Annotated in this window: 94 protein-coding genes, 1 tRNA gene, 2 riboswitches and 1 other annotated feature (1 of these 98 running past the window's edge); of the genes, 77 read left to right on the plus strand and 18 right to left on the minus strand. The window is 43.4% G+C overall.

The features are described 5' to 3' along the window. The first annotated feature begins 39 nt into the window (after nucleotides 1-39). From IGI88_RS16790 to IGI88_RS16845, 12 genes are all read left to right on the plus strand, one after another. Nucleotides 40-405 carry a hypothetical protein gene (locus tag IGI88_RS16790; protein WP_008381556.1) on the plus strand — a complete coding sequence of 122 codons (366 nt, stop codon included), beginning with the start codon at nucleotides 40-42 and terminating at the stop codon, nucleotides 403-405. A gap of 45 nt (nucleotides 406-450) precedes the next feature. Continuing rightward, nucleotides 451-2,790 carry a WxL domain-containing protein gene (locus IGI88_RS16795; RefSeq protein WP_429960068.1) on the plus strand — a complete coding sequence of 780 codons (2,340 nt, stop codon included), beginning with the start codon at nucleotides 451-453 and terminating at the stop codon, nucleotides 2,788-2,790. A gap of 303 nt (nucleotides 2,791-3,093) precedes the next feature. Next, a complete protein-coding gene (locus tag IGI88_RS16800) occupies nucleotides 3,094-5,238 on the plus strand; it encodes a glycoside hydrolase family 3 N-terminal domain-containing protein (RefSeq protein WP_429960067.1) in 2,145 nt (714 codons plus the stop codon). A 223-nt stretch (nucleotides 5,239-5,461) separates the two neighbouring features. Next, nucleotides 5,462-6,463 carry a LacI family DNA-binding transcriptional regulator gene (locus IGI88_RS16805; protein WP_008381553.1) on the plus strand — a complete coding sequence of 334 codons (1,002 nt, stop codon included), beginning with the start codon at nucleotides 5,462-5,464 and terminating at the stop codon, nucleotides 6,461-6,463. Between the two features lie 13 nt (nucleotides 6,464-6,476). After that, nucleotides 6,477-7,394 (plus strand): ROK family protein, encoded by a 918-nt coding sequence (locus IGI88_RS16810; RefSeq protein WP_008381552.1) that lies wholly within the window; start codon nucleotides 6,477-6,479, stop codon nucleotides 7,392-7,394. Nucleotides 7,395-7,451: 57 nt separating this feature from the next. Beyond that, on the plus strand, nucleotides 7,452-8,399 hold the full coding sequence (locus IGI88_RS16815; protein WP_429960066.1) for an ABC transporter permease: 948 nt from the start codon (nucleotides 7,452-7,454) through the stop codon (nucleotides 8,397-8,399). 12 nt (nucleotides 8,400-8,411) lie between these two features. Continuing rightward, complete coding sequence (locus IGI88_RS16820; RefSeq protein ID WP_429969539.1) at nucleotides 8,412-9,287, plus strand: carbohydrate ABC transporter permease; 876 nt, start codon at nucleotides 8,412-8,414, stop codon at nucleotides 9,285-9,287. 18 nt (nucleotides 9,288-9,305) lie between these two features. Continuing rightward, nucleotides 9,306-10,949, plus strand: coding sequence for a hypothetical protein (locus tag IGI88_RS16825; RefSeq protein WP_005236527.1), 1,644 nt, complete (start codon nucleotides 9,306-9,308; stop codon nucleotides 10,947-10,949). A 15-nt stretch (nucleotides 10,950-10,964) separates the two neighbouring features. Beyond that, nucleotides 10,965-11,543: a hypothetical protein gene (locus IGI88_RS16830; RefSeq protein WP_429960065.1), complete on the plus strand. Its 579-nt coding sequence runs from the start codon at nucleotides 10,965-10,967 to the stop codon at nucleotides 11,541-11,543. Nucleotides 11,544-11,707: 164 nt separating this feature from the next. Continuing rightward, nucleotides 11,708-13,336 (plus strand): PTS transporter subunit EIIC, encoded by a 1,629-nt coding sequence (locus IGI88_RS16835; protein ID WP_008381549.1) that lies wholly within the window; start codon nucleotides 11,708-11,710, stop codon nucleotides 13,334-13,336. After that, nucleotides 13,336-14,667, plus strand: a complete 1,332-nt coding sequence (locus IGI88_RS16840; protein WP_086338716.1) for a 6-phospho-alpha-glucosidase — start codon at nucleotides 13,336-13,338, stop codon at nucleotides 14,665-14,667. Before IGI88_RS16835 ends, IGI88_RS16840 begins: the two co-directional genes overlap by 1 nt. Before the next feature lie 221 nt (nucleotides 14,668-14,888). Then, entirely contained in the window at nucleotides 14,889-16,262 is a 1,374-nt protein-coding gene (locus tag IGI88_RS16845; RefSeq protein ID WP_244733498.1) for a gluconokinase, read from the plus strand. A gap of 18 nt (nucleotides 16,263-16,280) precedes the next feature. Here the strand turns inward: IGI88_RS16845 and IGI88_RS16850 are convergent, their stop codons facing one another. Then, the gene (locus IGI88_RS16850; protein ID WP_008381545.1) at nucleotides 16,281-17,021 is read right to left on the minus strand and encodes a MurR/RpiR family transcriptional regulator; all 741 of its coding nucleotides are present in this window, start codon (nucleotides 17,019-17,021) and stop codon (nucleotides 16,281-16,283) included. A gap of 151 nt (nucleotides 17,022-17,172) precedes the next feature. Between IGI88_RS16850 and IGI88_RS16855 the strand changes: the two genes are divergently transcribed. From IGI88_RS16855 to IGI88_RS16875, 5 genes are all read left to right on the plus strand, one after another. Beyond that, nucleotides 17,173-17,925: an IclR family transcriptional regulator gene (locus IGI88_RS16855; RefSeq protein WP_016621204.1), complete on the plus strand. Its 753-nt coding sequence runs from the start codon at nucleotides 17,173-17,175 to the stop codon at nucleotides 17,923-17,925. Between the two features lie 110 nt (nucleotides 17,926-18,035). Then, entirely contained in the window at nucleotides 18,036-18,683 is a 648-nt protein-coding gene (locus IGI88_RS16860; RefSeq protein ID WP_016621203.1) for a bifunctional 4-hydroxy-2-oxoglutarate aldolase/2-dehydro-3-deoxy-phosphogluconate aldolase, read from the plus strand. 1 nt (nucleotide 18,684) lies between these two features. After that, nucleotides 18,685-19,683 (plus strand): sugar kinase, encoded by a 999-nt coding sequence (locus IGI88_RS16865; RefSeq protein ID WP_244733501.1) that lies wholly within the window; start codon nucleotides 18,685-18,687, stop codon nucleotides 19,681-19,683. Between the two features lie 12 nt (nucleotides 19,684-19,695). Then, nucleotides 19,696-20,538, plus strand: coding sequence for a 5-dehydro-4-deoxy-D-glucuronate isomerase (kduI, locus tag IGI88_RS16870; protein ID WP_005229915.1), 843 nt, complete (start codon nucleotides 19,696-19,698; stop codon nucleotides 20,536-20,538). Between the two features lie 22 nt (nucleotides 20,539-20,560). Then, nucleotides 20,561-21,367, plus strand: coding sequence for a gluconate 5-dehydrogenase (locus IGI88_RS16875; protein ID WP_005229917.1), 807 nt, complete (start codon nucleotides 20,561-20,563; stop codon nucleotides 21,365-21,367). Between the two features lie 258 nt (nucleotides 21,368-21,625). Here IGI88_RS16875 and IGI88_RS16880 read toward each other — a convergent pair whose 3' ends face one another. The 5 genes from IGI88_RS16880 to IGI88_RS16900 form a co-directional block, all read right to left on the minus strand. Next, a complete protein-coding gene (locus IGI88_RS16880) occupies nucleotides 21,626-22,297 on the minus strand; it encodes a rhamnogalacturonan acetylesterase (RefSeq protein WP_016621185.1) in 672 nt (223 codons plus the stop codon). 10 nt (nucleotides 22,298-22,307) lie between these two features. Further along, the gene (uxaC, locus tag IGI88_RS16885) at nucleotides 22,308-23,696 is read right to left on the minus strand and encodes a glucuronate isomerase (RefSeq protein ID WP_086372815.1); all 1,389 of its coding nucleotides are present in this window, start codon (nucleotides 23,694-23,696) and stop codon (nucleotides 22,308-22,310) included. A gap of 20 nt (nucleotides 23,697-23,716) precedes the next feature. After that, nucleotides 23,717-25,228: a UxaA family hydrolase gene (locus IGI88_RS16890; RefSeq protein ID WP_429960064.1), complete on the minus strand. Its 1,512-nt coding sequence runs from the start codon at nucleotides 25,226-25,228 to the stop codon at nucleotides 23,717-23,719. 12 nt (nucleotides 25,229-25,240) lie between these two features. Next, nucleotides 25,241-26,644, minus strand: coding sequence for a tagaturonate reductase (locus IGI88_RS16895; RefSeq protein ID WP_429960063.1), 1,404 nt, complete (start codon nucleotides 26,642-26,644; stop codon nucleotides 25,241-25,243). 70 nt (nucleotides 26,645-26,714) lie between these two features. Beyond that, nucleotides 26,715-27,695, minus strand: a complete 981-nt coding sequence (locus tag IGI88_RS16900) for a LacI family DNA-binding transcriptional regulator (RefSeq protein ID WP_429960062.1) — start codon at nucleotides 27,693-27,695, stop codon at nucleotides 26,715-26,717. Between the two features lie 162 nt (nucleotides 27,696-27,857). Here IGI88_RS16900 and IGI88_RS16905 point away from each other — a divergent pair, with 162 nt between their 5' ends. Further along, nucleotides 27,858-30,071 carry an AraC family transcriptional regulator gene (locus IGI88_RS16905; protein ID WP_429960061.1) on the plus strand — a complete coding sequence of 738 codons (2,214 nt, stop codon included), beginning with the start codon at nucleotides 27,858-27,860 and terminating at the stop codon, nucleotides 30,069-30,071. Between the two features lie 62 nt (nucleotides 30,072-30,133). Here the strand turns inward: IGI88_RS16905 and IGI88_RS16910 are convergent, their stop codons facing one another. Then, on the minus strand, nucleotides 30,134-31,021 hold the full coding sequence (locus tag IGI88_RS16910; protein WP_008381527.1) for a carbohydrate ABC transporter permease: 888 nt from the start codon (nucleotides 31,019-31,021) through the stop codon (nucleotides 30,134-30,136). Between the two features lie 259 nt (nucleotides 31,022-31,280). On the opposite strand from IGI88_RS16910, the gene IGI88_RS16915 reads away from it, so the two are divergent. The 12 genes from IGI88_RS16915 (at nucleotide 31,281) to IGI88_RS16970 (ending at nucleotide 43,150) form a co-directional block, all read left to right on the plus strand. Beyond that, on the plus strand, nucleotides 31,281-32,249 hold the full coding sequence (locus tag IGI88_RS16915; protein ID WP_008381525.1) for an ABC transporter permease: 969 nt from the start codon (nucleotides 31,281-31,283) through the stop codon (nucleotides 32,247-32,249). 15 nt (nucleotides 32,250-32,264) lie between these two features. Further along, nucleotides 32,265-32,942, plus strand: a complete 678-nt coding sequence (locus tag IGI88_RS16920) for a YesL family protein (protein ID WP_005236490.1) — start codon at nucleotides 32,265-32,267, stop codon at nucleotides 32,940-32,942. Between the two features lie 166 nt (nucleotides 32,943-33,108). Next, the gene (locus IGI88_RS16925; RefSeq protein WP_086332292.1) at nucleotides 33,109-34,230 is read left to right on the plus strand and encodes a glycoside hydrolase family 88/105 protein; all 1,122 of its coding nucleotides are present in this window, start codon (nucleotides 33,109-33,111) and stop codon (nucleotides 34,228-34,230) included. Continuing rightward, entirely contained in the window at nucleotides 34,227-35,543 is a 1,317-nt protein-coding gene (locus tag IGI88_RS16930; RefSeq protein ID WP_086332293.1) for a glycoside hydrolase family 28 protein, read from the plus strand. The genes IGI88_RS16925 and IGI88_RS16930 overlap by 4 nt, the downstream gene beginning before the upstream one ends. After that, complete coding sequence (locus IGI88_RS16935) at nucleotides 35,540-36,430, plus strand: dienelactone hydrolase family protein (RefSeq protein ID WP_086332294.1); 891 nt, start codon at nucleotides 35,540-35,542, stop codon at nucleotides 36,428-36,430. Before IGI88_RS16930 ends, IGI88_RS16935 begins: the two co-directional genes overlap by 4 nt. Beyond that, nucleotides 36,391-37,308 (plus strand): pectinesterase family protein, encoded by a 918-nt coding sequence (locus IGI88_RS16940; protein WP_086332295.1) that lies wholly within the window; start codon nucleotides 36,391-36,393, stop codon nucleotides 37,306-37,308. Before IGI88_RS16935 ends, IGI88_RS16940 begins: the two co-directional genes overlap by 40 nt. Further along, a complete protein-coding gene (locus IGI88_RS16945) occupies nucleotides 37,305-37,751 on the plus strand; it encodes a DUF4064 domain-containing protein (RefSeq protein ID WP_086332296.1) in 447 nt (148 codons plus the stop codon). Before IGI88_RS16940 ends, IGI88_RS16945 begins: the two co-directional genes overlap by 4 nt. Then, a complete protein-coding gene (locus tag IGI88_RS16950; RefSeq protein WP_429960060.1) occupies nucleotides 37,748-39,340 on the plus strand; it encodes a glycoside hydrolase family 43 protein in 1,593 nt (530 codons plus the stop codon). The genes IGI88_RS16945 and IGI88_RS16950 overlap by 4 nt, the downstream gene beginning before the upstream one ends. A 3-nt stretch (nucleotides 39,341-39,343) precedes the next feature. Continuing rightward, a complete protein-coding gene (locus IGI88_RS16955) occupies nucleotides 39,344-40,837 on the plus strand; it encodes an extracellular solute-binding protein (protein WP_016613309.1) in 1,494 nt (497 codons plus the stop codon). 149 nt (nucleotides 40,838-40,986) lie between these two features. Further along, a complete protein-coding gene (locus IGI88_RS16960) occupies nucleotides 40,987-41,820 on the plus strand; it encodes a sugar phosphate isomerase/epimerase family protein (protein ID WP_429960059.1) in 834 nt (277 codons plus the stop codon). 165 nt (nucleotides 41,821-41,985) lie between these two features. Next, a complete protein-coding gene (locus tag IGI88_RS16965) occupies nucleotides 41,986-42,858 on the plus strand; it encodes a VOC family protein (RefSeq protein ID WP_005236471.1) in 873 nt (290 codons plus the stop codon). A 64-nt stretch (nucleotides 42,859-42,922) separates the two neighbouring features. Further along, complete coding sequence (locus tag IGI88_RS16970; RefSeq protein WP_005229963.1) at nucleotides 42,923-43,150, plus strand: hypothetical protein; 228 nt, start codon at nucleotides 42,923-42,925, stop codon at nucleotides 43,148-43,150. Between the two features lie 92 nt (nucleotides 43,151-43,242). On the opposite strand, the gene IGI88_RS16975 is transcribed toward IGI88_RS16970, so the two are convergent. From IGI88_RS16975 to IGI88_RS16985, 3 genes are all read right to left on the minus strand, one after another. Further along, nucleotides 43,243-44,514, minus strand: coding sequence for a hypothetical protein (locus IGI88_RS16975; RefSeq protein WP_429960058.1), 1,272 nt, complete (start codon nucleotides 44,512-44,514; stop codon nucleotides 43,243-43,245). 144 nt (nucleotides 44,515-44,658) lie between these two features. Further along, nucleotides 44,659-45,894, minus strand: a complete 1,236-nt coding sequence (locus IGI88_RS16980) for an Ltp family lipoprotein (protein ID WP_429960057.1) — start codon at nucleotides 45,892-45,894, stop codon at nucleotides 44,659-44,661. A 404-nt stretch (nucleotides 45,895-46,298) separates the two neighbouring features. Next, nucleotides 46,299-46,381: transfer RNA gene (locus IGI88_RS16985), tRNA-Leu, on the minus strand. A 196-nt stretch (nucleotides 46,382-46,577) separates the two neighbouring features. On the opposite strand from IGI88_RS16985, the gene IGI88_RS16990 reads away from it, so the two are divergent. The 4 genes from IGI88_RS16990 to IGI88_RS17005 all read left to right on the plus strand — a co-directional run bounded on the left by IGI88_RS16990 (nucleotide 46,578) and on the right by IGI88_RS17005 (nucleotide 51,173). Next, complete coding sequence (locus IGI88_RS16990) at nucleotides 46,578-47,690, plus strand: hypothetical protein (RefSeq protein WP_086332303.1); 1,113 nt, start codon at nucleotides 46,578-46,580, stop codon at nucleotides 47,688-47,690. Then, entirely contained in the window at nucleotides 47,687-48,901 is a 1,215-nt protein-coding gene (locus tag IGI88_RS16995; RefSeq protein ID WP_422705999.1) for an ABC transporter permease, read from the plus strand. Before IGI88_RS16990 ends, IGI88_RS16995 begins: the two co-directional genes overlap by 4 nt. 10 nt (nucleotides 48,902-48,911) lie before the next feature. Then, nucleotides 48,912-49,787, plus strand: coding sequence for an ABC transporter ATP-binding protein (locus tag IGI88_RS17000; RefSeq protein ID WP_005236452.1), 876 nt, complete (start codon nucleotides 48,912-48,914; stop codon nucleotides 49,785-49,787). Nucleotides 49,788-49,955: 168 nt separating this feature from the next. Continuing rightward, a complete protein-coding gene (locus IGI88_RS17005) occupies nucleotides 49,956-51,173 on the plus strand; it encodes a pyridoxal phosphate-dependent aminotransferase (protein ID WP_005236450.1) in 1,218 nt (405 codons plus the stop codon). A gap of 55 nt (nucleotides 51,174-51,228) precedes the next feature. Here the strand turns inward: IGI88_RS17005 and IGI88_RS17010 are convergent, their stop codons facing one another. Continuing rightward, nucleotides 51,229-51,408 (minus strand): hypothetical protein, encoded by a 180-nt coding sequence (locus IGI88_RS17010; RefSeq protein WP_005236448.1) that lies wholly within the window; start codon nucleotides 51,406-51,408, stop codon nucleotides 51,229-51,231. A 160-nt stretch (nucleotides 51,409-51,568) separates the two neighbouring features. Between IGI88_RS17010 and IGI88_RS17015 the strand changes: the two genes are divergently transcribed. From IGI88_RS17015 to IGI88_RS17035, 5 genes are all read left to right on the plus strand, one after another. Continuing rightward, nucleotides 51,569-52,414, plus strand: a complete 846-nt coding sequence (locus IGI88_RS17015; protein ID WP_008381491.1) for a helix-turn-helix domain-containing protein — start codon at nucleotides 51,569-51,571, stop codon at nucleotides 52,412-52,414. Nucleotides 52,415-52,482: 68 nt separating this feature from the next. Continuing rightward, complete coding sequence (gene nagA, locus IGI88_RS17020; protein WP_005236444.1) at nucleotides 52,483-53,628, plus strand: N-acetylglucosamine-6-phosphate deacetylase; 1,146 nt, start codon at nucleotides 52,483-52,485, stop codon at nucleotides 53,626-53,628. A gap of 122 nt (nucleotides 53,629-53,750) precedes the next feature. Further along, the gene (locus IGI88_RS17025) at nucleotides 53,751-54,590 is read left to right on the plus strand and encodes an SDR family oxidoreductase (RefSeq protein ID WP_429960056.1); all 840 of its coding nucleotides are present in this window, start codon (nucleotides 53,751-53,753) and stop codon (nucleotides 54,588-54,590) included. 160 nt (nucleotides 54,591-54,750) lie between these two features. Beyond that, a complete protein-coding gene (locus tag IGI88_RS17030; protein WP_008381485.1) occupies nucleotides 54,751-55,452 on the plus strand; it encodes an ABC transporter ATP-binding protein in 702 nt (233 codons plus the stop codon). Beyond that, nucleotides 55,453-58,875: an FtsX-like permease family protein gene (locus IGI88_RS17035; protein ID WP_429960055.1), complete on the plus strand. Its 3,423-nt coding sequence runs from the start codon at nucleotides 55,453-55,455 to the stop codon at nucleotides 58,873-58,875. It abuts the gene before it with no gap. A gap of 44 nt (nucleotides 58,876-58,919) precedes the next feature. Here the strand turns inward: IGI88_RS17035 and IGI88_RS17040 are convergent, their stop codons facing one another. Further along, nucleotides 58,920-59,519, minus strand: a complete 600-nt coding sequence (locus tag IGI88_RS17040) for an FUSC family protein (protein ID WP_005236440.1) — start codon at nucleotides 59,517-59,519, stop codon at nucleotides 58,920-58,922. A gap of 98 nt (nucleotides 59,520-59,617) precedes the next feature. Between IGI88_RS17040 and IGI88_RS17045 the strand changes: the two genes are divergently transcribed. Next, a complete protein-coding gene (locus IGI88_RS17045; RefSeq protein ID WP_429960054.1) occupies nucleotides 59,618-60,580 on the plus strand; it encodes an aromatic acid exporter family protein in 963 nt (320 codons plus the stop codon). A gap of 33 nt (nucleotides 60,581-60,613) precedes the next feature. Here IGI88_RS17045 and IGI88_RS17050 read toward each other — a convergent pair whose 3' ends face one another. Beyond that, nucleotides 60,614-61,570, minus strand: coding sequence for a Gfo/Idh/MocA family protein (locus IGI88_RS17050; RefSeq protein WP_429960053.1), 957 nt, complete (start codon nucleotides 61,568-61,570; stop codon nucleotides 60,614-60,616). Between the two features lie 123 nt (nucleotides 61,571-61,693). Here IGI88_RS17050 and IGI88_RS17055 point away from each other — a divergent pair, with 123 nt between their 5' ends. The 9 genes from IGI88_RS17055 (at nucleotide 61,694) to purB (ending at nucleotide 69,923) form a co-directional block, all read left to right on the plus strand. Then, nucleotides 61,694-62,197, plus strand: a complete 504-nt coding sequence (locus IGI88_RS17055) for a hypothetical protein (RefSeq protein ID WP_429960052.1) — start codon at nucleotides 61,694-61,696, stop codon at nucleotides 62,195-62,197. Nucleotides 62,198-62,229: 32 nt separating this feature from the next. Continuing rightward, nucleotides 62,230-63,240: a M15 family metallopeptidase gene (locus tag IGI88_RS17060; RefSeq protein ID WP_429960834.1), complete on the plus strand. Its 1,011-nt coding sequence runs from the start codon at nucleotides 62,230-62,232 to the stop codon at nucleotides 63,238-63,240. Further along, a complete protein-coding gene (locus IGI88_RS17065) occupies nucleotides 63,237-63,842 on the plus strand; it encodes a glycoside hydrolase family 73 protein (protein ID WP_005236425.1) in 606 nt (201 codons plus the stop codon). Before IGI88_RS17060 ends, IGI88_RS17065 begins: the two co-directional genes overlap by 4 nt. A 20-nt stretch (nucleotides 63,843-63,862) precedes the next feature. Then, complete coding sequence (locus IGI88_RS17070; protein ID WP_008381475.1) at nucleotides 63,863-64,540, plus strand: hydrolase; 678 nt, start codon at nucleotides 63,863-63,865, stop codon at nucleotides 64,538-64,540. A gap of 82 nt (nucleotides 64,541-64,622) precedes the next feature. Then, nucleotides 64,623-64,720: riboswitch (purine riboswitch) on the plus strand. A gap of 76 nt (nucleotides 64,721-64,796) precedes the next feature. After that, nucleotides 64,797-65,378, plus strand: a complete 582-nt coding sequence (locus IGI88_RS17075; RefSeq protein ID WP_005236421.1) for a xanthine phosphoribosyltransferase — start codon at nucleotides 64,797-64,799, stop codon at nucleotides 65,376-65,378. Beyond that, nucleotides 65,378-66,682: a nucleobase:cation symporter-2 family protein gene (locus IGI88_RS17080; protein ID WP_429960051.1), complete on the plus strand. Its 1,305-nt coding sequence runs from the start codon at nucleotides 65,378-65,380 to the stop codon at nucleotides 66,680-66,682. Before IGI88_RS17075 ends, IGI88_RS17080 begins: the two co-directional genes overlap by 1 nt. A 329-nt stretch (nucleotides 66,683-67,011) precedes the next feature. Beyond that, on the plus strand, nucleotides 67,012-67,500 hold the full coding sequence (gene purE, locus IGI88_RS17085; protein WP_005236418.1) for a 5-(carboxyamino)imidazole ribonucleotide mutase: 489 nt from the start codon (nucleotides 67,012-67,014) through the stop codon (nucleotides 67,498-67,500). Continuing rightward, nucleotides 67,484-68,611: a 5-(carboxyamino)imidazole ribonucleotide synthase gene (gene purK / locus IGI88_RS17090; protein WP_244733536.1), complete on the plus strand. Its 1,128-nt coding sequence runs from the start codon at nucleotides 67,484-67,486 to the stop codon at nucleotides 68,609-68,611. The genes purE and purK overlap by 17 nt, the downstream gene beginning before the upstream one ends. Before the next feature lie 13 nt (nucleotides 68,612-68,624). Next, entirely contained in the window at nucleotides 68,625-69,923 is a 1,299-nt protein-coding gene (gene purB, locus IGI88_RS17095; RefSeq protein WP_008381467.1) for an adenylosuccinate lyase, read from the plus strand. A gap of 45 nt (nucleotides 69,924-69,968) precedes the next feature. Here purB and IGI88_RS17100 read toward each other — a convergent pair whose 3' ends face one another. The 3 genes from IGI88_RS17100 to IGI88_RS17110 form a co-directional block, all read right to left on the minus strand. Beyond that, nucleotides 69,969-72,017, minus strand: coding sequence for a penicillin-binding transpeptidase domain-containing protein (locus IGI88_RS17100; protein WP_429960050.1), 2,049 nt, complete (start codon nucleotides 72,015-72,017; stop codon nucleotides 69,969-69,971). Between the two features lies 1 nt (nucleotide 72,018). Continuing rightward, entirely contained in the window at nucleotides 72,019-72,624 is a 606-nt protein-coding gene (locus IGI88_RS17105; RefSeq protein ID WP_086317284.1) for a DUF1054 domain-containing protein, read from the minus strand. A 101-nt stretch (nucleotides 72,625-72,725) separates the two neighbouring features. Continuing rightward, nucleotides 72,726-73,160, minus strand: coding sequence for a hypothetical protein (locus tag IGI88_RS17110; protein WP_081118538.1), 435 nt, complete (start codon nucleotides 73,158-73,160; stop codon nucleotides 72,726-72,728). A 214-nt stretch (nucleotides 73,161-73,374) separates the two neighbouring features. On the opposite strand from IGI88_RS17110, the gene purC reads away from it, so the two are divergent. The 19 genes from purC to IGI88_RS17205 all read left to right on the plus strand — a co-directional run bounded on the left by purC (nucleotide 73,375) and on the right by IGI88_RS17205 (nucleotide 98,742). Continuing rightward, nucleotides 73,375-74,100, plus strand: a complete 726-nt coding sequence (gene purC, locus IGI88_RS17115; protein ID WP_005236408.1) for a phosphoribosylaminoimidazolesuccinocarboxamide synthase — start codon at nucleotides 73,375-73,377, stop codon at nucleotides 74,098-74,100. After that, entirely contained in the window at nucleotides 74,091-74,363 is a 273-nt protein-coding gene (gene purS, locus IGI88_RS17120) for a phosphoribosylformylglycinamidine synthase subunit PurS (RefSeq protein ID WP_005230018.1), read from the plus strand. Before purC ends, purS begins: the two co-directional genes overlap by 10 nt. Continuing rightward, on the plus strand, nucleotides 74,360-75,037 hold the full coding sequence (gene purQ / locus IGI88_RS17125; protein WP_016613328.1) for a phosphoribosylformylglycinamidine synthase subunit PurQ: 678 nt from the start codon (nucleotides 74,360-74,362) through the stop codon (nucleotides 75,035-75,037). Before purS ends, purQ begins: the two co-directional genes overlap by 4 nt. After that, complete coding sequence (purL, locus tag IGI88_RS17130; RefSeq protein WP_016613329.1) at nucleotides 75,030-77,258, plus strand: phosphoribosylformylglycinamidine synthase subunit PurL; 2,229 nt, start codon at nucleotides 75,030-75,032, stop codon at nucleotides 77,256-77,258. The genes purQ and purL overlap by 8 nt, the downstream gene beginning before the upstream one ends. Beyond that, a complete protein-coding gene (purF, locus tag IGI88_RS17135) occupies nucleotides 77,243-78,667 on the plus strand; it encodes an amidophosphoribosyltransferase (RefSeq protein WP_016613330.1) in 1,425 nt (474 codons plus the stop codon). The genes purL and purF overlap by 16 nt, the downstream gene beginning before the upstream one ends. Nucleotides 78,668-78,782: 115 nt before the next feature. Then, a complete protein-coding gene (purM, locus tag IGI88_RS17140; protein WP_429960049.1) occupies nucleotides 78,783-79,829 on the plus strand; it encodes a phosphoribosylformylglycinamidine cyclo-ligase in 1,047 nt (348 codons plus the stop codon). Beyond that, on the plus strand, nucleotides 79,826-80,410 hold the full coding sequence (gene purN, locus IGI88_RS17145) for a phosphoribosylglycinamide formyltransferase (protein ID WP_086317291.1): 585 nt from the start codon (nucleotides 79,826-79,828) through the stop codon (nucleotides 80,408-80,410). Before purM ends, purN begins: the two co-directional genes overlap by 4 nt. Further along, complete coding sequence (gene purH, locus IGI88_RS17150; protein WP_429960048.1) at nucleotides 80,403-81,938, plus strand: bifunctional phosphoribosylaminoimidazolecarboxamide formyltransferase/IMP cyclohydrolase; 1,536 nt, start codon at nucleotides 80,403-80,405, stop codon at nucleotides 81,936-81,938. The genes purN and purH overlap by 8 nt, the downstream gene beginning before the upstream one ends. Nucleotides 81,939-81,954: 16 nt before the next feature. Then, the gene (gene purD, locus IGI88_RS17155; RefSeq protein WP_429960047.1) at nucleotides 81,955-83,241 is read left to right on the plus strand and encodes a phosphoribosylamine--glycine ligase; all 1,287 of its coding nucleotides are present in this window, start codon (nucleotides 81,955-81,957) and stop codon (nucleotides 83,239-83,241) included. A gap of 168 nt (nucleotides 83,242-83,409) precedes the next feature. After that, nucleotides 83,410-84,324 carry an aldo/keto reductase gene (locus IGI88_RS17160; RefSeq protein WP_086317297.1) on the plus strand — a complete coding sequence of 305 codons (915 nt, stop codon included), beginning with the start codon at nucleotides 83,410-83,412 and terminating at the stop codon, nucleotides 84,322-84,324. Nucleotides 84,325-84,534: 210 nt separating this feature from the next. Then, entirely contained in the window at nucleotides 84,535-85,512 is a 978-nt protein-coding gene (gene guaC / locus IGI88_RS17165; RefSeq protein ID WP_081487946.1) for a GMP reductase, read from the plus strand. A gap of 122 nt (nucleotides 85,513-85,634) precedes the next feature. Beyond that, nucleotides 85,635-86,735, plus strand: a complete 1,101-nt coding sequence (wecB, locus tag IGI88_RS17170) for a non-hydrolyzing UDP-N-acetylglucosamine 2-epimerase (protein ID WP_042890118.1) — start codon at nucleotides 85,635-85,637, stop codon at nucleotides 86,733-86,735. A gap of 398 nt (nucleotides 86,736-87,133) precedes the next feature. Then, nucleotides 87,134-87,305, plus strand: a riboswitch (M-box (ykoK) riboswitch). A 187-nt stretch (nucleotides 87,306-87,492) separates the two neighbouring features. Then, nucleotides 87,493-90,084 (plus strand): magnesium-translocating P-type ATPase, encoded by a 2,592-nt coding sequence (gene mgtA, locus IGI88_RS17175; protein ID WP_005236382.1) that lies wholly within the window; start codon nucleotides 87,493-87,495, stop codon nucleotides 90,082-90,084. A gap of 434 nt (nucleotides 90,085-90,518) precedes the next feature. Further along, nucleotides 90,519-91,628, plus strand: a complete 1,110-nt coding sequence (pdhA, locus tag IGI88_RS17180) for a pyruvate dehydrogenase (acetyl-transferring) E1 component subunit alpha (protein ID WP_005231936.1) — start codon at nucleotides 90,519-90,521, stop codon at nucleotides 91,626-91,628. A gap of 2 nt (nucleotides 91,629-91,630) precedes the next feature. After that, complete coding sequence (locus IGI88_RS17185; protein ID WP_005230047.1) at nucleotides 91,631-92,608, plus strand: alpha-ketoacid dehydrogenase subunit beta; 978 nt, start codon at nucleotides 91,631-91,633, stop codon at nucleotides 92,606-92,608. A 25-nt stretch (nucleotides 92,609-92,633) separates the two neighbouring features. Then, nucleotides 92,634-94,280 carry a dihydrolipoyllysine-residue acetyltransferase gene (locus tag IGI88_RS17190; protein WP_005236379.1) on the plus strand — a complete coding sequence of 549 codons (1,647 nt, stop codon included), beginning with the start codon at nucleotides 92,634-92,636 and terminating at the stop codon, nucleotides 94,278-94,280. Nucleotides 94,281-94,287: 7 nt separating this feature from the next. After that, entirely contained in the window at nucleotides 94,288-95,694 is a 1,407-nt protein-coding gene (gene lpdA / locus IGI88_RS17195; RefSeq protein ID WP_005230052.1) for a dihydrolipoyl dehydrogenase, read from the plus strand. A gap of 110 nt (nucleotides 95,695-95,804) precedes the next feature. Then, nucleotides 95,805-96,058 (plus strand) — a binding site (T-box leader). A gap of 50 nt (nucleotides 96,059-96,108) precedes the next feature. Further along, nucleotides 96,109-97,380 (plus strand): O-acetylhomoserine aminocarboxypropyltransferase/cysteine synthase family protein, encoded by a 1,272-nt coding sequence (locus IGI88_RS17200; protein ID WP_429960046.1) that lies wholly within the window; start codon nucleotides 96,109-96,111, stop codon nucleotides 97,378-97,380. 162 nt (nucleotides 97,381-97,542) lie between these two features. Beyond that, the gene (locus IGI88_RS17205; RefSeq protein WP_429960045.1) at nucleotides 97,543-98,742 is read left to right on the plus strand and encodes an MFS transporter; all 1,200 of its coding nucleotides are present in this window, start codon (nucleotides 97,543-97,545) and stop codon (nucleotides 98,740-98,742) included. Nucleotides 98,743-98,814: 72 nt separating this feature from the next. Here IGI88_RS17205 and IGI88_RS17210 read toward each other — a convergent pair whose 3' ends face one another. Then, entirely contained in the window at nucleotides 98,815-99,339 is a 525-nt protein-coding gene (locus tag IGI88_RS17210) for a type 1 glutamine amidotransferase domain-containing protein (protein ID WP_005236373.1), read from the minus strand. Nucleotides 99,340-99,527: 188 nt separating this feature from the next. On the opposite strand from IGI88_RS17210, the gene IGI88_RS17215 reads away from it, so the two are divergent. The 3 genes from IGI88_RS17215 (at nucleotide 99,528) to IGI88_RS17225 (ending at nucleotide 101,689) form a co-directional block, all read left to right on the plus strand. Next, complete coding sequence (locus tag IGI88_RS17215) at nucleotides 99,528-100,433, plus strand: hypothetical protein (RefSeq protein WP_061054017.1); 906 nt, start codon at nucleotides 99,528-99,530, stop codon at nucleotides 100,431-100,433. 207 nt (nucleotides 100,434-100,640) lie between these two features. Next, a complete protein-coding gene (locus IGI88_RS17220; protein ID WP_008381425.1) occupies nucleotides 100,641-100,913 on the plus strand; it encodes a UPF0223 family protein in 273 nt (90 codons plus the stop codon). Between the two features lie 8 nt (nucleotides 100,914-100,921). Then, nucleotides 100,922-101,689, plus strand: a complete 768-nt coding sequence (locus tag IGI88_RS17225; protein WP_429960044.1) for an inositol monophosphatase family protein — start codon at nucleotides 100,922-100,924, stop codon at nucleotides 101,687-101,689. A gap of 135 nt (nucleotides 101,690-101,824) precedes the next feature. Here the strand turns inward: IGI88_RS17225 and glf are convergent, their stop codons facing one another. Further along, nucleotides 101,825-102,952 carry a UDP-galactopyranose mutase gene (glf, locus tag IGI88_RS17230; protein ID WP_429960043.1) on the minus strand — a complete coding sequence of 376 codons (1,128 nt, stop codon included), beginning with the start codon at nucleotides 102,950-102,952 and terminating at the stop codon, nucleotides 101,825-101,827. 234 nt (nucleotides 102,953-103,186) lie between these two features. Between glf and IGI88_RS17235 the strand changes: the two genes are divergently transcribed. From IGI88_RS17235 to IGI88_RS17260, 6 genes are all read left to right on the plus strand, one after another. Then, nucleotides 103,187-105,619, plus strand: coding sequence for a glycoside hydrolase family 3 C-terminal domain-containing protein (locus IGI88_RS17235; RefSeq protein WP_429960042.1), 2,433 nt, complete (start codon nucleotides 103,187-103,189; stop codon nucleotides 105,617-105,619). A gap of 91 nt (nucleotides 105,620-105,710) precedes the next feature. Next, nucleotides 105,711-106,721 carry a glycosyltransferase family 2 protein gene (locus IGI88_RS17240; protein ID WP_429960041.1) on the plus strand — a complete coding sequence of 337 codons (1,011 nt, stop codon included), beginning with the start codon at nucleotides 105,711-105,713 and terminating at the stop codon, nucleotides 106,719-106,721. 193 nt (nucleotides 106,722-106,914) lie between these two features. Beyond that, a complete protein-coding gene (locus IGI88_RS17245; RefSeq protein ID WP_429960040.1) occupies nucleotides 106,915-109,299 on the plus strand; it encodes a glycoside hydrolase family 2 TIM barrel-domain containing protein in 2,385 nt (794 codons plus the stop codon). A gap of 10 nt (nucleotides 109,300-109,309) precedes the next feature. Further along, entirely contained in the window at nucleotides 109,310-111,871 is a 2,562-nt protein-coding gene (locus tag IGI88_RS17250) for an alpha-L-rhamnosidase (RefSeq protein WP_228766594.1), read from the plus strand. Further along, nucleotides 111,868-113,442 carry an MFS transporter gene (locus IGI88_RS17255; RefSeq protein ID WP_016611074.1) on the plus strand — a complete coding sequence of 525 codons (1,575 nt, stop codon included), beginning with the start codon at nucleotides 111,868-111,870 and terminating at the stop codon, nucleotides 113,440-113,442. The genes IGI88_RS17250 and IGI88_RS17255 overlap by 4 nt, the downstream gene beginning before the upstream one ends. Nucleotides 113,443-113,516: 74 nt before the next feature. Next, nucleotides 113,517-115,343, plus strand: the 5' portion of a protein-coding gene (locus IGI88_RS17260) for a glycoside hydrolase family 3 C-terminal domain-containing protein (RefSeq protein ID WP_429960039.1). Its footprint extends 1,245 nt past the window's final position; the window shows 1,827 of its 3,072 coding nt (coding positions 1-1,827); the start codon lies at nucleotides 113,517-113,519; its stop codon lies beyond the right edge, outside the window.

The following is a 115,343-nucleotide window of genomic DNA, read 5'->3' on the forward strand; positions in this document are numbered from 1 at the left end:
ATCGTTTTCGAAATGAACAACTCACAAGGAGGAGGGAGAATGGATATCAACGGTGCATCTATTAGAGGAAGGGCTTTGAAAGTATGTTTGGTCTTATTGTTCGCTTTCGGATTTACAAGAACGAGTTTTGGCGAGGAGAGACGTTCAACGGAAACGGAGGGGACAGTGGGGTTTACCGGGATTTATGAGCCTTTGGATCAACCAGAACCATCTCCACCAACCGGTCCTGTTCCGCGTCCACCGCAAGACACGGGTAAACCCGGCGGGCAGCTGCCCCAGACAAACTTCATTCAACGGTTGGATTGGGTGATTCTTGGAAGTCTCTTGCTGATCACCGCACTTAACATATACGTAGTAAAACAACTTATCAAAAAAGGGAAATCAACATTCCCTAAGTGGGGCTAGATCCCATGGGGAAAATAAGAGAAATGACATTTAGGAGTGAATGCGATGAACTCATTTTTTCGCAAAAAAAATAAGTGGTTGCTGGTTCTACTTGCCTTACTCCCACTGATTACAACATTAACAATCATGAATGCCGAGACGATTTTTTCGTGGACACCAGAGGAAGAACACGAGGAGAAGGCCGACGATGAAGTGAGTGGAGAAATCTCCTTTGCGGAGGAACTGATCCAAGGCGAGGTCGAGCACGTAATAGATTTTATTTTCTACTCAGAAGTTGCCCTCGAAACGGTGGACATCGCGTTGCCTCAGGAAATAATCATTGATCTGGAAGCTTTGAACGATGAACTAACGGTGGTAGCAACAGACCACGAAGGTGTATGGCAGCTGAACAGCGAGACCCCACAAACGACTTTTGTCTTACCGATTCTTGTGGATACGATCGGAGAATATGAGATCATCGTTGCCGAGACTGCTACACAGCGCCTGCTGATCTTAGATCATACGGAGGCCGAAGACACTGATTCGACGGAAGAAGAGAATGACTCTGCGGAAGTAGATCAAGCAGATGAGGCTGCGGATGAAGTAGGAAGAGAGGCAGAAGTAGATGATAGAAGTGATACTACAGCTAAAATTCGAATTGAGCGAGCAGATTTCTTAGATCATTTTGATTTGCAAGGACACCCTATCGATGCTACTTATAACGAGCAAACAGGAGAAGTGCTGTTAACGCCCAATCTATCAGATCACGTTGGTAATGTTACTTTAAAAGAAAGGCTCAGTTTGGATCGTCCATTTACGCTAAAAGGCAAAGCAAATATCGGAACGAGATTAGACGGAGCCGATGGCATTGCTTTTGGCTTTCACAATTCGGCTACAGATGAAGTCGGGTATCCAGGAAATGCGTTTGGTATTGGCGGTTTGATCGATGGCTTTGGGTTTAAATTGGACAATAATTATAACACTACACCTAGTGTTTTTGAAGAATTCACGAATCGATTTGAGGTGATTAGAGATCCAATGTCTGTTGGCGGTGCGCCATTCGCTGGATTCATCTATCATACAGGTCCGCGAACGATGGCGACCTATACCGGCAATGATGCATTACCGCAAAGAGCTGGAAATCGCTTGGGACATGATTTGGATGTACTTATTCAATATCAGCCGGATGAAAATGGGAGATGGTTTCAAGTCGATTATGACAATCGGACATGGCGTAGAGATATTAGTGATTGGCAACCTGAGGATGTTTCTGCGATGGCTTTTCTTATTACTGGAAGTACAGGTGCAAGGAGTGATCGCCATACCTTTACTTTTGATTGGATGGAATATCACATTGGTACTGGAACCGTCCATGTAAACTATCTGGATCGAGAGACAGGGGAGGATATTCTACCAACTGAAACATTAGAACTACCATTACGTTTCCTTCATACCCTTGACCCCAAGAACCGAGAGAGCGATGAACCCTATCAGTTAGGGTATGACTATTACGGGGTTGAGTATGTCACAGAACACTTTGACCCAGGTACATTTGCTATTATGCCGCAGCCTTTCCATCAGAATGTTACTTTTTTATTTGATCGCGTGCCATCGAACATCAAGATCAATCACATAGATGAAGAAGGGATAGCATTGAGGGAACCAACCTATCAAGGAGAATTCGTAAATGAATCGGTCGATATCCTTCCTGAGGAGATTCCTTATTACCAATATCTTTACGAGCGGGACGGTCAGCCGCTGGAAACAAGAGTCACCCGAGATGAACAAGAATACTGGCTGGTGTATGGTTTGGAAAGTACTCCGCAACCAGTAGACCCTCTTGATCCGGATACGCAAGTAAATCCTGAGAATCCGCCTGAGATTGATGCAGAACAAGGGTTTGTCAGCTTGGATTTTGTTTCCCAATTCCAGTTTGGGACAGTTGGCATTCGGTCAGAAACGACGACCTACGATGCCCTGCCGCAAAAACTCCTTCAGCCGGCTGATCCAAATGATAATCTACGGCCTAATTATGTGCAGGTTTCAGATCGGAGGCGGGAAAATTCTGGATGGACCCTCCGTGCAACCTTACGAGAGCCTTTTGAAAGTGATGAAGGGCATCAACTGACTGGTGCTAGAATTTTATTAGACAATATCGATGTAGTAACGACTCGAGAAAACGTGTCTGAGCCACCTACTCATAAACAGCAAGCAGCACTGACTGTTGGAAATGCGGAGATAATCGCACAAGCAGGTGCCAACCAAGGCAGAGGCACTTGGGTCCAGCGCTTTGGCGATCGAGAAACAATGGATCAAAGTGTCAAACTTGAGGTACCAATTAGTGCGACTCCTCAAGCCACGAGATATTCAGCAACCATTCTTTGGGAACTTTCATTTGTTCCTTAACAATAAACAAAAAGAAGCTGCAGCGAATTGCAGCTTCTTTTTGTTAGAATCGGAGAAGACACAATGTCGGATGTATCAGGGGATTTGGTGTTATCCATTATTTATGGTACACCTTGTACCATGATGAAGATTTTTCCTTTTTGCCATGAGTTGCACCAAAGTATGAAGATCGTCTTTTTTTGAAAACGTTTTTAATTATACTGAATGAAAGGAATCGGCAACATGTTGCTTCTGCTAAGAAGGAGCAAATGCCGCAAGTTCGATAAGCAAAAGAAGAGAGCCTAATGATTGGAGAGAAAAGTAGTGGAAACCGTAAAACTAAAAGAACTGATTGACCAAATGACTGTAGCTGAAAAAGTGGGCCAGTTGGTCCAATTGACGCCAGATTTTTTTGCGCAAGGAGGAGAAATCACCGGTCCGATGCAACAATGGCACATGAGTGAAGACCAATTATTTTCGATTGGTTCTGTGTTGGGCACTCATACTGCGGAACAAGTGTATGCCATCCAAACGTCTTATCTTGAGAAAAGTCGCTTAAAGATTCCTCTTGTTTTTATGGCAGATGTTATCCATGGGTATGAAACGATTTTCCCAATTCCACTGGCATTAGCATCTTCCTTTGATACGCAGTTAGTGGAAGAGGTTGCTAAAGCTTCAGCAAAAGAAGCGGCAGAAGCTGGTGTCCATGTCACGTTTTCACCGATGGCGGATCATGTTAAAGACGCGCGCTGGGGGAGGGTCTTGGAAAGTAATGGGGAAGATCCGACCTTATCTGCGGTGTTGACGGCTGCTTATGTACGAGGGTATCAAGGAACTGCTTCCCTTGCAGAAAATAAACAGCGAATTGCTGCTTGTGTCAAACACTTTATCGGCTATGGCGCTGCAGAAGGCGGCCGGGATTACCATACTGTCGATTTGTCTGATCTGGAGCTCTACCAAAATTATCTGCCCGCGTTTCAGGCGGCGATTGAAGCTGGTGCAGAATTGGTCATGACTTCTTTTAATACGATCCATGGTGTGCCGGCCACAGCCAATCAACCATTGTTGCAGGAAGTATTGCGAGAAAAGCTTGGGTTTGATGGCTTGATCATCTCAGATTGGGCAGCGGTGGCGGAATTGATGGCGCATCGTGTAGCTGCTGATCGAAAGGAAGCCGCACAGAAAGCTTTTACTGCAGGTGTCGAAATGGATATGATGAGTGATTGCTATTTGAACGCACTAGAGCAAATCATTCAGGCAGATCCTGCTATGAAAGAGCAGTTGAATAAGGCGGTTTTTCATGTGCTACATTTAAAGAACAAGCTAGGCCTTTTTGAAGACCCTTATAGAGGGTTAGCACCGGAAAACTTAACGCCTAGACTCCTAAAGGAAACCCGTCTTCTTTCAAGAGAAGCAGCAAAGCAAACAACGGTTCTTCTGAAAAACCAAGCACTGTTGCCTTTGCAGAAAAAACAAAAGGTCGCGCTGATCGGTCCCAAAGCAGATTCAAAGGATCTTTTGGGGGCTTGGTCGTGGATCGGCAAACCAGAGGCTGCGGTCTCCTTAGCGGAAGGTCTTTCTCAAAAAGAAATTGACTTAACTGTCTTATCGTACCCTGATGGGGAAATGTTGACGAGCGCCTTTCTTGATGAGGCGTGTAAAGTCGCTAAAGGAGCTGAGGTCGTTTTATTGGCTCTGGGGGAAACCAGCGAGGAAGCGGGAGAAGCGGCAAGTCTGACCAAACTTTCTTTATCAAGAAAGCAAGAAGCATTGATTGAAGCAGTAAGTCAGGTCAATCCTAGGATCGCAACGATTCTTTTCTGTGGCAGACCACTGGTTTTGACCGCCATCGAGCCTCTTTGTCAAGCAATCATGATTGCCTGGTTCCCTGGATCAGAAGGCGGTAATGCATTGGCAGATTTGTTGATGGGCGAATCTGAACCGCAAGGACGTTTAGCTATGAGTTTTCCAAGGGCAGAAGGACAGTTGCCGTTGACTTATGCTCAACTCTCTACAGGTCGGCCACTGACAGAAGAGAATAGTGATCAAAAATATATTTCGCGCTATATGGATGAAAAAAATGAGCCGTTGTTTTCTTTTGGCTCGGGGATAGGCTATAGTAAATGCACGATTACCCACACCCAAATCATTATTCCTCAGGAAAAGGGTGCGCCATTTGAGATCAGTTGCACACTGAAAAATGAGGGCGATGTGCCGCATACAACGACATTGCAACTCTATAGCAGAGACGATGTTACGGAAGTAGCACGACCGATGAGGGAATTGAAACAATGGCAAAAAATCCATCTTGCTGCAGCCGAAGAAAGGCAGCATTCATTCTATGTTACACCAGAGGATTTTGCTTACGTTCATTCTGATTTCTCGACAAAAAGTGATCCTGGTACGATTTCCTTATACCTTGGCTTTGCTGCTGCCTCAGCGAAGTTGATTGGTACGCTCACGATTTAAAAGCCTTTCGAGGCTTTTTTTTTCGGGTACAACTTGTACCAAAGTGGCACAGGTTTCAAGGTGCTGGTACATGCGCCAACTAGTCCTAGAACCATTGTGGGTGAAAACGTTTTTATATATAGTTGGTTTATCGGATGGCCAACCTTAGAGTGGTCGTTGATTTTTTCAGCAAAATAAAAACGTTTTTATTTTTGGGAAGAATCCTTCAGGAGGGGAGAATCATTTGACAAATCGAATCACGATTCGGGAAGTGGCAAAGGAGGCAAACGTGTCGATTGCGACCGTGTCTAAAGCATTAAACGGTGTCGATGTTGTTCGGCCCGCAACGAAAGAACGTGTGATGGCTGCCGCGCAGCGGTTGCATTATGTCCCAAATTTGATGGGCAAACAATTAAAAAACACGAAAACCAAGATGCTTGGTTTTTACACCACCAGCATTAAGGGCCCATACTTTAGCGTACTAGTTGAAGCCATTGCCAGAGAGGCAGAAAAACATGGGTATGCAGTCAACGTGTTTTTATCTGCAGATAAGCGCGTTGTCCTCAATAGTATTTTAGGTGGTGTTGTTGATGGCATTATTGGATTTGAAGATTTTTTAACGAAGCAGGATTTGGCTGCGATGGAACGAGAACAAATCAAAGCCGTCTTTATCGATCGAAACATTCAAGAGAAGAACTTCGGCAGTGTAGTCTTTGATTCTTTCGAAAAAGGGAAAGCAGCCACCGAGTATCTTTTGTCACTTGGCCACAAAAAAATTGCCTTTATCAGTGGTATTACTGGTGTTTATGATAGTGATGAGCGTTTAAGAGGGTATTTAGAAGCATTAAACGAGGCAGGGGTTTCTAAACGGTCGGACTATCAATTGCAGGGGTTCTTTGAAGAAGAACGAACGAGAGTCCGCGTGCAACAGTTTTTGCTAGAGCAGAAAGATTTACCCACAGCGTTTCTGGCGGGAAATGATCTTAGTGCGATCGGAACGGTCAAGGCGATCCATGAGACCAAGTGGCGGGTGCCAGATGATTTCAGCGTAATTGGTTTTGATGGCATCGATCTTTTGGACTATTTCATGCCTCGGTTGACGACTGTGAAAAATCCAATCCAATTGCAAGGGGTCACGGCAGTAAACCACTTGATCGAAATGATTGAGGAAAATGCATGTGGTGTCTCCTACGTTTTACCAGGAGAATTGAGTATTAATCAATCGACAAAACAAGTAAATGAATAATGAGGGTGAAGCAATGTTTATTGGAATTGATGTTGGAGGAACGGCTATCAAATATGGTGTGATTTTGAGAACGGGTGAAATTGTGAAGAAAGGACAGATGCCAACCATTCATGAAAAAGAAAAATTTTTGCAATCCATCACAGCATTGATCGAATCGCTGCAGCAAGACGCAATGATCGAAGGTGTCGGTATTAGCGCACCGGGCATCATCCAAAAAGATGGCACGATGATCACGGCAGGATCAATCAAACCGCTTTATGGAATCAACCTAAAGTTGGAATTAGAGAAACGTGTCAAGCTGCCAGTCCTTGTTGAAAATGATGCCAATGCTGCAGCGATTGCTGAAAAATGGCTTGGGCATGCACAGGCTTGTGAGAACTATCTTTGTCTTGTTGTGGGAACTGGTATTGGTGGCGGGATCATCGTCAACAATCAGCTCTATCGAGGCAGTCATGGCATGGCAGGTGAATTTGGGTGGATGCTGATCGACACATTGCCTGAACAGGGAAATCTAGAGTCAGTTTCCTTGAATCAACGAGCAGCCATTGTGGGTGGTCTTTGCCATCAGTATCAACTGGCACTTCAGCAACAAGGGCGAAGTGATCTGCCTCAAGATGCAGTCGAGATCTTCCAGAGAGGAGAACAAGGAGAAGTAGTAGCGAACCAAGTGATTGCTCAATTTTTCCAAGATTTATCAGTGGGCTTACTGAATTTGATCAGTACATTTGATCCCGAGCTGATTTTGGTTGGTGGTGGGGTCAGTGAAAATGATGGTTTCATGACAAGGCTTGAAGAGACCATGAGCCAGCTAAAAGCTCGCCATGAAAGTATTGGTTATTTAGAAGGTCGCACGATTGCACCGATTCAACGAGCAAAATTAAAAAATGATGCTGGTATGATTGGTGCGGTCTATCAATTGATGAACCAATAAAGGAAAGCATGTATTTCCTTTGGGTGAAAAAGTAAGCGTTTTAGAAAGGGTGGAAAAATGGAATCAAAAGGTGTCATGCTAAAAGCAACCCCACAGAAAAGGTCATTTTTGCAAAAACTAAAAAGCCAAAGCTTTTATCAAGCGATGGTTTGGCCGGGTATTATCTTGATGATTATTTTTAATTTTATCCCATTATATGGGATCGTTATCGCGTTTAAAGATTACTCAGTTCTTGATTCGATCGCAAATGCGGAGTGGGTCGGTACTCAATATTTTCAAGAATTTTTTAGTGATTCAATGTTTTGGACGGTGATGAGTAATACATTGGGCATCAGCTTTTTTAAACTACTGATTGGCTTTACAGCGGCGATTGGTTTAGCGGTATTGATCAATGAAATCGTTCATGTGCGCTTGAAGAAGGTCGTTCAAACGGTGTCTTATTTGCCGCACTTTCTTTCTTGGGTCATCTTAGGTGGCATGTTTATTACGTGGTTGTCTGATACCGGTCTGGTCAATAATTTACTGTTAGGTTTTGGGTTGATCGATGAACCGATCCGCTTCTTGACCGATCCCGAAAAATATTGGGCGATTGCAGTCATTTCCGATATTTGGAAAGAAGTTGGATGGAATACGATTTTATACATCGCTGCTATGACGGGGATCAATCCAGCTCTTTATGAAGCAGCTAGAATGGATGGCGCCACGAAGTTCCAGCAGATCACGCGGATCACGATTCCTTCGATCCGTCATATTATCGCCTTGACATTTGTTTTGTCAGTGGGTGGGTTATTGGGTTCAAACCTCGATCAGACACTCGTCTTACAAAACCCTGTCAATTATCAGTCCAGTGAAGTCATTAATTCATTTGTCTATAAAATGGGGATCCAACAAGGAGACTTCTCCTATGCGACCGCCGTTGGCCTGTTTGTGTCGGTTGTTTCTTTGATCCTCGTAGTAGGAAGTCATCTTTTGACCAAAAAAATCAGTGATGAATCAGTCTTTTAGAGGAGGAAAAGTATGAAACAAACATTTTCAAAAGATGAGAAGATCTTCAATACCGCCAATGTGATTTTCATGGTATTCTTTTTAGCCATCATTGCGTTGCCATTATGGAATATCGTCGCTTTGTCGTTCAATGATGCAACCGATGCCGCAAGAGGGGGGATCTATTTCTGGCCACGGGAATTTTCACTAGAAAGTTACTACACCGTTTTTGAAGATTCTGCGATCTATAAAGCTTTTGTTATCTCAGTTGCAAAAACAGTGATTGGCGTTGTTTTGCATACGGCATTAACGGCGATGGTCGCCTATGGGATGAGCCGCAGAAACTTAATGGGACGGAAAATCTACATGAACATGGGGATTTTAACGATTTTCGTTTCCGGAGGAATGATCCCAACCTTTCTCTTATTCAAAGAATTAGGATTGTTAAATAATTTTTGGGTTTACATCATTCCTGTCTTATTTTCTTTTTACGATATGGTGATTTTGATGAATTTTTTCCGGAGCATTCCATTTTCGCTGGAAGAATCTGCCATGATGGATGGCGCCAATCCTTTTATTATTTTCGTGAAAATCATTTTGCCATTGTCCCTTCCAGTTTTGGCAACCATTGCATTATTCCACGGCGTCTTTCAGTGGAACGACTACATGACCGCCAATATCTATGTGGATGATCGTAGTTTATATCCTTTACAAATGCTACTATTTCGGATCGTTTCGGAAAATCTATCGCCCGCAGTGGCGACCGGAACCAATGTTGTCAGAAATACAACTTCACAGTCATTGCAATTAGCAACCATGGTGGTAACGACGGTTCCTGTCGTCGTGATCTACCCATTTTTACAAAAGTACTTTATTCAAGGGATGACTCTTGGATCAGTAAAAGAATAGACAAAAGGAGAGAAAAAAATGAAAGCAAGCAAATTATTTTTAGGGATCGGTCTCGTATGTACATCAGTCATGGTATTAGGTGCCTGTGGTAATTCCAGCAGCGAGTCAAAAGGAGCTGCTGAGGTAGAAGATCTGCCAGAAGCTCGCTTTGAAGCAGACAAAGATACACCAAGCTGGCAAAAAGACACCGACCATGAAGCGACCTTAAAATGGTATGTCAATTTTGATTGGTATGCTCAGCCGGGGTGGGGCAAAGACACTGTGACGCGAAAAATCAAAGAAGACATGAATATCAATGTCGAATTTATTTCAGGAAATGACGAGAACCTTAATACGATGCTAGCTGGTGGCGATCTTCCAGATATCATGACCTTCGATAAAAACCTGTCTGCTGCAAATGAAGCGACAAAATTTGCCTTGCCATTGAATCTTTTGGCAGAAAAATATGACCCTTACTTCTTAGAACATGCAGCGAAACCGGAATCTGTTCAATGGTTTACTTTAGAAGATGGCAACATTTATGGATACCCGAGCTTTTCCACGACTGCACAAGATTATGAGGACGGCAATGTAGTGGGAGACCAAGTTTTCATTGTCCGCAAAGATATTTACGAAGCGTTAGGTGAACCCGATATGTCGACGCCAGAAGGATTTTTAGATGCGTTAAAACGGGCAAAAGAAGCATTTCCGACAGCAGATGATGGTGCAGCTCTAGTCCCATTTGCTTCGACTGCACTAGATATTTCCAATGGTGGGGATGGCGCCTATGGTGGTACTTTGCAAGACTTTCTCAGTATCGCACCAAGTGTAGACGGTCAATTCAATGATCGTGACGCTGATGAGGAGTACATCACTTGGATCGAGACATTTAGAAAAGCGTACAATGAGGGATACATCAACAATGACCAGTTTTCAGACAATGACAACACGATGAAGGAAAAACTAGGACAAGGGCGTTATTTTGCTTACCTGCATACGAATACGAAGGGACTCAATGAGTTTATGTCCGATAATAATGCCCGTAATCCTGAGCAAACCTATATTGCCGTCGATGGTCCGAAAAATTCGAATGGCGATGATTCCACTTTTACTGGCGGAAATATTGGTGGATGGACACAAACCTTCATCACGACGTCGACAAAAGAACCCCAAAAAGCCATGGAACTTTTGACGTATTTAGCAAGTGAGTATGGCACGATGGTCACTACCTTTGGTATCGAAGGGGAAACATACAATCTTGTGGATGGCGTGGTTGAGTACTCAGAAGAAACAGAAGCGTTACGAAATTCTGATATTGCTCGCTTTGATAAGGAAATTGGTTTAGGTTCTTATTGGTTTGTTGGCAATGACAATTACGCCATTCAAATGGGACAAAAACCAGCAACATCGATTCGGCAGATGGTGGAATGGTCGCAAGACAAATTGGCGCCGCGTTTTGAGATCGAAGACATTGATCCTCGCACCGGTTCTGAAGCAAGAAACCTCACTTCCATCAACACAGCAAGAGTGCAAGCGTTGGTCAACTTTATTCAAGCAGACTCGGAAGAAGCGGGCCGTCAGATTTGGGAAGACTACCTAAAAGAACGAGAAAACAATGGATGGTCAGCAATCGTTGATTATCGAAATGAGAAAATCGCTGAAAATATTGAAAAATTAAACTAAAGGTGTGTGAGTGTGATGTTTGCTTTAGAGAGTCGTTTTTATCGTCTTTGCGAAATCGTTTTTCGTATGCTGGTATTGAATCTCTTGTTTTTAGTGGTATCGTTTCCGATCATCACGTTTCCAGCCGCTTTGCGAGCAGTGGTCGATGCTTACGAACATCCTGAAGCAAAACTGCTAAAACCCTTTTTGAAAAATAGTAAAAGCGCGTTATTGAAGACTCTGCCACTAGGGGTCTTCAATCTCTTCTCATTTTTATGCGGACTCAGCTTGTGGCGTTCTGCTACTTTGACGAATTCATTGTTTTTCTCTTTTTTGACCATCATTTTTCTTACTTTTTTGTTGTCCTACAACATTAACCTGTATGTGATGCAATCAAAAATGCAAGATCGGCAAAACCTGTTTGACCTTTTTCGTAGTAGTTTTTTCTTTACGATGATGCACTACCATAAAGGGATCGGAATCTTAGTCCTAGCAGCGATCGGCTATTTCTTCACATGGCGATCAGCACCAGGTATCTTCTATCTGTTTTGTCTGTCTGGGCCCTTGTATTTCTATCAAAAAGTGTTGCATCTAAACAGAGTGGATCAATCTTGATTCACTCTTTTTTTGTTGCTTGTAATCGCCACTAGCAAGGAAGTAAACAGGATGAAACACATTCCAATCTTTGAAACGCATTGAATTGAAAACGTTTGCTATTCTATTAGTAACAAATGTTTCCTATAATGAACCTACAAATCAATTACAAAGGAGTTTCCTCAATGAAAGAAAAAGTGATGGATGCGATGCAGAAATTCTCCAAGGCAATGTTTGTGCCCGTCTTGATTTTGCCGATCGCAGGGATATTGATTGCCGTTGGGAATGTGTTTACAAATGTCCGCTTGCTTGAGCAGTTTCCCTTTTTGGATAATCCGATAACCACCGGTTTTGGTAGTATCTTGTCCGCTTCCTTATTACCGATTTTAACCAATTTGGGCATTATTTTTTGTGTCGGGATTGCTCTAGGGTTAGCTAATAAGAAAAAAGCTGAAGCGGGATTTACCGCGTTGTTAGGTTATTTCGTCTTCTTGAATGCCATGAATAAATTCATGGAACTTCGGGGGATGTTGGTTCCAGCCGATGCCCTTCAAGGTTCAGGACAAGCGATCGTTTTAGGAATCCAAGTGTTGGATATGGGGGTCTTTCTGGGGATCATTTTAGGGATCGTCGTAGCATTGATCCATAATCGTTTTATCGATACGACCTTTAACAACGCCTTTCAAGTTTATGGCGGCGCGCGCTTCGTCTTTATTGTCTTGATTCCGGTCGTCGTGTTATTAGCCATCGTTTTCACGTTTATATGGCCAGTAATACAAACTGGCATCGACGGTTTAGGCGGCATCATTCAACAAACGGGCAACTTTGGCATCTTCTTGTACGGTATGTTGGAACGCTTATTGATTCCAACTGGCTTGCATCACTTGATCTACACGCCGTTTTTGTATACCTCATTAGGCGGTGTCGCAGAAGTTGGCGGTCAAGTCTTTGAAGGGGCACGAAACATTTATTTTGCGGAAATTGCTGACCCAGCAGTCCGCGTATTATCGCAAAGTGTCATTTGGGACGCTCGTGGGATCTCAAAAATGTTTGGACTGATCGGTGCCTGTTTGGCGATGTATCAAACGGCAAAACCAGAAAATAAAGTCAAAGTCAAAGCCATTTTGATTCCAGCTGTCGTCACTTCCTTTATTGCAGGTGTGACTGAACCAATCGAATTTTCTTTTATGTTCGTGGCACCTGTTTTGTTCGTCATTCATTCTGCACTTAGCGGCTTGAGCATGGTGGCGTTAAATCTCTTTGGTTCTCGCGCCATCGGACCGAATGGCTTCATCGACTTTCTTTTGTACAACTTGCCCTTAGGGATCGAGAAAACTCGCTGGCCAGTGTACTTGATCGTCGGAGTCGTCTTCTTCTTTCTTTATTACTTCTTGTTCCGCTTTTTGATCACGAAACTGAATTTGAAAACGGTCGGGCGTGAAGAAGATGGGACAGAGACCAAACTGTATTCGAAGAAAGAGTACAAAGAAAAACAACTTGCTGGAGCAGGTGTCGGGGTCATGGCGAGTGACCAAGCCGCCATTAGTCCGACTGGTGAAACAAGTATCTCAGCAATCATCACCAAAGCGCTAGGTGGCGATGACAATATCAAAACCATCGACAACTGCTATACCCGCTTACGTTTAAAACTAAAGGATCCTGAACTCGTGGATGAAGCGCTACTAAAAGACGAAACACAAGCCAAAGGCGTGATCAAAAATGGTGAAAATGTCCATGTCGTTTACGGGTTGACTGTGCCGAAAGTGCGGGAAGAATTAGAAAATTATCTTGGAAGAGAAGGAGAGATTGAATGATGAAAAATTTTTCAGTAGTGATCGCAGGGGGCGGCAGTACCTTTACCCCGGGAATCGTTATGATGCTACTTGACAATCAAGAACGCTTTCCTTTAAGAAAGCTGAAACTATACGACAATGATGAAGCACGCCAAGCGATCCTCGGCGAAGCCCTGGCGATTTTATTAAAAGAACAAGCACCGCAAATCGAATTTTCATTTACGACGGATCCTGAAGAAGCCTTCAGCGATGTCGATTTCTGTATGGCGCATATCCGAGTAGGAAAGTATGATATGCGGGAAAAAGATGAAAAAGTCCCCTTGCGTCATGGCGTCTTTGGTCAAGAAACCTGTGGTCCAGGAGGGATCGCTTATGGGATGCGCAGCATCACTGGTATGCTGGAGATCATTGATTACATGGAAAAGTATTCCCCCGATTGTTGGATGCTGAATTATTCCAATCCGGCTGCAATCGTAGCTGAAGCATGTCGAGTCTTGCGTCCTAAATCAAAAGTTCTGAATATCTGTGACATGCCCGTGGGCACGTTGCGTCGCATGTCGCAAATCATTGGCAAACAGCCAGAGGAGTTAGAAGTTCGCTACTTTGGCTTGAATCATTTTGGCTGGTGGACTAGTGTCAAAGACAAAGAAGGCACGGAGTACATTCAAACCATACGTGACTATGTTGCAGAACATGGCTATTTGACGCAGATCGAAGTGGATACCCAACATACAGACCCAAGTTGGCAAGACACCCACAAAAAAGCCAAAGACCTCTTGGCTCTCACGCCAGAATATCTGCCAAATACGTACTTGAAGTATTATTTATACCCAGATTACGTCTACGAACACATGAAAGAACACCCAGAGTATACGCGTTCCAATGAAGTGATGGAAGGACGGGAAAGACGAGTGTTCGATCATGCCAAAAAGATCACGGCACAAGGATCTGCTGAAGGGATCGCTTTTGAGATTGATGCCCATGCAACCTTTATCGTTGATTTGGCACGCGCCATCGCTTTTAATACGCATGAGCGAATGGTCATGATTGTGGAAAACAACGGCGCGATTGCGAACTTCCCGGATGATGCCATGGTGGAAGTGCCATGTATCGTCGGTTCTGATGGACCAGAAGCCCTCGCTCAAGGAAAAATTCCTGCCTTCCAACAAGCGCTCATGTTCCAACAGGTGACTGTGGAAAAATTAGTGGTCGAAGCATATGTGGAAAAGAGCTATCAAAAAATGTGGCAAGCGTTAAGCCTTTCCAAAACGATTCCTAGCGCAAAAGTAGCCAAAGAGTTACTCGATGATTTGGTCTCGGAAAATGGTGATTACTGGCCAGGATTGTCTTGATTTGTTTCACATTTGCGAAACATTTGCTGATTGGCTAACTGGAAAGAGGAAGATTCTCCAAGAATCTTTCTTTTTTTTGATTTTTGCTGTGGAAGGATAATTCTCTGAAGAAAATCACCACGAAACGTCTTCTCAACAAAACGATCAGACAGGTATGCTAGAATATGCCACTAACTATGGTAGAATAAAGCTAATTGAATCAGATGAGAGGGAGCAATGCGATGTTTTTAGGGATTGATATCGGCACAACAGCCATAAAATTTGGGGTCATTGAAGATCGGAAAATCATTTACTCACAGTCATTACCAATCAAAACCCATAGCCATGGGTTAAAACAGACCCAATCAGCGACCCAGATCAGTAGCCAATTAATCAGTGGTATCACAACGATTCCCGCTCAATTAAAAGCGGCAATCACAGTGATCGGGTTCAGTACCGCTATGCACAGTTTGATGCCAGTGGCTGGTGAGACAGCAGAAGAGATTTACATTTGGTCAGACAATCAAGCGAATCAAACGATGACGGCCTTTCGTCAAACGGATCTGGCGGCAACGTTTTATGAAGAGACAGGGACACCGATCCATGCGATGTCTCCCTTTGCGAAACTGGCTTATTTTCAAACAAGTGGTTCATATTCCAAAGAGACGAAATGGTTAGGCTTAAAAGAACTAGCAATGGCGTTGTTTACCGGACAAGCACGGATCGATTATAGTACCGCATCAGCGACCGGTCTTTTTTCTTTGAGAGAAAAGCAATGGAGTCAAAAGATTCTCAACTATTTATCCCTTTCAAAAGCCCAATTAGCGCCTTTATGTGCACCGACTGATCGTTTTTTGATTACCAAGGAGATGGCGCAGCGGTGTGGCTTGAAGCCTGAGGTAGAAGTGATGTGTGGGGCTAGCGATGGGTGTTTGGCAGCATATGCTGGCTATATTTCTACAGGGATCCGCAACAGCTTGACGATCGGAACCAGTGCGGCGGTTCGTAAAGTAAGTGAGACCACGGTCTTTGATCGCCAAAAACAAAATTTTTGCTACTATCTGCAAGAAGACCTCTATGTCGTAGGGGCACCTTCGAATAATGGCGGTTGTGTGCTTGCTTGGGCAAAAGAGACCTTATCAGAAGATCCTGATGGGTTTTATCATTATCTGCCGCAAGTCATGGAGGAATCACCGATCGGCAGCAACGGTTTACGTTTTTTCCCCTATTTAAATGGCGAGCGGGCACCCTTTTGGACGAATGAAATCACAGGTGGCTTTTCTGGCTTGACCCTGAAACACAATCGCTCAGATATGTTGCGGGCAGTCCTCGAAGGCATGCTGATGAACATCGATTTATTAAAGCAAATGGCGCAGTTGGAAGGGGCAGTCACTGTAAGTGGTGGTTTCTTTCAAACAAAACTATTAGGTCAAATGACCGCGGATGTGTTGGGGCTAACCTGTTATCTTTCCGATGAAAATGAACCGATATTCGGCTTGTATGATTTGTACAAAAGCTCTGTTGTGCGGCAAGATCAGCCAGATGAAAAATTTGTTCCTGATCCGCAGAACCACGCGCTTTATCAAGAACTGGCAAAAACGTATTTTCATGCATAAGCAAAAACCAGCAATCCACTAGGGTTGCTGGTTTTCTTTTTCAACACACGTGAAAGCGTCGACGATATATTCCATCAATAAGAGCAGTTTGCCAAAGAAACTGGTGTACTGGATGTTTTGGGTGTCGTAGGGACGTTCATCTGTCACTTCAAAGGAAAAGGTCGCTAGTTGATTGGCGCGATGCTCACCGTTCCCACAAAACAAAACAGTTGGTATGTGATGTTCATTGGCTAATGCCATCTTTTCCAGCACTTTTTGTGTTTCGCCAGATTTAGAGATAGTAATCAACATACTTATGTTCTCGATGTTGTTACTAATGATCCCACCTGAGTCAGAAGCACTGACTAATAAGGTTTTGATGCCGTTGACAAGCATTTTTTTGTGTAGGTATTCTGCCACGATCCCCGAAAAACCTGTGGCATAAATCGTAATAAACTTGTTCTTGTTTTGTCCATAGATTTCTTTGATCGCTTCGATCGTATCTGCAATACTGGCAGCGTCAATTTGGTAATCGATGGCGGCTTCAGTGATCGTCTGATTTTTCAAGCGATTCTTTAAGAAGTAAAGCAGCTCTAGATAGCCAGAAAAACCTAGTTTTTGCGCAAGCCGCACGATGGTTGCTGGGGAAGTGTAGATCGTTTTAGCGATTTCTCTTAAGGGCAGTCCATCGATCGCAGCGGTATTTGCAAGCAAATAATCAAGAATTTGCAGCTCATTGTCAGTCAATTTTTTTCCTTTGATCAATACATTTAAGTCCATTGTTCGGCACTCCTTTGTCTTGTCTTCATCATACAATGAATAACGACAGAAAGTAAAATAGGAATCGCGTCATGCTGATATATAGGAAAAAAGATTGTGCATTTCCTAAAAAGATATTATAATTTCTTATATAGAAAATAAAGGTGGAGAAATGATGACACAAAAACCATATGGAACCGTACTACTAAAAGCAGCAACCATTTTAGATTACCTCGCAGAAGCGCCAAGTAAACCATTGCAAGAAATTTCAGAAGCAACGAAACTGACCCCATCCACAGCTTTGAAAATATTGGAAACGCTACAAATGATCGGCTATGTCAAACGCGACAAAGAGAAGAATTATCGCTTAGGGTCTAAGCTGATCAAGTATGCGAATCAAAACATTCAAGAGCTTGATTTAGTGGAAATCAGCTTGCCATACTTGGAAGCATTGCAGAAAACGGCGGATGAAACGATCCACTTAGGGGTCTTGACCGCCAATGAGATTCTTTATGTCAATAAATTGGAGCCTCAGAATCAAACGATCCGCATGTCTTCAAAAGTAGGAATCACAAGACCGTTGTATAGCTCTGCCATGGGGAAAGCCGTTTTAGCGGAGTTTGATGCCCCTCAAGTAGAGGAGTACTTGGCAGCAACGCCTTTAACCGCTTATACCGAAAATACCATTACAAATCAGTTGAAGTTGAAGAAAGAATTGGAACAGGCAAAAGCGAACCAAGTAGCCTTTGATGATGAAGAAATGGAACAAGAAATCTATTGCATCGGCGCCTCACTGATAAAAGATCAGGAGATCGTTGGGGCGTTTTCTATCAGCCTACCGAAATACCGCTTGACCCCAGAATACAAAACGACATTGATCGATGCGATTATTGCGACAAAACAACAAATTGAACAAGCGTTATAAACTTTTTAATGGAAAGCCCTTGCAAATAAAAACGAGAACGGTATAATGAACGTGTAAGTTTCTTTATAATAAATACCATTTTCCAAATAGGAAATAAGTGGAGGGTCTTAATGAAAAAAGTAGCGAATTTAATGAAACTAAAGGAAAGCGGTGTGATCGCTGTTGTACGTGGCGCTTCAAAAGAAGAAGCACTACAAGCAAGTAAAGCGATCGTTGCAGGGGGGATCACCGGCATTGAGTTGACTTTTACAGTGCCTCAAGCGGCGGATGTAATCGCTGAATTAGTAGCAACCTTCAAAGAGAATCCAGAGGTAGTTGTTGGTGCGGGGACCGTTCTTGATGCAGTGACCGCCCGCTTAGCGATCATGGCAGGAGCAGAATATGTCGTCAGCCCAACCTTTGATCAAGAAACGGCTGAATTATGTAATTTATATCAAATCCCGTATCTGCCTGGTTGCATGACCATTTCAGAAATGAAGGACGCCTTAAAAGCAGGCGCAGATATCATTAAACTATTCCCGGGTAGTGCGTATGGACCAAGTATCATCTCGGCCTTCAAAGCGCCATTGCCACAATTAAACATTATGCCGACCGGTGGTGTCAGCTTAGACAACATGCAAGAATGGTTTGCAGCGGGTGTTGTAGCCGTTGGTGTAGGGGGGAATTTGTTAGCGCCAGCAGCAAGTGGGGATTTTGACAAAGTAACAGAAGTAGCGAAACAATATGCGGCAAAATTAAAAGAGATTCGAGGAAAGTAAGATGGCAAACATTCTGACACTAGGAGAAATCATGTTGCGTCTATCGACAACGTTAGGCGACCGAATCGCCCATAGTTCGACGTTTGCTGCCCATTATGGTGGCGGGGAAGCCAATGTTGCGATTTCCTTGGCAAATTTTGGTCATCACGTTTCTTTTGCTAGTAAAGTGCCGGAAAATGCTTTAGGAGATGCCGTTTTTCATCATTTACGAAGCTATGGCGTCGATTGTCGTCACTTGCTTCGTGGCGGTTCCCGACTAGGTACTTACTATATTGAAACCGGTATCGGGGAACGAGCAGCGCGAGTGGTTTATGATCGCGCAGGCTCTAGCTTTGCTCAAATGAAAGAAAATGAGTGGCAATCTGACCTTTTTGATGGGATTGACATTGTTCACCTTTCAGGGATCACGCCCGCTCTTTCATCGACTTGGCAGACGCTTTTACTGACGTTGATCAAAGAAGCGAAAGCAGCTGGTTGTAAAATCAGTTTCGATATCAATTATCGTGGAAAGCTGTGGACGACCGCTGAAGCGCACGACTTTTTGCAAGAAGTGCTCCCCTATGTCGATTATTGCTCGGCAGGACAGTTAGATGCCCAAGTCTTTATGGATGTAGCAGCTCCAACAGAGGAAGTCGAAGATGACTACTATTATCAAGAAATGCATCGGAAATACCCAAATATCCAGCTCTTTTACTCAACTAGTCGTCAGGTGCTCTCAGCAAGTCACAATCAATTGACAGGAAGCCTATGGCATAACGGCAATTATGTCGTTTCTGCTACCCATGAGATCAATCCAATCGTTGATCGCGTCGGAGGTGGCGATGCCTTTTCAGCTGGTATCCTACATGGTCTTGTCACGAAGAAACAAGACCAAGAAATCATTGATTTTGCAACTGCCGCATCTGCTTTGAAACATACGATCCATGGCGACTGTAATCAGTTTAGCGCCAATGAGATACAAGAATTTATTGCAACAGGTTCAGGAAAAATTATCCGATAGGAGGAATAAAACATGCAACACATGGAAACACGCTATACCCATAGTCCACTTGATATTCGTCACTATAGTACCGAGGAATTACGCAGAGAATTTTTGGTAGAGAAAATTTTCACACCAGGACAAATCATGCTGACCTATACCCACAATGATCGGATGATCTTTGGCGGAGTGACACCGACAGAAGAAGCGTTAGAAGTGCAATTAAGCAGCGAATTAGGGGTGGAATACTTCTTAGAACGTCGCGAATTAGGCGTCATCAATATTGGAGGACCTGGTGCGATCACGATCGATGGCCAAAAAGAACCAATGAAAAAACAAGACGGTTACTATATCGGCAAGGAAACCAAACAAGTTTTGTTCCACTCAGATGATCCAGCAAATCCAGCGAAATTCTATCTATCTTGCGTGCCAGCACATAAGAAATACCCAAATGTAAAAATCAGTATCGATCAAGTCACACCAATGGAGACTGGCGAAGGCTTGACATTAAATGAACGGAAAATTTATCAATACATTCACCCAAATGTTTGTGAAAGCTGTCAATTACAAATGGGGTACACGATCTTAGAACCAGGCAGTGCTTGGAATACGATGCCAAGTCATACCCATGAACGTCGGATGGAAGCATATGTGTATTTTGATTTTGCCAACGAAGACACAAAAGTGTTCCATATGATGGGCAAACCAGATGAAACGAAGCATTTAGTCGTTAGTGAAGAACAAGCCGTTATTTCTCCAAGCTGGTCGATCCATTCGGGTGTTGGAACCAGTAACTACTCCTTTATCTGGGCAATGTGTGGCGAAAATATCACCTATACCGACATGGATATGGTGGCAATGGACGACTTAAAATAAAAAGAAAGAGGGTTTATCAATTATGGATTTTTCAATGGATCAATTTCGTTTAGATGGTAAGATCGCCTTAGTGACAGGAGCTGTCTATGGGATCGGTTTTACGATCGCTCGTTCACTAGCAGCAGCAGGAGCAACGATCGTTTTTAACAACTTGGATCAAGAATCAGTGGATAAAGGATTAGCAAACTATCGTGAAGCAGGGATCGAAGCCCACGGTTATGTCTGCGATGTAACGGATGAAAAAGCAGTCAACGAAATGGTCAAGCAGATCGAAGAAGAAGTTGGCGTGATCGATATCTTAGTCAATAATGCTGGGATCATCAAACGAATCCCGATGTTGGAGATGTCTGCTGAAGACTTCCGCCAAGTCGTTGACGTGGACTTGAACGCTCCATTTATCGTTTCAAAAGCAGTCTTACCGTCAATGATCAAAAAAGGACATGGAAAAATCATTAACATTTGCTCAATGATGAGTGAATTGGGAAGAGAAACGGTGGCTGGTTACGCAGCGGCTAAAGGCGGCTTGAAAATGTTGACGAAAAACATTTGTGCCGAATTTGGTTCAGCAAACATCCAATGTAATGGGATCGGACCTGGTTATATTGCAACACCGCAAACTGCACCATTACGAGAGATCCAACCAGACGGTTCTCGTCACCCCTTTGATCAATTTATCGTAGCGAAAACACCTGCTGCCCGTTGGGGTGAGCCAGAAGATTTAGCAGGACCAACGGTTTTCTTAGCTTCTGAGGCATCAAACTTTGTCAATGGCCATGTCTTATATGTAGATGGCGGTATCTTGGCGTATATCGGGAAACAACCTGAATAAAACAATCAGTAGTAAGGATGGGGACGATTGCAATCGTTCCCATTTTTATGGTACAACACCCAAGAAATGCAGGTTTTTAAAAGGTAGCTTGGCGATTAATGGGTTGAAGCAAAGCAATTGCAAACAAATCTTTTAAAAAGAAGGAAAAGCAAAACGCTGTGAAGGAAAATGTTCTTCGCAGCTTTTTGCTTGAGTTGCTCTTTTTAAAATCAGGTAGCGTATTTATGTTAGGGGAAGATTCAACACGAACAATGAGTTTCAATCTAACAAAACTTGTTGTGCAAGCGGTAATGGAGCATTTGTCAAACATTTGGCAACTAATTTGGCGACGGCTGTAGCACCTTGGTTATTCAAATGCGTGTTATCCGTAATGCCGGCTGGATAATTGGGGTGCTGGTTTTTTTCTAAATGAAGAAAATAGGTTTTCGCCTGTTGTGGTTCCAGTGCTGAAAAGAACCGTTGTGTTGCGGCAAAAAGATCCAGACAGACCACATCCAAGGAGGTAGCCAAAGCACGCATTGCTTCTGGGTAAGGACCGACTGCCAAAGGATCAAGTTGCTGTTGGTCCACGTAATGCAAACGAGTGATCGAGGTCAATAGGATCGGTGTCGCTTGCTGCTGGCGTGCCGTTTGCACGAAGGTTGCTAAATTATGCTGATATTCTACAGGTGTCGTACCACGACTATCTGTTTTTTGATCGTTGTGTCCAAATTGAATCAAGAGATAATCACCAGCATATAGTTCTTTTTTTGCCTGCAACAAGCGTCCTTCTTCAATGAAGCTTTTGGAGGAACGCCCATTTTTTGCCAAGTTGACGATTTGATGCTGGGGGAGATAGCGTGAGATCTTTTCACCCCAGCCCGTTTCTGGACGAGCGCTAGGCTCTTTGATCGATGCGGTGGAATCACCGACGATGACGATTTTTTCCATTGTCTTTCTCCTAAAATTTGAAGTAGTTGTTGGCGTTTTGATAACAGACATTTTCTACTAATGGTTTTAGCTGACGAAGATCAGCAGGTGCTTCACCACGTACAACGATCTCAGCAAGCCATTCACAAAAGACGCGTCGGAAATATTCATGACGGGTGTAAGACAAAAAGCTTCTTGAATCCGTCAGCATGCCGACAAAGTTAAAGATCACACTGCCATCTGCGAATTTCGTCAATTGGTGACGCATGCCTGCGCGGGTGTCGTTATACCACCAGCCAGATCCTAACTGCAATTTATTATTGCCTTCTTGCTGGAAGCACCCCATCAAAGCGACGAGTGCATCATAGTCATTGGGATTTAAGGAGTAGAGAATCGTTTGAGGCAAATGGTCCTGCGCATCAGCAGCGTTCAATAATTTCTGCAAGTTTTGAGTCAGTGGTTGATCATTGATGCCATCGTAGCCCGTATCTGGTCCCAAGTGCTCAAACATTCGTTGATTGCAGTTACGGTACGCATGGACATGCAATTGCATCGTCCAACCATGTTCGTGATACAGCTTCATCAGTTCAACTAGAACATTGGTTTTGAAGAACGAGACTTCGTTTTCCTCCAAAGATTCTCCAGCTAATGCTTTGGCAAAAATTGCTTCAAGAGATAACTGTTCGTCCGCAGCATACACTAAAGTATCCAGCGCATGGTCAGACAAGCGGCAGTGATGCTGGTGAAAGTAGGTTACACGGTCCCGCAAGGCTGTCAAGAAAGCATCGTAGGTAGTGATCGCGTTTTCGACACTCTTTTCGAGTTTGGTAACATAGGTAAGAAAATTCGGATGGTCGATTTGTAACGCTTTGTCAGGTCGAAAGGTCGGCAAGACCCGAAAACGTTGCTCTGTTTGGCTTAATTGGTGATGATAGTGAAGATCATCGACTGGATCATCTGTGGTGCAAACGATCTCGACTTTACTGCGAGCAATCAAAGCTCTTCGGGTAAAGTCTTTTTGCTGCAATTTTTCGTTGCATAGCCTCCACAAAGTTTCGGCATTTTCTTCAGTAACGGGAAGATCGATCGCAAAAAATCGCTTTAACTCTAAATGGGTCCAACTGTAAAGGGGGTTTCCCACCAATTTTGGCACTGTTTGACACCATGCCAAAAATTTTTCATAATCACTGGCATTGCCCGTAATCGCTTCTTCGGGTACGCCACAAGCGCGCATCAATCGCCACTTGTAATGATCGCCACTTAGCCATGCCTCGGTGATAGTTTTAAAGGGCCGATCCTCATAGATTTCTTTCGGGTCTAGGTGGCAGTGGTAATCAATAATCGGCAGCTCTTTGGCATAGTCATGGTAAAGGGTTTGAGCAATTTCATTTGGCAGTAAATAGTTTTCATTTAAAAACATGTCGAACCTCTTTTCTTTGGTTATAGTGTCACACCATTTTTAAAGATGGCGATCTCACGAACGTTGTTGGCTTCATTACGAGTCGGTTTTCCACTGGCAGTATCGATGATCGCTTGAATAAAGTCTTCCAGCACGACCTCCATCGGCTCTTCCAACAAGCGACCAGCGTTGAAATCCATCCAGTGGGGTTTCTTATGATAAATCTCTTGATTCGTGGCAACTTTCATGGTCGGCACATAGGCACCAAATGGCGTGCCGCGACCAGTAGTAAATAAGACGAGTTGGCAATCGGCAGAAGCCAGTGCAGAAGCGGCAACAAGGTCGTTTCCTGGACCTTCCAGCAGGCTCAAGCCTGGCTTACGGAGTTTTTCCCCATATTTTAAGACATCGACGACAGCGGAAGTCCCAGATTTTTGGGTACAGCCTAATGACTTATCTTCTAGCGTAGTGATACCGCCTGCCTTATTGCCAGGAGAAGGATTTTCATAGACCGGTTCACCGTAAGCAAGGAAATAATCTTTAAAGTCGTTGATTAGATGGAGAATTTTTTCAAAGGTTGCTTCATCTTGTGCACGCGCCATCAAGACTTGTTCAGCGCCAAACATTTCGGGTACTTCCGTCAAGACCGTGCTGCCACCTTGAGAAACTAAAAAGTCAGAAAATGCCCCCAACAAAGGGTTGGCGGTGATCCCAGAAAACCCGTCAGAACCCCCACATTTTAACCCGATCTTTAGATCACTCAAGGGAACGGCTTCTCGTTGATCCTCTTTTGCTGCTTCCAGTAATTCTTCTAATAAGCTTTCGCCGACCGCAATTTCATCGTCGCTTTCCTGTGCCACCATAAATTTGACGCGCTTTGGATCGTAGTCACCCAGGTTTTTCTTAAACTCGGGAACGGTGTTGTTCTCACAACCTAAGCCAAAGACCAAGACGCCACCGGCATTTGGATGATGCACCGCATCAATTAAAATTTGACGGGTGTTTTGATGATCTTGGCCTAACTGGGAGCAGCCGTAGGGATGTTTAAGGATCGTAATATGATCAAAAGTGCCAAGATCTGGATGATTCTTCTTGAAATTTTCAACAATGATCTCAGCGATACCATTGATACAACCAACTGTTGGCACGATCAGTAAATCATTACGAATCCCAACTTTGCCATTTGCCCGCCGGTACCCTTGGAACGTCGCAGCCCTTTTTGGATAACGGACGGGATGCAAATCAGGGGCATAGGTGTATGCTAAGGTACCAGAAAGGTTGGTTTTGACATTGTGGGTATGCAACCATTGGCCAGTTTTCACGTCAGCTAAGAGATGTCCAATGGGGTAGCCATATTTGATCACGTCTTGTGATTGAGCTAGGTCTTTGAGGGCGATTTTGTGTCCTTGCGGAATATCCTCAAAAAGGGTGATCGTTTGGTCTTCAAATGAAAGGGTCGTTTTAGCAGCTAGTGGTTTTAATGCGACTGCGACATTATCATTAGGGTGCAATTTCAATAGTTGCGCGGGTGTTTCTGTTAATGTGCTGGACATAAAGATTCTCCTTTATTTCAAACTTGGCTCAGGGGTGTCAATCGACGCAAGTAACTGGCGGGGTCCGTCTTGTTTTAGACATGCGCACATTTCATTGATTGTCGCTGTCATAAAGCTCAGGTCTGCATGCCAGAGTTGCTCATTTTTTAATAGAGTGGCGATCTGTTCTTCTGCTGGTAATTGTTTCACTTGCTGAAATATGGTTGTCACTAGGTCATCTTCTTGAAAAGGTCGAGTGAGATAGAAAGTCAGCAACCCTGCCAGTGCGGCAGTGATTCGTTTTGGTACCTGCTGGTTTTGTTGGACATAACGAGTTAAGACTGGTTGAAGACGCGCACGGAATTTTGAGACGCTGTTTAAAGCGATCGATTGCAGCTGATGCTTCACATAAGGATTTCTGAAGCGCTCTTTGATTTGTTCCGCATAAGCTGCAAGCTGCGCTTTAGGCAAATCAAGCATTGGAATCAACTCTTCCAGAAAAAGACCATCCAAAAAGGCTGCAAAATCACGGTCGTTCATTACTTCTTCAACGGTTTCTAAACCAGCTAAAAGACCGAGTGGAACCATCGCCGTATGAGGACCATTTAATAAATGTACTTTTTGTTCACGGTAAGGGGTCATATCTTCTGTCACGATCACATTCAACCCAGCTTCTTGCAAGGGAAGCTTTTCGGCTACGCCGCTTCCTTCGATCACCCAGAGCATAAAGGGTTCCGCAGTGACCATTACGGCATCCTCATAGCCAAGAATCTCTTGGTATTGTGCCACTTTATCGCGAGGATATCCTGGAACGATCCGATCGACTAAGCTGCAGCAGAAGGTGTTTTCTTTTTCTAACCAGTTGACGAAGTCTGACTCCAAAGACCATAATGCGGCATATTGTAAGACGATCTCTTTTAGTTTTTCCCCATTCCGATCGATCAATTCACAAGGAATGATCAAAAATCCCTTTTTTCGTAGTTGAAAACGACGATACAAAAGAGCGGTCAGTTTTGCGGGAAAACTGTGGGGAGGGGTATCGTGTAAGGTATCCTCTGGGTGAAACGCAATACCTGCTTCCGTCGTATTAGAAACGATGATCTCAAGTTGCTCGTCTTCGGCTAAAGCAAGATAGTCTTCCCATTGCTGATAAGGATTCAGCACTTGATCAATGGTGGAGACGACTTCAAATGTTTGAGATAAAGCGCCATCGACAAGTCCTTCTAAGATAACGGTGTAGAGATTTTCTTGTTGTGCCAACAGCTCTTTCAAGCCGTGATCAATCGGCTGTACCACAACGGCACTGCCATTAAAAAGCCCTTGTTTGTTCATTTGCTGCAGCTGCCAGTTAAAAAAGCCCCGCATAAAATTGCCTTCCCCGAATTGAATCACTCGGGCTGGATAGGTTTGATGGGGTTGTTCGGTAATTTTTTTCATAGAATCCTCCTTAAAAAATAGTTATGCACACGTTAACATTTTTGCGTAAGCGCTCTTGAAAACAAGAGGCTTACAGCGATTGACGAATGATTAACGAGGTATCAAAGAAATGTTGTTTCTCAACTACTTGATTGGCAAATGCTTGCAACAGCAGAGTTGCTGCCAATTGACTCATTTCATAGACTGGTTTGCGGATCGTTGTTAATGGGGGATACGTATAGGGAGAAAAAGAACTATCATCAAAACCGATGATACCGATCTCCTCTGGGATCTTTCGTCCTGCTTGATGACAGGCATTGATCGCACCGATCGCCATATCATCATTGGCGCAAAAAATCACTTCAGGTGGTTCAGGTAAAGCGAGTAGTTGCTGGGCACCCAGCTGACCACTTTCCAAAGAGAAGTCGCCAGCAACGAAGTATTCTTTCGGGCAGACAAGCTGCTTTTCTTGAATCGCTTTCATAAATCCTTTGCAACGCTCTCTAGCGGAACCAAAGGAAGCGATCCCTTCGATCATGGCGATCTTTCGAAAGCCTTGTTCAAGCACATAGGTGATCATTTGATAGACCCCTTGGGCATCATTACTAGTGACATTCATCAAGGTTGCATCCTGCAATTGACGATTCAAAACGACGATGGGAATGTTTTTCTTTGAAAGAGCAGCGATAAAGCCGTCATCACGATCACTTTGACTCATCACGATCGCTCCATCTAGGCGATTCGGCTCTTCATCAAATGTATCGGATTGCAATAATTCATGAACCGCCAAAGTATATTCGGATGGTAGGGTATCACTGATTCCTTTGATCACTTCGACTAAAAAGCTATCGGAAGTACCAATGGATAGATGAGAAAAATAAAGACCAATGATATAAGATTTCTGATTCACCAGACTTTTGGCATTGACATTGGGCACATAGTGTAAAGATTCAGCGATGGCTGCGATCTTCTTTTTTGTTTCTGGCTTGATTAATGGGCTATCGTTTAGCGCACGAGAAACAGTTGTATGTGAAACACCAGCGACTTTGGCGATATCTTTGATCGTGACCATAGAAAACCTTCTTCCTTTTTGCTTGATTCAAGCATAGCTTGTTCCCACGAGAATGTCAATACACCAAGGATGCACACGTGAAACATTTTTCAAAATAACATAGGAACTTTTTCTGGGATGTGCTAGTATAAAAGAAGATAGTTAGGTAATGGGAGGGAGTCTATGAAATTCTTTTTAAGCTATCATCAAATATCCAACTTGTTTTATAAAATATTTATTTTGATTTTTCTAATTGGTAGCGCTTTAATCATTGGGTTTAGTGGGGTCATTTATCATCGAACGTATCAAAACATTCAAGAAACGTTTTTGCAAAGTCAACATAATTTGGTCAACCAAGTCAAAGAAAATCTGGATCAAAAAATTCAGATGGTGGAGTATGCCTTTTCTACATATAGCAGCACGCAAAGCTTTTCCGATACGATGGAACAGCCGTTTTCCGTGACGAATTATCGACAAGTGCGCGAGATCAATTCGCAACTGGCTTACATTGGTGTGATGGGAATCGAAAACGCCAGCTACCAATTGGTGAATTTGAATCAGCATTGGAAAATCGAAGAAGGCTCCTTAAAACAGATCGATGATACTGAATTCGCTGCTTTTCAAGCGTTGATTGACAACCAACGCTACTTGTATTGGTTGCCAGAAGATGGCTATTTAAAAATGGTGATGACGCTGCCTGTTTTTCGACAGGAAACCACTGCTTTGGGGATCGCTGAAATCCAAGACCATACCATTGCGCAGTTGGTGGCAGATCATGACGATTCCTTTTTGAATATTTTTCATGCGGACGGACAACTGCTTTTCGATAATGGTGAAGTGATCGATTCTGACTTACACGAAACAATGATCGCAGCTGCCCACGACGATGGTATCTTCACTGACAAAGAAAACAATAAGTATGTGGTCACACAATCGGATTACAATCAGTGGTATCATGTGATCCGTCTGGCACCTGCCAGTGTTTCGCAAGCAATCCGTGAATTAAGAAGCGGTTTGATCGTGATTGGCAGTCTTTTGATCATCCTCTTTTTATTAGTATCCTATCGCATTGCGATCGTGGCTACCTCACCCATTAATCGGATCGGTGAGCTTTTAAAGCCCAAAAAACAAGGTCAGAAATTAGAAGTCAATCAGTTGATTTCCGATATCGACCAGGTCTTACATCAAAACCACGATCTCGCCGTCAAAGTTGAACACCAAAAGCCCGAGTTAGAATCCTTGTTTTTATTAAACTTGTTTCGCGGCTGTATCTCAGAAGCAGATAGTCACTTAAAACTGTCACAATTTGGGTATGAAGTATCCGAAACGGAACACTATGCCGTATTACTGATTCAAATCGATGATTTGTGTGGACGAGAAACAGCGACTATTGATATATTCTTGCTTGCCATCGAGAATCTCGTTTCTGAAATCATTCCGGCGAATTTGCGTTTTCAGCCAATCATCTCCAGTCAAGAAACCCAAGGAACAATTTTAAAGCTTCCTGAATCAGTTGACCAAAAACAAGTATTGACCTATTGTCAAAAGATCCATCAAGCGGCAAAAGATTACTTGAAAATCAAAATAAGTTGTGGGGTCTCACAATCCTACGACCGCCTCGTAGAAACCAAATTAGCGGTTGATAACGCTAAAGAAGCCTTGCACTATCGAATGAATTTAGGGGAAGAAGTCATTATCTTTTTTGACGACATTGCGGCACAATTAGACAATAACGCGATCGTTCAGTACCCTAGAGAAGCAGAAAGCACCTTTTTGGATGCAATGCGTAGTGGGGATCTAGCGACCATCAAAACGAGTTACACAGAAGTCGTACGCGAAATCATTCATGAAAACAAAAATCCGTTGACGATTGAAAGTGCCTTGTTTAAGTTGATCAACAGTATCGTTCAGCTAGGGCAACTCCTAGGAGCAGATCATACTAGCTTGCAGAATAGTCGTAAAGTCTATCAATCCGTGCTCAACCAAACCAGTTTGTTCAAAGTTGAGCAAATCATCTATCAAGAGTTAGTTTTACCTATCGTTGAAACGACACAAGCCAAAACAGATCGAGAAATTCGTTCCTTGTCTGAAAAGATGGTCTTGATCGTACACCAACAATACGACCAAGATCTCTCCTTAGATAGCATTGCTGAACAGTTGCATTATAATGCCAATTACTTAAGTAATGTGTTTAAAAAGGAATTATCCATCAATTTTGCCGATTACTTACAAAACTATCGATTGCAAGTCGCGAAAAAGTGGTTAAGAGAAACCGATTTGACCATCAAAGAAATCGCCGCCAACCTACAGTATACCAACTCTCAAAACTTCATCCGCTTTTTCAAAAAGAAAGAACAGATGACACCCGGAGAGTATCGCAAACGATCCAAAGATTAAAAGAAAAAAAGCGTTTTTTGATCAACGATCAAAAAACGCTTTTTTTCTTTGCTGCCTGTTGGCTACCCTTTGACGGAACCAACCATGGCACCTTTCACGAAATACTTCTGGACAAATGGATAGGCGATCAACATTGGCAAAGTCGCAACGACGATCACGGCCATTTTCACGGATTGTGCTGGGGGGACAACATCGACACTAGCGGCATCGGCGTTCATCCCGCTGGAGACAATCACGATTTGTCGAAGGAGCACTTGGATCGGCCATTTCGCTGAATCATTGATGTACAAAATCGCTGATTGATAAGTATTCCAATAACTAACAGCGTAGAACAAAGAGATCGTCGCAATCGATGGTAAGGAAAGAGGTAAGATGATACGGAAAAAGACGCCCCAATCAGAGCAACCATCCATTTTTGCTGATTCCTCTAAACTATCAGGAATCCCTTGGAAAAAGTTTCTCATAATGATCATATTATATGCACTGATGGCGCTCGGTAAGATCAGTGCCCAGAGAGAATCGATCAAGCCGAGGCTTTGTACCAAAATAAAACTTGGGATCATCCCTCCGCTAAACAACATCGTAAATACGACAATAAAATTGAAGATGCCACGTCCATGCAAATATTTTCTTGAAAGAGCATAGGCCATAAAAGAGGTCAAGATCATTGAAAGAACCGTTCCGACGATGGTCACAAAAAGGGAAACACCAATACTCGTAAAAATCGTGGGAGTCGAGAGAATATACCGGTAAGCATTTAAGCTAAATTCACGTGGGATAATGATAAATGTTCGTGTCGCAATCTCAGAAGAAGAAGCAAAGGAGCTTCCGAGAATGTTCAGAAAAGGCAAGAGACACATTAAGGTAAAGAGTAGTAGAAAACCGATAATAAATCCTTGAACAACCCGTTCACTCTTCGGGCGGTTCGTTTTTTTTAGGGTTTGTTGCATAGGAAAAACCTCCATCTTTTTTTACTTAAATAGGTATTTCCAACGTATCATGAGGCGGGGACAACGTATATAATCACTTTTACATGTTAAAAAAATCACAATCATGACAAACGTTGATAAATCAATGGTTTTCCAATTCGACCGAGAAATAATCCTAAAAAATGTATGCCTTTCCAATGCTGAGAAAATGATTATATACGTTATCTTTCTTACACGCTACCATGGGACTATCAAATCAAAAAAACTCGGAGGAACAAGTATGGAAACAAAAGTTGATAATTACTTCTCACCACTTACTGAAGAAGAACAGCGACTGCGGTTGAAAAAGAAAAAATGGGCGCAAATCAGAAAAAATCGTGCGCTCTATATTATGGTATTGCCAGGTATTTTATATTTTATTATCTTTCGTTACATTCCAATGGGCGGTTTAGTCATCGCTTTTCAAGACTACCAGCCATTCTTAGGGATCTTAGGCAGTCCCTTTGTTGGGTTTACTCATTTTATTCGGCTCTTTACTGAAGATACTTTTGTGATGTTGATGCGCAACACGCTGATCATGTTTTTCTTAAATATCACGATTTCCTTCCCTTTTCCTATTTTATTGGCGCTTATGTTAAATGAAGTAAATAACCGTCGCTTGAAAAAAAGTATCCAGACGATTATTTATTTGCCTCATTTTATGTCGTGGGTGATCGTAGTTTCAATCTTCTACGTCCTGTTGACGACTGAAGGCGGTGTGATCAATAACATGATCGAAAGTCTTGGTGGGGAACGTATCCCATTCTTAACTAGCCGTACTTGGCTACGTCCAATGTACATTTTCCAAGATCTTTGGAAAGGTGCCGGTTGGGGGACGATCGTCTATCTAGCCGCTATTACCAATGTTGATGAACAGCTTTATGAAGCTGCGGATATGGATGGGGCTGGCAAACTACGTAAAATGTGGCACATCACGTTGCCGTGTATTCGTCCGACGATTGTGACCTTAATGATTTTAAAAATCGGTTCGATCTTAGATATGGGCTTTGAGCATATGTTCCTATTAATGAACTCAATGAACCGTGAGGTTGCCCAAATCTTTGATACCTTTGTCTATACCGCCGGGATTCAAAATGGTCAATTGAGTTACTCGACAGCTGTTGGGCTGTTTAAAGGTCTTGTAGGTTTGATCCTCGTTGTTTTTGCGAATCGTTTGGCGAAAAAAATTGGGGAAGATGGTATCTATTAAGAAAGAGGGGATCATATGACGATTGAGAAAATCACGAAAATCAACGATGGGCTAACCGCGTTTTTGACCCTGATCGCCCTTCATTTTCTTTGGCTAAGTGTGACACTTCTGGGGGGAATCTTTTTGGGAATCGGACCAGCCTCGTATGCCATGATGAAATATTATGATCGCTGGCTTCGTCTTCACGAACGACCGCCTTTGATCAAAAGTTTTTTCTACTATAGTAAAGAACGGTTCCGACAATCGGTGCTGATCAGTTGGTTGTTTCTCATCATTGCAGCGATCGTGATCACCAACATATTTGCGCCATTTCCATGGTTTATCCAAGTAGCGAATGTCCTCTTTTTGATTGCGTTTCTCTTTCTATTCATGCACGTGTATACCGTCATGGCAGCCACTAACTTTGTGACCGTGTTTGAGATCCTGCGAGGGAGTGCGTTGTTAGGTTTAGGCTATCTGCATTATTCGATCATTAGTTGGTCGATTTTGATCGTTGGCTATTTAGTCCTTGGCAGCTATTTCTTGATCGGCCTCATTTTGATGGGGAGCAGCTTAGTTGGTGGTGTTTTTGCCCTTGCTGGTAAAAAAATTCTTCAAGATATCCACCCAATTGAAACAGATCAGGTGGTTTCAAAAACGGCATCGACTACGGAGCAAACCGTTGCCAGTAAAGGAGATGAGGTCATTATCTAAAGAAAACGGCTCAAAGACTTTTACTGGTCCGTGAACAAAACGGTCACTAGAAAACACCTGGAAAATAGCAGAACAAGCTGAACCCTCATGAAATACAGCCAGTAAAACGGATTCATTGAAACAGCTCTATGAATTGAGGAGACTACAATAAAAGGAAGTATCGTACATGAAGAACTATTCGGAAATTGCTTTGAACACATTATTTGAGCGCTATGACTACTTATGCAAAGAAAAAATTTATCACGGAAAATGGTCCTATGACATCGGGGTCGTTTTACAAGGCGTGAAAGAAGCCTATGAGCAAACTGGTGATAAACGCTATTTCGACTATATCCAAAACACGATGGATGTTTATATTGACGAAGACGGTTGTATCAAAAACTATCAGATGGATGCGATGAATATCGATTACATCAATAATGGTAAATGTTTATTCTTACTATACAAAGAAACAGGTGCTTCAAAATACAAGATCGCCTTGGACACGCTGTATCAACAATTACAGCAGATGCCAAGAACAAGCGAAGGCGGGTTCTGGCATAAAAAAATCTATCCATATCAAATGTGGTTAGATGGCTTATATATGGGGGCCCCATTTTTGACAGAATACGCACTGACATTTGAGAAAGAAGAAGCATTGGCAGATGTAATCAAGCAATTCACCTTATGCTTCACGCATACCCTAGATCCAAAAACGGGTCTTTTGTATCACGCGTGGGATGAACAAAAAGTCCAGCCGTGGGCAGATCCTGAGACCGGTTGTTCAAAAAATTTCTGGGGACGATCAATGGGATGGTTCATGATGGCTCTCGCAGATACGATGGTGCTATTAGGGGAATCAGAGCAGAAGAATCCATTAGAAAACATGTTTGTCTCCTGTCTAGAAGCTCTTGCTAAAGTAAGAGATCCCCAGAAAAAAGTGTGGTATCAAGTCTTAGATAAAGGCAGGGAGCGTGGGAATTATTTAGAAGCATCCGCTTCTTCAATGATTTGTTACGCAACAGCGAAAGCAGTCAAAGCAGGGATCATCGATCAAAAATGGCAAGTGTTTGCCCAAGAGACCTATCAAGGATTGCTGGACGAGTTTGTCTTTTTAACAAAAGAAGGTTGGTTGAATCTGATCAGAAACTGTGAAGTTGCTGGTCTTGGTGGACCAGATAATCGGGATGGTACGTTTGTTTACTATATCAGTGAACCCGTTATCACGAATGATTTCAAAGGATACGGTGCCTTTTTACAAGCGAGTTTACTGCTGCAACCATTAACGGAGGAAGGAAGCAAGAAATGAATATCCAATTGACTACAGCTGATTTACAAGGAAAAGAAGGTCTGTTGACAGAAGCGATTCAAGAAAAAATTGATGAATTGCATCAACAAGGAGGAGGCAGAATCACTTTTTCCGCAGGACGCTATCCGACGGGTGCGCTCTTTTTAAAAAGTAACATTGAACTGCACCTACTATTGGGGGCGACCTTAGTATTTTCTGATGATCCCAAAGACTATCCCGTCGTTTTGTCTCGCTGGGAAGGGGTCAAACGGGAAGTTTATGCCTCTTGTTTATATGCCGAGAATGCGGAAAATATCGCTGTCACAGGACTAGGAATGCTTGATGGGCAAGGGCAAAGATGGTGGAAGACCTTTCGGGAAAATCGTGAACAGCTTGCTTATCCACGACCAAAATTAATCAGTTTTGACTCTTGCCAGCAAATTACGTTGAAAGATATCCGTCTTGTCGATTCACCCAGTTGGACCGTCAATCCGATTCTTTGTCAAAATCTAACGATCGATAATCTTCGCATCAAAAATCCAGCAGATTCGCCAAATACGGATGGGATCGATCCTGAATCTTGTAAAAATGTCCGCATCAGTAACTGTCATATCGATGTTGGTGATGATTGCATCGCCATCAAATCAGGAACGGAGGACACTAAAGAACGGGTCGCTTGTGAGAATATCACGATCGTAAATTGCCATATGCTTCATGGGCATGGGGCCGTCGTTCTAGGGAGTGAGATGAGCGGCGATATTCGTAATGTCACTATTAGTAATTGTATTTTTCAAGATACCGATCGTGGGATTCGGTTGAAATCCCGTCGGGGACGTGGCGGAACGATCGAAGATATTCGAGTGAATAACATTGTGATGGATAATGTCATCTGTCCATTCACTTTAAATCTTTACTATTTCTGTGGACCGAAAGGCAAAGAAAAGTATGTTTGGGATAAAAATCCGTACCCGATCACCGAGGAAACCCCTCATTTCCGGAGAATTCATTTTGCAAATATTTCGGCTCGGAATGTCCATGCGGCCGCTGGGTTTGTTTATGGCTTGGCTGAACAATTTATTTCAGATATCACTTTCCAAGATATTGCCGTCTCTATGGCTGAGCACCCAATTCCAGGAAAGCCTGCGATGATGACAGGTATCGAAGAGATGACAAAACAAGGTTTTTATATTGGCTGTGGACGGAATATTCAGTTTGATCGTATCAATTTGGAAGGTGTAACTGAAGCGTTCCATATCGAGAATAGCCGGGAAATCACCGTCACACAGTCATTTGAGAATCGTCAGCCTCTGGCATTTCAAGGAGATTTTTTGTGAGGGATCCTCAGTTACTTCAGCTGCTAGGTCCTGATATGAAAGTTGCACCACAAGTGGTTCAGCAAACAAAAGAGCAGGTGCAAAATTATACCTTGGAACATTTACTTCTACGATTAAATCAAGAAGAGGATGTCCCTGCATACTTTGCTTATCCTAGCTCTCAGCAACCGGTTCCACTCGTTTTGTTCAATCATTCTCATGGCGGCGACTTCACGATGGGGAAAGAAGAACTGCGACAAAGTCCGCCGTATATGCAAAAAGAAAGCCTATTCGCTGCATTTATGAAGCTGGGCGTCGCCGTTGGGGTGATCGACATGTGGGGCTTTGGCGAACGAAAAAACGGTGAGAATGATAGCTACAAGCGGTTTCTGTTGCAAGGCAAAACATTATGGGGACAACGAATCTATGACAATCAACAGTTTTTAACCTATCTTGCTTCCCGTAAAGAAGTGAAACATTCCGCTATCGCCACATTGGGACTTTCTATGGGGGGCTTGATGAGCTGGTGGTTGGCAGCGCTAGATGAACGGATATCAGTGGTGGTGGACATGGCAGCACAAGTGGACTATCAAACATTGATCGAAGAGGACCGTCTAAGCAAACATGGGTTTTACTATTATGTTCCTAATGTGTTGAAAGACTTTACGACTGCGGCGATCCAAAAACAGATCGCACCACGCCCGCGTTTGAGTTTGGTTGGCAAAGAGGATCGTGGCTGCCCCTCAAGCGGCGTCGCTCGTTTGGATCAGCAGGTCGGGCAGCATTATGAAGCAATAGGCTACAAGGAGCATTGGCAGGCGTGTTGCTTGCCAGGCGGTCATGAAGAAACCAAGGAGATGAGAGCGCAGTGGATCGAATTTCTAAAACAGCACCTCCTATCAAGCTAAAGGTTAGTAAAGAGCCGCAAAAGGGTGATTTTACGAGTATCCAAGCAGCCGTGCTGGCTGCTGAAGCCTTAAAAGCACCTTGTGAAATCACGATCGCCTCTGGCGTGTATCAAGAACAGGTGAAAATCTATAAGAACCAGCTTACGTTGATCGGGGAACCTAACACGTTCTTATGCTACCACTTGGCTGCCGAGCAAACCGATGAAAATGGGCAAAAAAGAGGAACGTTTCAAACAGCGACGCTCTTTATCAATAGCCGAGAAGTCTTTGTAAAAAACCTGACCATCATCAATGACGCAGGGTATGGGCAAGCAGTCGGGCAAGCAGTTGCCGTCTATATCGAAGGGGATGACATTCGCTTCGAACGCTGTCATCTCGATGCTTTTCAAGATACCTTGTGTCTGGGTCCATTGCCAAAATATACCAAAGAAGGCGAACCAATGATCAGTCCTTGGCGAAAAACAATCTTTGACCAACAACAGAGTTTGTTTTTGCATTGCAGGATCAGTGGAACAGTCGATTTTATTTTTGGCGGTGGTTCCGTCACCTTTGAAGAGTGTCGCCTGCATTGTAAAAATACACCACAAACGAACTACGTAACTGCTGCCTCAACTAGCAAACAAGCAAGCGGGTTAACCTTCGATCGGTGTCGGGTGACAGGGGACAAAGCCTACTATCTAGGCCGCCCTTGGCGCAATGAAGCCAAAGTAACCTTTTTATCCTGCTGCTTTGATCAACAGCTCGCCCCTTGCGGATGGTCTGATTGGGGAAAAACAGCAAGCCACCAAACGGTCACATTCACGGAGCGAATGTGTTGTTACCAAAGAAGTCCCCAACGTCCTGAATGGGTGACTCTTGAAGGAGTGATAGAAAAATGAGCAAGGCAAAATGGTCTGGCTGGATCGGGATGGTTCTCGCTCTGGTGTTGATGGGCGGCTTTTCCTTGGCGATCAATCAAATGACTGTCCAGCAGTTCGAAGAGATCTTTCAACGTGCGTTTCCCACTATACTGAATCAAATGACGGCAGAAGCAGCATTGGCGCAATTTCAAACACTCGGCGCTTGGTTTGGCTTCACGCTGTTGGCACTCCTGATATTGGTTTCAGTGGCGACGATGCTGGTTCGCTATCGTAATTATCGAAAGCAATCTTGTGCTATTTATTTTTTGACTGGTGTCGTGACATTGATTGGTAGTCAAATGATCGCTTTTCCGATTGCCTTTTGTTTCTTTTTAGCGGCGGGTTTTTGTTTTCTCCATCGCGATGACGGACACAAGAAAAAAACAACGGACGCAGTCAGCAAACAAGGAGGGGTTGCATGAAGGCAATAATCAATAATCCGATTTTAAGAGGGTTTCATCCTGATCCGAGTATTTTAAAAGTCGAGGATACTTATTATTTAGCGGTTTCTTCCTTTGAGTGGTTGCCAGGAATTCGGGTCTACTGTTCTCAAGATCTAGTCAATTGGTCCCATGAAACAGATATTCTGACCAATCAAGTGGATTTATTAGGCAACGCAGCAAATTGCAGCATTTGGGCACCGCAAATCAGCTACGCAAACGGACAATACTATTGTGTCTATACAAATGTTCGCAACACGAAACGCCCCTTCAAAGACTGTCGAAACTATCTCATCACGGCTCCTACGATTCATGGGCCATGGTGTGAGCCCATTTACTTAAATGGTAGTGGCTTTGATCCGTCCTTGTTTCATGATCAAGAGGGGCGTATCTGGTTATTGAATGCGCTTTGGGATTATCGTAAGGATACACCAAATAAATCGGTGGGGATCGTGCTCCAAGAATACTCTGAAGCACAAGGGTGCTTGATCGGTGACAGAGTGCCAATTTTTTCTGGAACCCAGCTGGCGAAGACTGAAGCACCGCATCTTTATTACCACAATGAGTGTTATTACTTACTGACGGCAGAAGGAGGAACGGGTGCAGGTCATGCGGTAACAGTTTGTCGTAGTAAAACCATCACTGGACCTTATGAAGTAGATCCGCATTTTCCCATGATGCGTGCCTATCAGCGCGAAGATTCCCCTTTTCAATGTACAGGTCATGGCAGTTTGACGATTGCGCCATCAGGAGAATGGGTCATGAGCTATTTGATGACTCGGCCAGTAGAAGGGGCAGCGATCCTTGGACGAGAGACAGCACTCCAAACTGTCTATTGGGATCACGAAGGATGGCTGCGTCTTAGCAATAACGATACGATCCCAGATCAAACCATCAGGCTCGCTAGCGACGCTCAGAAGCAAAGGGCATCATCTGCTGTTTTTATTGATGACTTTAAAGGATCGTTGCAAAAAGCATGGAACGGTAGGCGATTGCTGCCCAATGAAGAGTGGTGCAATCTGAGTGAGCGACCAGGGTATTTGCGATTGATCGGCGGAGAATCGATGCAATCGAACTTTCATAAGCACTTATTGGCGATTCGTCAACAAGACGTTTGTTTTGAAGCTGAAACAGTGATGGAATACCACCCCCAATCGTTCAATCAGATGGCTGGATTGTCGCTTTTCTTAAATGAAGAAAACTATTTGTTTTTCTACGTAACCTATGATGAAAAAGAAGACAAGGTCCTTCGGTTGCTGCGGTGTTGTGAAGGAGAATTTCACTTGTTCCCAGATAAATTGCCCCTCGCTGCTGCAAGTGAGCCGATCGGATTGAAAGTAGTCGGTTCTTATCTAGAAGCAGAATGGTTCTATCGGCAATCACAAACGTGGCATCCCTTTAAAAAGCAAAACATCCAGTTCTTGTCTGGTGGTTTTACAGGGAATTTCATTGGAATCAGTGCCCATGATCTAGATCACTTTGCTGGAAGCTATGCCGATTTTACGTACTTTAAGTATCAAGGGAAAGATCCGCTCGATGATGATTCCCTAAAAATAGAGAAAGAAGGGTAACGAATGAAAAAGTTGAAAGTAGCAAGTTTATTATTATGTGCAGGACTGTTTTTAGCAGGCTGCGGCGATGGCGGAGGTTCATCTGATGGACCAGAAAGTGATGAAAAAACAAGTATTTCTTGGATGGCGATGCTGCATACCGCTTCACCTCCGTCTGGGGATGTAACACAAAAGTTAGAAGAATATACAGGGGTCGAGATCGACTTTACATGGGTGCCGGACGCATCAAAAACAGAACGCTTGAATGCAGCATTAGCGTCAAATTCTTTAGCAGATATCGTAAGTTTGACAGAAATCAATAACACAACCGTCCGTAGTTCGCTAGCATCTGGAATGTTCTGGGATGTGGAACCCTATTTAGAAGAGTTTCCGAATCTGGCAGAAATTTCTGAGGATCGCTTAGAATCTTCTCGTATCGATGGTCATATCTATGGTGTACCGTTTCTAAAACCGATCGCTCGTTATGGTGTCCTCGTAAGAAAAGATTGGTTAGACAATTTAGGGTTGGACGTGCCATCGACTTTAGAAGAATTATCAGCTGTGGCACAAGCCTTTACAGAAGGAGACCCAGATGGCAATGGGGTAGATGACACGGTCGGATTCGTTGAACGTGATGAGTCCTTTAATGTTGGGTTCCGTTCACTTTCAGGTTACTTTGGTGCAGACAATTGGTTTACGATCACGGATGATGATGAAGTGATGCCATCCTTTATGCAACCAGAATACAAAGAAGCAATGGAATGGTTCCGTAATATCTATGATAACGGCTGGATGAATTCTGATTTTGCGGTAATGGCGAAAAATGATCAGAAGAACTATATCGTTCAAGGTCGTGGTGGGATTGTATTGAGTGGTTTGCAAGAAGTACGTAACTACATTGATGATGCAGCTGGTACTGATGAAGAGCATATGGAATGGGTCTTGATCAATGATATCGTCCATGAAAATGTGGAACGTCGTATCCTTTCTGATACCAATGGTGGAATGGGCGGTTGGTTAGCCATTCCGAAAAACAATGTTGAAACCGAAGAAGACTTACGTGTTGTTTTGAAATTTATCAACGATTTGATGGACGAAGAGCCGTTTACCTTGATGACGCAAGGGATCGAAGGGGTCCATTATGAAATTGATGATGAGGGTGTCTATGTCCGTTTAGATGATACGAAGTGGCAACAAGAAGTACAACCATTTTCTTCGTCTCGTCCATCAGAATTAGTAACAGTTTTCCCTTCAAGCAACCCATATGTCAACTTAGCCAATGAAAAGATTCGGGAAAATGAAGAGTTTGCGGTGATCAATCCTGCACAATCGCTGACCTCTGAAACCTATGATCGTTCATGGTCAAGCTTGATTGAAGGAATCTCAGACGCTTACTACCAATATATGACTGGGGAAATCGAGATCGATGGGTTTGATACAGCGATCGAAACCTTCTTAAGAAATGGTGGACAGCAAATCATTGATGAGTTCACGGAAGATTATCGTTCACAACAATAAAGGTCACAAAAGGTTCTGATCATCTGTTGAGAAGGAATAGATGAAGTGAGGAGCCGCTACTGCTGAATGATTGGAAGACCAAGACCAGTTGAAGTGATTCGCTGCTTGGTCTTCTTTTTGCTTCAAAAGCAGTGAAGAAAGGAGAAGCTATGTTTCAACTAACTGTTCGGGGACATGATTTAAAGAATTATGGGTCCCCAGAAGAATTAGCGCAAAAAATTGCCGCCAAAAACATTCATAACATTCAATTTGCATTAAATAAATCCTTCCCGCAATGGGCAGAGCCAGAGCAATTAAGCCCTGGTTTAGGCCGCTTTTTCAAACGTGTTTTTGGTCAATCTCATGTTCAGGTCGCTTTATTGAGTTGTTATAGTAATCTGATCCATCCTGATCTGGAAAAACGGGAAGCGATTTTATCCAGATTCGAGACCTATCTCGCACATGCCAAATACTTTGATGCAGCTATGGTTGCAAGTGAAACTGGTTCGGTTTTGCCAAATATGGGGTATACCGAGGAAAATTTCAGTGACATCGTTTTCGATGATTTGGTTCAGGTGATCAAGCGTTTGGTCCAAGTGGCTAAGAGACATCAAGTGATGCTAGGGATTGAAGCGGGCTTGAATCATCCACTATCATCGATCGATCGAATCGAAGAATTGCTGGAACGAGTACCGTCTGACTATTTAGGGATCATCTTTGATCCAACCAATCTGATTACGGCGAAGAACTATCAAGAGCAAGTCGCTTTGACAAGGGAAGCTTTTTCCCGCTTTGGTGATGCCATCGTTTGCTTGCACTTGAAGGACTATCAAGTAATCGATGGTAAAATCAAGGTAGTGCCATTGGGAGAAGGAAGGATTGATTATCAACAACTATTGGCCATCACCGCTGAATACAAGCCATTTTGTTATGTTGTGTTAGAAGGGACGACCGAAGAAGCGATGCAGCCGGCCATTTCACTGATTGAAGCATTGCAAAAGTGAGCGAGCTGTCTTTGATTGTGACTGATGAGGAAAAGCTTTGTTACAAGGAGTCACGGGAGATCAAGGAATCCTTTCCTCAACAAGCAGATTTATTTACTTACTAAAAGTTAGTGTTATACTTAAAGGTACAAGTGAACTTAACTGTTTAGAAAAGAGGAAATAGCGATGACAATGATTCAATCAACCTATCAAATCGATGCAACAGCCGCAATTGGCAAAGTCGTTTTAAAAGTAGCGAATATGGAAAAAATGAGCCGGTTTTATTCGGACGTGATTGGCCTAACTTTATTGGAGCAAAGTGTAGATCACGCGCGATTGGGCGTGGGGACACAAGAGCTTTTAGTCCTAGAGAAGGTAAGTGATCCGTTGCCTTTGACACGGAAAACAGGACTTTTCCATACGGCGTTTCTTTTGCCTAGCCGTAAAGACCTAGGAAATATGCTGATTCATTATTTGGAGGCCAAAGCCCCTCTGGATGGTGCTAGCGATCATGGGTATAGTGAAGCGTTATACCTGACCGATCCAGAAGGAAACGGGATCGAAGTGTATCGTGACAAACCGAAGAGTGAATGGGATATTCGAGCAGACGGCGAGATCGTAGGCGTTACTATCGAAATGGACGCGCAAGGCGTGCTGGGAGCCGCTGACCGATCACAAACGACTTTTCCAGTTGGCACCACGGTGGGGCATGTCCATTTGAAAGTGGCGGATCTGGCAAAAACAGAAGAATTCTACACCGAAGTTTTAGGCATGCGTTTGACTTCAGATTTTGGTAGCCAAGCAAAGTTTTTTGCTGCTGGTTCGTATCATCACCATATCGGATCGAATATTTGGATGGGAAGAAATGTTCCAGCTATGGAGGAAAAGGATCTAGGCTTAGCGTACTTTACGATCGTTTTGCCAGCTTTGGCTTTTTCTACGTTACGAAGTCATCTAAAGGCAAGTGGCGTTTCTTATGAGTTAGAAACAGACAGCCGCTTGCATTTGACTGATCCGAATGGGATCAATCTGATCATCGAAAGAAAGAATCAGCCTTAAGATGGAGGTTTTTTCATTCATGAAATGAGAGAATAACCTATAATCAAGTAAAAGGAGAGCAAGCATGAAAAAAAACGGGGCGGGACAATCACTATTTCTAGCATTATTGATCAGCATGGGCTTATTTTTCTTTGTCCAAGGGAAACAATTAATAGAAAGTGGGGCGTCTCCTGTGATTTTTATTGCTTTTTCGGCTTTTGCAGGAATTATCGGAGTTGGTGTCTATGGTCTTCAAGCAATAATGAAGCAGCATCGGCGCAAAGCCATGGTACCAATCAAAACCAAAAAATAAAGAAACCGTCCAATCTTAAACAGGAAGATTGGTCGGTTTTTTGTTTACGCTAAGAAAAAATGGGGAATGGGATCTGTCTCGTCCACTACATACTAATTTTCCATGTTTTCAATCGCAAATTCGATCTCATCAGGTAAGAAGCCGTTCCCTTCAAGATGAGCGGCCATATTTCTTTGACGGATCCCTAACACCCGGCGGGATTGATTGGCGCGCCCTAAAGCATGGCGATACCAATCTACGTCAAGGGTCTCTAGTGCCCATTGTGTTTCCTCCGCAGTGAAACCTTCTGTTTCTAACAGTTCTGCCATCTCTTGTTTTGAATAAAAGCGACGATTTCCTTGCGCTCTAACGAGGAAAAAGGCTTCACGTTCTCGTTCTGTCGCATTGTTTTCGCGCTCATAGCGTGCTGCTACAGTCGGGGCGAAATGAAACCCTGCTAAAATCGTTTCCTCGGTCACTTCGTTATCAAATACGTAGGTTCTAAATTGAAAACGATTGTCGTTTTCCAGTTCAAGCCATAGGGATTCAACCAGAAATCGATAACCGACTGGAATCGTTTCATAAACTGCATCGGCAATTTCGTAAAAATAAGCGGAAACGGCTTCGTAAGGAGTCATTATCTCGGGAACGATTTCCGTCGTTTGCCCATTAAAAAAAGTGATTGCGGCAGGGTATTTTTCGCCAGCATTCGTAAATGTGAGAATCTCCACTGGCTCATGTTTTGTTGAAAAGACATTCATGGTCACGCCGTTCACCAAATCAATAGTGGTCTGCCACTCGATATCTTGGTCGTCGCTTTGTTGGTGTAAACGTTCAAGTGTATCAGGCGTCAAACCAAGCTTTTCTCGTGTATCTTCATTGATTCCTTCTTCATCGGCAAGAGGATTGTTTGCTCCAGCGGTCACTAGTGCCAAATCCTCTTCGTATTCTTTGAATAATTCTTGCAATTTTGCTCGTCTACTGACGATGATCGGGCTTTCCTCATGGATGGCAAGTAAGGCTTCGATACGTCCATTCCGAGCGGCAACCCAACTGGGCATATCCAGATAGCGAGCTTCGATCGCTTCTTGGGCGAGTTGAATCATTTTTTCCGTGTTTTCAATGAATGCCGCCTTGTGTTTTGAGTTGCTATTGACCTGTTCTAGAAAGGCCAATTCTGCTTCTTTGCCTCGAATCATCAGTTCGAGATTGTCAATACTTAACTCATAAGTCAGATTTTCTGCATGATAGGTATGCTCCCAACCGGCATCTAAAGCGGCACCGATGCGCTCAGAAAGTTCCTCAGGACTTGCTAAATTTATCGACCCACATCCTGAAATCAGGGATAGTATCAGTAATAATGGCAACAAAACTTGTTTTTTCATTTTTCTCCTCCTCGGGGACTCTGGTAGACTTCGCCATTTTGTTCGAATGAACGCATCAGATCGAGCACTTTCTTGGGTATAAAAAATAGCAACAATATAAGGGCTATCATAAAGGCATCGCGATGTCCTTTTCTTCGCTAGTTTTTAGTTACCCATGTTTGTCATTGCGTAGTCGATTTGTTCTTCTGAAAAGTCTTCGGAAGCCAATAACCGGCGAATGTTGTCTGGAGGAAGACTCATCAAGGAATGGTAACTATTTGCTTTCTTCAACGCCTGCTCGGTCCAATCAATCGTGAGCTGATCAACTGCCCATTTCGCATCATTATGGGTAAACCCTTCAAATTCTAATTGTTGGATCAATCGTGCACGTGAGAAAGCCATGAGGTTCGTATAGGATTCGGCACGTGCGATCGCTCGTCTTTGTTCTGAAGCTCCTTCATTCTCGGTCTGAGTTTGTTCGTCCTGGTTTTGCTGGCTTTGCTCTTGCTGCAAAGCCGTAGTTGCTTCTTGTTTGGCGTTTGCTTCTTGAAGCTGTTGATACACGGTAGTGACCATGTCTTGATCAATGTCATGATCAAAGCCATAGGTCATCACCGCCAGCTGATGTTCATCTGAAGATTGATCGAATCGATTCATAAACATCAACGATTCACGAGGAATATTTACGACCAGCCCTCGTAAAATCGTTTCATAGAATGCAGCTTTTTGCTCGTCGGCAGTTTCCCGATTCAGAACAGTAAATCCAGATGCGTACTCCTCTTCGGGCTTCGAAAAAACGAAGACGTCAACATTCATTTCACTTGTGTGGTAAACAGTGGCGGTGAGTTCGTCGTCAAGTTTGATTGTGCGATGAAGAGTAAGCGCATCTTCTGTGAGCTGCTGAAGCTGCTCGATATCGTCTGCCAAAAGCCCCAGCTTTTCCCGTGGATCGGCTTCAGGAATCGTTTCGTTTGCTACCTCCAGTAGACGGTTGAGGTTGTCTTGATTACTGAGAATGATAGGGCTCCGTTCATGAATCGCAGCCAGAGCCTGGCTATAACCAATGCGAGCAGCAAACCAAGCAGGGACATTGATCCGACGCTCCACTAACGCTCGTTCAGCGGTTGCCATCAAATCAATTGTGTGGCTGATTAACTGATAAAGATCTTCGTCGGAAGAATCAAGCTCTTCCAAAATAGCCAATTCGGCTTGACTGCCGGCAATCAACAACTCTAAGGTTGCTGGGTGATAATAGGCCCAGCCCGTTCCGGATTGGTTTGTATATTCCAGTCGTGCGTCGATGCCAAGTGCAACGGTCTCTGACAGTTCTTCATCTGCCTTTGCGCAACCGATAAGCAAAATAACGAATGACAATAGGGTGATCAGTACTCTTTTTTTCATTAGGCTCCTTCTTTCTATCGAAAGTAACTGAGAAAACGGTCGGAAGAGGTTTGTTTATCTGGGGGAAGGAGGAGAGAAGGTGAATGGGAAAAATGCTGAAAAGATTTTTCATCACCAGTAAATTCAGGCAACTGTTTCTGATCCGCCAATAAGAAAAAGCGGAGCATCGAACCAGCTTTTGAGAATAATTGTTATATTATTCATTTTATATGAAAAATAGTGTGAAATGCAATGATAAAAGAGTTTTTATCGATTTTTACATTTGGGAAAGGAAGCTTCGTATCAACTTTCTAGGAGTAGACGCTCAAGATCAAAGCGATCGAAAGAATTCATCGAAGGATCACCATGGGGAATCTTTTGAGCAAACAAAAAAACAGCTTCCCATAATGGGGAAGCTGTAAGGATGCGGAAAATGGGATTTGAACCCACACGAGCGATTGCTCACAAGACCCTCAATCTTGCACGTCTGCCATTCCGTCATTTCCGCAAATACTATAGAAGGAAACGCAGGCTGAGGTAGTTCTGTCACGCCGCGTCTAGAAAATATCTTACCTGATTTTCAACAGGTTTGTCAATAACTTTTCCTAATGCTATTTGAAAGAATTTTCAGACTTTAGATTGCATTTTTTTCCATAAAAGGTATGCTAAAAGAATGAATAATTATTTTTTTGAGAGGAGAGCAAATGAACTACTTTAAAAACCAGTTAGCTAAATCTGTCAAACAGAAAACGTTCCTCTTCCTGCTCATTGGTGCCTTTAGTTTAGGTTGCTGTTTTTCCATTTATTTGAAGCTGATGGAACCTATCAACTTACCCGCCACGATCACTGCAGAAAAAGCGGAAGCCTCACGGCTTGTTGATCGCTACCAAGCCAATCAGTCGGGTTCACCTGCTGAACAAGAGGTGTATCAACTTTTGCTTGAAAACAATACACTGACTTCGCGACAGTTATCCAACTTGATTATGGAAGAATACGAACGATTTAATCAAACGAGTATTCAAATTGCAGAACTAAAAAAGCAGATTTGGGCGTCAGAAGTTGATGACAAAGGATTTTTGCCACCTTTATGGGCAATCGAACAAGATCAGAAGGTCTATCAAGCTTTAGTCGAGCAAGAAAAAGAGCCGGTCCTCACTGCTGCCAATGCCCAGACCGCTGTCGCTTTGGCAATAACGTTTTTGCTGAATTTTGGCTTCTTCTTTTGGGCTTTTTTTGCCAGTGACAATTTGATAGAAGAAAGAGAACACTTCTCTTTGATTCGCTCGTACCCGCAGATTTTTCCGATTCGGATGTTAAGTAAAATTGTGGTTAAAGGGATTACAAATTTAGGCGTTTTGATTGTGTTCTTCTTAGGCGTCTTTCTTTCAATGAGCCTTCTGGGGGAGTTCGGGGATTGGCAATATCCAGTAGCCGTCTATCTCAATGGGGATTGGGTAGCCTTACCTTTTTGGCAGAGCGTTTTATATAGCCTGGTTTCTTTTGGCTTGCTGATTGGTTTGATCGAATGCTTAGGTTTTGTCATGAACATGATCGCAGCCAATCGATACGTCTCTTTCTTTTTGCTGGTGCTTTTTTATGGGCTCGGCTTGATTCCGATGCTGCAAAAGATCCCACTGTTACCAGTTCATATAGCTGCTATGGATAAATTTTATTCGGGCGCCTTTGCATTGGGTTCTGGTACTTCTTGGGGAGTCTATGCTAGTTGGCTGCTGACGGTGGTGTGGATCTTCCTTTGTATAGCTTTGATGCTCGTTGCGGATAAACAGAATCACTTGTTGAGAGGAGGCAAAGGATGAAAGACTATTTTTTATTTGAATTACGACAACTCTTAAAGAGCAAGAAAACTATTGGTCTTTTTTGCTTGCTTCTTATCTATAGCGGCGTTTACAGTTTTTGGCAAAAAGATTTTCGCCCGATTGAACGAGTAGATAAAACAGAAATGCAACAACGCTATACTGTGCGACAAGATTTTCTTGATCAACAAGCAGCCAATCCTTCTGACCATTGGTCGGCAAGCTTAGCAGTTGAAATGTTTACCCCATGGAACGAAGCGGAAAAACAACGATTAGATGCACTAGCTGATGAAAACTGGCAAGCTTATGCACGAGGAACAACTACGTGGTACCAGTTGGCATTGCAGTTTACCGATGAACGAAATGTTTTTTATACACCGGATTATTATACGTTTCAAAATTACTACGCTGCCTATGACGGTCGCTTTGGTTATGCTTCAACCGCTAAGCTTATGGAAGCCTTCAGCCAGTTGCCGAATAAGAAACTCTCGCAAGCAGTCATGGAGCAAAAAACGGGGATACAGGCATTGCAGCGAAGTTTTACTGGATATTTACCGATTCTATTGCTTGCTGTTTCTTTATTTTTGGCGATCGATTGCTTACCAAAAGAACGAAGACATAAATCCCTATTTCTTTCACTGCCATTATCGGCAGAAGAGATCCTTTGGAGCAAAACGGCAGTATTGATGGTCGGTTCTGCAATTGCAACGCTTGGGACCATGTTCTTTCTCTGGTTGGGTTCTGGTATTCAATTCGGCTTTGGTTCCCTGGAACTACCGGTCACGATTTTATCACCGACATTTGATGCCCGCTACCCGATCACAGATTTCAACGCTTTTGAAACACAAGCCATCGGTCTTTTTATAGGCCAATGTTTTCTTGCGACGCTTTTTTTGCAGTTTATTTATTGTCGCGGCATCTTGTTGTTCAGTGCCCTGTTTCGCTCAGAACTGGTTAATTTGCTTTTGGCTGGTTTTTGCTTGCTTTCACCCTATATTTTCCAAAGACGTTGGTTCAGTGCTTACCTTGATAAAACGCTGTATGTCTATCTGTATCAAAATGTGGGACAAGTCCTTTCAGGCTGGACACGTTTTTATTTTGGTTCTGCAGGGTTTACGATGGAAAAAGGGTTGTTTTTATTAGGAGGCGTTTGGCTTCTGATCGAAATGTGTTTCTTCGTGACGATCCAACGCAAAAAATTTCATTTGGCATAGGAGGAACGATATGTTAGAACTGAAAAATGTGACGGTCACGTATACGAGAAAAGTATTGGATCAGCTTTCCATTGCCTTTTCTCCCGGGGAAATCGTCGGGTTAGTCGCCCCTAACGGCACCGGGAAATCCACGCTATTGAATGTGGCGATGAATTTCATCCAGCCGAATGAAGGCGCAGTATTTTTGAATGGCAGTCAAGTATATGTGACCAAAAAATCAGAAGTGGCAGCGCATCAACAAATTTCGTTTTTTCCTGACCAAAATGATTTGTACAATGATTTGAGTGGTTTCGAGCATCTCAAGCTGTATCAGCGAATGTGGCGTTCAGAGGAACACTTAGTGGAAGAAACGATTGATCGTTTGCGGATGAGTGACTATATCAAACGTCCTGTGGGTACCTATTCGCTGGGCATGCGGCAACGTCTTTGTTTTGCGATGCAGATCGTGACGGATACGCCTTATATGCTGATGGATGAAGTCATGAATGGCTTGGATCCGACCAATGTGGAATTGATCTCTAACGTATTAAAAGCCTTGCGAGCGCAAAAGAAAGCGATCGTGATTGCTTCGCATATTTTGACGAATTTGGATTCCTACGCGGATCGGGTCTTGTTTTTAAAAGACGGCAAGATCATTCACGAATACTTTGGTCGCAAGTCGTTAGTCAATCAACCGTTGTACTTAAAAACGGACTCGGCAGATTTTTTGGTGGCTTTTCCAGAATTAACGACGGTGACCATCGATCTGCAAGGACGGATCTATCTGATAGAAATCAGCGATCCTCAGCTACCGCAACGGTTTATCGCTGCAGGGATCACTGATTTTTCTGTGGGGCACTTGGCACTAAATGAATTGTATTTGACGTATTTTCCTGAAAATTACTGACTGTCGCACTATTTACGAGATGAGAGCGGGACAAGCACAGATGAAGGAGAAGCAAAAAAATTTCGCCATAGGTAAAAGTTTTTTGCTATAATAGGTTCAATCTGAAAAGAGATCAACGACGAGAACCAATAACCTGACGTTGACCTATGGTTAAAGGAGAAATGGAATATGAAGAAATTTTCGAAGTCGTCAAAACTTGAAGGGGTCAGTTATGATGTGCGCGGCCCAGTTTTAGAAGAAGCCGATCGGATGCAAGAAGAAGGCATCAGTATCTTGAAATTAAATACGGGGAATCCCGCGCCTTTTGGGTTCGAAGCCCCAAATGAGATCGTTAGAGACCTGATTATGAACGTGCGAGAATCGGAAGGATATTCTGATTCGAAAGGGATTTTTTCTGCCCGTAAAGCGATCGAACAATATTATCAATTACAGAAATTTCCTGATGTGACCATCAATGATATTTACACAGGTAATGGTGTTTCCGAGCTGATCACGATGTGCATGCAAGGTTTGTGCAACAATGGGGATGAAGTGTTAGTGCCGATGCCTGACTATCCTTTGTGGACTGCTTCGATCTCATTAGCTGGCGGAAAGCCCGTCCATTATATTTGTGATGAACAAGCAGATTGGAATCCTGATATCGAGGACATCAAAGCCAAGGTCACCAGCAAAACCAAAGCGATCGTCATTATTAATCCGAACAATCCAACAGGAGCCGTTTATCCAAAAGAAATTTTGGAGCAAATCGTCGACGTTGCTCGTGAGCATGACTTGATCATTTTCTCTGATGAGATCTATGACCGGTTAGTCATGGATGATTATGTCCATGTGCCGATTGCTACATTAGCGCCAGATCGATTCGTTGTGACGCTAGGTGGCTTGTCTAAGTCTCATCGAGTGGCAGGTTTCCGTGTGGGCTGGATGGTCCTCAGTGGCGACAAGTCCCATGTGAAAGACTATATCGAAGGCTTGAATATGCTATCTTCGATGCGACTGTGTTCGAATGTCTTATCGCAACAAATCGTTCAGACCGCATTAGGAGGCTATCAAAGTTCTGATGAGTTACTATTACCAGGTGGTCGTATTTATGAACAAAGAGCGTTTATCCACAAGGCAATCAATGACATTCCGGGATTGTCAGCGGTGAAACCGAAAGCCGCCTTTTATATTTTCCCTAAAATTGATATTCAACGCTTTAATATCACCAATGATGAACAATTTGTTTTAGACTTTTTACACGAGCACCACATCTTGCTGGTTCACGGCGGTGGGTTCAACTGGCAACAGCCAGATCATTTCCGAATCGTTTATCTTCCTAATATGGAAGACTTAAAAACGACTGCTGAAAAAATGACAGAATTTTTGGCGTCCTATCGTCAGAAATAAAAATATAAAAAAGCACCGCTCCTTCAACAACCGTGAGGGAGTGGTGCTTATGTTTTTATTCGGCAACTGGTTGACAAATTTTTTTGCTCACAATCATTCGATTGGTAAATTTATCCAGCATTTCAGCACTAGGATCGGTGACTTGAACCAGAACAGAGTTCTCATATTCTCGTTCGATGATCCCTTGGTACTTCTTGCCATCCCATGTAAAAAAGATCGTACTGTCGATCGTCATCTTAACACCTCATTTGAAATTGTGGAAAAATAACAAGACATTCTTGAAATTGCTTTCCTTTTTGTCATTATGTGCTAAAATAAAGAAAATTAAAAATGCGAATTCGCATTTTTGACAAGAAACGTTCGGTTTTTATAAGAATTCCCCCTGGAGGACGATTATGAAGAAAAAAGAAGAATCTTTTGGTCAAAATATCCGTTCGATTCGGTTGAAACGAAAGATGACACAGAAGATGTTAGCGGAAGATATTTGTTCGCAAAGTGTTTTAAGCCGTATTGAAAACAACGAAGAGTTGCCGAATGTCTGGGTGATGTACCAAATCTGCCAACGCTTAGGAGTCACCTTAGATCAAGTAATGATGCTTCATTCGGAAGAGATCAACAAAACCAATCAAATCTTTGCCGAAATCGAATCACATTTTGTCCATAAGCAGTTTCAAGAAATGCGGGAAAAAATGGAAGATAAGGCGATCAAGGATTATTTGTATCTGGATTCAGATATGCAAATGTATTACTACTATCTAGGCAGCTGTGATTATTTCCTCGATCAAAACTATGATGCCGCCCTTGAGGCGCTGAAAAAAGGACTGGCCTACTCCTATCAACAGGATAAGACCAATGTGTCGGTGATGGAAATTCGTATCCTGAGCTGCATGGGCCGCGTCTATAGTGATTTGCTGCAACTGGGTGAAGCTCGTTTTTACTTAGAAAAAGCATACGATGCCATGCACGCATTGCCACCGGAACGTCTCTCCACATCATTGACCAAAATTTACTACAATTATGCGGTCTTTTTAAAGGAGCAACAAGAAGATTGCCTCGCGCTAAAGGTAACGAACGAAGGCATTTCCTTAGCCAGAGAAAAGAACAGTTTGTATTTTCTAGAAGAATTGTTTGAACTGAAGGGACACTTACTTTATAGACTGAAAGAAGAAAATGCAGCCGAAAAAAGTTTTCAGCTGTATCGTGCTGTCATGGATATTCGCCAATCTGACAAAGTGGTGTAGACCTTTCTTGACTTCTTCCCTAAATAAGAGTACTTTTAAGGAAGAAAAGAAATAGAGGAGCGATCAAGATGAATAAATATATTTACGCAGACAAATTCTTTCTAAAATCAGCGGTTCATGGCCCTGGTTACCTGGAGGTCAAAGAGGGGAAATTCGGAGCGATCGTCGATGAAGTCCCTTCTGGTGCAGACGTAGAAGATTATTCAGGCAAATGGGTAGCACCGGGTCTTGTGGATACTCATATCCACGGATTTATGAACCATGATGTGATGGACAACGATGCAGAAGGCATTAAAGCCATGTCGGAAGGCCTTTTATCATGTGGTGTGACTTCCTTCTTGCCAACAACCTTAACATCCAGCAAAGAACGGTTGCGGGATGTTGCTGAAACCGTTGGGAAAGTCAAAGACGAAGTTACAGGAGCAAAAATCCAAGGGATCTATTTTGAAGGCCCATTCTTTACTGAAGAACATAAAGGTGCACAAAATCCAATTTATTTTGGTGATCCTGATATCGATACCTTCCATGAATGGCAAGAAGCTTCTGGTGGAATTATCAAAAAAATCGCCTTGGCTCCTGAGCGAGAAGGTGTGAGTGAGTTTGTTTCGCAAGTGACGGAAGAAGGCGTAGTGGTTGCTCTAGGCCATAGTAACGGTACATTACAAGAAGCGCAAACAGCAGTTGAAGCTGGTGCTAGCGTTTTTGTTCATGCATTCAACGGTATGCGCGGATTAAACCATCGCGAGCCTGGAATGGTTGGTGCCCTACTTTCATTAAAAGAAGTTTTTTCAGAGTTGATTTGTGATGGCCACCATGTGCATCCTCAAGCAGCTGAGATTTTGATGGAAAAAGCTGGTCACGACCATGTTGCCTTGATCACTGACTGTATGATGGCTGGCGGCATGCCAGATGGTGATTATATTTTAGGTGAATTTCCAGTAGTGGTGAAAGACGGAACGGCTCGAATGGAAACTGGCAATCTTGCTGGTAGTATTTTGAAACTAAAAGAAGCTGTGAAAAATGTAGTAGACTGGGGAATCGCTACTCCTCAAGAAGCGGTCATGATGGCTAGCTTGATTCCAGCAATCAGCTGCAAAATTGACCATGCTTGCGGCATGATCAAACAAGGTCGCCCAGCTGACTTTATTGTTTTGGATCAAGAAATGAATGTGACAGCCACCTATTTAGATGGCGTCTGCCGCTATCAGGCGTAAAATAAAACAATCTGCTTAAAGAAACAAGAAGAGAGCTTCTCTTGATCTGTTTTTTGAGCAGATTTTTTTGTTTTCAGTTATGATGAAAGAAAACGACATCCTATGAAGGAGATGATGGGGATTTGAAGACGATTTTAGTTACCGGCGCCAATGCCGGTATGGGCTTTGCAACAGCCAAACAGTTAGCAAAAGCAGGGATACATGTGATTTTGTATTGCCGTTCTGCTGAACGAGGACAAGCAGCACAACAACGATTGAAGGAAGAGACAGGAAATTCAGCGATCGATCTAGTGATTGGTGATCTGGGGTCGTTGGCTAGCGTACGCAAGTCAGCCGCTGAAATCAACGCCCGCTTTGAGAAATTGGATGTACTGATCAATAATGCGGGCATCGTCAATTTAAAAAAAGAGCGAACAGCCGATGGATTTGAACAAATGCTGGGCGTAAACTACGTGGGGCATTTTGAACTGACCCGTCAGTTATTGCCGCTAATAAAACGTGCCGATGCCGGCAGGATCGTCAATGTGTCATCCGGCGCCTACAAATTTGTAAAGAAAAAGGATCAGCGCTTTTTCGATGTACCGGATTTTTTCCCTTGGCGGGAATATGGCCGCTCAAAAAAAGCCCTGATTTTATTTACGGATGCGCTTGCGTTTCAGCTACGCAATACGACTGTTACTACTAATTCCTTGCATCCGGGAGCTGTGGCGACCAGCTTAGGGGTCAGTCGACAAACAGGATTTGGTCAATCTATTTATAAAATGTTGACGCCTTTTTTTAAAACAGCCGAAGAAGGGGCAGATACAGCGATTTACTTAGCGCTAAGTCCAGACGTTGCGGGTATCAGTGGCCGCTACTTTGTTGATCGTCAAGCAGTCCTAACCGAGATCCCGAAGGAGCAGCAACAAGCACAGAAACTATGGCAAGAAACGCAACAAAGAATTGCGGACCACACAAAATGATTTGTTTTGCTTTTGCCAATCTGGAACACTTTGAATAAATGACTTGTTTTTTAGCAGCACGACCTTGTGCTGCTTTTTTGCGGTTTCTTTCAAGGGAAAAAGTGTGATACACTGTTAAGCGAGAAAGCGCATGCGGCGCTGGAATTCTTGGAGGAATAAAATGAGTTATATTGAAGTAGTGAAAGAAGTGAAGAAATACACAATGGGCGATACGGTGATTGCTGCCAATGATGGCGTCTCTTTTTCCGTAGAGAAAGGCGAGATCGCGCTGATCCTTGGTCCTAGTGGCGCCGGTAAGTCCACCGTTTTGAACATACTAGGCGGGATGGATCAATGTGACAGCGGCCAAGTGATTGTCGATGGAACGGATATTGCTGGTTTTGATGCTAAACAACTAACGACCTATCGTCGCAAAGACGTCGGATTTGTCTTTCAATTTTACAATTTGGTGCCGAACTTGACGGCTAGAGAAAATGTGGAACTGTCGGCACAAATCGTACCCGAAGCACTTGATGCAGCTGAGATTTTGACCCAAGTTGGATTAGGTGATCGCTTGGATCACTTTCCTGCACAATTGTCTGGCGGTGAACAGCAAAGGGTCACGATTGCTCGTGCCATAGCCAAGAAGCCCAAACTGCTGCTTTGTGATGAACCAACTGGGGCACTTGACTATGAAACGGGAAAACAGATTTTGGCTATTTTAGAAAAAACAGCTCGCGAGACTGGGACGACCGTTTTGATCATTACACATAACAGCGCATTGGCTCCCATGGCTGATCGTGTGATCCATATCAATGATGCAAAGGTTCGCAAGATGGAAAAAAATACTCATCCGATTCCAATTGCCTCTATTTCTTGGTAAATGCCTATGAAAAAAACATTATTACGTTCCAGTTTACGTGAAATTAGGCAAGCACCCGGGCGGTTTTTGTCCATTTTAGGCATTATCTTTTTAGGAGTCGCTTTTTTTGTCGGGATCAGCGCCACCGGCCCTAATATGAAACAAGCTGCTGAAGATTACTTTTCTCGCCAACAATTAGCCGACCTTACAATTGCTTCAACTTTGGGGTTGTCGGATACCGATCGGCAAATCATTGAGGAAATGCCTGGCGTCACAGCGGTTGAGACGGAGCAGATCGCTGATATCAATGCCGAAAATCATCGTGCTGTGATTCGTGTCTTCTCTCTTTCAACTGATCGACCTGTCAATCAATATGAGGTGACTTCTGGTCGATTACCGCAAAAATCAGGGGAAATCGCCTTAGATCAAGCGGCACAAAATAGTGGTGGTTTCGAATTAGATGAATCCTTTGAGTTGCCAGAAAGTGGCGAAAATCAATTAAAAACCCATACCTTCACGATCGTGGGCTTTGTCAATAGTCCTGAATATATTGAGAACTTTCATCGGGGGAACAGTACCGTTGGTAATGGGACAGTGGATTACTTTGCGGTGATTCCTGAGGAGGATTTTAAAGAAAGTGCGTACGCCCGATTTTTAGTTCGCTTTGATGACTTATCTCAAATGGAAAGCTATTCAGTGGCGTATCAGACGAAAAGAGATCAAATAAGTGCTGAAGTTGAGAAAAAGTTGGCTCCTCGGGCGCAAGGACGCAGACAAGAGCTGATCGATGAAGCACAACCAGCCATTGACGAAGCCAAAGAACAGATCCGCAACGGAGAAACAGCTCTGCAAGAAGCACAAAGGGAACTCGACGACGCACAAGAAAAATTAGCGCAGGCGCACCGGGAACTGACGGAACAAGAAGCAGCATTCCAAACAGAAATTCAAGCTGCCCAAGAGCAGTTGAATAGTGAAGCACAAAAAATAGCTGAGGGTAAGCAATCGTTGGCGGAAAACCAACGACTGCTGGATCAAAGCGAACAAGCGTTGCTTCAGCAAGAAGCCCAAGTAAAATCAGCCCAAGCCCAGTTAGCGTCCATTTCGGCACAAAAGTCAGAACTACAAAGTGGCATCCAACAAGTGGAGGAGCAACTTGCGCTGGCATACCAAGGCATGGATCAAATCAGAAGTGTGGGTCAACTTTCTGCAGAGGAGCAAATGGCCCAGCTGCCTACCGTCTATGCACAAGTAACAGCCGCTCTGGCACAGTTGAACCTATCGACAGATGTCCTGGGTCCGATTCCTGATCTGGAGGAAATCGATGAAACGATGATTGCTACTATGCTGACGGCAGCTGAAGATACATTGAATCCACTCATTGCTGAAGGTGAGCAACAACGTGCCCAATTAAGCGGACAACTGGCTGCAATCAATGAACAAGAAGTGCAACTTCAACGGGCGCAACAGCAAGTCAACGCTGGCTGGAGCCAGGTCAGTGCCGGACGCCAAGAATTGGCACAGGCTCAGACCCAGATCACTCAAGGAGAATCGCAGCTGAGTGTTGCTCGTGAGACTTTAGCTTCTGAGAAAGCTAATGGTCAGTCTTTGCTAGACAAGGGCTGGCTGGAATACCGAGAAAACGAAGCAACCCTTCAAGAAAAGCTAGCCGAATTTAAAGAAAGAGCACCAAAAGAACGCGAAAAGCTTGAAGATGTCAAAAAAGAAGTTGCGGAAAAAGAGCAGGAATTGTTGGAGCTAAAACCGGCAGTTTATCGTGTCGCGAACCGCGATGCGAATCCTGGTTATTCAGAATACCAAGACAATGCGGAACGCGTTTCTTCGTTAGCGACGATTTTTCCAGTCATTTTCTTTTTGATCGCAGCCTTAGTGAGTCTAACCACTATGACGCGGATGATCGATGAAAAACGCAGTGAGATCGGAACGTTGAAAGCACTAGGCTATCGCAACTGGGAGATTGGACAGAAATTTTTGCTTTATTCCTCTGCAGCAGGCATCACAGGTGCTGTATTGGGCCTAGCAGTAGGCTTTTCCTTTTTTCCAGCAATCATCATTCAAGCTTATGGACCGCTTTACAATCTCACGGAGTATGACACCCCATGGTATTTGCGGCTTTCATTGATTGCTGTGGGTGTTAGCTTGCTTTGCACCATCGGAATTGCGCTGCTGGTTTTACGATTTAATTTAAGACAGTCATCGGCTTCCTTGTTGAGACCAAAGGCCCCAAAAACAGGGAAACGAATTCTCTTAGAAAGAATCACTTTTTTATGGCGGCACTTAAGTTTTATTCAAAAAGTTACAATGCGAAACCTGTTTCGCTACAAGTCAAGAATGCTCATGACCATCTTAGGAATCGCTGGTTGCACGTCGATGATTTTAACTGGGTTTGGCCTGAGAGATTCCATCAGCAATATCATTCCTTTGCAGTTTGAGAAAATCTGGCAATATCAGGCGGTGATTACCTTTGATGACGAGGATTCGGAAGCAATGAGTGAAACAAAAGCCGCCGCAGAAGATATTGAAGGCTTTGAAGCAGGGTTATTCTTGCATACGGAAAGTCTGACGTTGGCTCAATCGGGGGTCACGCAGCAAGAAGTAACCGTCACCGTGCCAGAAGATCCTGCGGCTTTATCGAGATTTGTCCACTTGAATGATCGGGTTTCAGGAGAAGCTTACGAGCTAGAAGGAGAGGGTGCCATCATCAATGAAAAGCTTGCTAAGTTGTTTGGATTATCGGTGGGTGATACGATAACGTTGACGAATGAAAGCGGCGAGGAATTTCAACTGAAGGTAGCTGCCATCGCAGAAAACTACACGGGCCATTTTGCTTATTTGACACCTGAAACGTACGAAAAGATCTTTCAGGAAACGCCTGCTTACAATAGTGAGTTATTGAAATTCAATCAGCGCTTAAGCAAAACAGATGAAGAAGCGATCGCAGCTGACCTGATGGCACAAGATAATGTCATCAATGTTTCCTTCCTCTCAGCTTCAGCGGATGCCTTAGATGACACGACAGCAACCTTGAACATCGTCATTTGGATCTTGATCACGTCAGCAGGGGCATTAGCCTTTATCGTGTTGTACAACTTGAACAATATCAATATAGCGGAACGGATCCGCGAGTTGTCGACTATCAAAGTATTAGGCTTTTATGATCGAGAAGTGACGATGTACGTCTTTCGTGAGAATATCTTTTTAACGATTTTCGGTATTGGTTTTGGCTTGTTATTAGGGGTGCTTCAGCATCAATTTGTCTTACAGACCATCGAAGTTGATATCGCCATGTTTTCACCGACAGTCGAACCAATGAGCTATGTGTATGCAGCGGGATTGACCTGCTTGTTTTCAGGCGTGGTAGGGATCGCGATGTATTTCAAGTTGAAACATGTCAATATGATCGATGCCTTGAAAGCCAATGAGTAACAAAAACAGCCTTTTTTCAGAAGCATTCTGGAAAAAGGCTGTTTTTATTTTTCTTGTTTTTCTTGCTCAGAGATTTCCCCTTGGACTTCTTCTAGCATGGCTTTTAGTTCAAGCTCTTTTTGCCTTAGCACGACCAAATCTTCTTGAATCTCATCCTTTTTCTCTTCCTCAGGTGGTCGAATAACAAAATTGATTGACAGGGCAACTAAGGTACCGATAAAGGTATCAAGCACACGGTCCAATGCAAAGATGATCGATTCACCTTGTGGGACACTGGAAGTGATCAACAGCATCGTCGCAATGGCAGAGATGATGCCAGAATTGTTATTGATGCCATCTGAAAAAACGATGACAAAGATGACCAGTGCGGGCAGGACAAACAATTCGATCAGAAAATCATTTTGAAAATATTGCTTCGTCAAAAAATAAAAAATGGCTGTACCGCCGCCGATCGTATTTCCTAACACCCGTGATTTCCCAAAAGAGATTGTTGTTGTCAGGTCTTGTCGCAATGAAAAGACAGCAGACAAGGCAGCAATCAAAGGCTGGCCGCGATCAAGGAAATGAAAGAGCAGAATACAAAGCATGACAGCGATGGCTGTTTTTATCGTTCGCATACCTAAGCGAAAACGCCCCATTTTCATGGTAGAATGCCCCCTTTACTTAATCATACCCAATGCTGTTGAGAAATTCTAGTCTTATTCCTCACAATTTAGTATACTTTTCAAAGGAGGTGACAAAAATGAAAATTGGATTGAGAACAGTGAAGACAGCAGTTGCTGCCGGTTTGTCCATGTTTCTTGCTCAGCAGATCGGTCTATTGTATGCACCAGCCGCAGGGATCATCGCAATTTTGAGTGTTGGGAATACAAAGAAAACCTCGCTCTTTACAGGAATCGGTCGCTTGGTTTCCTTGGCGATCGCGACGCTCCTAGCTTTTGTCAGCTTTCATCTTTTAGGCTTTGGTCCGCTGGGCTTTGTTCTTTTTCTCTTCCTATTTATTCCGACGGCAGTCTATTTCAAATTAACCGATGGGATCGTGGTCAATTCGGTCTTGGTGACCCATTATATGATGGAACGTTCTTTTGCTTGGCCATTGATTGGAAATGCTTTTTTGTTAATGAGTATTGGCATCGGCTTTGCACTTTTATTTAACTTGTATATGCCAGACGGCGAACGGGCATTGAAAGAAAAACAGCAGTTGGTGGAAGAAACGTTTAAAAGTCTTTTAAAAGACATGTCGATCGCGTTAACAGAAAAAGAAAAGGCGACGCTCCCTCATGTTTGCCAAGCATTGTTAGGAGAAATCAAGCAAGGCAAACAGCAAGCGATGGTTCATAGTGAAAACCAGTGGCGAGGAGAAGCCTCTTATTATGAAGAGTATTTCACCATGCGGCAAAGTCAAGCGCGCTTACTCTTGGAAATGGTTGATCTATTACAATTGTTTTGGGTAGAAGAAGCCTATACAAATGCGTTTCAAGAGCTGCTATCCTTTACCGCCCAGTCCTTTCATGAAAATAACGATGGAAAAGAGATCTTGGCAAAAATTGCAGCTTTATACGAAGATTATCGACAAAAACCATTGCCGCAAACAAGAGCAGAATTTGAAAATCGGGCCCAGCTGTTTCAGTTTCTGCAAACCTTTAAAAGTTTTATTGAAACCAAAGCCGACTTTTCTGAACAGATTCAGACGATGGAGCGCTAAAAAAAAGACTCCTGCAAAGGAGTCTTTTCGCTTTTACTGTTGTTCCCAAAAAGCTTGCATTTGATCAAGAACGTCAATGACATCGGTGGTCAAGTGGATTGATCCTTCGATATCGCCATTGATGGCTTTGATCATATTGGCAATTTCATAATTAAGGGCTTGATTACTGTCACCAGCTTCAATCACTTCATTTGTTCCATCTCGAAAATGAATCACGGCTTTGTCCGCACGAGGATACTCATCCACCGTAATGTATCCTTCTTCGAAAGCGACGATACCTGTTTTAGGCATTTTCGCTTGGAAAGTCAGTGTGACACTAGCCATTTCATCAGCTGGATTTTGGAGGATCGTTACAGATTGTTCGTCTACACCAGTAGAGAAGGGCTTCATGCTGCTAAACGCCACTTCTGGCGTATCCGACATGAAAAAGCGAGCAAATGAAACGGCATACGTGCCAATATCCAGTAACGCACCGCCACCTAAATCTGGGTTGAAGAAACGATTGGTGGGATCAGGATCTTTATAGCTGCCAAATGGTGCTTGGATCATTTTTAATTTTCCTAAGCGTCCAGCATCGATCTCTTCTTTCAAACGTGCATAAACCGGCATATTGAAGATCGTCATAGCTTCTTCTAAGATTAGGTTTTTTTCTTTGGCTAAGGCTAGTTCTTCCGCTAGCTCATCGGCACTGGTGGTGATGGCTTTTTCGCAGAGGACATGTTTTCCTGCCATTAGAGCTTTCATAATAAATTCGTGATGAAGATCATTAGGTACTGCAATGTACACAATATCAATTTGCGGATCTTCCAGCATAGCATCTGTGCTTTCATAAGCATGGGGGATAGCGTATTTTTCGGCAAAGGCCTGGACTTTTGGCAAACTGCGGGCGCTGACTCCATACAGTTCACTTGCTTCATTGGAAAAACCAGCGGCAAATTGCGTCGCGATGTCTCCAAGTCCAATCATTCCCCAACGGTATTTTTTCATCATTGGTCATCTCCTTCATATTTAGTATAACAAAAGAAATGAATTCTTTAAAATAATCAAAAACAATCGCAAAAAGTTTCCATTACGGCTGACTTTCAGTAAAATATAGAAGAGGAGGGATAACATATGCATAATGTATCAATAGCCATTATTTTAAATACGATTATCGAGCAATACACATCAGAAAAACAGTTTTATGAGACACATTTAGGAATCACTGAGGAGCAATGGGAAGCTTGGAAAAACGGCACAATGAGTTTATCGCCTGCTGAAAATCAGAAAGTGAAACTGCTGTTTTCGGATTATGAATGGATGCTGATCCAAAAAATCATTCGGCAAACCGTCATTTATCCAGAAAAACGCAATCAAGCGGTCGTCGAGTTCAAAAAAATGAAGACTCAAATCGCCAGAACGTGGTTAGCAAGCGATTTAGCGAAAGTCGAATTGTTAACAGAATCTGAAGAAACAGCCCAATACCTTGATTTGAGAGTCAGTATTACGTATGATGAGTGGGGTTATGATGATATACTAAACTTCCGATTGCCCGCTTTTGTTCAGCAGCAAATTCGCAATGAAAAAATCGAACTGTTGGAGTGGGTCAAAGAAAATCTGGAAGAAACTTACAACTAAAGGTAGGATATTTTTTGAAAAAGTATTATGGAATGGCTGCGGCGACGGGCTTCTTGTTTCTGGTTCTTTTAACCATTCAAGTGAACCGAGTGACCGCAGTCACCCCAACAAAGAGTGCAAGTATCGCTCGTTCAACAGATCAAGCATCAACGGGTGAAACAACAGAAACAAATGAAAAAGAGCCAAATGGGAACACGCAAGAGTCACAAGAACAAGCAAGTGCTAGTGATGAAGTGAACGAAGAGGATTTTCCAACTGTTTCATTGGATGATTGGTCATTGGTTTTGGTAGGCCCAAACAATAAAATCAAAAGCGAAATTGCCCAAAAAGATTTAGGGAAATTGTCGAATGGCTATTTCGTCGATCAACGCATCGTTTCAACTTATGAAAAGCTGGCAGATGCCGCAAAAGCTGCAGGACATCCTTTGGCGATGGTCTCTGCCTACCGTTCAGTAGCGTATCAAGAGGAGATATTCAATGCCAATGTCAACACCCTGATGAGTCAAGGTCATACAAAAGAAGAAGCAATTCGGATCACGAAACTGACCTTTACTGAGCCTGGCTATAGCGAACACCATACTGGGCTTGCTGTTGATGTTGTGGATCAGGATTGGTATCAAAATCATACAGGAGAGCTGCTCAATGAGGGGTTCGGTGATACTGAGGGTGGAAAATGGCTACAAGCTCATGCAAGGGAGTATGGGTTTATCATCCGTTACCCGAAAGGAAAACATGCTATTACGCAAATCGATTATGAGCCTTGGCATCTACGATATGTAGGAGTCGAAGTGGCAACCTACATTGAGGAGCAGGAGTTGACCTTTGAAGAGTTTCTAGAAGAAGCAAAAGAACACATCGCTCGAAAAGAAGCAGAACTGTCCTCTCACGAATGGGAAGATCCTTTGTCAGAGGACTGGATCTATGAGGGTTCTCTTGCTAAAAGTCAAGAAAGCAGTGAGCTTACACAAGATGAGGTGTTGCTGAATGGAGGCGATTTGTTCGCTAAGAACGTGTTTAGTCAGACAAAGGAAGTGAAAAAATGAGCGCAAGAAGAAAAAAACAGAAGACTCGTTTCCCATTAGTCTTTCTAGGGTTATTCTTAATTGGGATTGCTTTTATTTTTTCCTTAAATAGTTTGGCGGATCCTCTTCCGAAAGAGGAAGAAACAAATACTGAAGCGATCTCTCATGAAGAATTTATCGATCGCATTGCTCCTTACGCGCAAGAACTGCAAAAAGGCTATGGGATTTTACCAAGTATCATTATAGGTCAGGCGATTCTTGAATCAGATTGGGGCCAGAGTTCTCTAGCCAGCAAATACAATAATTTATTTGGCATCAAGTCATTTGGTCATTCAAAAAAGGTGACATTAGATACCCAAGAGTTTTATAATGGAGAATGGGTCACGATTCAAGGAGATTTTCGTGTCTATGATACTTGGGAAGAATCAATGGATGATCATACGATGTTGTTTGTAAATGGTGTTGATTGGAATCCTGCGCTTTATGTAGATGTCTTGACAGCAAACGACTACCGCAGTGCCGCACAAGCCTTACAAGATGCAGGGTATGCAACGGATCCAGATTATGCCAGCAAAATCATTCAAGTCATTGAAACCTACCAATTGAATCGATTTGATCAATAAGAAAAGAGAGTTGGCTGCTTATGGAAGAAAAATATATGCCAAAAATCACCACTGATTTACGCAAAGATATCGTCAAAGTGCCTAAAGTTATTCGAGAGGCTAGCGGCATTCAAATATTTGGGAAACAAATCCGCTCCATTATTTTTACTACGGATATTGCGATCATCCGTAATACAAATGCGGACGCTGTGATAGCGGTCTATCCTTTTACACCGCACCCAGCAATTACGAAAGCAATTATCGAAGCAGCAGATATTCCAGTGTTTTCTGGTGTCGGCGGCGGCTTGACCCAAGGATTCCGCTCTTCTTATATGAGCATGTTTGCTGAAGCTCAGGGATCGATCGGGGTCGTCTTAAACGGACCCACGCCATTGAAAACTGTGGAGCAAGTCTGTAAAGTCGTGGATATTCCCGTTATCAGTACCGTAACGAGTAAGTATACTGAAATTGATGCCAAACTTGAAGCAGGTGTGAAGGTCATCAATATCAGTGCCGGCAAGGACACAGCGGATACCGTGGCTTTCTTCCGTAAAAAATATCCGAAGCTGCCGATCATTGCAACGGGTGGTCCAACTGAGGAGAGCATCTTAGAAACGATTGAAGCAGGTGCGAATGCGATCACTTACACGCCGCCTTCCAACGGGGAGCTTTTCAGTAAAAAGATGGAGCACTATCGTGATATGGAGAAACCAGAGTAGCAAATGATCCACAAATGAGAATATTTTTATTTATAAAGGGCATTCCATGCTTGTGTTTTTAATCAAAGACAGGCATAATCGAATCTATCATTTAAAAATTACTTGTATATCGTCGAAATATGGTCGACAGTCTCTACCCGATACCGTAAATATCGGACTATAAGTAAAAATCGTGCCTGTTAGACACTTTTTTTGCTTTGGCAAAAAGAGTGTCTTTTTTTTCAGGATGGAATAGAAAGGAACGAGGAGAGCTAGGATGGATAAATTAGTTGAGCGTATCAAAACACACGGGAACGTCTTGGGTGAAGGGGTTCTCAAAGTGGACCAGTTTTTGACCCACCAAGTGGATTATGAGTTGATGAGAGAAATCGGTAAAGTTTTTGCAGAACGATTTCAAGAAAGTGGGATCACCAAAGTAGTGACCATCGAAGCTTCAGGGATCGCACCAGCACTTTATACTGCAGAAAAGTTGCAGGTACCAATGATCTTTGCTCGAAAAGCAAAGAGTCTGACGATGGATGAAGAGTTGTTGACCGCATCGGTCTATTCCTTTACTAAGCAAGTGACCAGCCAAGTATCGATTTCTAAGAAATTCTTATCTTCAGATGATACGGTATTAATAATTGATGATTTCTTAGCAAACGGACAAGCTGCAAAAGGATTGATCGAATTGTGTCAGCAAGCAGGCGCAAAAGTCGTTGGCATTGGGATCGTCATTGAAAAATCATTCCAAACTGGTCGACAATTGCTTGAAGAAATGGGAATCCCCGTTGTTTCCTTAGCACGAATCGCCTCATTGTCGGAAGGCCAAGTTAGCTTTTTAGAAGGAGATGCCTAATGAAAGAGACGAATAGCCGTTCAGCAGTTTTAGGCTTGCAGCATTTGCTAGCGATGTATGCAGGAGCTGTTGCCGTCCCTTTGTTGATTGGAACAGGCCTCGGCTTTAATGAAGCGCAGATGACGTATTTGATCTCGATCGATATTTTCATGTGCGGAATCGCTACGCTTTTGCAATTAGTCGTCACCCGCTTTTTTGGGATCGGCCTACCAGTCGTTTTAGGTTGTGCCATCCAAGCTGTCTCCCCATTGATTTTGATTGGCACCAAATCAGGAATCAGTGCGATTTACGGAGCGATCATTGCTGCTGGGATTTTCATTGTCTTGATCGCCGGCATTTTTTCGAAAATCAAAGTTTTGTTCCCTCCATTGGTGACAGGAACGGTGATTACCGTCATCGGCTTGACCTTGATTCCAGTCGCCATCACCAAAATCGGTGGAGGGGATGCCGCAGCTGCTAACTTTGGTGATCCAACGAATTTATTGTTAGGCTTTGTGACGATTGCGCTGATCATTGGCGTGCAAGTGTTTTGCAAAGGCTTTATTCGCTCGATTGCCGTACTGATCGGTTTGATCGGTGGGACTATTTTAGCAGCATTATTAGGCTTGGTTGATCTTTCTGCCATCACTCATGCACCTGTGTTTCATTTGCCACAGCCTTTTTATTTCGGTTTACCAACCTTTGATCTGTGGTCGATCGTCTTGATGATCATTATTTCCATCGTTAGTTTGGTAGAATCCACAGGCGTTTATTTTGCACTGGGAGACATTACTGAAAAACCGATTACAGGCAATGACTTAAAGCGCGGCTATCGTGCGGAGGGCTTGGCGGTGATCCTTGGTGGGATCTTCAATACGTTTCCTTATACTGGATTTTCACAAAACGTAGGTTTGGTTCAACTTTCAGGCATTAAGACGCGCCGTCCGATTTTCTTTTCAGCAATCTTTTTGATCGTATTAGGGTTGTTTCCAAAAGTCGGTGCCATCGCACAGATCATTCCAGAGGCAGTGCTTGGCGGCGGCATGTTAGTGATGTTTGGCATGGTGGCTGTTCAAGGGATGAGAATGCTGAGCAAAGTTGATTTTATGAATGACAAGAACTTGTTAGTGATTGCAGTATCAATCGGTTTTGGTTTAGGGTTCAATATGATGCCCACTTTATTCAGTCAAATGCCTGAAACCGTTCAAATGTTTACAGGCAATGGGATCGTCATGAGTAGTTTGACTGCCATTGTTTTGAATCTGTTCTTTAATGGGCTGCCGAAAGAAACAGACGAAGTGACGGAATTGCGCTTGCAACAGTAAGTTTATTTGATCCAGACGAGGATTCGTCTGGATTTTTTGTATTGTTCCTTTATTTGTCTTTTTCCTACCAAACAGAAAGACTGAATAGTTTTCTTAGCCATAAAAACGAACGATACAAAGGTAAACTAGCAAATAGTTCGAAAATATTTTGACATTGCTCCGGCAACTCGTTACTATTTAAAGGTGAAAGTGATTGTTAGTCATAACGTGTTATGCAAGGGGCGTTGGGTCGCAGTGACAAACTGCTGCTAACAAACTAATTTCGTGAGAAAATACTTCTGAGCTTGTTTCAGAAGAAACTAGAAAAAAATCGTTGGAGGGAAAATCAAATGAAACCAGCAGTTGCAGTGATTATGGGAAGTCAATCAGATTGGGAAACAATGAAGGAGTGCTGCTTGATTTTAGATGAGTTAGCGATACCTTATCAGAAAAAAGTCGTTTCGGCACATCGTACACCAGATTTGATGTTCGAATTTGCAGAAACAGCCCGAGAAAAAGGGATTAAAGTCATTGTTGCAGGAGCGGGTGGCGCTGCCCATTTGCCGGGAATGGTGGCAGCTAAAACAACATTGCCGGTCATTGGTGTTCCCGTCCAATCACGCGCATTAAACGGTTTGGATTCCCTTTTATCGATCGTGCAAATGCCGGGTGGTGTACCAGTAGCAACAACGGCGATAGGAAAAGCTGGCGCAACTAACGCAGGACTACTTGCAGCCCAGATGCTTTCCATGTATGATTTAGAGATAGCGGAGAAATTAGACGCACGAAGAAATACATTAAAAGAAATCGTATTGGAAAGTAGTGATCAACTTGATTAAACCTTTAATGCCCAACGCAACGATCGGAATCGTTGGCGGAGGACAGCTAGGTCGTATGATGGCAATGAGTGCCAAAGAAATGGGCTTTCGGGTTGGCGTTTTAGACCCTACTGCCAATTGTCCAACAGCCCAAGTCGCTGATTGGCATATTGTTGCTGCCTATGATGATGTGTTTGCTTTAGAAGAAATGGCTCGACGTGCCGATGTAATCACCTATGAATTTGAAAATGTCAGTGTTGAAGCATTGAACTCTATTTTGCCTTACTCACATATCCCTCAAGGCACCGATCTGTTAGCAATCACTCAAGATCGTTTGTTAGAGAAGTCATTTTTAGAGGCAAACAATATCGTGATTGCACCTTATGCCACGATCATCAGCCCGACAGACATCCAAGATGCCATCGATAGCATTGGTTACCCTTGTGTATTAAAAACCACCAGAGGCGGCTATGACGGAAAAGGACAGCACGTGCTTTACAGTACGGCTGATTTGGCGCCTTCCATGAATTTACTTCGCGAAGGAACTTGCGAATTAGAAGCATGGATTCCTTTTGAAAAAGAATTATCGATTTTAGTTGCCGGCAATGGAGAAACCTTTACCACTTTCCCAGTGGTAGAAAATATCCACCGTAACAATATTTTGCATCAAACGATCGCTCCTGCGCGCATTGATCCAGAAGTTGCCGAAGAAGCCAAACGGATCGCTCACATTATTGCAAAAGCTTTGGATCTGCAAGGCGTTTTAGCCATCGAAATGTTCCTGACCAAAAGCGGCGGCTTGTATGTCAATGAATTGGCGCCACGTCCGCATAATTCGGGTCACTATTCGATCGAAGCTTGCTCCATGAGTCAGTTTGACGCTCATATCCGCGGCATCTGTGGCTGGCCGTTGCCGGAAGTTTCTTTGCTTTCACCAGCAGTCATGGTCAATGTCTTAGGAGATGAATTGACAGAAACCTATGATCTGATTGCCACAAAACCTGCTTGGCAATTTCATTACTATGGCAAAGAAGAAGCAAAAACCGGTCGCAAAATGGGACATATCACTATTTTGACGGAAGACATTGCAGAAACCACTGAAGAAATCTATCAAACCAATATTTGGGATTAAAGGAGATAAAAACATGTTAGAGCGTTATACAAGACCAGAAATGGGTGCTATTTGGACCGATCAAAATCGCTACCAAGCGTGGCTAGAAGTCGAGATTTTAGCTGACGAAGCTTGGGCGGAATTAGGAGAGATACCGAAAGAGGATGTTGCATTGATTCGTGAAAAAGCATCCTTTGATATCGACCGTATCTTAGAGATCGAAGCGCAAACGCGACATGATGTGGTTGCTTTTACCCGAGCAGTCTCTGAATCTTTGGGTGATGAAAGTAAATGGGTCCACTACGGCTTGACGTCAACGGATGTTGTTGATACGGCGTATGGCTACTTGATGAAACAGGCCAACGATTTGATTCGTGAAGATTTGAACCGTTTCGTGACGATCATTGGCGAAAAAGCCAAAGAATACAAGCATACCGTGATGATGGGACGTACCCATGGTGTTCATGCGGAACCAACGACCTTTGGCTTGAAATTAGCCTTGTGGTATTCAGAAATGAAACGCAATGTTGAACGTTTTGAGCGGGCAGCAAAAGGGGTCGAAGCTGGAAAGATCAGTGGTGCTGTTGGAACCTTTGCAAATATCCCTCCATTTGTCGAAGAGTATGTCTGTGAAAAACTAGGGATTCGTGCGCAAGATATTTCCACGCAAGTATTGCCTCGTGACCTACATGCAGAATATTTCTCAGCAATGGCGTTGATCGCAACGAGCATTGAGAAATTCGCCACTGAGATCCGTGGACTACAAAAATCAGAAACGCGGGAAGTTGAAGAATTCTTCGCCAAAGGACAAAAAGGTTCTTCTGCCATGCCCCATAAGCGTAACCCAATCGGTTCTGAAAATATGGCCGGACTTGCAAGAGTCGTTCGCGGTCATATGGTGACGGCTTATGAAAATGTCTCCCTTTGGCATGAACGGGATATCTCACATTCATCGGCAGAACGGATCATTATTCCGGATACGACGATTTTGATCGATTACATGCTGAATCGCTTTGGCAATATCGTCAAAAATCTGACCGTTTTCCCAGAGAATATGAAGCGCAATATGAATGCGACCTTTGGATTGATCTACAGCCAACGGGTGATGTTGAAATTGATCGATCACGGGATGACCAGAGAGCAAGCCTATGACTTGGTTCAGCCGAAAACAGCGCAAGCTTGGGATGAACAAACGGATTTCCGCCCATTGTTAGAAGCTGATCCAGCAATCACGGATGTTTTGACCAAAGCTGATTTGGATGATGCGTTTGATTACAACCATCATTTAAAACAAGTTGACACGATCTTTGAACGTGTCGGTTTAGCCGAATAAAAAAAGCTGCAACCTTGAGACCTCCGTCTTAAGGTTGCGGCTTTTTTAATAATTTTCAGCTAAGTAGGTCAATAGATCAGGTGCTAAACCAGTTGCTGATTGGTTTTCCTGGCGATCTTCTAACATGGAAACCATCAGAAATCCTTGATCTTGCGAATCGAAGGCGAATAAGAAGCTGTTTTCTTGGCCTTTTTCATCTTGCTTTTCTTTGATTTCAGCAGTTCCTGTTTTGGCAGCTAGCGGAATGTTCAGCGCTGCCAAAGAGTGTGCCGTTCCGTTGGCATCTGAGACAACAGCTGTCAAATCTTGATTGATTTGCTCAATCGTCTCTGGTTTAAAGACTTCTTTGTCTTTTTGCTCTGCCTCTTTCACTAAACGGGGATAAACCAGTTTTCCTTGATTGGTAAAGACCGAGTAAGCAGCAGCTTGTTGAATGGGATTCAGTAACAGTTCTCCCTGCCCATAGCCGGTATCTGCCAGTAAAATCTCTGAGTTGAAGGAGTCTTCATTGGAAATTTGAGCAGGATTCATCGCAATCGGTAAATCCAACGTTTCGCCAAAAATCAATTTCGACAAACCGTTACGAAAAGCATCTTCACCCATAGCTAAGGTTTGTTGTGCCATATAGATGTTATCAGAGTAAACCAGTGCATCTTTTAGATTGATAGAAGCTACGTCGCTGACTCTGGTGACAAAGTAGTCCCCCCACGAGCTGTCTTTTTGCCACTTCAATCCATCGATCGCAATACTTTGGGTAGGGTCGATCGTACCATTTTCTAAGCCAATCGCTGCCGTGATGGTCTTAAAGGTCGAACCTGGTGCATAGGCCGTAGCAAAGCGGCTGATGAAAGGCAAGTCTTCGTTTTGTTCATACGCATCGTAGTCTTCTTGGGAGATCCCTTGGGTCATTTTATTGGGATCATAACTCGGTGAGCTGGCTAATACCAGCAGATCACCGGTTTTTGGTTCTGTGACGACCGTGGACCCCGCCTGATTTTGTAAGGCGTCAAAAGCTGTCTTTTGGGCTTGTGCGTCAATGGTCAGTTGGATATCTTTACCATCTGCCCGTTCTTTTTCTAAAAGAACCGATTTTTCAGCACCGTCTTCATCTGTGATGGCGATTTTTCCGCCATTTTCGCCCCGCAACTCTTTGTCAAAGGCAGCTTCCAGACCACTACGACCAATTTGTCCGTTGCTTGCTAGCGTTTCATCCTTTTCGATATCTTCTGCAGTCACGTTCCCTAGATAACCAATCAACTGGGCAGCGGCTTCTCCAAGAGGATAAGTCCGTCCCGTCGTTTCTTTTAAACTTGTTCCAGTTGGCATTTCATCGGTTGGTTCGATAATCTTTAAGGGAACGAACAACTCATCTTGGACCCACGATTGCGCCAATGCTTGATCGATCGCATCTTCTGTTAGGTCAAAACGTTCCGCGATTGCTTTGATATTGGCGGTTTTTTCGTCTCCCGTACCCAGCTGCCCCGGAATGACGCCTAGTTGATAGAGCGTGCCATTTTCTGCTAGCGGTTCATTATTTCGGTCGAGGATTTCTCCGCGTGTGGCATTATCTACCGAGATACTGATTTTGTCTTGTCCTTCCATTCCCGGAAAAATCAATTGAGGCGACCAATCGATCTTGGCTTGGTCATCAGTCAGAGTAATCGTGCCACTATAAGACAGCTCTGTTAATTCACCTAACGAGGTGGTTAAGGAACCGTTGTATTGGAAATTGAATTGATCGGAATCCTTATCATCGGGCGTTACCTCAATTCCTGAAGCTTTAAATGATTCGGCACCGATACCAGTGAAAATCGCTTCGTATTTTGCTGAGACTTCGTCTGCGGTAAAGCCGTTTGATTCCAAACTTTCTTCGGTCAGTAAAGCAGATAAATCGCTGTACTTCTGATCAGATATAGCATCGATAAAGGAATTGAGGACTTTTTTTGCTGCTGCTTCTTCTTGCCGATTTTGATAGACTGTATAGCCATAATAACCGCCACCAAGTACTAATAAGGCGGCAGGGAGTGCCAGCCAGACGAAACGCTTAGGTTTTTTCGCTGGTTTTTCGTTGCGAGAGCGCCGATTTTCTGACATATTATTGTTCCTCCTTTAGTGCCGACAAACGGGCGTGATAAAGCGGCAACAGCGTTTGATAAACTGCTAAAATATCCGCCATCTCAACGTCTTCGATCATTTTTTTCGGAAAAATCTTGCCAATCTGAAGTTCACTTTTTTTGACTTTCTGTAATCGTTCTAAGTAGGTTGGCCATTTAGCGATTGGAGAGTGGTCATACTTGGTATGATCAGGAGATAGCGTAAAGTCTGCTGGCAATTGATCAAATAATTCTTTTTGAGCCAGCCAAGATTCCGCGATCGTTGCTTGATTTTTCGGTTGATCGATCACACTGAGCCAAACAAAGACATACGCTTGATTGATCCCAATTTGAAAGTGGGCATCCATTTTATAACCACGCTTGTTAGGGCCGATCCCCGCCCACGTTTCGGCAGGAGGGTAGACGGTTCTACGCCGATGCTGAGCAATATGCAAATAAAAAGGTTCGTGACAGCTTTCTTCAAATAATGGGATCGCTGCCTCGCCGATGGTTTGGAAAATTGGCTGGATCTCTGAACGGATTTTTTCCATTCTTTCTTCTAATGTTTCTAAAGCAAAAACATCAAATGACTGTTTTGTAAATAGCATAATCGTGTCCTTTCTTTTGTCTGAAAACAGTATAACAAAAAAAGCCCGTAAAATTTCGGGCTTTTGTTTTTTTTATCTTTTTTTTATTTAGTGATCACTAGCTAATTCGCAGCGGGACTTAAGTTAAAGGTAGGGGCAAGGCTTTGTTCCTTCAAAAGATGCAGAAGATCATCCAAGAAAGAAAAATCCATTTCTTCTAAGTTAAAATAAATACGGAAAGAATACGTATGTTTAAATAAGCTTTGACGATGAATCTGGTGAATGATCAATTCGTCATTGCGGCCATTTTGAAATTGTAAGACTCTTTTTTGTTCTTCCGCATAGTGAGGACGTGCCCCTTTTTTGAAGGGACTGAATACATAGAAACTTGTTTGTTGGTTGATGGAAAGGATTTGCTGCACGGCCAATAATTCGTTATGGAGCTGTTGTTTTTCTTTGTCTGATAAATGAGCTAAAAAAAGTTCAGCACGATTCTTTAGCGACCACATATAGTACTCCTCCTTGAATGTAGCTACAATACGACCTAAATATAGCATGAAAATAGAATGTTGTAAACGCTTTATAAAACCCTTCGCCAGTCAAACGGGAGAGGTAAACTTGCTTGACGGGATAAAAGGCGAACATTCGTGTTTATTAATGTGTAAATGTACAGATAATCGTTGACCCGCTTTTTCAGCGTTGTTAGAATAATAAACAAATAAAGATGTGTGTCATCGCTATGTGAAAAATAATACTTAACTGAGGTGGAATATGGAATCAGAAGTGCTTCTTTATGAAGGAAAAGCCAAGAAATTGTTTAAAACCAACGAAGAAGATGTGTTGAGAGTCCTTTATCTGGACCAAGCAACTGCGCTGAACGGTTTAAAGAAAGATGCAGTCGCAGGGAAGGGTGCCCTAAACAATCAGATCACTGCGCATCTTTTTCAGCGTTTAGCTGATAAAAATGTCCCAAGTCACTTTCTTCAATTAGTGTCTAAACACGAACAATTAATTCGAGCTGTCACCATGATTCCTTTAGAAGTCGTTGTTCGCAATACGGCTGCTGGTAGTTTTTCAAAGCGCTTGGGCATCGAAGAAGGAACCAAACTGCCAAAGCCGATCGTGGAGTTTTACTACAAAGAGGATCGCTTAGATGATCCGTTTATCAATGACGATCATGTGTTCTATTTGGGTCTTGCCACAAAAGAGGAACTGGACCTAATCAAAAAACTGGCACTACAAGTCAACGCTGCGTTACTGGAAATCTTTGCAAGTATCCAGATTCAACTGATCGATTTTAAAATCGAGATCGGCAAAACCAAGAAGGGCGAGTTGCTCCTGGCTGATGAGATCTCACCAGATACTTGCCGCTTATGGGATATGGGTACAAATGAACATCTTGATAAAGATGTCTATCGTCGTGATTTAGGGGACATCGTTCCTGTTTATGAAGAAGTTTTAAATCGTTTAGAAAAGGAGAATTCAACATGTATTTAGTCAAAGTTTACGTCACTTATAAGGAATCTGTTTTGGACCCTCAAGGAGAAGCCGTCAAAGGAGCTGTTCATCGCTTAGGATATCAAGATGTCAGTGATATTCGCATCGGGAAATACTTTGAAATCAAAGTGACACCTTCCAACAATCAAACACAAGCAGCAGTAGCAGAGGAGATTGAAGCGATCTGTGACAAACTTTTAGCAAACGTCAATATGGAAACCTACCGTTATGAAATAGTTCAAATGGAGGAAGCAGCCCTATGAAATTTGCAGTGATCGTCTTTCCTGGATCAAATTGTGATGTTGATTTGATGTGGGCAATCAAAGATATCATGGGGGCAGAAGCAGAATATGTGCGCCATGATGCAGAAAGCTTAGCCGGTTTTGACGGTGTTTTGCTTCCAGGAGGATTTTCTTATGGTGATTACTTAAGATGCGGAGCGATTGCCCGTTTTTCTACGATCATGTCAGAGGTCATTCGTTTGGCAAATGAAGGCAAACCTGTCTTTGGTACCTGCAATGGGTTTCAAATTTTAACGGAAGCGGGCTTGTTACCAGGGGTTTTACAAAGAAATGAATCATTGCATTTTATTTGCAAGCCGGTCCGTCTGCAAGTGAATAATCGAACAGCTTTTACTTCTGAATATGAAACGGATCAAGTCATTACGCTTCCTGTCGCTCATGGTGAGGGCAATTATTATTGTGATGAAACGACTTATCAGGAATTGGTTGCCAACAATCAAATCGTTTTCCGTTATGAAGATAACGTCAACGGCAGTCTACACAATATCGCTGGTATCTGCAACAAAGCAGGCAATGTCCTAGGCATGATGCCTCATCCAGAACGAGCGATGGAAAGTTTATTAGGCTCAGAAGATGGCAAGAAGTTTTTTGCTTCATTATTGAAAAATTTTGGGAAGGTGCCGGTAAATGGATAAAATGATCGTAAAAGAACCTACACCACAAGAAATCAAAGACACGAAATTATACGAGCAATGGGGATTGACCCAAGAAGAATATCGGATGATCTCAGAAGATATTTTGGGACGTTTACCAAACTATACCGAAACTGGACTCTTTTCAGTGATGTGGAGTGAACATTGTTCTTACAAAAATTCCAAACCTGTTTTGCGGAAATTCCCGACAGATGGGCCGCAAGTACTGCAAGGTCCGGGAGAAGGTGCGGGTATCGTGGATATCGGCGATGATCTAGCTGTCGTATTTAAAGCGGAAAGCCATAATCATCCTTCTGCGGTGGAACCTTATGAAGGAGCAGCAACTGGTGTTGGTGGAATCATCCGCGACATCTTCAGTATGGGAGCAAGACCGATTGCTGTTTTAGACTCCTTACGATTTGGTGAGTTAGATAATCCAAGAACGAAATATCTTTTGGAAGAAGTCGTTGCTGGGATCAGTGGCTATGGCAACTGTATTGGGATTCCGACCGTCGGTGGTGAAGTGGCATTTGATCCTTGTTATGAAGGCAATCCATTAGTCAATGCCATGTGTGTAGGGATCATTGCTCACAAGGATATTCAAAAAGGGCAAGCCAAAGGTGTTGGAAACACCATCATGTATGTCGGCGCAAAAACAGGACGCGACGGGATACACGGGGCGACTTTTGCATCGGAAGAATTTGTCGAAGGAGAAGAACAACAACGTTCCGCCGTACAAGTCGGTGATCCTTTTATGGAAAAACTTTTGTTGGAAGCTTGTTTGGAATTGATCGTGGATCATTCGGACATTTTAGTCGGAATTCAAGATATGGGTGCTGCTGGATTGGTTTCTTCTAGTGCCGAGATGGCATCAAAAGCCGGATCAGGGTTGCGTTTAACGTTAGATGATGTTCCACAACGAGAAACCAATATGACGCCTTATGAAATGATGTTGTCAGAATCCCAAGAGCGGATGCTGATCTGTGTCAAAAAAGGGCATGAAGCTGAAGTGGAAGCCCTCTTTAAGAAATACGATCTAGAAGCAGTCGTGATCGGTGAAGTGACGGATGATGGCAACTATCGTTTGTTCCATCATGGACAGGAAGTCGCTAATTTACCAGTGGATGCTTTAGCTGAAGATGCACCGACTTACTACAAAGAGATGGCAGAACCAGCACGGATCAAAGTGTTTAAGGAAACACCGGACTTTGTTCCAGTGATTCATTCAGCAACGTCTGTATTTGCGGATCTGCTGCAGCAGCCGACGATCGCTTCGAAACGCTCGATTTTTGAAACCTACGATTCGCAAGTTCGTACCAATACCGTGGTAGGACCCGGCAGTGATGCGGCCGTTTTACGAATCAAGGGAACCAATAAAGCCTTGGCGATGACGACTGACTGTAATGCTCGTTACCTTTACTTAGATCCTGAAGTCGGCGGACAGATCGCAGTTGCAGAAGCTGCTCGAAATATCGTCGCTTCCGGTGGGCGTCCATTGGCGATCACTGACTGCCTTAACTTCGGCTCGCCAGATAAACCAGAAGGATTCTGGGAGTTATCTACGGCTGCTGACGGGATCTCAGAAGCTTGTCGTGTACTAGAGACACCAGTAATCTCTGGGAACGTCTCCTTATACAACGAAACGGACGGACAATCGGTCTATCCAACGCCTGTAATTGGGATGGTCGGATTGATCGAAGAGCTGGCGCATATCACGACGCAGCATTTCCAAGCAGCAGGGGATGTGATCTATGTCCTAGGGGAAACCCATGCTGATTTCAATGGGTCTGAATTGCAAAAACTGCAGACAGGAAAGATCGCTGGGCGTTTAATGTCCTTTGATCTTGAAACAGAAAAAACGAACCAACATTTGGTTACCGCAGCGATCCAAGCAGGTCTTGTTCAAAGTGCCCACGACTGTGCCGAAGGTGGTTTAGCGATCGCTTTAGCCGAATCCGCTTTTGACAAGGGCTTTGGTCTAAATGTGACCGTGTCATTGCCAGCAGCACAATTGTTTTCAGAAACCCAATCCCGTTTTGTGCTTTCAGTCGCACCTGATAAGCAAGCAGCTTTTGAAGCACTGGTAGGTGCTGCTGCAATAGCGATCGGGGAAGTGACTGCTGATGGCCAGATTCGCATGCAAGCACAAGATGATACGATCGAGATGCCCCTTACTGAGGCGAAATTGAAATGGGAGGAAGCCATTCCATGTTTAATGAAGTAAAGAGCCTCAACGAGGAATGTGGGGTTTTTGGTGTTTGGGGTCATCCAGATGCCGCTCGTGTCACCTACTTCGGACTACACAGTTTGCAACATCGCGGCCAAGAAGGTGCTGGGATCGTCACGAATGATGCGGGAAAACTCAATGGTCACCGTGATTTAGGGTTGCTAGCGGAAGTGTTTTCGGATGAACGTGTCCTCCAGCGTCTGACAGGAGATGCTGCCATTGGTCACGTTCGTTACGCAACTGCTGGTAATGGTAGCGTTGATAATATTCAACCATTTTTATTCAAATTTTTTGATCAGCAGATTGGCTTAGCTCATAATGGCAACTTGACGAATGCGAAAAGTCTACGGAAATCCTTAGAAGAGGCTGGTGCGATTTTCCACTCGAATTCCGATACAGAGATTCTCATGCACTTGATCCGTCGCAGCGAAGAACCGCTTTTTATGGATCGGGTCAAGGAGGCGTTAAATCAAGTTAAAGGTGGATTTGCGTACCTTTTACTGACGGAAAATGCCATGATCGCAGCACTAGATCCCAATGGCTTTCGGCCATTGTCAATCGGGAAAATGGTCAATGGTGCTTATGTGGTGGCTTCAGAAACCTGTGCGTTGGAAGTCATCGGTGCGGAATTTATTCGTGATGTCCGACCGGGCGAAGTCGTGATCATTGATGATGCAGGCATTCAAATCGAGCAGTATACCCAAGAAGTACAACCGGCGATTTGTTCGATGGAGTTTATTTATTTTGCCCGTCCTGATTCCAACATCGCTGGCGTCAATGTTCATCGTGCCCGTAAAAATATGGGCCGTCGCTTGGCAAAAGAGGCGCCGATCGAAGCGGATATGGTCATTGGTGTACCGAATTCATCCTTATCTGCTGCCAGCGGGTACGCAGAAGCTTCAGGTATTCCTTATGAATTGGGCTTAGTAAAAAATCAATACATTGCACGAACGTTTATTCAACCGACACAGGAGTTAAGAGAGCAAGGCGTGCGAATGAAGCTCTCAGCTGTTCGTGGCGTAGTCGAAGGCAAACGAGTGATTCTAGTCGACGATTCGATCGTCCGAGGAACCACCAGCCGCCGTATCGTGCAACTGCTAAAAGAGGCAGGTGCCAAAGAAGTTCATGTGCGTATCGGTTCGCCGCCTTTGCGCTATCCATGTTTTTACGGGATCGACATTCAAACAAGAAAAGAATTGATCGCAGCCAAATATACGGAAGCTGAGATTTGTGAAAAAATCGAAGCAGATTCTTTGGCCTTTTTAAGTGAAGACGGGTTGATCGAAGCGATCGGTTTAGATTTCGACGCACCTTACTCAGGATTGTGTATGGCCTATTTCAATGGCGATTATCCAACCCCTTTGTATGATTATGAAGAAAACTATCTCGCGTCTTTAGCTGAATAAATTGTAGGCAAAAATGGCTTTTCAAACGAAGCAGTGAAGGACCGCTGGTTTACTTGCGTTAACGACGAATGAGCTGAATGAAGAAAAGCGGATGAATGATTGAGGAGGAACGAACGTGGCAAATGCATATGCAAAAGCCGGTGTCGATGTCGAAGCCGGTTATGAAGTAGTCGAACGGATCAAAAAGCATGTGAAACGAACAGAACGGCTAGGCGTGATGGGGGCAATCGGGGGCTTTGGTGGCTGTTTTGACTTATCATCGTACCAATTAAAAGAACCGGTACTTGTTTCTGGGACTGATGGTGTAGGAACCAAGCTTTTGTTGGCGATCCAACAAGAACAGCACGCAACGATCGGCATTGATTGCGTCGCGATGTGCGTGAATGATATCGTCGCTCAAGGGGCAGAACCTATCTACTTCCTTGACTATGTTGCAGTTGGTAAAAACGATCCGGCAAAGATCGAACAAATCATTGCTGGTGTCGCAGAGGGCTGTGTGCAAGCGGGGGCTGCCCTGATTGGTGGGGAAACCGCTGAGATGCCGGGGATGTATCAGCCAGAAGAATATGATCTTGCTGGTTTCGCCGTAGGGATCGTCGAAAAAAGTCGCTTGATCACTGGAGAAACCATTAAAGAAGGCGATGAGCTGATTGGTTTGCCTTCTTCAGGCATTCACTCCAATGGGTACTCTTTAGTCAGAAAAATCTTTTTTGAACAGCATGGCTATACAGGAGCAGAAACGTTTGCGGAACTTGGTAACCAAACGCTTGCAGAAAGTTTATTGACGCCAACGAGAATTTACGTTGATGCACTGAAACCTTTATTGACAGAAGGATTGTTAGCTGGAATTTCTCATATCACTGGTGGCGGCTTTGTTGAAAATATCCCACGGATGCTGCCTGAAGGACTTGCGGCAGAAATCGCCTTAGACACTTGGCGGCAGTTGCCAATATTTGATATGATCGCTACTCATGGCGCGATTCCTCATCAAGAAATGTTCGAGATTTTCAATATGGGTATCGGTATGGTCTTAGCCGTTGCGCCAGAAAATGTTGCGGCTGTGATGGCACTTCTATCCGCCAATGAAGAACAAGCATACCGGATCGGTAAAGTGACCAAACGTAACAACGAAGCCGTTTGCTTCAAAGAGGCAGTCCGATGAGGATCGCCGTCTTTGCTTCTGGAACGGGCAGCAATTTTACAGCAATCGCCGATGCGATCCAAGCAAATAAAATCAAAGGAGCGCAGATCGGGTTGGTCTTTTCCGATAAACCTACAGCGCCAGTAATAGAAAAAGCCCGCGCGAGAGACTATGAAACGCTTGTCATAGAGCCAGCGGCATTTGCATCAAAAGCAGCCTTTGAAAATAAATTGATCGAAGAATTGCAGGATCATGCCATCGATTTTATTGTTTTAGCAGGGTATATGCGAATCATCGGCAACACTCTATTATCCGCTTATGAAGGCAGAGTCATCAATATCCATCCCTCCTTGTTGCCGAGTTTCCCAGGTAAATCTGGGATCGCCGATGCCTTCGCTTACGGCGTGAAAGTGACGGGAGTGACGGTTCATTATGTCGATGCCGGCATTGACACAGGGCCAATCATTGCCCAAGAAATCGTTCGGATCGACACCGACGATACATTAGCAAATGTGACAGAAAAAATTCATCAAGTAGAACATCAAATCTATCCAGCTGTTTTAGCTGAAATCGTGGAAAAGGGGCTATCGAATCGTGAATAAACGTGCATTAATCAGTGTGTCTGACAAAGAAGGACTCGTACCATTTGTCCAAGAATTGACCAATTTAGGATTTGAGATTATCTCAACTGGCGGGACAAAAACGGCCTTGGAACAAGCGGGGCTTCAACCGATCGGCATCGAAGCGGTCACAGAATTTCCTGAAATGATGGATGGTAGGGTCAAGACGCTACATCCACGGGTGCATGGTGGTCTGTTAGGACGGCGTGATCTGCCTTCTCATATGGAGGCAATGGCTGAGCATGGCATTTTACCGATCGACCTTGTTGTCGTCAATCTTTATCCATTTAAAGAAACCATCAGTAAGCTTGACGTCACAGAAGCCGACGCAATCGAAAATATCGACATCGGCGGACCAAGCATGCTACGTTCTGCGGCGAAAAATCATGCCTCAGTAACTGTTGTCGTTGATCCCAACGATTACGACTGGGTTTTAGCTGAGCTGAAGGAAGGCAATACGACGTTGGCATCAAGAAAGAAATTAGCTGCCAAAGTCTTCCGCCATACCGCCGCTTACGATGCCTTGATTGGTGAATACTTGACCAAAGCGGTGGCTGAAACAGAAACAGAGACCTTGACGAAAACCTATGTTTTGAAACAAACATTGCGTTATGGTGAAAATAGTCATCAGAAAGCTTCCTTCTATCAAGATGCCTTACCCGTGCCCTATTCGATTGCCAGCGCAAAACAAATCCACGGCAAAGAATTGTCTTACAACAACATTAAAGATGCTGACGCTGCCTTGCGGATCGCAGAAGAATTTACAGAGCCAACTGCAGTAGCCCTCAAGCACATGAATCCCTGTGGAATCGGAAGTGGAGAAACGATTGCTGAAGCTTTCCAAGAAGCTTACGAAGCAGACCCAGTGTCGATTTTTGGCGGGATCATTGTTTTGAATCGTCCAGTTGATGTGGCAACTGCGGAGCAACTGCAGCGGATTTTTCTTGAGATCATCATTGCACCTGCATTTGAAGAAGAAGCACTAGAAATCTTAACGAAGAAAAAAAATCTGCGCCTGCTGGTTGTTGATTTCGAAAAAGCAGCCAAACAGCCAGAAGTTGTCTCTGTCCTTGGGGGCTTATTGGTGCAAGAACCAGATGATCAAATGGAAACACCAGAAGATTGGACCGTGGTGACAAAGAGAAAGCCAACAACAGAAGAAATCGCAGCTTTGGCTTTTGCTTGGAAAGCGGTGAAACACGTGAAATCTAATGCCATCGTTTTAGCCAATCAACAGCAAACGGTCGGGATCGGCGCTGGTCAAATGAACCGCGTGGGTTCGGTGAAAATCGCCGTCGAACAAGCCCGTGAAAACAATAAACTGGCTGGTTCAGTGCTGGCAAGCGACGCCTTTTTCCCAATGGATGACAGTGTTGAATATGCAGCGCAACAAGGAATCAAAGCGATTATTCAACCTGGTGGCAGTATCAAAGATCAAGAGTCGATCGACATGGCAGATAAATACGGTGTGGCGATGGTCTTTACTGGTGTTCGTCATTTTAAACACTAAGAAATAGGAGAAGACGATGAAAATACTTGTTATTGGTAGTGGCGGTAGAGAGCATGCCGTCGCAAAAAAGTTTCTGCAGGATCCTCAAGTGGAAACAGTCTTTTGTGCGAAGGGCAATCCCGGTATGCGAAAAGACGGGATCAAGACAGTCGCAATTGAAGAGTCCGATCATGAAAGTCTAATTGCTTTTGCTCAAGAGCAGGAGGTTGATTGGACCTTCGTTGGTCCGGAAGTTCCGTTGCTAAATGGCATCGTAGATGATTTTCAGGGGGCGGGCTTGGAAATTTTTGGCCCCAATCGCCAAGCAGCGATGATTGAAGGATCAAAAGAGTTTGCCAAAGAATTGATGCGAACCAATCACATTCCAACAGCAGACTATCAAAGCTTTACAGATAGTGCCCAGGCAAAAGCCTATATCCAACGTAAAGGTGCGCCAATCGTCATCAAAGCAGATGGTTTAGCGGCGGGCAAAGGCGTGGTTGTCGCGGAAACCATTGAAGAAGCAAACGCAGCAGTCGAAGCGATGCTGGAGCAAAATGCTTTCGGTGAAAGTGGTGCAAAAGTGGTGATCGAAGAGTTTTTGGCTGGAGAAGAGTTTTCGCTATTGGCATTTGTGAAGGGCGAAGCCGTCTATCCAATGGTCATTGCCCAAGACCATAAACGTGCCTTCGATGGCGATTTAGGTCCGAATACAGGAGGTATGGGGGCTTATACGCCGGTACCGCAGATTCCGCAAGAAATGGTCGATCAAGCGGTAGCAGAAGTTTTACTTCCTGCAGCAAAAGGGATGATTCGCAACAATACACCGTTTACGGGGATTCTTTATGCAGGTCTGATTGCTACCAATGATGGACCGAAAGTCATCGAATTCAATGCGCGTTTCGGCGATCCAGAAACACAAGTCGTGTTAAGTCGTTTAGAAAGCAGTCTAGCCCAGATCATTGATGATCTCTTGCAGGACCAAGTACCTACGATCCAATGGAATCAATCGGCTTCGATCGGTGTCGTGATTGCCTCTCAAGGATATCCAGGCAAGTATCAGCAAGGAATGCCTGTCCCAAGCCCTGAAGGAGAAGGAACGCAATTCTTTTATGCAGGAGTGGATGAAGCTGCCGACCAAGGTGGTTTGACGGCAGCTGGTGGGCGCGTTTTTCTTGTGGAAGCATCAGCAGAGAATTTAGCTGCTGCACAAAAGAAGGTCTATGAAGCAATCAGCAGGTTGTCTTTATCTGGCTTATATTACCGAAACGATATCGGCGATAAAGCCTTGCAATATAGCAACTCATCAAAGGCGATGAAGTAAAGAACATTTCTGTGCATAACACAAACTGAAAAAAGGAGGGCTGCCATTAGAACCAATCGGTTGTGCTGGTGGTTTTCGTTTTATGGGAGGTTTTTTTTGACGTTGGTATAGCGTTTTCATCTTGTTGTGATAAAATAGGAATGTAGTTTAAATAAGGAGGAACTTTACGTGAAAAAAATTAAATTCGGTCCCACTGATTTAGAAGTATCCAGCGTGATTTTAGGATTGATGCGAATCAACAATGCCAAAGATCCTGTGAAGGTCTTGACGACTGCGATTGAAAATGACATTACCTTCTTTGACCATGCGGATATTTATGGTCGCGGTGAATGTGAAACGATTTTTGCAGAAGCGTTAGCAAAAACGGCAGCTAAAAGAGAAGATTTGTTTATTCAATCAAAATGCGGCATCGTTCCAGGTGAAATGTTTGATTTTTCGAAAGAGCATATTATCTCTTCTGTGGAAGGTAGTTTGCAACGATTGAAAACTGATCATTTAGATGCGTTATTATTGCATCGCCCTGACACTTTGTTTGAACCAGAAGAAGTGGCAGCAGCCTTTGACCAATTAGAAAAAGACGGTAAAGTGAAATACTTCGGTGTCAGCAATCAAAAACCTGGTCAAATCGAGCTATTGAAAAAATATGTTTCCCAACCTTTAGTAGCGAATCAACTGCAATTCGGGATCATGCATACAGGAATGATCGATCAAGGAATTCATGTCAACATGACGGATGCTGGTAGTGTCGATCATGATGGAGAAATTCTTGAATATTCTCGCTTGCATGAGATGACGATCCAAGCTTGGTCTCCGTATCAATATGGTTTCTTTGAAGGGGTCTTTATCGGTAACGAGAAATTCCCAGAGTTGAACGAAAAATTGACCGAACTAGCGGACAAGTATCAAACGACACCGACAGGTATTGCTTCTGCGTGGATCTTACGTCACCCTGCAAACATGCAAGTGATTGCTGGAACGATGACCCCACATCGGATCGAAGAAATCGCGCAAGCATCTTCGATCGTATTGACCCGCCATGAATGGTATGAAGTGTATAAAGCAGCAGGGAACATCTTGCCTTAATTTATACGTAAATTCCGTTTTATTCAGTTGTTATAAGGATGAATGTTCGCGAAAGACGAACATTCATCCTTTTTTTTCAAAAAGTATTTCTAAAAAGCTTGTATTTCATTTCCAGGTGGTTTAAATTGTTGTGGGCGTTAAAAATAGGCTGATGCCATTTGATGCTTGCTTCACTCTTAGTAAGATTTGGAGGATATTTTTATGTTTGACATGAAAGTTTTTGATTACGAAGATATACAACTGATTCCTAACAAGTGTATCGTGAACAGCCGTTCAGAATGTGATACCACGGTGACATTAGGCGGACACTCGTTTAAAATGCCTGTTGTTCCTGCAAATATGCAAACAATTATTGATGATTCAATCGCAGAATTTTTAGCTGAAAATGGCTATTTTTATATTATGCACCGCTTTGATGAAGAAGCACGGATTCCATTCATCAAAAAAATGAAAAGCCGCGGCTTGATTGCTTCTATCAGCGTGGGTGTCAAAGAAAATGAATATGCCTTTGTAGAAGAACTAGCTGAGAAAGAGCTTGTTCCTGATTTTATCACGATCGATATTGCCCATGGTCACTCAAACGCCGTGATCAATATGATTCAACACATCAAGAAGCATTTACCAGCAACGTTTGTGATCGCTGGAAATGTTGGAACGCCAGAAGCAGTTCGTGAATTGGAAAACGCTGGCGCAGATGCAACAAAAGTCGGTATTGGACCAGGGAAAGTTTGTATCACAAAAATCAAAACTGGTTTCGGGACTGGCGGATGGCAATTGGCAGCATTACGCTGGTGTGCCAAAGCTGCTCGCAAACCAATCATTGCAGATGGTGGCATTCGGACACACGGCGATATCGCTAAATCTGTCCGCTTTGGTGCAACCATGGTCATGATCGGTTCATTGTTTGCAGGTCATGAAGAATCACCAGGGGAAACCAAGGTAGAAAATGGCGTTGTAATGAAAGAATACTTTGGTTCTGCATCAGAATTTCAAAAAGGTGAAAAGAAAAACGTAGAAGGAAAGAAAATTTGGATTCAATACAAAGGTTCTTTAAAAGATACATTAGTTGAAATGCAGCAAGACTTGCAGTCATCGATCTCTTATGCAGGTGGAAAAGATTTAGAATCGATTCGTAAAGTGGATTACGTAATCGTGAAAAATTCGATTTTCAATGGAGATACTATTTAAGCTGGATACTGAAGAAACGGCCTTTTAGCGGTCGTTTCTTTTTTTTGTTGGAACAACCATTTTGTTTTTCTGTTTTCTTCGTTATAATAGAAGCAATGAGAAGTAGAGGAGCGGGTGACCAAATGACAATCAAAGTGATGTCTGTGTTCGGTACCAGACCGGAAGCCATCAAAATGGCGCCACTAGTAAAGGAATTGGAAAACGACCCGCGTTTTGAATCGATCGTTGTGGTGACGGCGCAGCATCGAGAAATGTTGGATCAAGTTTTAACGGTTTTTGAAATCATACCAGATTATGATCTGGATATTATGACTTTAGGGCAAACTTTGACAGGAATCACTACCAAAGTTTTGCTGGATCTGGAACCTATCTTGCAAAAAGAAACCCCTGATATCGTACTCGTTCACGGGGATACGACCACAGCTTATGCAGCCGCTACGGCAGCTTTCTATCAGCAGATTCCTGTGGGGCATGTGGAAGCCGGTTTGCGTACATGGAACAAAAAATCTCCTTATCCGGAGGAAGCCAATCGTCAGCTGATCGATGTATTAGCGGATTTTTATTTTGCGCCAACTGTCCAAAGCAAAGAAAATTTATTAGCGGAAAATCGCAATAAAGCTGCAATTTTTGTAACGGGAAATACCGCCATTGATGCGATGCGTTATACGATCTCGGAGGACTATCAGCATCCAGAACTTTCTGCAGCAGATCAAACCATGATTCTTCTGACAATGCACCGTCGCGAGAACTTAGGTGTTCCGATGAAGCAAGTCTTCCGCGCTTTAGCGAAGATCGCTAAGGAGAAACCAACCATCAAAGTGGTTTTTCCTATGCATAAAAATCCTCAAGTCCGAGGGATTGCTATGGAGATACTTGGGGAACTAGAAAATGTCACGCTGATTGAGCCTTTAGATGTCATTGATTTTCACAATGTTGCCAATCAAAGCACATTGATTTTGACGGATTCTGGTGGTGTCCAAGAAGAAGCACCGTCGTTAGGCGTTCCTGTTTTGGTCTTGCGAGATACAACAGAGCGCCCAGAAGGAATTGCTGCAGGTACGTTAAAACTGATCGGTACGTCTGAAGCTGCGGTTTATCAAGAAACGAAGCGACTACTAGAGGATCCAGAAGCTTACAATGCCATGGCACATGCAGAAAATCCCTATGGCGATGGGAAAGCTAGTCGGCGAATCTTGAAAATTTTAGCAGATCATTTTTCGTGAGAGCTGGATCGAAAGAATATAGAAAAAATCATTTTTCAGAATCGGATATGAAAGAGAAATAGGCAGCTGTTTATTTAAATGGCTGTCTATTTTTTATTCGAGTTCGGAAATTTATTACATTCTCTCCTTCAATGAGATAGCCGAAGTGACTTGATGGATTCTGGGTTTTGCCCTGAGAGGATTTCTCTCTATCTATTCGTGTAAAAGAAGTTTTGTCACATATAAAATCACAGCAGTTCTTTAACGTTGTTATTTTATTGTAAGACCTTTCATTTGAAAACCAACGAAAATCTATGAAAAAAGGGTGCTATTTTCCATTGTTGCGGTTGACATTGGCTAGGATAGCAGTTATTATGTGGGTAGTTGGAAGATAGACTTCCGGCGAACTGACATTTTATACAAATAATTGTTAGGTGAGGCTCCTATATGGACACAAGCTGCTGCCGCAAAAGTATCGAGAGATACTTAGTTGGTAGGACAGGTCTAATCGTGAAGGTTAAACCCAAAGTAGCTGATAGCAGATTTGCTATCTACGCCCTATAGTGCTAAAGCTCTACAATGATCATGAGTTTTTTACGCATGCTTATTGGGAGCGTGCGTTTTTTTGTGTCTTTTACGCATGTTCCACAGTGACTTACCTAATAAAAAGAAAGGAAGATTCACATGGAATACCCCAGTCCCCAGATGAAACAGCGGAGTAATTATCGAATCGCTAGGGGTGGCGTAAGCAACTCCTAAGTGCTAGGAGGAAAAAAAGATGTTAAAAAAACTATCGAAAGATCAAGAACTAAAATTACTGGCAAAATTGACCGAAAGAGAACTGCTGATGGAAATGCGGACATCCTTCCAAGGGCTATCGGAAGAAGATGCTGCAGAACGTTTGGCAGAGTACGGTCCAAACAAAGTGGATGCGCAAAAACCAACACCTGCTTGGTTGATGATCCTAGGTGCTTTCAAAGATCCTTTTGTGTTAGTTTTGGCATTATTAATGGTTATTTCTTTTGTAACAGGCGATATTGAAGCAGTGATCGTGATGGGAATCATGATTTTAGCCAGTGTCATGATTACTTTCGTCCAAGAATACCGTTCCCAAAAAGCAAGCTTAGCGTTAAAAGAACTTATTGAAAATACTTGTTCCGTAACCCGAGATGGAATCACGAGAGAAATTCCGATGGATGAAGTCGTTCCAGGAGACATCGTCACCTTAGCAACCGGCGACATGATTCCTGCGGATGCAATCTTGATTTGGACCAAAGATTTATTTATCAATCAATCTTCATTAACAGGCGAATCAATGCCAGTTGAAAAATTTGTCGATGCTGGGATCAAAGAAAGCGATGAACAAATTTCTGCACTAGATATGCAAGATCTTGTTTTCATGGGTACCGATGTCTTAAGTGGTCAAGGAAAAGCCATTATTTTGAAAACCGGTCAAAGTACTTTCTTCGGTGATATTGCCAAAAATGCGACCACGAAACGGGGCAAAACAACCTTTGAAGATGGCTTAACAAAAGTCAGCAAGCTATTGTTGCGAATGGTCATGGTTCTTTTCCCAATCGTTTTATTGATCAATGGTTTGACCAAGGGTGATTGGGGCGAAGCGTTGTTCTTCGCGATTGCAGTAGCAGTTGGTTTGACGCCAGAAATGCTACCAATGATCGTCACCAGTAACTTAGCCAAAGGGGCGATCTCTTTATCAAAAGAAAAAGTGATCGTCAAAGAATTGCCTTCGATTCAAAACTTAGGTGCAATGGATGTACTATGTACCGATAAAACGGGTACGATCACCGAAGATCGTGTTGTACTGGTACAGCATTTAAACCCATTTGGCGTAGAAGATAAACAAGTCCTTGATATGACGTATTTAAATTCTTACTATCAAACAGGGTGGAAAAACCTGATGGATATTGCTGTCTTAAACTACTATGAAGAAGAAGGCTTGGCAGCGCCATTTAACGATGTGACAAAAATCGATGAGATTCCGTTTGACTTCTCACGTCGCCGCTTGACGGTTGTTGTCAATGCAGATGGTCATCAACTGATGGTCACTAAAGGTGCCGCCGAGGAAATGGAACAAGTCTGCAAGTACGTAGAAGTTGATGGCAAAGTGATGGAATTGACTCCTCAATTGAGAAAACAATTGCGTCAAGTGAATTTGCGCTTGAATAAACAAGGAATGCGCGTGTTGACTGTTGCTGTAAAACGAGATGCCCACGCAGATGCCGTTTATTCTGTAGAAGATGAACAAGATATGATCATGATTGGCTTTATGGGCTTCTTAGATCCAGCAAAAGAAACAGCAAAAACAGCGATTGCTTCTTTACACGGTCATGGCATCAATGTCAAAGTGTTAACGGGAGATAATGCGATCGTTGCGCAAAAAGTTTGTCGAGATGTTGGTATTGATGCAGATGAATACTTGTTAGGAACCGATATAGATCATCTGTCAGATGAAGAGTTAGCAGAGAAAGCTGCAAAAACTAATCTGTTTGCAAAATTAAATCCAATGCAAAAATCCCGAATCATTGAAACCATTCAAGCGGCAGGCCATACGGTCGGCTTTATGGGAGATGGCATCAACGACGCGCCTGCTTTACGTACAGCAGATGTTGGTATCTCGGTTGATACCGCAGCAGATATCACCAAAGATGCCAGCTCGATCATTTTATTAGAAAAAAGTTTGAATGTCCTTGATAAAGGGGTCATCGAAGGCCGCAAAGTATTTACCAATATGATGAAGTACATCAAAATGACTTTGAGTTCGAATTTCGGGAATGTGTTCTCGATCTTAGTTGCTAGTGCCTTTTTACCTTTCTTACCAATGTTGTCCATTCAACTGTTGGTTCAAAACTTGGTGTACGATATGGCCCAATTGACGATCCCATGGGACAACGTAGATAAAGAAGAGTTAGAAAAACCAGTTAAATGGCAAGTGGGTGGACTATTGAAGTTTACCGTCGGCATTGGACCTGTCAGCAGCATCTTCGATATTTTGACTTTCTTTATGATGTGGCATGTCTTTAGTGCAAATACCATCCAAGAGCAAGCCTTGTTCCAAGCAGGATGGTTTATGATTGGCTTGACGACACAAACCTTAGTCGTTCACATGATCAGAACGAGAAAATTACCATTTATCAAAAGTATCGCATCACCTGCAGTTTTGATTTCAAGTGTTCTAGCGATTGCAGTTGGCTTCTTGGTCATCTTGACGCCATTGCATACCGTCTTTGATTTTGCAGCACTGCCATCAAGTTACTGGCCATGGTATGTCGGTATCAATCTAGCTTATTTAGTAACAGTTGAGTTTGCGAAACGCATTTACATTCATGTCACGAGAGAATGGATTTAAAAAAACAGGTCGGCGTTCTTCCTAACAGGGGGAGAATCGCCGATCTGTTTCTTTTTATCCGTTCTCTGTATTATTTTTTTCTCATATTAAGAAATTTCTCTTTGATTCAAGTCGAATCCTTCACAAGTGATAAAAGGAGGTTAATGATAAATCTGTTTAGCGGAATGGTGGATGCTGTACTATTCTTAAATAAAAAAAAGAATCTGAAAAGAAAAAATTGAAGAAAGCGATTGCTTTAATGTGATTAATTTCACTAATGTTTTCTTAAGAGTTGCTACAGTGGGAATTCTTTTATTAAAAAAAATACCCTTTTCACTTGTCATTTTCGAAGTTAAATGATAATTTATAAGAGTAAATGAAATTTCGATAGTACAGATTTAAACCCTGTTACATACGAAAGTGAATTTTTATATCAGAGAGGAAAGTGTGTCAAGATGGCAAAAAAACAAAAAGCACTTGATTTCCAAGCGATTTTGGAGCAAGTCAATGCGGATTTTCCAACTTACCAAGCTTTGGACAAAGACGGGAAAATTGTAAATCAAGAGTTAGTACCAGATTTAAGTGACGACGAATTAGTTGAATTGATGACTCGTATGGTATGGTCTCGTGTATTAGACCAACGCTCAACTGCGTTAAACCGTCAAGGTCGTCTAGGTTTCTTCGCGCCAACTGCTGGACAAGAAGCAAGCCAATTAGCAAGTCAATTTGCTTTTGAAAAAGAAGACGTTTTATTACCTGGTTACCGTGATGTACCACAATTGATCCAACACGGTCTGCCATTGAAAGAAGCTTTCTTATGGTCACGTGGCCACGTTGCTGGGAACCTTTATCCAGAAGATTTAAAAGCATTGCCACCACAAATCATTATTGGTGCACAATACGTCCAAGCAGCCGGCGTTGCTTTAGGATTGAAAAAACGCAACAAAAAAAATGTTGTATTCACTTATACAGGTGATGGCGGTTCTTCACAAGGGGACTTCTATGAAGCAATCAACTTTGCAGGGGCTTACCATGCAAACGCTGTATTCTATATCCAAAACAATGGTTTTGCGATCTCTACACCTCGTGAAGTACAAAGTGCGGCACCAACATTGGCACAAAAAGCTGCAGCAGCTGGGATCCCTGGTATCCAAGTTGACGGTATGGATCCATTGGCAGTGTACTATGTTTCTAAAGCAGCTCGTGAATGGGCAGCAAACGGCAACGGTCCTGTATTGATTGAAACCTTGACTTACCGTTACGGTCCACATACATTGTCTGGTGATGATCCAACCCGTTACCGTTCAAAAGACATGGACAGCGAATGGCAACAAAAAGATCCATTGGTACGTTTCCGTACTTACCTAACTGAAAAAGGACTTTGGTCTGAAGAAAAAGAAGAACAAGTCATTGAACAAACAAAAGAAGAAATCAAAGCAGCGATCGCTGAAGCGGACCGCGTGCCAAAACAAAAAGTTTCAGATTTCTTGAAAAACATGTTTGAAGTACAACCACAAAACATTAAAGAACAAATTGCAACTTACGAAGCGAAGGAGTCGAAATAGTCATGGCACAAAAAACAATGATTCAAGCAATTACAGATGCCTTAGCTGTTGAAATGGAAAATGACAAAGAGATTTTAGTCTTTGGTGAAGATGTCGGTAAAAACGGCGGGGTTTTCCGTGCAACAGAAGGTTTACAAGAAAAATTCGGCGAAGATCGTGTCTTCGATACCCCTCTTGCTGAATCTGGTATCGGCGGCTTGGCTTTCGGTTTAGCATTAGAAGGTTTCCGTCCAGTTCCAGAAATCCAATTCTTTGGTTTCGTATTTGAAACATTTGACGAAATCGTTGGTCAAATGGCGCGTACTCGTTACCGTATGGGTGGTACACGTAATTTACCAATCACTATTCGTTCACCATTTGGTGGCGGTGTGCACACACCAGAATTGCACTCAGATAACTTGGAAGGATTGATCGCTCAATCACCTGGTATCCGTGTCGTTATTCCATCAAACCCATATGATGCAAAAGGATTATTGATTGCTTCTATCCGCAGCAATGACCCAGTTGTTTTCTTAGAGCACATGAAACTTTACCGTTCATTCCGTGAAGAAGTGCCAGAAGAAGCATACGAAGTTCCTTTAGACAAAGCAGCAGTAACTCGTGAAGGTTCTGATGTTTCAATCATCACTTATGGTGCAATGGTTCGTGAAGCAATCAAAGCTGCTGACAACTTAGCGAAAGAAAACATCAACGCTGAAATTATCGACTTGCGTACAGTTGCTCCTCTTGATGTTGAAACGATCATCAAATCAGTTGAAAAAACTGGTCGTGTGGTTGTCGTTCAAGAAGCACAAAAACAAGCAGGTGTTGGCGCTCAAGTCGTTTCTGAAATTTCTGAACGTGCGGTTCTATCACTAGAAGCTCCAATCGGACGCGTGTCTGCACCAGATACGATCTTCCCATTCGGTCAAGCTGAAAACATTTGGTTGCCAAATGCAAAAGACATCGAAGACAAAGTGAAAGAAATCGTGAACTTTTAATAGTTGAAGAAGGGAAGAATAGAAAATGGCATTTCAATTTAAATTACCGGATATCGGTGAAGGAATTGCAGAAGGCGAAATCGTAAAATGGTTCGTCAAAGCAGGGGATACCATCAATGAAGATGATACCTTACTAGAAGTTCAAAATGATAAATCAGTGGAAGAAATTCCATCTCCAGTAACAGGAACAGTGAAAAACATCGTTGTCCCTGAAGGTACAGTCGCAAACGTTGGAGATGTCCTTGTTGAGATCGATGCACCAGGACATGAAGACAACGAAGGCGATGCAGGTGTAGCAGCAGAGTCTCAAACACCAGCAAAACCAGCAGCAGAACCTACAACGGAAACGGCTGAAGCATCAGCTGGTTCTTCTGAAGGCGCAGGCGTTTTCCAATTCAAATTACCAGATATCGGTGAAGGAATTGCAGAAGGCGAAATCGTAAAATGGTTCGTTAAAGCAGGAGATACCATCAATGAAGACGATACGTTGCTTGAAGTTCAAAACGACAAATCAGTCGAAGAAATCCCATCTCCAGTAACAGGAACAGTGAAAAACATCGTTGTTGCTGAAGGAACAGTTGCAAATGTTGGTGATGTTTTAGTTGAAATCGACGCACCTGGTCACAACAGTGCGCCTGCTTCATCAAGCGCACCTGCAGAAGCACCAAAAGAAAAAGTGGAAACTTCTGGTTCAGCAAGTGTTGTTGAAGCAGCAGATCCTAACAAACGTGTCTTGGCTATGCCTTCTGTCCGTCAATTCGCTCGCGAAAAAGATGTGGATATTTCCCAAGTATCTGCAACAGGTAAAGGCGGACGTGTAACAAAAGAAGACATCGAAAACTTCCTATCAGGTGGCGGACAAGCTGCAAAAGCTGAAACTCAAGCTCCTGCGAAAGAAGAAACAAAAGCTGCAGCAACTGAAAGCAAACCAGCAGCTCCAGCAAAAGCCTTCAAATCAAACTTAGGTGATTTAGAAGAACGTGTTGCCTTAACACCTACACGTAAAGCAATCGCTAAAGCGATGGTAAACAGCAAACAAACAGCACCTCATGTAACCTTGCATGATGAAGTTGAAGTAACAAACCTTTGGGATAACCGTAAGAAATTCAAAGAAGTTGCTGCTGCAAACGGCACAAAACTTACTTTCTTACCATATGTTGTGAAAGCATTGACTGCAACAGTGAAAAAATTCCCTATCTTGAATGCGTCGATCGATGATGCAAAACAAGAGATTGTATACAAAAACTATTACAACATCGGTATCGCAACAGATACTGACCATGGGTTGTATGTACCAAACGTAAAAGATGCAGATCGTAAAGGCATGTTTGCTATCGCTGATGAAATCAACGAAAAAGCAAAACTTGCTCATGACGGCAAATTGGCTGCAGATGATATGCGTAATGGTACCATCACAATCAGTAACATCGGTTCAGTTGGTGGCGGCTGGTTCACTCCAGTAATCAACTACCCTGAAGTAGCTATTTTGGGTGTAGGTACAATCGCGCAACAACCAATCGTAAACGCTGAAGGCGAAATCGTTGTCGGACGTGTGATGAAACTTTCATTAAGCTTCGACCACCGTATCGTTGATGGCGCAACAGCGCAACAAGCAATGAATAATATCAAACGTCTATTAGCTGATCCAGAGCTATTAATGATGGAAGGATGATTAACAAATGGTAGTTGGAGATTTTGCTGTTGAATTAGATACAGTTGTAATCGGTGCGGGACCTGGCGGCTATGTAGCTGCCATCCGCGCTGCTGAAATGGGACAAAAAGTAGCAATCATTGAAAGAGAATACATCGGCGGCGTTTGTTTGAACGTTGGTTGTATCCCTTCAAAAGCCTTGATCGCTGCAGGTCATCATTATCAAGAATCTTTGGATTCAACAATGTTTGGTGTAACAAGTGAAAATGTTTCCCTTGATTTTACCAAAACTCAAGAATGGAAAGACAACAAAGTCGTTAAAACATTAACTTCAGGTGTTGGTTTCCTATTGAAAAAACACAAAGTAGAAACGATTGAAGGAGAAGCTTTCTTCGTTGATGATCACACATTGCGTGTCATCCACCCAGATTCAGCACAAACATACTCTTTCAACAATGCAATCATCGCAACAGGTTCTCGTCCAATTGAAATCCCTGGTTTCAAATTCGGCGGTCGTGTTCTTGATTCAACTGGCGGATTGGCATTAAAAGAAGTTCCTAAAAAATTCGTTGTTATCGGTGGCGGTGTCATTGGTTCTGAACTAGGTGCAGCTTATGCAAACCTAGGGGCAGAAGTAACGATCCTTGAAGGCTCTCCTCAAATCTTGCCAACCTATGAAAAAGACATGGTCAAATTGGTTGAAGAAGACTTTGCGAAAAAAGGTGTAACAGTCGTTACCAACGCAATGGCGAAAGAAGCAATTGACAATGGCGATAGCGTAACTGTCAAATATGCCGTAGATGGTAAAGAAGAATCAGTTACTGCTGATTACGTGATGGTTACTGTTGGTCGTCGTCCAAATACTGATGACATGGGCTTAGAACAAGCAGGTGTTGAAGTAGGCGAACGCGGATTGATCACGGTTGACAAACAAGGCCGTACCAACGTATCAAATATCTACGCAATTGGTGATATCGTACCTGGTGCTGCATTAGCACATAAAGCTAGCTACGAAGCAAAAATCGCTGCTGAAGCAATCTCTGGTAAAAAAGTTGCCGTTGATTACAAAGCAATGCCAGCAGTTGCCTTTACTGACCCAGAATTGGCTTCTGTCGGTATGACGATCAAAGATGCCAAAGATGCTGGAATTGAAGCAAAAGCATTCAAATTCCCATTCTCAGGTAACGGTCGTGCGTTATCTCTAGGAAAAACTGAAGGATTCATCCGCTTAGTAACAACGGTTGAAGACAATGTGATCATCGGTGCGCAAATTGCTGGTCTAGGAGCAAGCGATATGGTTTCAGAACTTGCTCTTGCTATTGAATCTGGCATGAACGCAGAAGATATCGCGTTAACGATCCATCCACATCCATCTCTAGGTGAGATCACAATGGATGCTGCTGAGTTAGCTCTAGGATTACCAATCCACATTTAAGCTTTGTGAAACTCGTTCATCATTTGGTGAACGAGTTTTTTTATCACCAGAAATAAAGCGATCCTATGCTATTGACAGAATCTTCTGGAAATGATACGATGCTCTTAATATTTCAACCGTTGATGAGGAAAGTAAATTGATTTGGCAAGCCTAGAGAGTCTTCGTAAGGTGCAAGAAGAACTTGTAGAATCAATCGAAAATGGCCTCTAAGGTGATCTTCTGAACTTGTACGAAAGATAAGGAGATCCGGGTGCGCCCGCTATCGCGTCAGAGTATAACGACGTTTATTTGTCGCGTACTTGCTGAGAAGCATGCTGGAAAGTTTGCTTGAATAAAGGTGGTAACACGTAAACACGTCCTTTGATATCTCGATATCAGAGGGCTTTTTTATTTGCATTATTAAGGAGGAATAGTATGACAGAAAGATTTGAGACGATTCAATTACACGGAGGACAAACACCAGATCCTACCACAGGAAGTCGCGCCGTACCCATTTATCAAACCACATCCTATGTGTTTGATGATGCTGACCAAGCGGCAGCGAGATTTAGTCTTAGTGAGAGCGGCAATATCTATACCCGTATTACCAATCCGACGACCGCGGTTCTAGAAGAGCGATTAGCCCTATTAGAAGGTGGTATCGGTGCGTTAGCTACGGCTTCTGGCTCAGCAGCGATCACCTATGCAATTTTAAATCTCGCGCAAGCAGGAGATCATATCGTTTCTGCTGCTTCAATTTATGGCGGTACCTATAATTTGTTCGCCCATACATTGCCAGATTTTGGCATCACCACAAGCTTTGTCGATAGTGAAGATCTACCAGCACTAAAAGCAGCCATCCAAGAAAATACCAAAGCAGTTTTTCTAGAGTCTTTAGGCAATCCAGATATTGATATTGCCGACTTTAAAAAGATTGCAGCGATTGCTCATGAAGCCGGGATTCCCCTCATCATTGACAACACCTTTGCGACTCCCTATCTGTTTCGAGGGTTTGAGCACGGGGCGGACATCATCGTTTATTCCACGACAAAATACCTCGGTGGTCACGGGGCTGCTTTAGGAGGGGCTATTATTGATAGTGGCAACTTTGATTGGACAAACGGCAAATTTCCCAAGCTGGTCAATCCCGATCATAGTTACCATGGAATCTCATGGGTAGAAGCCGCTGGTAACGCTGCCTATATCACTCGGGCCCGAACGATTCTTTTACGGGATACAGGTGCTGCGATTTCTCCCTTCAATTCATGGGTGTTGCTGTTAGGAATCGAGACCCTCTCGTTGCGGATGGAACGTCATGTAGAAAATGCGCAACAAGTTGCTGAATTTTTAGCCAAGCACCCGGAAGTTTCTTGGGTTCATTTCCCAACCCTGCCGGACAGTCCTTATTTTAAGCGGGCGCAGGAGTATTTCTCCAAAGGGACCAGTTCGGTCTTTTCCTTCGGATTAAAGGGTGGGGCAGAAGCAAGCAAAACCTTTTGTGGCGCAACTAAGCTCTTCTCGCTACTGGCGAACGTTGGCGATGCAAAGTCCTTGATCATCCATCCAGCTTCGACGACCCATTCTCAGCTTAGCGTAGAAGAACTTGCAGCAGCCAAAATTCGTCCAGAGACGATTCGCTTATCCATTGGATTGGAAAACATCGACGATCTATTGGAAGATCTCACGCAAGCCTTCCAACAGCTCTAAATAGTTGAAGCAGTAGGAAAAGCGCAGGATACTATGCTGCGCTTTTTTGTTGTGGGTTAGTGTTTCAAATAAAACTGCGGTTTCTGTTTATAGAAGGATAGTAAATCCATCGGTTCTATGCTATATTTAGTTGCTAAGGAATATGGATAAGGTGGGGGATGTATGCGTAATCATGCAAGTGACAAGAGGATTCGGTTTTACTACACAAGTTTGCAATTTCTTTATTGGATGATGTTTTGCTCAATCTATGGCTTTGCGACACTCTTTTTGATTTATTTCAAGGTCGATCCAGCAAAAATTGGCGGTATTTTAGCCCTAGTCAATATTGCGTCTACGATTTTGCAGCCCTTCATCAGTCAAGTCATTATCAAAAAAAGCAAAGTACCACTGATCGTTGTCTTGAAAACGATGACAATCGGCGTGGTCGCGGTGCTCTTAGCAGGTGTGATTGTCCCTGCATTATCAATACTGACCTATGTTTTAGGAGGGGTTTTGCTCGTTTCCATGCAGTCCTTTCTCAACGCCTTGGCGTTTGAATACACGAATAGCGGCAACAAAATCAATTTTGGCTTTTCGCGTGCCGGTGGGTCACTAGGATTTGCGGGTACCTCCTTTTTACTGGGGCAGCTCTTAGAGGAGTTTTCGGCAGCCCTTTTGCCAATGATCGCTATCGGGCAAGCCGTTTTGTTTCTCATTATTTTGCTTTTGCTGCCAGCGATCAAGAAGCCAGAAATGCCCGTGATGCTTACAGAACAAAGTCATTCAGGTGCCTTTTTGAAAAAATATCCTTTTTTGCTCTTTCTCTTTGTCGGGTTTAGCTTTCTCTTTAGCTTCCACACGATGATCAACAGTTTTTTGGCACAAATTTTTGCCGATATTGGCGGTGGCAGTAAGGAAGTTGGCATCGCCCTGATGATTGCGGCGTTATGCGAATTGCCGGGTATGATTTTCTTTGAACAGTTAGTGAGGATACGGTCTAGCCGTTTTTGGCTGTTGCTGTCCAGTGTTGCCTTTGCCATTCGTGGGGTGCTGATGCTGTTGATCAGCTCCATCATCCTGATGGAAATGAGCCATTTGATGCAAGGGGTTAGTTTTGCCTTGTTTATTCCTGCTTCTGCTTATTTGTTCAACCATAGTTTGGCAGATGAAGACCGGGTTTTTGGACAAACGATCATCATTATCGCTACCACGATCGGTGGCGTGATCGGCAATCTTTTGGGCGGGATGTTGATCCAAAGCTTCGGTGTCTGGGAAATGCTTTTGATTGGGACTGGGTTTGCCGTTCTAGGTGCTGCTTTGACCTTTATCGGTGTGAAAAAAATCCCTAAAAGTAACCAGAAACTAGCGATCGTAAGCGAATGATCGATAGGTAGAAAAAAGAGTTGCGGCCGTATTTGCTTTGGTCGCAACTCTTTTAAATCTGATCAATGGGTACTATTTCTTTTCTAAAACAGCAATAAATTCCCGCATATAGTCTGGTAGATCTGGGGGACGGCGGCTGGAAACGATATGTCCATCCGTAACCACAGGTGTATCGACCCATGTGGCTCCAGCATTTGTCATATCATCTTTGATGCCTGGTGTACTGGTAACCGTCTTGCCTTGCAGGATATTCGCAGAAATCAAGACCCAGCCTGCATGACAGATTTGTCCAATGATTTTTTGGTCTTTGTCCATCGTTCGCACGAAAGAGATGACCTCTGGGAAACGCCGTAATTTATCAGGTGCCCAACCACCCGGAACTAAGATGGCATCGTAGTCATCGGCGTGAATATCAGAAAAAGCATAGGCTGATTCTGCGGGTACACCATATTTGCCAATATACGTTTTATGCGCTTCTTCACCGACTAAATCGACTTGTGCGCCTTCTTCCCGTAACCGATGGACCGGATACCAAAGTTCTAAATCTTCGAAATCATTGTCGACTAAGGCAATGATTTTTTTGTTTTCTAAACGCAAGAGAATTCCTCCTTTTTCTTGTTATTCTTACTGTAACATCATGCCAAGGGAAACACCAAAAGTATGCTTCCTGAAAAATGCCAAGAAGCTATTCTGAGAATGGTCGTTCAGAGAAATGATATTGATGTAAGCGTTGTAATCATTAGGGGAGTAAGCGATAATAAAAGAAAGCCAAAGGAGGCGAAGATATGGAAGCATTCGAAAAAGCACGAAAATTTATTTACAAAAACGCGCGCCCTTTAGACCTTGCTCGTTGGCAGTACCATTTTGAAAATGGATCTCGCGAGGCTGTATTACAGGCGTTACAAGTCTACCAAAATGAAGATGGTGGTTATGGGCATGGTTTGGAACCTGATTATTGGAATCCCAATAGTACACCGATTGCAGTGTGGGAGGCATGTCGAATTTTACGAGAGCTTGAATGCCTTCATTCGTCAAATCCACAAGTCCAAGGGATTCTAAGGTATTTAGCTAGTGGAAAAGAATTTTCTGAAGGGAAATGGCTCAACCAAGTGCCGTCAACGGTATCCTATCCGCATGCGATTTGGTGGGAGAGTCCTGTGGGCGTGCCAGCAGACAACCCAACGGTCAGTCTAGCTGGTACGATCTTAAGAACAGGGGAAACGACCCTCTATCAAAAAGCACAAGAAATCGCCGAAACAGCAGTTGCAAGTTTTCTTAAGGAGCCAACCAGTGAAATGCACACATTAGTCGTCTATCTAGAATTATTACAAGACTGTGAAGAAATCCAGTATCAGCCTGTTTTAGCAAATGACCGCTTTCGCGAGATCTTATTCCAGCAAATTCGCCATACTGTCTCAAACGAGCCAGAAGAGTGGTTCACGTCTTATGTCAGTAAACCTTCAAATTTTTTCTTTACAAGAGAGCAGCTGCTTGGGATCTTTAGTGAAGAATTATGTAAAAAAGAAGCCCAAGAAATTTTAAAATACCAACAAGAAGATGGATCATTTGTCATTCCATGGCAATGGGGAACGGATTACCCAGAGTTTTTCATAAGTAAACAGTGGTGGAAATCAATTACTATCATTAAAAATTTTTTGTTTTTGCGGGCTTTTCTAGACGAACCTTTTTGAAATCGGTCATCTTTTACTAAGCAATCTCGTTGGAAGAAAAAAGGAATTTCCTTCTTATTTGAGATTCACGGATTTCAGCTTTTAAAAATCTCAATAGTTTGTATACAAGAGGTACATTCATTGCTAGGATGTACCTTTTTTGCAGCGGAGGCTCTGACCTATTTTCAATTTTGTGGTACACTGAATAAGATGAATAGGAGTGGTAATATGCGGGATTATCAATATCCTCTTGACTTAGATTGGTCGACAGATGAAATGGTCGTCGTCATGAAGATGTGGGAACGATTAGAACAAGCCTATGAAAAAGGCCTTCCTAGTAGTACGTTTCTTGAGGCGTATCAAGCCTTTAAGAAAGTCGTTCCTAGCATTGGCGAGGAACGCCGTTTAGGCAGAGAATTTGAAGAACTATCAGGCTATTCGCTGTACCATGCTGTGCAGGCAGCGAAAAAGACTGAGGGAAAACTAAAAATGAAAGGGTAGATCAACGAATGCATGAAATCGTTAATGAAGTTCGCCAGTGGATGATCGCTGCAGGTGAAACGATCAAAGACAATTTAAATAAAGAAGACTTAGTGGTCGAGACAAAATCAGGACGGAAAGACTTAGTGACAGAATTGGATAAAGCCACGCAAGATTTTCTGATTGGTAAGATCCAATCCTATGATCCGGATGCCAAAATTTTAGGTGAAGAAAACGGACTGGACACACTTGCCGACATGAGTGGGCGGGTCTTCATCATTGATCCGATCGATGGAACGATGAATTTCGTGTTAGAAAAAGAAAACTTTTGTATCATGATCGCGATTTACGAAGAGGGCAAAGTGCGCTTTGGCTTTGTCTATAATGTTATGAAAGATGAATTCTTATGGGGGGGTCCAGAGATTGGTGTCTATAACAATGGCGAGAAGATCGAACCGCCGAAAGATATTGCCTTATCCGAAGGTCTCGTTGGCTTGAATTCACCTATGTTGATCCATAACCGCCACCACGAAACCGAGGTCAGTGACAAAGCATTAGGCATTCGTATGACTGGCTGTGCTGGGGTAGAGCTGATTGCCCTCGCTAAAGGACAAAGAGCAGGCTATCTTTCTCATCTTGCGCCATGGGATTATGCGCCAGGGGGCGTTTTGTTAGAAACCCTTGGATTAAAAATGGCAAACATCAAAGGAGAGCCGCTATCCTTGAATGGACGGGAATTGTTCGTAGGCGGTACACCGAAAGCTTTTGAAGAATTATTGGCGATCGTCAATCAATAAGAAAGCTTGCGTACTATCTGATAATCGATGAACTGATACGCATAGAAAAAAAGGCTGGAAACTCCGTTTCCCACTCGTTGGACCTGGTGGGAGTCAACGCTGTCCTTAAGTAGCGAAAACGGTAGCCCAGCCTTTTTAGTTCGCAGTAAGTTCTTTTTGTACCAGCTTTAATGCTTCACTGACGATTTGATCCATATCTAAATACCGATAGGAGCCGAGACGTCCCCCGAATAAGACTTGCGACTGTTTCGCTGCCAGCTGTTTGTATTTTTTATACAGCTGGTTATTTTTTTCGTCATTGATTGGATAGTAGGGCTCAGCATCCGTCGTGAATGGCGCTGGATATTCCTTGGTCAGAATGGATGTGCCAGGATCACCTTGCTTATCGAAGTGTTTCCATTCCATGCTGCGCGTATAGGGAATCCGTTCATCCGTGTAATTGATCACGGGATTTCCTTGAAGGTTTGGTGATGGATGTTTGGTTGTTTCAAAACGTAACGAACGATATTCTAGAGGACCGTATCTTTGGTCGAAAAAGGCATCGATCGGTCCTGTATAGATTATTTTAGGAAAACGTGCTAAATAGGCTGCTTTTTCAGCTTCAAAGTCCGTTTTCAAACAAACATCGATCCGATCATCATCTAATAATTTCTGAAAAATCGGCGTATAGCCGCCTTCGGGAATCCCTTGAAACCGATGATTGAAATAATTGTTATCATAGGTGAAACGAATCGGCAGTCGACGAATGATAAAGCTCGGCAGCTCGCGAGGGGGCTTTCCCCATTGCTTCTGAGTATAGCCGGCAATCAGCTTACGATAAATATCGGTTCCCACTAATTGGATCGCCTGTTCTTCAAGGTTTTTAGGCTTTCCTGTTATACCGGCACTTTCAATTTGCTGTTTAATCTCTTCTTGCGCTTCTGCAGGCGTTCGCACGCCCCACAGTTGATAAAAGGTATTCATATTAAAAGGCAAGTTATAGAGTTGGTCTTGGTAGTTCGCCAAGACTTGATTGGTAAAAGGAATGAAGTCAGCAAAGCGATTCATATAAGCCCAAATCTCTTTGCTATCCGTGTGGAAAATATGGGCGCCGTATTGATGAACCGTGATGCCGTCTTCTTGATAAGTATACAAGTTGCCTCCGATGTGGTCACGCTTATCGATCACCAGACAACGATGCCCTTTTCTGGCTGCTTCATGGGCAAAGATCGACCCGAATAAGCCCGCACCAACGATCAAGTACTGGTAGTTGCCAGTCTTCATGTGTTCGCTCCTCTCAGCTTTTGTTTAAGATATACAAATTCTAAGATAAAGGCTGCCACCGATCAAAGCAAGCGTTTTCTAAAAGAGTCAAAGAATCTTTATAATTGGCTGGTTATTCATGAGCAAAAAGCGACCGTTCATGAAAGGGCGCTCATTGCTTGGCGTTTCCATGATAAACTACTGCTAGTAGATTTATAGACGTATGATTTATACATAGCAGAAAGTTGGGTTTAGATGAATAGCCAAGAAAAAATCGCAGAATTAACACGTTTACAAAAGGCATTGTTTGTTTCAGGAAAAAATACTTGGGAGACACATGAGCTACCAGCGATCTGTCCATCGATTTTTATGGCAGATGGTCCGCACGGTATTCGTAAACAAATGGGAGAAGCAGATCACCTGGGGCTGAATGAAAGCGTTCCAGCAACTTGTTTTCCGCCGGCGGCAACAATTGCAAACAGCTGGGACTGTGAACTTGCTGCGAAGGTTGGTGAATGTATTGGATCAGAAGCAAAAGCGTTAGAGGTTGATGTCGTTTTGGGTCCAGGTCTGAACATCAAGCGAAATCCTAAAGGCGGGCGCAATTTTGAGTATTTCAGTGAGGACCCTTATTTGGCAGGGAAAATGGCGGCTGCAAATATCAGAGGTATTCAAGAAAACGGGACGATTGCCTGCCCGAAGCATTTTGCTGTCAATAGTCAAGAAACGAGACGAATGGCATCGGATTCCATCGTTGATGAGCGGACATTACGAGAAATGTATTTAACAAATTTTGAAATCGCCGTCACTGAAGGAAAACCGAAAAGTATCATGAGCGCCTATAATATGATCAATGGCATTTACGCCAATGAAAACAAACGCTTATTACAAGAGATTCTCCGAGATGAATGGGGATTTTCTGGCTTTGTTGTCTCCGACTGGGGCGGGGATAATGACCATGTTGAAGGGGTCAGAAATGGCTGTCATTTGGCGATGCCAGGGCAAGGGATCGCTGGCGCACAAGAAATTATTGAAGCAATTGAAAGGAATCGTTTGGCTGAGTCGGAGCTTGATGTACGGGTTGCTGAACTAGCAGCGGTCTTCTCAGAGACGAAGAAGCAATCTGGAACAGATGCGATCGATTGGGCAAAGCATCATACAGTCGCAAGAGAAGCAGCCAGAAGCAGCGTGGTTCTGCTTAAAAATGATGACAACTGCTTGCCTTTAAATCCTAAGCAAAAGGTTGGAATTATTGGCGATTTTGCTCAAACACCTCGGTACCAAGGTGCGGGGTCTTCGATGGTAAATGCGAAACAAGTCGAGTCGATTTTAGAAAAGATTGGCGATTATACTCCTGAAATGGCAGGTTATGCACAAGGCTATGTCCGAAAAAGTAGTAGTAAAACAGCAACAGAACAAGCAGCATTGATCGAAGAAGCTGTTTCTTTAGCAGATGACTGTGAGGTTGTGCTGGTCTTTGCCGGACTTGATGAGAGCTATGAAAGTGAAGGGATCGATCGTAAGACGTTGGCGATGCCCGCAAATCAAAATCAGTTGATTGAAAAACTTTGTAAGACGACTGCAAAAGTAATTGTTGTTTTATCTGCGGGAGGGGTTGTTGAAATGCCCTGGCTGGATAAAGCTGCTGGTGTGCTTCATGGCTACTTAGGTGGACAAGCAGGCGCTTCTGCGATGCTGGATGTGATCTTCGGTCGATATAATCCGAGCGGAAAACTAGCAGAAAGTTATCCCTATTCCTATGACGATGTTTTGTTCGGTCAAGAATTCCCAGCAACAAGCCGCTTTGCCTATTACAAAGAGCGACTGTTTGTTGGTTATCGCTATTATGACACGTTTAAAAAACCAATTTTGTTTCCGTTTGGCTACGGTCTAAGTTATACGGAATTTGCTTATAGTGGTTTAATCATTGAAGAAAATCAAGTAAAATTTACAATTGAAAATGTTGGGAATCGAGACGGTGAAGAAGTGGTCCAGTTGTATGTTGGTTTGAAAGACAGTCAACTGATGCGACCGAAAAAAGAATTAAAAGGATTCAAAAAAGTAGCCTTAGCCAGTGGTGAAAAACGCACGATCAGATTGCCTTTTGATGATAAGACCTTTCGTGTTTATGACAGCCAACAAAATTGCTGGGCAGTTGAGGCAGGAGAATATACCCTGTTTATTGGTGGGAATTGTGAAGAGAGCCAACTTCAAGGCACGCTTTTGATCGATCAGAAAGCCGCCACTTTACGACCAAGAACGGTAAGCGAACAAGTTATTTATCCTGAGCGGATCGAACAAGCAACGTTACATGATTTTGCACAGTTTTTGAACCAGCCATTACCGCAAGAATCAAGCGGTCAGCCATTAGCCAAAAACAGTACCATTGCAGAGTTGCAGCAGGCAAAAAGTCCTCTAGGTCGTTTGGTTTTTCTTGTCTTGAATACCATGAGGAAGCGCAACGAAAAAAAAGGAAAATTGGATCTAAACTTATTGTTCATTTGGAACATGCCGTTTCGTGGCATCGCCAAGATGACCAATGGAATGGTCAGCATGGCAATGATCGACCAACTGTTGGTTATGTGTAATGGACATTTCTTCAAAGGAAGCTTCGGGCTTTGTCGGGCATTTATCCGTAACAAAAAGCTTCAAAGAAAGTACAAGAAACAACTATCGCAGCTTCACTGATCGTTACATGTTTTTCAAAAGACAAAAATAAATCTGCTGCAACACTTTGGGGAAAGAAGCAGAAAAGTTAAATGTGGGGAAGGGATCAAGTGTGAAAACTTTAAGTATAATTGTTCCATGCTACAATTCGCAAGATTATATGGAACGCTGTATTGATTCATTATTAGTAGGGGGAGAGACCGTTGAGATTATTATTGTAAATGACGGGTCCCATGATCAAACCGGAGCGATCGCTGAACGCTATCAGCGATCTTATCCAAGGCAAATCAAAGCAGTCCATCAAGAAAACGGCGGTCATGGTCAAGCGATCAATACGGGCTTACAAGCTGCTAGTGGGAACTTTATCAAAATCGTAGATAGCGACGATTGGGTAGATGAAAAGGCCTATCAACAAATTTTGACCTTTTTGACAAGCGATCCACAAGCAAATTCGGTCGATATGGTTATTAGTAATTACGTCTATGAAACCCAGTGGAAGAAAAATAAGCGTTGCATCCATTATCAGCGCTTCTTGCCAGAAAATGAACCATTCGGCTGGGGGGACGTGCGATTTCCGTTCAGTAAGTACCTATTAATGCACTCGGTGATCTATCGCAAAAGCGTATTAGAAAAAGCAAACTTGCAGTTGCCCAAACATACCTTTTATGTAGATAATCTGTATGTCTATGAACCATTGCCCTACGTCAAAAAAATGGTCTACTTAAATGTCGATTTTTATCGCTATTATATTGGTCGATCGGATCAGTCCGTCAATGAAAAAGTGATGATCAGTCGTATCGACCAGCAATTGAAAGTCAATCGGACAATGATCGATTACTATCTTTCACTGGATCAAGCTGGCAAAGAAGTCACTCGTTATATGCGACGATATTTAGAAGCAATCACAACTGTTTCAACGATTTTGTTGATCAAAGAAGGGTCGAAAGAAAGTTTGCTAAAGAAAAAGGATCTTTGGAAGTTGATTCGCTCTCGAGATCAGCTGTTGTATTTTCGTTTACGGTTCGGTCTCTTAGGACACGGCGTCCATTTTCCAGGAGCCATCGGGCGAAAAGCTTCCTTAGGCTTTTACCACCTTGCTCAAAAATTTTATGGCTTTAATTGATGCAACTTATATTAGATGAGATCGTTTCAATACTATGGACAAACCTTACGGATAAATGAGGTTTGTCCTTTTTCTTTTTAGAATCATAACCGTTCGTGCAAAAAAGTCGACCATTCGTGAGAAAGCGTTTTTTCGCTTGTTGTGCACGCTATAATTGGTTTCGTAAAGAATTGAGGAAGAAAGAGGGATTCTTTTGGAAATCATAAATTTTAATGAAGGTTGGGTCTGTGGTGTTTTAGGCATAAACAATCAGAAACCTGTTTCCATCCCACATGATGCAATGCGCGAAGAGCCACGAAGCGAATCGAGTTTAGGCGCTGCCAACATCGGCTGGTATGAAGGACTTGATTACCTCTATAAGAAAACATTTTTCGTGCCTGAGGACTACCAAGAAAAAAAAGTCGTTTTTGAATTTGAAGGAGTCTATCGCAACGCCGAAGTGATCATCAACGGAAAAAAGGCTGGTTTTCGTCCATACGGATACACCAACTTTTATGTTGAAGCGGATGCGTTTTTGCATTTTGGAGCGGAAAATACTATAGAGGTCATTGCTCGAAATTCCGATCAGCCAAATAGTCGCTGGTATACGGGCACAGGGATTTACCGTCCCGTCAATCTACTCGTTTTACCGAAAAAGCATCTTTTGCTAAATGGCATAAAAATCACTACTGTATCAACAAAACCACCAGTCATTTCATTGACTTTAAAATCCAACAGTAAAGGCGAAGCGCGGGTCTCGATTATCGATGGGGAGGAAGTGATCGCAAGGTCAAATGTCTCGATCGACGGATCAGCACAGATCAACCTACCGCTGCCCAATGCAAAGGCATGGTCACCAGAAGAGCCGAACTTATACCAGTGTCAAATTGAGTATGAAGGCAGTCAGTATCAAACTCGATTCGGCTTACGAACGCTGACATGGGATTCGGAAGCGGGGCTTTTGATTAATGGGGTTCGTCGCATTTTAAAAGGTGCCTGTATACATCATGACAACGGTTTGTTAGGCGCCGCTGCTTTTCCAGATGCCGAAAGACGAAAAGTCAAACTCTTGCAAGAAGCTGGCTATAATGCGATTCGTTCAGCTCATAATCCTTGCTCAAAAGCACTACTTGATGCTTGTGACGAGTTGGGAATGCTGGTCATGGATGAATATGTCGATATGTGGTACACCCATAAAACCCGTTACGATTATGCCAATGATTTTAGTGATTGGTGGCGTCAGGATCTTGCTGATATGGTGGACAAAGATTTTAATCATCCTAGCGTGATCCTCTATTCGACGGGGAATGAAGTCTCGGAAACAGCCGAGCCACGAGGAATCGAGCTGACGAAAGAGTTAACGGAACATTTGCATGGGTTGGACCCAACGCGACCGGTAACATGTGGTGTCAACATCTTTTTCAATTATCTAAGCTCACTAGGCTTTGGGGTCTATACTGATGAAAAAGCCCAAAAAGAAAAGAAAAAAGCTGTCGGAAGTGAGTTTTATAATAAGCTGGCTGGTTTGTTGGGCGATAAGACCATGAAGTTGGGGGCAACCCTCAGAGGAAGTGACCGCACGACCTATGAATCATTTGCCAATATGGACATAGCCGGCTACAATTACGGCATTTTACGCTATAAAAAAGACCTGAAAAAATATCCAAAGCGCCTGATTTTAGGCACAGAAACTTTCTGTAAGGATGCTTTTTATTTCTTGGAACTGGCAAAAAAACACCCTCGTATTATTGGGGATTTCGTGTGGGCAGGCATGGACTATATCGGTGAAGCCGGTATTGGTTCGTGGGTTTATGAAGATGCCTATCCTAAAAATGCCAGTCCAGCTGGTTGGTTGACCGCTGGAAGCGGTCGCTTGGATATCACCGGTGCAGCAGGTGGCGAAACCCTTTACACAAAAGTGGCATTCGAAAAAACCACAACGCCCCTTTTAGCGGTGAAGCCTGTTTATCAAAAAGGCAAACATTCACCATCCGCATGGAAATTGACGGATGCGATGCCTTCTTGGACATGGCCGGGCTGCGAAGGTCAGAAAGCCGAAGTAGAAGTCTATGCTCGAGCGGCTCAAATCGCTCTTTATTTGAATGATCAGCTCGTCGTTAAGAAAAAAATGAAAAATGATTGTCGAACCGTCGTCAAGACCACTTATCAAAGTGGCAAATTGACCGTTGTTTCCTATGACGAAAATGAGCAAGAAATTGGCCGTAGTTCTTTAGTGACCGCACAAAAAGAAACTCAGTTAACGCTTGAACCTGAAAGTAGGACTGTTTCTCCTCGAGGGCTGGCCTTTATTCGTTTGCGGTATACCGATCGCAACGGCATTTTAAAGCCGATGGAAAACCATGAAGTCGCGGTTTCTGTCAAAGGCGGTAAGCTATTAGGGTTAGGTCATGCTTGTCCTTACAACCCAGAAGGCTATACTGGTTCGAAAACGAAAACCTATTATGGCGAAGCACTAGCGATCGTGCAAGCTGATTCTGAAGCAAACGAAATCGAACTGATGGCAGCTGACGGAAGTAGGTCTGAGCGTACAGCCATTCAGATAAACGAAGTAGTGAAAAAAAGCAATGACACGAAATGAAGGAGGATGTATGCTAGAGATTACGCGTTTTACTGTTGAAGATTTAGAAAAAGAATGCGTCACTGATAAGTCCAATCCTTGTTTTTCCTATACCGTTGCCAGTCAAAGACAAAATACAACGATCAAAAAAGCAGTCTTAACGCTGGGGGAATGGACGTGCGATGCGACCAGTGGGAACCATCATTATTACGATGGTCCGCCATTGGAGCCTTTCGCCACCTATACCGTCCATTTGACAGTAGAAGATGATCAAGGAAATCAAGCAGCAGCCAGTTGCGATTTTGAGACGGGGAAGATGGACGGTTCATTTTTAGCATCATGGATCACCAATGGAAGTTATCGTTTTACGGAGAAGAAAGCATCGCCAAAACCGATGTACTTCAAACATACCTTTTCCTGTGAAAAGTCAGTTGTCAAGGCACGGATTTATGCCACAGCGTTAGGGATCTATGAGATGACCCTGAATGGAGAAAAAATTGGTCGCGACTATTTTGCTCCAGGTTTCACCTCTTATAAACATCAGTTGCAGTATCAAACGTATGACATCACAAAACAGTTGGCAAAGAGCAACGAAATGGAAGTTGTCGTGGCAGGAGGATGGGCTTCTGGTGCGTTTACCTACGCACGACGCAACCGCGTCTATGCCAAAAGACAAGCCTTTTTAGCGGAGGTTCACATTGAATACAGTGATGGGTCTTTTGAGAAGATCGTTACTGATACAAACTGGCAAACAGCAATGGAGGGTCCGTTAAAAGAGGCGGAATTTTACAACGGCGAAATTTACGATGCACGGTTCCATGAAACGCAACGCTCGTGGCAACCAGCTTCCCTTGAAACAGTCAAAATCAAGCCGCGGATCATTGCCCAAATTGGTGTACCTGTGCGAGAGCATGAGGTTTTTGAGCCAACGTCAATGACACGATCACCGAGTGGAAAATGGCTCTACGACATGGGGCAAAATTTTGCCGGTATTGTCAAGCTGACCATTCAAGGAAATGAAGGTCAGAAACTAACGATCAGACATGCTGAAATTTTGATGGATGGCGAACTGTTTACCGAACCGCTCAGGACTGCGAAGCAAGCAATTATTTACACCTGCAAGGAGGGAAAGCAAGTCTATCAGCCACGGTTGACCTACATGGGCTTTCGCTATCTGAGTGTCGAAGGAATCGATCCAGAAGCAATCACCATTGAAGGAATCGCTTTGTATTCTGACGTAAGGGAAACCGGCTCTTTTACTTGTTCTAATCCTCAGTTGAATCAGCTGCAAAGCAACATTTTGTGGGGAGCAAAATCTAATTTTGTCGATATTCCCACCGATTGCCCCCAACGGGATGAACGAATGGGCTGGACCGGGGATATTGCTTTGTTTGCTCGAACGGCTTCTACTAACTTTGATATGCGTCGTTTTTATGAGAAGTGGCTTCAAGATGTCCGTTCAGAACAAAGAAAAAGTGGCGGAATTCCAGTAACCGTACCGCTGGTGGTCGTGCCTTTTCAATGGGAGATCATGATCCCAATGGCCGTTGATCACTGGGGAGATGCCGTGATTTTGGTTCCATGGGCGGAGTACTTAAGTAGTGGTGATCCAGAAATCCTGCGCACCACATACCATGCGATGAAGAAATACCACAAAGCGTGTCTGTTTTGGGCACAACTGTTTTCCTTTGGCAAGCACCGACGAATTTGGCGTTTGCTGCATCATTATGGCGATTGGGTCGCCCCTGAAGGCAAACTTTGGACGTGGATGCTGCGGGGCAAATGGACAGGCACGGCTAGCCTTGCCAACACCAGCAATCTTTTAGCACAGATTGCAACGATCTTGGGCTATTCTGAAGATAGCACGTACTATCAGAAAATTTTTCATGAAACATCCACTGCTTATCGCCAATTACTGATGGACAAAGATGCCCGTGTGAAAAAAGAATTTCAAACGGCGTATGTCTTACCGCTTTATTACCAAATGCTTTCAGAGACAGATGCGAAAAAAGCGGCAGCCAACCTGGCACGTTTGGTACGAGAAAACGAATATCATATCGGCACCGGTTTTCCTGGTACCCCGTATATTTTGTTTGCATTGGCAGATAATGGGTATGTAGAAGAAGCCTATCGAATGCTTTTAACAGATACCTGCCCATCTTGGCTTTTTCAAGTAAAAGCTGGCGGCACAACGATTTGGGAACGCTGGGATGCCTTGAGAGAAGACGGTACTAGTAATACGGGTGCCGATGATGGAACCAATGGAATGGTTTCCTTCAATCATTATGCCAGCGGGGCAGTCGGCGACTTTTTCTATCGGCGGATCGCCGGGATCGAACCGATCAAAGGCGGCTATCAAGCGTTCACTGTGCGACCGATCATTGGTGGTGATCTGACCTTTGCCAAGACGAAAGTAAGGTGTAGTTATGGCGAAATTATCAGCAATTGGCAGATCGCTGATGGTTACTTTTCGATTGAAGTGCAGGTACCTATCGGGACGACCGCTTATTTACAAATGCCTAGTGGTCAGCGCCATCAGTTGACCAACGGACAGTATCATTTTTCAGAAGCAATAGGAGGAAGCAGCGCATGAAAGTCAAAACACTCTTTGAAGCGCCCGCCTTCAAGACTAAAATCACCACCGCAAAAGTCGAAAAGAAAGAAGTTTTTCTAGGATATTTTATTGGGCCTTTTTTGGCACTGCTTTCCAATGCGATCTTCGGTGCCTATTTGAACCGTTATTATTCAGATGTGATTGGTTGGACAGATACAAATCAGTTCGGGCATTTTTCAGCCTTATTACCATTAATCTCAGTGGTCTTTGTCATTTTGGGTAACTTATTCGTTGGTCGATTAATCGATAATACGCGAACCAGCCAGGGAAAAGCTCGACCGTATATGTTGATTTCTGCACCGTTATTGGTGATAGCGATCGTATTTCTATTCATTACACCAACGAACGCATCCCCGACGTTACAGATGATCTGGCTGGCGTTTTCCTATAATTTTTATTACGCCGTAGCCTATCCATTCTTTTACACAGCACATAGTTCCATGGTCGCCTTATCCACACGAGATAGTAATCAGCGCGGCAAATTAGCGACATTTTCTAATGCCTCGGGTGTAGCGGCTGTCGGGTTAGGCGGAAGTATCTTAGTGCCGATCTTGTTACAAAGCTATCTTTTCGTTTCGACGGAGGGTGTGATCGATCGAGCAGCTAGTTATAACAACTGGCGCGTGATGATGATCTTTTTATGTGTCACGACGTTTCTAGCCATTTTCTTAGAGTATTACTTTACCCGAGAACGAATCACTGAAGAAAACGCCAAACTAGCGATCAAAGAAGAGAAGATTTCTTTGAAAAAGCAGTTCTCCGCCTGTATTTCGGATAAGTATTGGTGGTTGATCATCTCTTACTTCTTCTTGTTCCAGTTCGGTGGGCTCGTAAAAAACGGATCGATGGGGTATTACGCTCGCTGGATGTTTAGTTCCGTGGTCGACGAAGCCTCTGCCGGTGTCGCAATGGGCTCACTAGGTTTGATCGCTGGTTTACCGACCGCAATTGGGATGTTGGTGGCATGGCCGCTGGCAAACAAACTGGGTAAACGCAATTCCGTTTTGCTAGGGATCGTTTTTGCTGTGGTAGGTGGCCTGATCAGTTTTATCGATGTCCATGATTTCACAACGGTTGCCATCGGTTTGGTTTTAAAAGGGATCGGTGCTGTGCCTGCGATGTTTGTGACACTAGCGCTACTTTCAGATGTGCTGGATCACTTAGAAGCCAAAAATGGCTTTCGTAGCGATGGGTTTACGATGTCTGTTTACGGTTCGATCATGGTAGGTCTGACAGGGGTTGGGAATGCCTTAGTCAACAGTTTGCTGACGCTCAGCGGCTATGACCCGACTGCTGTCACCCAAAACGCACAAGTTTCGTCCGTTCTTGTTTGGGCATTTTTAGGATTTGAGTTGATTTGTTATGCGGGTATCGCCATCTTGCTCCTTTTTCTAACCGTAGAAAAGCACACGAAAGAAGACCAGGCATTGATTTTGGCTAGTCAGAAGGAAAAAGTGTTGCAATCAGGAGGAGAATGGATCGATCCGCAAGAACGATTGATTTTAGAAGAACAACGGGCAAAACAATCACAAGAAGCGATGAAAACATAAAGGAGGACACAGAGAGAAAAATCGTAAAAAGTATTAACTGTGAAATTGTGTGATTAAAAAAGGAGGAAATTTCTATGAATCAAAATTTATCACGACTATGCAGAGGGGTGACGGCACTGTCATTGTCCATGTCAGGTGCTTTGATGGGCTTGACCGGCGTTGCAGATCAGTGGCGCCCGATCATTGATGGTGCCCTTGGGACTTCAAGTACCAAAATCATCAATGATGACAAATTCACTTCTGATTACGAAACTAGTGCGGAGCTGATCCAAGCACATCGTGACCTGGGTGAACGAATGTCAGCAGAAGGGACCGTTTTATTAAAAAATCAAAATCAAGCGTTGCCCCTAGCGGAAACAGAGAATCGGGTCACCTTGTTGGGGATGGGGAGTGCTTATCCATTTTTAGGTGGGACAATGGGGAGTACCGTTGTTGGTGATTCCCAAATCAATCTGCAAGAAGCTTTAGAGGAACGAGGATTTGAATTAAATCCTACGATGACGGAGATCTACAATGGTCTGGGGGAGATCCAGACCGGCTCTTTTGAGCGTTTTGGGAATACCGTTCCGATCTACGGGCATCGTCCAGCTAATTTTTCAACCCCTTATGAACCATCTGAACCAGCAACAGATCTTTATGAGACGGCACAAAATGATGATTCCGACTTTACAGAAAGCTTTGCTGAGTATAATGATGCCGCCATTGTGGTGATTTCACGACCAGGCTCTGAGGGCAGTGATTACTATCCTGGAGAAAAAGGCATCGATCAAGAAGTTTATGGGACGGATACGCCGCTAGGTCTAGTTGAAAATGAGAAAGCCTTGATTGAGCTTGCGAATGAAAACTTCGATCGCGTGATCGTTATGATCAACAGCAGTTCGACGATGGAAATCGACGAGCTGGAAAAAGACGATGCCATCGATGCTATTTTGTACGTTGGGTTCCCTGGTGCTTATGGCTTCTTAGGTGTTGCCGATATTTTGACGGGAGCAGTCAATCCTTCAGGACGCTTGACGGACACCTATGCTGTTGCAACTGCGAATTCCCCTGCAATGCAGAATTTTGGTAAAATTGAGTTGGATGATCTATCTCAAATTCGTTTTGAGGAATCCTTGATGGGGGAACTGCCAGCAACTTCTCCTTTAGGAAGCTTTGGTGGGGATGCGTCATTAGCTGCCGACCACTACTTGATCCAAGCCGAAGGAATTTATACCGGTTATAAATATTATGAAACCCGCTATTATGATACAGTGGTCGGTGCTGGACAAGCCGATAGCAACGTCGGTGCGATCGATGGGGCAGACGTTTGGGATTATGCCAATGAAGTGACCTATGATTTTGGGTTTGGTCTTTCTTATACGACCTTTGACCAGCGTTTAGATGCGATCGATATCGACGAAGAAAACAATAAAGTAACTGCGACAGTGACTGTTACCAATACAGGAAATGTAAGCGGTAAATTTGCTAGTCAGCTATACTTTAATGCGCCATACACGGACTATAATCGTGAGCAAAACATCGAAAAGGCAGCTGTCAATCTCATCGGATTTGAGAAAACAGAGCTATTAGAGCCTTCTGAATCGCAAACAGTTACGATCGAAGTTGACATGAAATATATGGCTAGCTGGGATTCGACAGCGAAAGACGGATTAGGCGGGTATATTTTAGATGGCGGCGATTATTATTTTGCTGTTGGTGATGGAGCACACGAAGCCGTCAATGCAGTATTGGCAGCTAAAGGGCATGATACCGATGGAAATGAAGCTCAGGTAGTGAGTGTGGCGATCGGTGAAGAAGGAACCGTTGACGAAGAAACATTTGCTTATTCTGAAAATGGCACGGCGATCGTGAATCAGCTGGAAGATGCCGACATCAACTACTACAAACCAGACTATGCCACC

Origin of the sequence: Enterococcus sp. AZ179, assembly GCF_050498885.1 — a bacterium.
Classification (GTDB): Bacteria; Bacillota; Bacilli; order Lactobacillales; family Enterococcaceae; genus Enterococcus_D; species Enterococcus_D entomosocium.

Bases quoted from the DNA above. Each gene is read 5' to 3' on its own strand.
- IGI88_RS17070 (WP_008381475.1), top strand. From the start codon at position 63,863: ATGGAAGAAAAATATATGCCAAAAATCACCACTGATTTACGCAAAGAT.
- IGI88_RS17035 (WP_429960055.1), top strand. From the start codon at position 55,453: ATGCCTATGAAAAAAACATTATTACGTTCCAGTTTACGTGAAATTAGG.
- IGI88_RS17010 (WP_005236448.1), bottom strand. From the start codon at position 51,408: ATGACGATCGACAGTACGATCTTTTTTACATGGGATGGCAAGAAGTAC.
- IGI88_RS17030 (WP_008381485.1), top strand. From the start codon at position 54,751: ATGAGTTATATTGAAGTAGTGAAAGAAGTGAAGAAATACACAATGGGC.
- IGI88_RS16890 (WP_429960064.1), bottom strand. From the start codon at position 25,228: ATGTCCAGCACATTAACAGAAACACCCGCGCAACTATTGAAATTGCAC.
- IGI88_RS16810 (WP_008381552.1), top strand. From the start codon at position 6,477: ATGTTTATTGGAATTGATGTTGGAGGAACGGCTATCAAATATGGTGTG.
- IGI88_RS17190 (WP_005236379.1), top strand. From the start codon at position 92,634: ATGGCATTTCAATTTAAATTACCGGATATCGGTGAAGGAATTGCAGAA.
- IGI88_RS16970 (WP_005229963.1), top strand. From the start codon at position 42,923: ATGAAAAAAAACGGGGCGGGACAATCACTATTTCTAGCATTATTGATC.
- nagA (WP_005236444.1), top strand. From the start codon at position 52,483: ATGAATAAATATATTTACGCAGACAAATTCTTTCTAAAATCAGCGGTT.
- IGI88_RS17075 (WP_005236421.1), top strand. From the start codon at position 64,797: ATGGATAAATTAGTTGAGCGTATCAAAACACACGGGAACGTCTTGGGT.
- IGI88_RS17100 (WP_429960050.1), bottom strand. From the start codon at position 72,017: ATGTCAGAAAATCGGCGCTCTCGCAACGAAAAACCAGCGAAAAAACCT.
- IGI88_RS17005 (WP_005236450.1), top strand. From the start codon at position 49,956: ATGAAGAAATTTTCGAAGTCGTCAAAACTTGAAGGGGTCAGTTATGAT.
- pdhA (WP_005231936.1), top strand. From the start codon at position 90,519: ATGGCAAAAAAACAAAAAGCACTTGATTTCCAAGCGATTTTGGAGCAA.
- IGI88_RS16840 (WP_086338716.1), top strand. From the start codon at position 13,336: ATGAAAAATTTTTCAGTAGTGATCGCAGGGGGCGGCAGTACCTTTACC.
- IGI88_RS16845 (WP_244733498.1), top strand. From the start codon at position 14,889: ATGTTTTTAGGGATTGATATCGGCACAACAGCCATAAAATTTGGGGTC.
- IGI88_RS16895 (WP_429960063.1), bottom strand. From the start codon at position 26,644: ATGAAAAAAATTACCGAACAACCCCATCAAACCTATCCAGCCCGAGTG.
- IGI88_RS17205 (WP_429960045.1), top strand. From the start codon at position 97,543: ATGCGTAATCATGCAAGTGACAAGAGGATTCGGTTTTACTACACAAGT.
- IGI88_RS17235 (WP_429960042.1), top strand. From the start codon at position 103,187: ATGAATAGCCAAGAAAAAATCGCAGAATTAACACGTTTACAAAAGGCA.
- IGI88_RS17220 (WP_008381425.1), top strand. From the start codon at position 100,641: ATGCGGGATTATCAATATCCTCTTGACTTAGATTGGTCGACAGATGAA.
- purS (WP_005230018.1), top strand. From the start codon at position 74,091: ATGTATTTAGTCAAAGTTTACGTCACTTATAAGGAATCTGTTTTGGAC.
- IGI88_RS16965 (WP_005236471.1), top strand. From the start codon at position 41,986: ATGACAATGATTCAATCAACCTATCAAATCGATGCAACAGCCGCAATT.
- glf (WP_429960043.1), bottom strand. From the start codon at position 102,952: ATGAAGACTGGCAACTACCAGTACTTGATCGTTGGTGCGGGCTTATTC.
- guaC (WP_081487946.1), top strand. From the start codon at position 84,535: ATGAAAGTTTTTGATTACGAAGATATACAACTGATTCCTAACAAGTGT.
- purD (WP_429960047.1), top strand. From the start codon at position 81,955: ATGAAAATACTTGTTATTGGTAGTGGCGGTAGAGAGCATGCCGTCGCA.
- purN (WP_086317291.1), top strand. From the start codon at position 79,826: ATGAGGATCGCCGTCTTTGCTTCTGGAACGGGCAGCAATTTTACAGCA.
- purE (WP_005236418.1), top strand. From the start codon at position 67,012: ATGAAACCAGCAGTTGCAGTGATTATGGGAAGTCAATCAGATTGGGAA.
- IGI88_RS17110 (WP_081118538.1), bottom strand. From the start codon at position 73,160: ATGCTATATTTAGGTCGTATTGTAGCTACATTCAAGGAGGAGTACTAT.
- IGI88_RS16815 (WP_429960066.1), top strand. From the start codon at position 7,452: ATGGAATCAAAAGGTGTCATGCTAAAAGCAACCCCACAGAAAAGGTCA.
- IGI88_RS17185 (WP_005230047.1), top strand. From the start codon at position 91,631: ATGGCACAAAAAACAATGATTCAAGCAATTACAGATGCCTTAGCTGTT.
- uxaC (WP_086372815.1), bottom strand. From the start codon at position 23,696: ATGTTTTTAAATGAAAACTATTTACTGCCAAATGAAATTGCTCAAACC.
- purQ (WP_016613328.1), top strand. From the start codon at position 74,360: ATGAAATTTGCAGTGATCGTCTTTCCTGGATCAAATTGTGATGTTGAT.
- IGI88_RS16995 (WP_422705999.1), top strand. From the start codon at position 47,687: ATGAAAGACTATTTTTTATTTGAATTACGACAACTCTTAAAGAGCAAG.
- lpdA (WP_005230052.1), top strand. From the start codon at position 94,288: ATGGTAGTTGGAGATTTTGCTGTTGAATTAGATACAGTTGTAATCGGT.
- IGI88_RS16955 (WP_016613309.1), top strand. From the start codon at position 39,344: ATGAAAAAGTTGAAAGTAGCAAGTTTATTATTATGTGCAGGACTGTTT.
- IGI88_RS17255 (WP_016611074.1), top strand. From the start codon at position 111,868: ATGAAAGTCAAAACACTCTTTGAAGCGCCCGCCTTCAAGACTAAAATC.
- IGI88_RS16980 (WP_429960057.1), bottom strand. From the start codon at position 45,894: ATGAAAAAAAGAGTACTGATCACCCTATTGTCATTCGTTATTTTGCTT.
- IGI88_RS16905 (WP_429960061.1), top strand. From the start codon at position 27,858: ATGAAATTCTTTTTAAGCTATCATCAAATATCCAACTTGTTTTATAAA.
- IGI88_RS17045 (WP_429960054.1), top strand. From the start codon at position 59,618: ATGAAAATTGGATTGAGAACAGTGAAGACAGCAGTTGCTGCCGGTTTG.
- IGI88_RS16880 (WP_016621185.1), bottom strand. From the start codon at position 22,297: ATGGAAAAAATCGTCATCGTCGGTGATTCCACCGCATCGATCAAAGAG.
- IGI88_RS16865 (WP_244733501.1), top strand. From the start codon at position 18,685: ATGGCAAACATTCTGACACTAGGAGAAATCATGTTGCGTCTATCGACA.
- IGI88_RS16835 (WP_008381549.1), top strand. From the start codon at position 11,708: ATGAAAGAAAAAGTGATGGATGCGATGCAGAAATTCTCCAAGGCAATG.
- IGI88_RS16875 (WP_005229917.1), top strand. From the start codon at position 20,561: ATGGATTTTTCAATGGATCAATTTCGTTTAGATGGTAAGATCGCCTTA.
- IGI88_RS17200 (WP_429960046.1), top strand. From the start codon at position 96,109: ATGACAGAAAGATTTGAGACGATTCAATTACACGGAGGACAAACACCA.
- IGI88_RS17065 (WP_005236425.1), top strand. From the start codon at position 63,237: ATGAGCGCAAGAAGAAAAAAACAGAAGACTCGTTTCCCATTAGTCTTT.
- IGI88_RS17015 (WP_008381491.1), top strand. From the start codon at position 51,569: ATGAAGAAAAAAGAAGAATCTTTTGGTCAAAATATCCGTTCGATTCGG.
- IGI88_RS16950 (WP_429960060.1), top strand. From the start codon at position 37,748: ATGAAGGCAATAATCAATAATCCGATTTTAAGAGGGTTTCATCCTGAT.
- IGI88_RS16900 (WP_429960062.1), bottom strand. From the start codon at position 27,695: ATGGTCACGATCAAAGATATCGCCAAAGTCGCTGGTGTTTCACATACA.
- IGI88_RS17080 (WP_429960051.1), top strand. From the start codon at position 65,378: ATGAAAGAGACGAATAGCCGTTCAGCAGTTTTAGGCTTGCAGCATTTG.
- IGI88_RS16960 (WP_429960059.1), top strand. From the start codon at position 40,987: ATGTTTCAACTAACTGTTCGGGGACATGATTTAAAGAATTATGGGTCC.
- IGI88_RS17000 (WP_005236452.1), top strand. From the start codon at position 48,912: ATGTTAGAACTGAAAAATGTGACGGTCACGTATACGAGAAAAGTATTG.
- kduI (WP_005229915.1), top strand. From the start codon at position 19,696: ATGCAACACATGGAAACACGCTATACCCATAGTCCACTTGATATTCGT.
- IGI88_RS16915 (WP_008381525.1), top strand. From the start codon at position 31,281: ATGGAAACAAAAGTTGATAATTACTTCTCACCACTTACTGAAGAAGAA.
- IGI88_RS16820 (WP_429969539.1), top strand. From the start codon at position 8,412: ATGAAACAAACATTTTCAAAAGATGAGAAGATCTTCAATACCGCCAAT.
- IGI88_RS17225 (WP_429960044.1), top strand. From the start codon at position 100,922: ATGCATGAAATCGTTAATGAAGTTCGCCAGTGGATGATCGCTGCAGGT.
- IGI88_RS16855 (WP_016621204.1), top strand. From the start codon at position 17,173: ATGATGACACAAAAACCATATGGAACCGTACTACTAAAAGCAGCAACC.
- IGI88_RS16850 (WP_008381545.1), bottom strand. From the start codon at position 17,021: ATGGACTTAAATGTATTGATCAAAGGAAAAAAATTGACTGACAATGAG.
- wecB (WP_042890118.1), top strand. From the start codon at position 85,635: ATGACAATCAAAGTGATGTCTGTGTTCGGTACCAGACCGGAAGCCATC.
- IGI88_RS16825 (WP_005236527.1), top strand. From the start codon at position 9,306: ATGAAAGCAAGCAAATTATTTTTAGGGATCGGTCTCGTATGTACATCA.
- IGI88_RS16925 (WP_086332292.1), top strand. From the start codon at position 33,109: ATGAAGAACTATTCGGAAATTGCTTTGAACACATTATTTGAGCGCTAT.
- purC (WP_005236408.1), top strand. From the start codon at position 73,375: ATGGAATCAGAAGTGCTTCTTTATGAAGGAAAAGCCAAGAAATTGTTT.
- IGI88_RS16920 (WP_005236490.1), top strand. From the start codon at position 32,265: ATGACGATTGAGAAAATCACGAAAATCAACGATGGGCTAACCGCGTTT.
- IGI88_RS17105 (WP_086317284.1), bottom strand. From the start codon at position 72,624: ATGCTATTTACAAAACAGTCATTTGATGTTTTTGCTTTAGAAACATTA.
- purB (WP_008381467.1), top strand. From the start codon at position 68,625: ATGTTAGAGCGTTATACAAGACCAGAAATGGGTGCTATTTGGACCGAT.
- IGI88_RS16945 (WP_086332296.1), top strand. From the start codon at position 37,305: ATGAGCAAGGCAAAATGGTCTGGCTGGATCGGGATGGTTCTCGCTCTG.
- IGI88_RS16910 (WP_008381527.1), bottom strand. From the start codon at position 31,021: ATGCAACAAACCCTAAAAAAAACGAACCGCCCGAAGAGTGAACGGGTT.
- mgtA (WP_005236382.1), top strand. From the start codon at position 87,493: ATGTTAAAAAAACTATCGAAAGATCAAGAACTAAAATTACTGGCAAAA.
- IGI88_RS16975 (WP_429960058.1), bottom strand. From the start codon at position 44,514: ATGAAAAAACAAGTTTTGTTGCCATTATTACTGATACTATCCCTGATT.
- IGI88_RS17055 (WP_429960052.1), top strand. From the start codon at position 61,694: ATGCATAATGTATCAATAGCCATTATTTTAAATACGATTATCGAGCAA.
- purL (WP_016613329.1), top strand. From the start codon at position 75,030: ATGGATAAAATGATCGTAAAAGAACCTACACCACAAGAAATCAAAGAC.
- IGI88_RS17215 (WP_061054017.1), top strand. From the start codon at position 99,528: ATGGAAGCATTCGAAAAAGCACGAAAATTTATTTACAAAAACGCGCGC.
- IGI88_RS16790 (WP_008381556.1), top strand. From the start codon at position 40: ATGGATATCAACGGTGCATCTATTAGAGGAAGGGCTTTGAAAGTATGT.
- IGI88_RS17060 (WP_429960834.1), top strand. From the start codon at position 62,230: ATGGCTGCGGCGACGGGCTTCTTGTTTCTGGTTCTTTTAACCATTCAA.
- IGI88_RS17050 (WP_429960053.1), bottom strand. From the start codon at position 61,570: ATGATGAAAAAATACCGTTGGGGAATGATTGGACTTGGAGACATCGCG.
- IGI88_RS17040 (WP_005236440.1), bottom strand. From the start codon at position 59,519: ATGAAAATGGGGCGTTTTCGCTTAGGTATGCGAACGATAAAAACAGCC.
- IGI88_RS16860 (WP_016621203.1), top strand. From the start codon at position 18,036: ATGAAAAAAGTAGCGAATTTAATGAAACTAAAGGAAAGCGGTGTGATC.
- purF (WP_016613330.1), top strand. From the start codon at position 77,243: ATGTTTAATGAAGTAAAGAGCCTCAACGAGGAATGTGGGGTTTTTGGT.
- IGI88_RS16930 (WP_086332293.1), top strand. From the start codon at position 34,227: ATGAATATCCAATTGACTACAGCTGATTTACAAGGAAAAGAAGGTCTG.
- IGI88_RS16830 (WP_429960065.1), top strand. From the start codon at position 10,965: ATGTTTGCTTTAGAGAGTCGTTTTTATCGTCTTTGCGAAATCGTTTTT.
- IGI88_RS16990 (WP_086332303.1), top strand. From the start codon at position 46,578: ATGAACTACTTTAAAAACCAGTTAGCTAAATCTGTCAAACAGAAAACG.
- IGI88_RS17250 (WP_228766594.1), top strand. From the start codon at position 109,310: ATGCTAGAGATTACGCGTTTTACTGTTGAAGATTTAGAAAAAGAATGC.
- IGI88_RS16795 (WP_429960068.1), top strand. From the start codon at position 451: ATGAACTCATTTTTTCGCAAAAAAAATAAGTGGTTGCTGGTTCTACTT.